Origin of the sequence: Streptomyces sp. CRCS-T-1 (assembly GCF_024442335.1) — a bacterium.
GTDB classification, from domain to species: domain Bacteria; phylum Actinomycetota; class Actinomycetes; order Streptomycetales; family Streptomycetaceae; genus Streptomyces; species Streptomyces koelreuteriae.
The window spans coordinates 3,314,094-3,429,436 of the sequence record NZ_CP101651.1 but is presented as its reverse complement, the minus strand read 5'-3'; the positions used below and the strand labels follow the sequence as shown (position 1 = coordinate 3,429,436).

The window sequence follows — 115,343 nt, the reverse complement described above, 5'->3', positions numbered from 1 at the left end:
GATCGGCACCGTCGGCCTCATCGGCCACGCCATCGCCACGTACGGCTGGGACCTGATCGGCAAGTACGCGACGTTCACCGTCGACATCTACGTCGGCTGCGCGATCGTGCTGTTCGGCGTGTACCCGGCGCTGCTCGCGACCGTCGCCAAGGCCAACCCGATCCAGTTCTTCAAGGGCGCCTGGCCCGCGATCCAGCTGGCCTTCGTCTCCCGCTCCTCCGTGGGCACGATGCCGCTGACGCAGAAGGTCACCGAGCGGCTCGGCGTGCCGAAGGAGTACGCGTCCTTCGCGGTGCCGTTCGGCGCCACGACCAAGATGGACGGCTGCGCCGCGATCTACCCCGCGATCGCCGCGATCTTCGTCGCCCAGATCTTCGACATCCAGCTCGGTGTCGGCGACTACCTGCTGATCGCGTTCGTCTCGGTGGTCGGCTCCGCCGCCACGGCCGGCCTGACCGGCGCGACGGTCATGCTGACCCTGACCCTCTCCACCCTCGGCCTGCCGATGGAGGGTGTCGGTCTGCTCCTCGCGATCGACCCGATCCTCGACATGATCCGCACCGCGACCAACGTCGCCGGCCAGGCCCTCATCCCGGTCCTGGTCGCCGCCCGGGAGAACCTGCTCGACCGCGAGGCCTACGCCACGGCGGACGGCTCCTCCCTGGACGACCCGTGGGACGAGAAGCGGGACGCGGAGCGCGAGCAGGTGCCCGCCGCGGTGTGACGGGCTGACGTCGTCCCCCTGGCCGGTCCGCTTCGGTTCACGACCGAGGGCAGGCCGGGGGGACCGTACGCTAAGCCGTATGGGTGCCGTGAAGACCAAGCGGATGCCGCGTGCGGTCCGCGAACAGCAGATGCTGGACGCCGCCGTGCGGATCTTCGGCCAACGCGGCTACATGGCCGCGTCGATGGACGAGATAGCCGAACTTGCGGGCGTGTCCAAGCCGTTGGTCTATCTGTACCTGAACTCCAAGGAAGACCTCTTCACCGCCTGCATCCGCCGCGAGGCCAAGTCCCTCGTCGAGGCGGTGCGGGCCGGGGTCCGGCCCGATCTGCCTTCCGACCGGCAACTCTGGGAAGGGCTCGGGGCGTTCTTCGCGCACACCGCCCGCAACCCGGACGCCTGGTCGGTCCTGCACCTCCAGGCCCGCACCCACGGCGAGCCGTTCGCCGCCGAGGTCACCGCGATGCGCGAGGAGATCGTCGCGTTCGTGACGCAGCTCATCCTCACCGGTGCTCGTGAGGCCCACCACGACCCCGACCTCCCGGAGCGCGAGGTCGCCGGCCTCGCCGAGGCCCTGGTCGGCGCCGCCGAATCCCTCGCCGCCTGGGCCAACGCCACCCCCGGCGTCACGGCCCGCCAGGCCGCGGCCACGATGATGAACTTCGCGTGGGCGGGGCTGGGCGACCTCATGGCGGGACGACCGTGGTCCCCGCAGGGGGAGGAACGGGCGGAGCATCAGGGCGGGTAGCTGCCCTGGCGGGCGGTGGTGGCCGGCTGGCGGTGGTGTGCCGGGCCGTTGGCCGGCCGGGTGGACGCCCGGGGTTTCGGGCCGGTCGGGCTGCCCGGCTCTCGCGGCCGGGCAGGCAGGGGCGGGTGGCTGAGCAGGCGTCGGCCGGGTAGCTGCCCGGCAGGTGGCCCGGGCGGTTACGCCGGGTGGACATCCCCCGCCACATGCACCCGCTCGTCCCCGTCCCGCAGTTCGAAGCGGCCGTTCTCCGCCGCGTACGTCACCGTCCCCGGCAGCAGGACCGGTGCCTTGAAGGCCGCGCGTGCGTGGCAGGAGTCCGGTGTGCCGTGGGCGGCCAGGCAGCGGGCGAGGGTCCACATGCCGTGGGCGATGGCCCGGGGGAAGCCGAAGAGGCGGGCGGTGAGGGGGTGGAGGTGGATCGGGTTGCGGTCTCCGGAGGCGGCGGCGTAGCGACGGCCGACGTCCTCGGCCAGCCGCCACTCGGCGACGGTGGGCAGCGGTTTGCGGACCTCCTCCGCAGACCCGACATCCTCGGCGGGCCGTCGCGTGCGGTGCCGGGCGAGGTAGGTGCTGCTCGACTCCCAGACGACGTCCCCGCCTTCGCGCACCTCGGTGACGACCGTGGCCTCCGTGCCGCGGCGGTGCGGTGCCAGTCCGTCGACCCGTACGGCGAGTTCGTACGCGCCGGTCGCCGGCATCCCCCGATGCCGGGTGACGGTGATCGACGTGTGGACCAGGCCCAGCAGCGGCAGCGGGAAGTCCCGGCCGCTCATCAGCCGCATGGCCAGGGGGAATCCGAGCACCTGCGGATACGTCAGCGGCAGCGCGTCCTCCCCGGTCGGGAACCCGCAGACCCGCTCGTACGCCGCCAGCCGCGCGAGGTCGACCCGCAGGCCGGGCAGGACGAGCCGGGTGCGGGGGAACTCCGCGTCGGGGGCGGGCCGTTTGAAGGGGGACAGCAAGGCGCCGCGGGCGAGGAGCGGGGCCAGGGAAGGCGGCCCGGTGAGGACGAGAGCGGGGGCGTCGGTCATCACGCCCCCAGCAGGCTCTGGCCGCAGACGCGCACGACCTGGCCGTTGACCGCGCCCGAGCCCGGGTGCGCGAGCCAGGCGGTGGTCTCGGCGACATCGACCGGAAGACCGCCCTGGGCAAGGGAGTTCATGCGGCGGCCCGCCTCGCGGATGAACAGTGGGACGGCGGCCGTCATCTTCGTCTCGATGAAGCCCGGCGCGACGGCGTTGACCGTCACCCCGTGCTCGGCGAGCGCGCGCGGCGCGAGGGAGCGGACCAGGCCGACGATGCCCGCCTTGCTCGCCCCGTAGTTGGTCTGTCCCGTGTTGCCGGCGAGGCCCGCGATCGAGGCCGTCGCCACGATCCGGCCGCCCGGCCGCAGCGCCCCGGCCTTCAGCAGCGCGTCGGTCGTGCGCAGCACGCTCGCCAGGTTCACCTCCAGCACCGGGATCCAGCGCTCGGCCGGCATGTTCACCAGCCGCCGGTCGCGGGTGATGCCCGCGTTGTGGATGAGCAGGTCGAGGCCGTCCGGCAGGGCCTCGGCGATGCGCGCGCCCGCGTCGGCGGCCGTGATGTCGAGGAGCAGGGCGGTGCCGCCGAGCCGGTCGGCGACGCGCCGGGCGTCCTGTTCGGCCCCGGGCACATCGAGGACGACGACCCGGGCGCCGTCCCGCGCGAGTGTCTCGGCGACCGCCTCTCCGATGCCGCGCGCGGCGCCGGTGACCAGGGCGGTCCGGCCGGACAGGGGACGGTCCCGGTCGACAGGCACCTCAGGCTCCTCGCCGGCCCCCACCTCGATCATCTGCCCGCTGACATACGCCGACTTGGGCGACAGCAGGAAACGGAGCGTGGTTTCGGCGGCGGACGCGTCCGTCAGCCGGACCAGGTTCACCGTCCTGCCCTGGCCGATCTCCTTGCCGAGGGAGCGCGTGAAGCCCTCCAAGGCCTGCTGGGCGGCGGCCTGGTGATGGTCGGCCGGGTCGAGCGGCGCGCCGAGCACGACCACGCGGCCGCTCGGGGTGACCGACCGTACGACGGGATGCAGGGCCGCGTGCACCTCGGCCAGTCCCTCGACGTCCCGCACCCCGCTCGCGTCCAGGACGACGGCGGCGGCCCGGTCGGCTCCGGCCGGGGCGATGCCCGTACGGGCGAGGACCGGGGCGAGGTCCAGGCCGGACCGGCCGGCAGTGAGGTGACGCAGGCCGCCGTCCAGGGCCGGGCGCTCGGCGGACCAGCGGATCAGCGCCGCGGGCTCGGGCAGGCCGAGGCGGCGGGTGAGGAAACGGCCGGGCGCGGTACCGGTGAAGCGCAGATAGCGGTCGGCCATTCCAACTCCCAGCTGCCGGAGGACACTCGCTCTTCCTTACTCTGGAGTAAGGTTACCGGAGGTAATGCTACGTCACAGGCGAGGAGCAGGTCGAGATGAGCCCTCAGCGGATCGCGCCCTCGGTACGGCGCGTGGCGATCATCGGCGGCGCACGCATCCCGTTCGCCCGCTCCGACGGCCCCTACGCCACCGCCTCCAACCAGCAGATGCTCACCGCCGCCCCAGGGCCTGTCTGACAAATCCCCGCCTGCTCTGCGACGCCTGGCACGCACGCTCGCCGCGTTGCCGAACCGCCCACGTGGCTCCTCCCCCACTCTCGGCTGCGCTCGAGCGGGGGACCCCCATCGAGGACGCTCCGGCGCCTTGCGATCGCACGCACCAGACGCCGCAGAGCCCGCCCTTCGGGCGGACGACGGGGATTTGTCAGACAGGCCCTCGACGGCCTCGTCGAGCGGTACGACCTCCAGGAACCCGGAGCGGTGGGCGAGTTCGTCGCGGGAGCCGTCCTCAAGCACAGCCGCGACTTCAACCTCGCCCGCGAGGCCGTCCTCGGCTCGACACTGCACCCGAGCACCCCGGCCTACGACATCCAGCAGGCCTGCGGCACCGGACTCCAGGCCGTCATCGCCGCCGCCAACAAGATCGCCCTCGGCCAGACGGAGTCGGCGGTCGCGGGCGGCGCCGACACGGCCAGCGACGCACCCCTCGGCGTCAATGACCGCCTGCGCCGCATCCTGCTGGAGGCCCGGCGCGCGAAGTCGGCGGGCGCCCGACTGAAGGCCCTCGCGAAGGTGCGCCCCTCCCATCTCGTCCCCGACATCCCGCGCAACGCCGAGCCGCGCACCGGGCTGTCCATGGGCGAACACGCCGCCGTCACCGCCCGGGCCTGGGGCATCGGTCGTACGGCCCAGGACGAACTGGCCGCGGCGAGCCATGGGCGGCTGGCGACGGCGTACGAACGCGGCTTCTTCCAGGACCTGGTGATCCCCTTCCGGGGCCTCGCCCGCGACCAGAACCTGCGCCCCGGCTCGACCGCCGAGAAACTGGCCGCCCTGAAGCCGGTGTTCGGCCTGGACCACCCCGACCCGACCATGACGGCGGGGAACTCGACCCCGCTGACGGACGGGGCGGCGACCGTCCTGCTGGCGAGCGAGGAGTGGGCCCGGGAGCGCGGCCTGACACCGCTGGCGTATCTGACCGCGTACGAGACGGCCGCCGTGGACTTCGTCGACGGCGATGTCGCGGGCGGCGAGGACGGTCTGCTCATGGCACCGGCGTACGCCGTTCCGCGCATGCTGGAGCGGGCCGGGCTGAAGCCGGCCGATTTCGAACTGATCGAGATCCACGAGGCGTTCGCCTCCCAGGTGCTGGCGACGCTCGCCGCCTGGGAGAAGCGGGGTCTGGGTGCGGTGGACCGCGACCGGCTGAACGTCGCCGGCTCGTCCCTCGCCACCGGGCACCCCTTCGCCGCCACCGGCGCCCGGATCGTGGCCACGCTGGCCAAGCTCCTGGCCGAACGGGACGCGCCCGCACGCGGACTGATCTCGGTGTGCGCGGCGGGCGGGCAGGGGGTGACGGCCGTTCTGGAGCGGGCATGACGGCGGCCGGGGGGGGCACCAAAACTGAAGGTCCCTCACGTAACCCCCGAGATTGCACAGGCCCGGCTCCGGACCATCCCCGAACTCGCACAAACCCGCCACGTGAGGGCCGTACGATCCCGTTCCTACCGGCAGTAACCCCTTTCTGCGTGTTCAGCCGGTTGAGCGCCTCGGCGTGCGAGGCACGTACGTCCATGCAGCAAGCAGTTCACCGCTGCACGCCCCAGGAGCCGCCCGTGTCCACTGCGTATCCCTCCTCCGCCTACGGCGACGACGTGTACGGAGGGCCGGTCCTGGTCGAACCCGAGACGCGGCGGCTGGACGGGGTGGTGCGGGAGGCCGCCGTACCGCCGCTGGCGCCGCCCTGGACGCACGGATCGCTCGCCGACCTGCCGTTCGACAACGCGAGCGCGGCGCCGGATGCCGTGGTGCTCAGCCGCAAGGACGCCGAGGGGAACTGGAGCGACGTCACCGCCGCCGAGTTCGCCGCCCAGGTGCTCGCCGTGGCGAAGGGCCTGATCGCCGAGGGCCTGATGCCGGGCGACCGGGTCGCCGTGATGGCCCGCACGATCTACGAGTGGACGGTCCTGGACTTCGCCGCCTGGTCGGCCGGACTGGTCACCGTCCCCATCTATCCCACGTCCTCCGTCTTCCAGGCCCGCTGGATCCTCCAGGACTCGGGCGCGGTCGCCCTGGTCACCGAGACCGCCGGGCAGGCCGCCGCCCTCGGCCCCGAGCGCGAACGCCTGCCGGACCTCCAGCACATGTGGGTCGTCGACAAGGGCCATGTCGACCGGCTCGCGGAGGCCGGGGAGCACTTGGCCGACCAGGAGGTGGAGGTGCGGCGCGGCATGCTGGGCCCCGACACGCTCTCCACCCTCGTCTACACCTCGGGCACGACGGGCCGCCCCAAGGGCTGCGCCCTCACCCACGGCAACTTCTTCGCCGAGGTCGACAACGCCATCGAGCTGCTCTACCCCGTCTTCAAGACGAAGACCAGCGAAGAGGCCTCGGTCCTGCTGTTCCTGCCCATGTCCCACGTCTTCGGCCGCATGGTCGCGATCGCCTGCATCCGCGCCCGGGTGCGGCTGGGCCACGCGCCGAGCATCAAGGCCGACCAGCTGCTGCCGGACCTGGCGAGCTTCCGGCCGACCTGTCTGCTGGCCATCCCGTACATGCTGGAGAAGGTCTTCAACTCGGCCCGCGCCAAGGCCGAGGCGAGCGGCCGGGTGACCTCCTTCGACCGCGCGGTGTCGGTGGCGCGGCGCTACGGCGAGGCGGTGGAGGCCCAGCAGACGGGCACCGGCCCGGGCCCCTCCCGCGCCCTGAAGACCGCCCGGATCTTCTACGACCCCCTGGTCTTCCGCCGGATCCGCAACGCCATGGGCGGCCGGGTCCGCTACGCGATCTGCGGCGGTTCACCGCTGGGCCGCCGCCTCTCCGCGTTCTACGCCGGAGCCGGCATCGAGATCTTCGAGGGCTACGGCCTGACCGAGACCACCGGCGCCTCCACCGTCACCCCGCCCCTCAAGCCCCGTCTGGGCACCGTCGGCTGGCCGCTGCCCGGCACCCGTGTCCGTATCGCCGCCGACGGCGAGATCCTCCTCGCCGGCGACCATGTGCTGCGCGGCTACTGGGACCCCCAGGCCGGCGGCGTCGTCCCCGCCGCCCCCGACGGCTGGCTCGCCACCGGCGACCTCGGCGAACTGGACGACGAGGGCTACCTCACGATCACCGGCCGCAAGAAGGAACTGCTGATCACCGCGGGCGGCAAGAGCGTCGCCCCGGCCCCGCTGGAGAACTGGCTGCGGTCCCACCCGCTGATCTCCCAGTGCCTCGTCCTGGGCGACGGCCGCCCCTTCGTCTCGGCCCTGATCACCCTCGACCCGGACGGGATCACCCACTGGCGCCAGATGAACGGCAAACACCCCGTACCGGCCAAACTGCTCGTCGACGACGAGGATCTGCGCGCCGTCCTCCAACGCGCCGTCGACGAGGCCAACAAGATGGTCTCCCGCCCCGAATCCATCCGCGCCTTCGCGATCCTCCCCGAGGACTTCACCGAGGAAGCGGGCCATCTGACCCCCTCGATGAAGCTCCGCCGCCAGGCCGTACTGCGCGCGTTCACCGAAGAGGTCGAGGGGCTGTACGCACGCTGAGACGGCCGGGCGTGAGGCGGCCTTTGCGATGTCTTCACACGATTTTCTTGACGCCGCACGCCGTCTCCCCTTGGCTTTCGAGCAATCCCGTCGCGATGCTCCCTCCCCCCACGGAAGGCACCACCAGTGAAAGCGCGTAACACCCGTCGGACCGCTGTGCGCCCTGTCGCCATAGCCCTGGCGGTCTCCGTATCGGCCCTGTCCCTCTCCGCGTGCGGCGACGACGGGAGTGACGACACCGCCGTGCAGAAGGGCAACGACATCACGGTGGGCCTGCTGCTGCCCGACCGGGACACGGCCCGCTTCGAGAAGTTCGACTACCCCCTGATCAGGGACGAGGTCGCCTCCCTCACGGAGAACAAGGGCAAGGTCCAGTACGCCAACGCCGAGTCGAGCGTGTCCAGACAGAGCCAGCAGTTCCAGAAGATGATCGCCGACAAGGTCGACGTCATCCTGGTGGACGCCCTGAACTCCAAGAAGATCGCCTCGGACGTGAAGAAGGCCAAGGACGCCGGCATCCCGGTCATCGCCTACGACCGGCTCGCCGAGGGCCCGATCGACGCCTACGTCTCCCACGACAACGAACTCGTCGGGCAGGTGCAGGGCCGCGCCATCATGAGCGAGCTCGGCGAGAAGTCCCAGAACGACAAGGTCGTCATGATGAACGGCGACCCCGGCGACCCGAACACGGCCCGGTTCAAGGACGGCGCGCTGAGCGAGCTCCAGGGCCAGGTGGACATCGTCGAGCAGTACGACACCAAGGAGTGGAAGCCCTCCATCGCCAAGGCGAACATGGAGAAGGCGATCCGGGCCGTCGGGCTGAACAACATCGCCGCCGTCTACTCCGCCAACGACGGCATGGCGGGTGCCGTCATCGAGGCGCTGGAGGAGGCGGGCGCCACCAAGATGCCGCCGGTGACCGGGCAGGACGCCAACCTGGACGCGGTACAGCGGGTCGTGTCGGGGGAGCAGTACATGACCGTGTACAAGTCCTTCCTGCTGGAGGCGACGAACGCCGCGAAGATCGCGGTCGCCAAGGTCCAGGGCCGCCAGATCGAGTTCGCCGCGCTGACCCGGGAGACGGTCGACAGCCCGACGGCGAAGAACATCCCGGCGATGCTGGTGCCGGTGGTCGCCCTCACCAAGGACAACATCAAGGAGACGGTGATCACGGACGGGGTCTACACGGTGAAGGACATCTGCACCTCGAAGCTGGAGGCGGACTGCGCGGCCATCGGTCTCGAGTAGGTCGGTCCGGCTCCTGACTCCCGTGTCTGTCTCTTGACTTCGCGGGGTGCCCGCGCGACATTCCCCACCCCCGTCCGTCGCGCTGGAGCCGTCATGACCACTGACCCGAACTCCGCACCACCTACTGGTTCCCCTTCCGGGGCTCCTTCGCGGGCGCCTTCCCGAAGACGAGTGCTGGCCGGTGCCGCGGGTGCCGGGTTCGCCGTCGCCGCCGGGGTGCGGCAGGGCGCCCACGCCGCCGACTTACCCCCGCTCGGCACGTACGACGTCGTCGTCATCGGCTCCGGTGCGGCCGGGATGACGGCCGCGCTGACCGCCGCCGGGCAGGGGATGAGCTGCGTCGTCCTGGAGAAGGCCCCGACCTTCGGCGGCTCGGCCGCCCGTTCCGGCGCCGGGATCTGGATCCCGAACAACCCGGTGCTCCTGGCGGCCGGTGTCCCGGACACCCCGGCGAAGGCCGCCGCGTACCTCGCCGCCGTCGTCGGCCCGGACATCCCCGCCGACCGGCAGCGCGCCTTCCTCGCCCACGGCCCGGCCACGATCTCCTACGTCATGGCCCACAGCCCCCTGCGCTTCCGCTGGATGGAGGGCTACAGCGACTACTACCCGGAGCTGCCCGGCGGCCTGCCGAACGGCCGCTCCATCGAGCCCGACCAGCTCGACGGCCGCATCCTGGGCCCCGAGCTGGCCCGGCTGAACCCGCCGTACATGGGCGTGCCCGCCGGGATGGTCGTCTTCAGCGCCGACTACAAGTGGGTCACCCTGGCCGCGGTGAACGCCAAGGGCGCGGCCGTGGCGGCCCAGTGCCTGGCCCGGGGCACGGCGGCGGCGCTGCGCGGCGAGAAGCCGCTGACCATGGGCCAGTCGCTGGCGGCGGGGCTGCGTGCGGGACTGCGGTCGGCCGGGGTGCCGGTGTGGCTGAACACGCCCCTGACCGACCTGCACGTCGAGAACGGCACGGTCACCGGAGCGGTCGTCACCCGCGACGGCGCCCCGGGCCTGGTCCGCGCCCGCCGGGGCGTGATCGTCGGCTCCGGCGGCTTCGAGCACAACGCGGCCATGCGCGCACGCTTCCAGCGCCAGCCCATCGGCACGGACTGGACCGTCGGCGCCAAGGAGAACACCGGCGACGGCATCCTGGCGGGGGAGCGGCTCGGGGCGGCCCTCGACCTGATGGACGACGCCTGGTGGGGCCCGGCGATCCCGGTCCCGGGCCAGCCGTACTTCTGCCTCGCCGAACGCACCCTCCCCGGCGGTCTCCTGGTCGACGGGTCCGGCCGGCGCTTCGTCAACGAGGCCGCGCCCTACAGCGACGTCGTCCACACCATGTACGACGCACCCGAGGCCATCCCGTCCTGGCTGATCACCGACCAGAACTACCGCAACCGCTACCTCTTCAAGGACGTCCTGCCGACCCTGCCCCTCCCCGCCGCCTGGTACGACTCCGGCGCCGCGCACAAGGCCTGGTCCCTGGACGCCCTCGCGGCCTCGATCGGCGTCCCGGCGGCGGCCCTGCGCACGACCGTCGACCGCTTCAACTCCCAGGCACGGCGGGGTGAGGACCCCGACTTCCACCGCGGCGACAGCGCCTACGACCACTACTACACGGACCCGTCCGTCCTGCCGAACTCCTGCCTGGCGCCCCTGTGGCTGCCCCCTTACCACGCCTTCCGCATCGTCCCCGGCGACCTCGGCACCAAGGGCGGCCTGCTGACGGACGCCCGGGCCCGCGTTCTGCGGGAGGACGGCTCGGTCATCCCGGGCCTCTACGCCGCGGGCAACGCGAGCGCGGCGGTCATGGGCCACAGCTACGCGGGCGCGGGGTCGACCATCGGCCCGGCGATGACGTTCGGATACATCGCGGCGAGGGACATCGCGGGGACGCTCTAGCCGGTGGGCGTCACCGGCTTACGGGCCACGAGACAGGCCTGGGGGACCGGCTCGCCGAGCTCCTCGTCGGCCTCCCGTACGGTCCGGGAGCGCAGGGCGAATCCGGCGGCTTCGAGCAGGGCGACCATCTGCTCCGGCCGACGCCGCCGGAAGTCCAGCGCCACCTTGTGCCCGAAGGCCTCCTCGTAGCGACGCCGGGGCTCGTCCCCGGCCTGGAAGCCGAGCAGCAGATGCCCGCCGGGCCGCAGCACGCGGTGGAACCCGGCGAAGAGGGCGGGCAGGTGGTCCAGGGGGGTGTGGATGCTCGAATACCAGGACACGACCCCGTCGAGCGAGCCGTCGGGCAGCTCCAGCTCCAGCATCGAGCCCTGCTCGAACCGCAGGCCGGGGTTCTCGCGGCGGGCGATCGCGAGCATCGACTCCGACAGATCGAGCCCGAAGACCGACACCCCCCGCTCCGCCAGAAACGCCGTCACCCGCCCGGGCCCACACCCCAGATCGGCAACCTCGCCCCCTTCCCCCACCATCTCCGCGAACCCGGCCAGCAGCCCCCGGTCCAGGGGCGTCATCCCATCCAGACCAGGGAAGTGACGGGCGTAGTCCTCGGCCACGGTGTCGTAGAAGGTACGGGTCTCGATCAAGAAGTCGACGTCGGTCATGGCCCGAGACCCTACTGCGGGGGGTGGTGGGCTTGCCCGGGGTTTGGCGGTCGATCTCTGCGGCTTGGCGTCTCCGCGCCGGGGTGGTGCCGCTCGCTGCTGGATCCGCTGGTCTCCGCGTGTCTGGACGCCCCCCAGCCCGTGCGGCGCGCCTGCCTGCTCGCCGCCAGCGGCCTGTCCCTCTGGCCCCTGCTCAGAGCCCGTGCTGCTCCCCTGCCTGCCGTGACCGTCCCTCGGCTTGGTGGGACTGCTCGGGCCTGGGCCCTTCGCCCGCAGGCTCCCCCTGGCTTCGAGTGCCATGACCTCGGCGCCCTGGCCAGCCTTCTCGCGCCCACTTCGCCCCGGCCGGCTCTCTCCTGCGCCCCTGGCCCCTGCGCCTAGCTGGCCGGTTCGTCTCCCCGGCCTTCGGCCTGGTCCGCGGCGGCCCTGGCAGCCCCGGCCCCCGCCGCCGCTCCGATCGCCGTGCCCAGGCCCAGGCCCAGTGCGAGTCCCAGGCCGATGTTGTCGAAGACGGTCATGCCCAGGGACAGGCCGAGGGCCGTGCCGAGGGACAGGCCGAGTGAGACGCCGGTCGCCAGATGGTTGTGCGCGGGAGTTCCGCTTTCCTGCTCGCCGTTCTCGGCGTTCTCTTCATGTTCCTGCATCCGGACATCTTCTCCCGGCCGGTGCGAGAGCCGGTCAGAGCCCCCTGGTCCGCCCCGCCACAGCGGAGCGTCCCGCAGAATTCGCCGGAAATTCATCGGCCTCTGGCGGGAAGGGGAGAACCGGAAGAGGAGGGGAAAAGGCAGGAGCCCCGACGCCTGACGGCGCGGGGCTCCTTGGGTACTACTGATCAGACCGGCGTGACGTTCTCAGCCTGCGGACCCTTCGGGCCCTGCGTGACGTCGAAAGACACCTGCTGGTTCTCCTCGAGCGAGCGGAAGCCGCTCGCGTTGATCGCGGAGTAGTGGACGAAGACGTCGGGGCCGCCGCCCTCCTGGGCGATGAAACCAAAGCCCTTTTCGGCGTTGAACCACTTCACGGTTCCGGTAGCCATAAGCCCTCCTTGGGCCCAAAAGGGTTGCCCTGCTCCAGAACCAGCAAGTGTGAAGATGAATTCTGCACAACTGCATACGTCTGAGAATGACGAGAGCCCGCGGTCACATGCTCCGCAGGCTCTGTACTGCAAGGGAAACCAAACTGCAACTTGCGATGAGCCTAGCACGCAGGCCCCGGAATGCAATAGGGGTCAAGATCACGTCACCCGAATGTTTGAACATCCCTCCGCCACCTGGCTCAGAGGGCCTCTGTGGCCGATCACGAACCCTCGGCGGGGCCGGACGCCGACCACTGGGCCGAGAGGGCTAGCCTCACGATGTGGACAATCCTCGCACCCGGCCGCGCGTCGGCCACATCCAGTTCCTGAACTGCCTGCCCCTCTACTGGGGGCTCGCCAGAACAGGCACACTCCTCGACTTCGAGCTGACGAAGGACACCCCGGAGAAGCTCAGCGAGAAGCTGGTGCAGGGCGAACTCGACATCGCCCCGATCACCCTGGTCGAGTTCCTCAAGCACGCGGACCAACTGGTCGCCTTCCCCGACATCGCCGTCGGCTGCGACGGCCCGGTGATGTCGTGCGTGATCGTCTCGCAGGTCCCCCTGGACCGGCTCGACGGCGCCCGCGTCGCCCTCGGCTCGACCTCCCGCACCTCCGTCCGCCTCGCCCAGCTGCTCCTCGGCGAGCGCTACGGCGTACGGCCGGACTACTACACGTGCCCGCCCGACCTCAGCCTGATGATGCAGGAGGCCGACGCGGCCGTCCTCATCGGCGACGCGGCGCTGCGCGCGAACATGCTCGACGGGCCGCGCTTCGGCCTGGACGTGCACGACCTGGGCGCCCTGTGGAAGGAGTGGACGGGCCTGCCGTTCGTCTTCGCGGTCTGGGCGGCACGCCGCGACTACCTGGAGCGCGAGCCGGTCCTCACCCGCAAGGTGCACGAGGCCTTCCTCGCCTCCCGCAACCTCTCCCTTGAGGAGGTCGGCAAGGTCGCCGAGCAGGCCGCCCGCTGGGAGGACTTCGACGAGGAGACCCTCGCCCAGTACTTCACGACACTCGACTTCCGCTTCGGCGGCCCGCAGCTGGAGGCGGTCGCCGAGTTCGCCCGGCGCGTCGGCCCGACGACCGGGTTCCCGGCGGACGTGAAGGTGGACCTGCTAGAGCCGTGAGCGGGCGCTCCTCGCGCACTACTCTGCTGGGAGTGCAGGCGGACGGGGGCCCACCCGGGCTTCCGGACGCCTACGGGGGAGGGGTGACGCCATGCGGCCGCTCGAAGTCGACGAACCCACCGTCGTGGGGCCCTACCGGCTGCTCGGCCGACTGGGCTCCGGCGGGATGGGCCGGGTCTATCTGGGCCGCAGCGCCGGAGGCCGTACGGTCGCCGTGAAGATCGTGCACCCGCACTTCGCGCTGGACGAGGAGTTCCGGGCCCGCTTCCGCCGCGAGGTCGAGGCCGCGCGCCGGGTGGGCGGCGCGTGGACGGCGCCGGTCCTGGACGCGGACCCGGAGGCACGGGTGCCGTGGGTGGCGACGGCGTACGCGGCGGGCCCCTCGCTGTCCGCCGCGGTGGCGGACTTCGGCCCCTTGCCGGCCCACACCGTACGCGCCCTGGGAGCAGGGCTCGCCGAGGCGCTGGCGGCGGTGCACGAGCTGGGCCTGGTGCACCGCGACGTGAAGCCGTCGAACGTCCTGCTCACGCTCGACGGCCCCCTGCTGATCGACTTCGGCATCGCCCGGGCCACGGACGGCACGGCGTCCCTGACCTCCACGGGCGTCTCGATCGGCTCCCCCGGCTACATGTCGCCCGAGCAGATCCTCGGCAAGGGCGTCACGGGCGCGGCGGACGTCTTCTCCCTGGGCGCGGTCCTGGCGTACGCCGCCACCGGCCGGCCGCCCTTCCCCGGTGACTCCTCGGCGGCCCTGCTCTACAAGGTCGTCCACGAGGAGCCGGAACTCGGCCTGCTCGACGGGGAGCTGCGGTCCCTCACGGCCGCCTGCCTGACGAAGGACCTGGCCGCACGGCCCGCCCCGGCGGAGCTGGCCCGACGCCTGGCTCCCGAGGGCGCGGCCCGGCTGGTGACGGGCGGGTGGCTGCCGGGGGCGCTGGTGGAGCAGGTGAGCCGGGGCGCCGTACAGCTGCTGAACCTGGAGGCGGCGGGGCCGGGAGGCGGGGGGCTTTCGGGGCCGGTGGGGTTCAGCAGCCCTTCTGTGGGAGTGGGGGAGAGGGAGCCAGGGGAGTCGGCTGAAGCTGTTGGGACGGTTGGGACGGCTGGCACTGCCGGGGCTGCCGAGCCCGGGGTGTTCGGCCCGCCGCCGGTCATGCCCACACCAGCCCCGGCGCCGCCCTTCCCGGCCGTACCCGCACCCCGCGACGAAGGCCCGCAGGACATGACCCCGTCGTCCACCGGGCGCCGCCCCGGCAAGGTCACCGTCTCCGTGGCCGCGACGTCCACGCCCGAGGGCGGCGGGCGGGTGCGGAGGCTGAGCTGCTCGGTCGCCCTGGCCGTCGCCGGGGCGATGGCGGCCGTGACGATCGGCTCGGTGTTCGTGTTCGACCTGCTGCCGGGACGGGGCGGCCAGAACGACACGGGCGACTCGGGCGCCGGCGCCGACGCGCAGCCGTCGGCGAGCGACGCCGCCCCGGGCGGGGCGGTGCCCGCCGCCTATCTCGGCACCTGGGAGGGCCAGGGCACCGCCCTGGACGGCAATCTGCCCCTCGGCACGTTCCGGATCACGGTCGAACGGGCCTCCGTCGGCCAGGAGCTGGGCCGGCTCCGCCAGACGGACCAGATCGGCGGCGTCTGTATCGACGTACTGACCCTGAAGCAGGTGACGAAGAAGGAGCTCGTCGCGACGTCCGTGGGCGCGAAGACCAACCACAGCGGCTGCAACCCGGCCGCCACGACGGTCCACCTCAGCCCGGTGGGCGACGACCTCCGGTATCGGTCGGAGAGCGAGGAGTCGGGGCGGCCTCAGGCTCGGATGTCGAAGGTGCGGTAGCGGACCGGCCTCCGTATTTCACGAACAGGGTGATCAGCAGCGCGGCCGACGCGAGGGTGGCGACCAGGCCGACGGCCCACAGCCACGGATAGTGCACATGCACCCAGCAGGGGCCGCCCTCGCTGTAGCAGTCGTAGTCCCAATCGCGGCGCCGCTTGGGCCGTACGGTCGTGAAGATCACCCCGACGACCAGATACCCCGCGGCCAGCCCGGGCAGGGACGCGGCCACCCAGCCCAGCGAACGCGCCGTGCTCTTCTTCCAGTCCATCCGGGTCAGCGGCGCCGCCCAGGCCAGGAAGACCAGCGGCACCAAGACCCCGACGGTGGCGGCGAAGGCGTACCCACCACCGGGCCACGCGGGAGCGACGTCGCCCCAGAGGTCGTGGCCCCAGTACATGTCGAAGAAGACCAGTGGCATCAGCAGGAGGACGAAGCCGACGAGGCTCCCGCAACCCCCGAGACAGCTCCAGTCCCGCTTCCTCGGCTCGTCGGTGTTCTGGCGGCCCGGCCGGTGCTCGTACCGCAGCGCCGGCCCCGCCGCCTTCCTCCGCTTCGGCTTCGCCGATCCCCCGCTCAACGCCTCACCCCGGGATGACGACGGTCCGCAGCTCCCCGTCCCCGAGGTGCAGCATGCCCTTGCCCGGGGCGACCTGGCCGCCGACCATGCTGCGGTTCAGGCGGAGGCCGATGAGGTCGCCGCTGGAGGACTCCTGCGGGGAGAGCAGGATGCCGCGGCGGGCCTTCTTGGCGTCGACCTGCCAGCCGGAGAAGCCGCTGCACACGTCCTCCTCGTCACCGGCGATGACCATGGCGAGGCCGCGTTCGGCGCCGCGGGAGACCAGCTTCTTCATCTGGCTCTCGGCGTCGCAGTCCTCCAGGATCTCGCCGTCGTCGATGAGGACGGCGATCGGCTCCTCCAGGGACGCCTGGTCGATGAGCTCCTCGAACTCGTCCTCGTCGATGTCGTCGCCGGTGAAGACCTTCAGTACGCCGTCCGCGCCGTCGAGCTGGCGCAGCAGCGACTGGCGTGGCGCCGCGATCACCAGACGCGTGCCCTTGGCCAGGAAGGACTGCGCGAAGTTCCACAGCACCGTCGAGCGGCCCGACTTGGCCGGACCCGCGACGACGAACGCCGGCACGCCCTGCGCCAGGTCCGGGCCGAAGCCGACGATCTCGTCGCCGCCGATGCCGACCAGACCCCACAGAGGCGAGCGCGACGCGTCCGGGTCGCGCATCTCCCAGGCCTCCGGGAAGGAGATGCGGCTGGGCAGGCTGTCCACGCGGAACGGGCGCCGCGTGCGCGGGACCTCGGCGTCACGGGCCGCGGCCGCCTCGCCGATCGCCGCCAGCGCGGCCGCCTGACCCTGACCGGTCGTGTCCTCGGCGAGCAGCGCGAACTGCGTCTCCGTACCGAACTCGTTGCGGAAGGCACGGCCCGGCGGGATCTCCTCGGGCACCTTGCGGGCCGGGATGCCGAGCGCGGAGAAGTCGCTGCGGTCGGCCAGCCGCAGACCGTACTTGTCCTCGGTGAGCGTCGCGATACGGCCGACGAGCAGGGTCCGGTCACCGGTGAGGACCAGGTGGATGCCGACGCTCGCGCCCTCGCGCATCATCGTCTGCAACTCGTCCGTGAGCGAACCGTGGTCGATCTCGCCGAGCGTGGGCACCCAGCCCTCCCAGCGGTCCAGCAGCACGACGATGTGCGGCAGCCGCTCGTCCTCGGCGACCGAGGACCGCTGCTCACCGATGTCCGCGAAGCCCTTGTCCGCCAGCAGGTCCTGGCGCCGCCCCATCTCGCCCTTGAGCCGGTTGACGAGCCGTACGACCCGCTCGGTCTGGTTACGGCCGACGACCGCGCCGCAGTGCGGCAGCCGGGTGAGGGCGTTGAGCGCGCCGTTTCCGCAGTCGATGCCGTAGAGGTGCACATCGGCGACCGAGTGCGTACGGGCGATGGAGCCCGCGAGCGTGCGCAGCACCTGGGAGCGGCCGCTGCGCGGGGCACCGCCGATCATCAGATGGCCGAAGGAGGCGAAGTCGATGGCGACGGGGCGCCGGGCCTGGCTGGCGGGCAGGTCCTCGATGCCGTACGGGGCCGGCGGCAGCTTGCCGGGGCCGCCCGCGAACGCGGGGAGTTCGACGTCGTCCAGCAGCAGCGTCTCGTCGAGCGCGGGCAGCCACGGGCTGTGCTGCGGCGGGATGCCGAGCGAGCTGTTGGCGTCGCGGATCGTGTCGACGAGGACCTTGAGGTCGGTGATCTCCTCTTCCTCACGGGCCTCCGCCTTGGGCTTGACCAGCGCAGCCCGGCCCAGGTCCTCCCAGGTCAGCGGGCCCACCCAGGGCATGAGCACGGCCGGGTCGGCCGCACCGGGCCGACGGCCACCCACGCGCCCCGACTGGAAGGGGACCAGGGAGGCGTGGCCGAGGCGGGCGTAGGCGCGGCCCGGGGTGTTCTTGGAGATGTGCCCGGCCTCGGGCGAGTCGATCACGTCGGACGACTCACCGCCGTCCGTCACGCGCAGCGCGATACGGAGGTTGGTGTTGGCGCGGATCTCGGGCGACACGACACCGGACGGCCGCTGGGTGGCCAGCAGCAGATGGATGCCGAGGGAACGGCCTCGCTGGGCGATGTTCACGAGCCCGGTCACGAAGTCGGGCAGGTCACGCACCATGGACGCGAACTCGTCGATGACGATGAGCAGCCGGGGCACCGGCTGGTGCGAGGGATCCCGGCGCACCAGGTCCTGGTAGTCCTCGATGTCCTTGGTGTCGGCGGAGGCCAGGATGTGCTCGCGCCGGTGCAGCTCGGCACCCAGCGACTCCAGGGCCCGCTCCACCAGGTGGGCGTCGAGGTCGGTCACCATGCCGACGGTGTGCGGCAGATGCACACAGTCCTTGAAGGCCGCGCCACCCTTGTAGTCGACCAGCACGAAGGTCATGTTCTCGGGCGTGTTCGCCACGGCCAGCGCCGCCACGATGGTCTGCAGCAGCTCCGACTTACCGGAACCCGTCGTACCGGCGATGAGGCCGTGCGGACCGTCCTTGCGGATGTCGATCCCGAACGCCCCGTCGTACGACTCACCGATGACGGCCAGCGTCGACTGCCCGCCCATCCGCCACCGCGCCGTGATCGCGTCACTCGTCGGCGGCTCCAGCTGCAGCACGTCCAGCAGCCGGCTCGAACCCGGCAGCGCCGAGTCCTCGGTCTCCCCGCTGATGTCCCGCAGCGCCGACAGCGACCGGGCGAGCCTGAGGCACCAGGCCGCGGAGACGAAGTCGGGCCGTACGTCCTTCAGCCGCTCCGCACCGGCCTCCTCGACGCGCAGCCGCAACTGCTCGCTGCGCCCGGCCTGTTCGGGCTGCTGGGAGGTGGTGTGCCAGGCCTGGAAGGAGGGGAACCCGCCGGCGACCTGCTGCTGGGCCTGCTGCGGGACCTGCTGGGCGGGCTCGTACTCCTGGGCCTTCGGCTCGGCGACGACGTACGCCTGGCACTCGCCGGGCAGGAACCGCTCCTCGGCGTCCAGGCAGATGGCGAACATGGACACCGCGGGCCCCTCGCGCAGCAACCGCACGACGCCGGGGAGGGACCGCAGCCGCCGGGACCCGTCCCACACGACGACGATGTCGGGATCGCTGAAGCTCGAACCGGCCTGCGACTTGTTCTCCTCGGCGGCCTTCTTGCGCGCGTCGAGGATCTGCGTCAGCTCGCCGATCCGGGCACCGACGGTCTCGGCGTCGGTCCCGATCAGCGCGTTGACGTCCTGCCCGCCGGACGGCCGGGCGTGCGGCAGCCAGCGCGTCCAGTCCCAGGACTCCTGCGCGGCGTTCTCGCTGAGTACGTAGAACTGCACGTCCATCGGGCTGTGCAGCGCCGCGGTCTGCGCCACGGCCCACCGCCCGAGAGCCCGGGCGGAGTCCCCGGGCCCGGCCATGCCGATCACCCCGAGGGTGCGCAGATGCAGCGCGACCGGGGCGTCCTCGATCTTCCAGGTCACGTGCCGGCGGTGGTCGTCCTGCTCGGGGTCGTCGAGCACGACCTCGGAGGGCAGCTGCCCGGTCCCGAACCGCACGAGCAGATGATCACGGTCGGTGCGCCGCCGCTCCCAGAGCCGGGTCCGCGGCCCGGTCCCGAGGGCGAGGACGGTCGCCGGATCGGGAAGGGCATGCCGCCGGTCGGTCCGCTCGGCGACGAGCGCGTCCTGCGCGTCCTTCTCGATCCGCTCCTTCTGCTCCTTGTACTCCTCGACCTGCTTGGCATGGGACTTACGCCCGTGCTTCTTGTCGTTGTAGTAGTTCGCGAAGAGCAGGATCGGGGCCAGGCCGGCCATGATCAGGTAGTACCACTTCTGGAAGATCAGCACCGACACGACGGCACCGACGAGCGGCGTCAGCGCCATCAGCCAGGGCAGCGGCCGGGCCTCGTAGTCACGGGGCGGCGACGGCAGCCGGAAGTTGGTCTGCCGCTCGGGCGGACGCAGCCGCGGAGGACGGTTGTAGTCCAGACCGACCCCGTCGTCGGACCACTTCAGGGCCGCGTTCGGGGGCGTGTACCGGGTGAGTTCGAGCAGGCTGTTCCCGAGGGCGATCTGCCCCCCGAGGGGCCACGCACCGGGCCCGCCCTTCTTCTTCTCGCCGCTGTCGTCCTTCTGCTTCTGCTTCTTCTTCTCGCTCTTCTTGTCGCCGGGCTCTTCCTTCTCGCTCTCGGCGAGGGATGTGCCGTCGAGGGTGACGTGCTCCTTGTCCATGTGCACGGCGACCTGGCAGGTGCCGTCGGTGGCCACGGAGAGGGTGAGGGCCCGGGCGTCGACCTCGGGATCGTCGATACGGATGTACGAGGCGGCCCCGCTGCCGATGTCGTACCGCCCGACCCCGAGCCGGTGCACGAACCCGGCGGCCGGCCCGCCGACGACCCGCAGCTCCACGAGCCCGGTGGGCTCACCCGGCAGACACCCGGACGGATCCTGAAGGCTGACGACGGCGCCCTCGCGCAGGGGCGAACCGACGACGGTGGCGTGCGGATCGACGGGGTAGCCGTCGACGTAGACCAGAGGCGCGTTGTTCGCCGGCGCGTGCCGCTGCTGTCCGAGCGGGATGACCTGCGCCCCGCTGTGCCCCACCTGCTTGGCCAGCTCCTGGGCGATGTCCCCCACGGTGGACTCAGGATCGGCATCGAGCACGACGTCGGCGGTGCCACCGCCGTACGGGTCGACGACGGTCAGAGTCAGGCGCACGACTAGTCCTCCCCGTGCCACTGGGCCGGTGTGGCCGCTGTGGTCCATGTCGCTGCGTCCGCGTCCGCCGCCTGTTCGCTTCAGTCACGCGGGTCACAGTCGTAAGGACGATATCCGTTCGGTACGACAGTGGGGCAATGGGGAGGCGCCGAGACGTTCCCTTTGGCAACGTCGTGCACGACTTCATGACGTCTCGTTCACAAGCCGGGGATGTGGCACCACTGGCCACACCCGTAAGCTGCAGACGCAAGAGCGGACGATCACACCGGTTGCCACGTGCGACCAGCAACTCGGCCTACGGGCCGACGAGTCCGCAAACAGGGAGCCACGGGGGTTGGCCCTGCGGCGTTGTGAAAGGGAGCGGCTTCATGGCCAAGGACCTTGACATCACATATCAGGACATGCGGGAAGCTGCCAAGCATGTCGTGAAGGAGAAGGAAAAGCTCCAGGAGAAGCTCGACGCTCTCCGCAAGTACATCAACAACCTCGTCCAGTCCGGCTACGTCACGAAGAGCTCCTCGAAGGCGTTCGACGAGAACTTCGACGAGTTCGTGAACGGTACGAAGACCACGCTGGACGGTCTGGACGGCATGGGGGACTACCTCACCATGGCGGCCGACAAGTTCGAGCAGATCGACGAGGAACTGGCGAAGCAGGCTCGGAAGTAGCCGTGAGACGCCGGTCCGGTGCGGCAGCGGACGCTGCACGCACCGGACCGGCGTTCGCCCGGTCGGGGATCGTCAGCCGGCGTGAGGGGACGACAGGTGCGGAGATCAGCCGAAGACGCAGGAACCAACCGCAGGTTCGAGGCCCGAGACGGCCTGGGGATCGCTGGGGTGGTTGTCTGTCTGGTGGTCGGCATGGGAGTGATCCTGCTGGTCATGGGGCTGTGGAAGCGATTCGCGCGTGAGACGGTACCGATGCTGGTGGACCTGCCCGGTGGTTCCTGGGCGGTCGGTGGCGTCCTTGGCGTGATCACCGTGCTCGGAGCGATCGGAGCGTTGCGGTGTGCGGCCGGAGCCTCGGACCGGACACGCCTGTCGCGTGGCATGCATACCGCGGGCACGGCGGCCTGCTGCCTGGCCGCGTTCGGGCCGCTCTTCTATCTGCTGAGCGGTCTGCCCGGCAAGAACTGCCGTTCGGAGAGCTGCGCCTACATCCCCGGTACCGGCAGTGCGTTTCTGGCCTACATCATCAGTGCCGTGCTGGTGGGCTTGCTCGTCTACCGCTGGATCAGCGCACGGGCGGAGGAAGACGCGGCTCGGGAGCGGGAACGGATGCGGAGGCTGCGGAAGAAGGGGAAGGGGAAGAGCCGGGCAGGGCGCCAGCGCTAGAACGCCCCGGCGGCGACGATGACACCGCCGAGCCTTTCCACACAACGTGGACGAAGCATCGGCGTCGGCGCCTGCGCCCTTCGTTCAGTCCCGTGAAGCCCGGCCGGACGGGGGTGCGGGCGCTCGCAGGCGTCGTCGCTCGGCAAGCCCTTCGGGCGACCAGTCCTCCAAGTGGTACTGCCACAGGTCGACTGTGTTGCCGTCCCCGTCCATGACCACGTCGTGGGTGGAGTGCCCGAAGAAGGCATCGGTGGTACTCGGCGCCAGGACTTCGACGCGATGACAGCCGCACTCGCTGCGCGTGACCACCGGAGGGCCTGCGTCCGGGGCATGGGCCGACGCGAAGGTCTCGGCTGTCTTGCGTTGGGCCGGTGTGAGGGAATCCAACGGTACGAAGTCAAGCCGGTCGACGAGGTATCGCATGAGGCGATCCCGGCCAGAGGTGCGCAACCTGCACCAGGAGCCGTCGGTGAAAACGACCTTGACATCATCGCCGTCCTTGAAGTCCCTGCGCTCGATGCTCCCGATGGCGGCGCGCGGGGTCTCCCAGAGCACGGTGTCGTCGACGCGCTTGTACTCCCGTTCGGAGAAGGGCATGCCGACGATGACCAGGCGCCTGTCGGTGACGATCAGGTGCGTGCGGTAGTGCTTCTGCTTCGCGCGCGCCGGGTCCAGCTGCCATGGCAGGGAACGGGCGATGGTGCCGGGCGCGGCCCACATGACGGGAAAGTCCTCGACTTCGTCGGCCGGGTCGTCGGACGAGCGGGAGCCCGAACGTGACGAGGAGCCGCTGAGATTGCCGCCGAAGGCGGAGAGGAACGCCATGATGAGGACTCCGACGGTCAGCGCCGTACCCCTGAGGGCGCTCCCGACCACCGCGCCACCCGTCGAACGGGCGGCATGCCCCGGTCCTTCGGGCCAGCCGTCCAGCTCATTCTGTATGTCATTGCGCTCGGTGTTGCGGAACCACCGCCGGCCCCCTGACACGCATCGCCGCACCGCTGGCGAAGGTGATGGGAACGCGGGCGAGGGGAGTTTCCCCTGGCGCCGGCTGCCAGACGTTCATGCAGGTCACTCCGGGTTCGGGTTGAGCCAGATGCTGCGGGCGAAGTCGTCGAAGATGCCCAGGTTCGCCGTCAGCCAGTCGAGTTCCGTCGACACCGTGCGCACGGTCGCGTAGACCTCGTGCTCCTCCGACCACCAGCCGTAGTTGAGGGATCCGTACTCGCCGTTGTCACCGAAGTAGCGAAGGCAGCGCAGCCCTCGCCCCAGGCGGTCGGAACGGAAGTCCGAGACGTCGGGCCGGCGGACAGGGTGGTCACCTGCCGCTTGAACCATGATGTGGAGTTCCGTGTCCTGGTCCTTGCCCTCCGACTGCGCGGTGAGAGCGTAGAAAGGTTGCGGGACCCGGCCGGGGTCACCGCTGTAGACGAAGGCCTGGTGCGCCGGAACGTTCGGGATCGGATGGGCCTCGGCCAGTTGCAGGAAGTGATCGGCGATCGCAAGCCGCTTGGGCCGCCGCCACCACCGCTTGTGGCGTTGATGAACGATCTCCGTGCATATGACGGACCACTTCACCATCTCGTCCTGGTCCCGCTCGTTGTCCGTCCAGTGCAGGGGCAGAGGGAACCACTCGGTCGGGTCGGCCTCGGATTCGAAGAGGATCATGTGTGGTCAGGGGGTCCGATCACTCGAATCGTCGGACGGTGTGCCGAAAACACCCTTTCCGGTACGGAAGAGGCCATGTCGCAGATTTTCCTTCCGCGAGCCAAGGTGAGCTCTGGGCCAACGCACGATGCAGCCGCCAGTATCACGAGGAATTCCAAGTACCCACTTCCTCATCCGGGCTGATCCGGATGGTGCGGGCGAATTCGTCGACATCGTCGAGAGCCCGGAGGATCCGGCCGGCGTCGGGATCGGCCAGGATGATCAGGACGTCCGCGGCTTCCGTGCCCTTCTCATAGCGCCAGGCGTAACGGAGGCCGACGTGCACCTCGTTGCTGTCCGCGTCCTGGTAGTAGCGCAGTACCCGCAAGCCGGTTCCCAGATGCGGGGAGTCGAAGTCCTCGACGATGGGGGGCTCGACGGCGTAGCTCGCATCGGCGTGGGTCAGCTCACGAAGCGCCGTTCTTTGGTCTTCGCCCTCCTCGATCTCCACCAGGTCGACGTACGCAGGAAGCGGGATGTCTCGCGGGTGCGGGAGATGGAGGAAGACCTCGAAGTCCGGAAAGGCTGCAGGGGCCCGGACGGCGTACATCAACAGGATGTTGCTCAGCAGGTCCACTTCGCCCGGTTTCGGCTTCTCCGATGCGAAATCCGCCCAGAGGCCCTCGGCGAAGTAGCGTGCCCACGCTTCAGGCGTTTGTGCCTCATCGACGTCCTCAAGGCCCGGTTCCGGCCACATGAGCGGGATGCGGATCCAAGGGGACAGATCCATGGCGTGCTTGACGTTGAGCCAGCTCACTCATAACTCCATCTGAACGTGCCGACCACCGCGTCGAACAACTCGACCAGCACGCCGGTGAATTCACTGTCGATATCGCCGTCACCCGGTGTGGAGAAGTTGATGCTGATCCAGCGACCGGGATCGTCCGCCACGGGGAGCACGTACTCGACCCGCCGCGTCGGCAGGGCAGTTTGCTGTACGGCTTCAGGCGCGGAACTGAGTTTTCCCTCGTCAGGGGTGGAGCGGTAGTCGCGGCGGAGTGCGGGTGCCCCTGCCACGTCGACTCTTGTCGCCGTTCCGCCGGGGATGTCCTCGTCGGCCAGTTGAGCGATCACTGCCTGTGGAGGAACGGCATGGGTTTGGCCGATTGGCATCTCGGCAACGATGAAAGAAGCCATGAGGAAGATTCCTCCGCGCGGGAGCGCCGGAAGGTAGAGGTCTAGGCCACCGTTTCTCCTGGCCGCGCGCGCTTGCTTCTCCAACTGGCGACGCATGTCCAGCCGGAAGCGCATCGCATCATCCCGCGGAATGTCCTCCGGGACTTGCCCCATGTGTGAGAAGAGGAGCTTCTCGAGTGCTTCCTTCGTTCCCTCCCGCAGAGGGATGCGGACCCAGCCGGGTGGCAGGATGAGCTCGTAGCCGCGGGGAGCAGTTACCTCGACGGCGGGTGGCTGTTGCTCTGTATCGGGCGTGCTCACGCGCGGGCCTGCTTCTTGAGCTGTCGGTCGGCGATCAGGATCGTCAGGGAGGAGAGCACAGAAACTACGGCCAGCCAGCTGTAGCCGATGGCCCCGATGATGTTCCAGATCAGGTACATGACGGCAACGATCTTGATCGTCTGGGAGAAGTTGGAACCCGTCCGCGGGTTACGGATGAGTTCTCGGTTCCTGAGAAGCAGGACCAGCATCAGTACAGGTGCGATCATCAACGGCCATGCCGCGTAACCGTAGGTAAGCCAATCCATTCCGCCGTACTTGCTGCCGAGGTCTTGGAAGGCGAAACAGAGAATCGGCATCAGTGTGTACGCGGCAAGGAACTTCATGGCCTGTGATTCCCGTGGACTTTTCGCCGGGATTGTTGCCACTATCTCCACTCCCTCGAATTCTGCTTTGAATGTCGTCGCATCCGGTTTATGTTGGTCGATTCGCACTCCGGAGTGGTCACCATCGGCTCCCGACTTCACGCTTCAGGACATCCTTGGCGTCACCGTATTGGTCCGCGTAGGGGCCCTTTTCTCCGAGTTTGTCACCCACGTCTACCGTGGTGGCAGCCCCGTAGTTCAGCTTAAACTTCAGTGCGGCTTTGTCCATTGCGTCGGCTGCCTTCGCCACATCGGGATTCCCGCCGAACTCGGCGCGCATGCTCTTGGCGAACTTGCTCGCACTGGCGACCTCCTCCTCGCCGCTCAGCAGGCGGTCAAGTCGGTTCGTCCCGGGCCGTGTTTCCTTGGCCCCGATCTGTCGCAGTGCATCCTTCGCGCGCACCGCTTTCGCGCCGCGGGCCGAGTCGGTGCCGTATCGCATGATGTTCTTGTCGAGCATCTTGCGCAGATTCGAGTACCGCTGGAACCGTCCCGCCCTACTAGCAGCCTTGAGTGTTGTCGCTGCGGACTTCACGCCCTTCAGAGCGATGCTGCCGAATCCCAGGGTCGCTAGCGCGAAGACGTCCATGGCGACATCCGCCCAACTTCCGTCACCGGAGAGAGCCAACAGCGTGTGCCCGACACCGACGAGTGCTGTAAGGCCGATGGTGGTCAACATGATGGCGGTCGCCAGCCATCCGACCGGCGTGAAGAGGAGGGCGATGACTCCGATAATGGTCGCTGCCCAGCTCAAGATATCAACAACGGTTTTGATCGCTTCCGCATGCTCGTGAACCCAGTCCTTGAAGTCCTCCCACTTGCTGTCCTTGATGATGTCCGAGATGTCTTTGTCGATGTTCTCGGCGTAATGCTGGGCGCGGGAGTTGCGGTCGGAGATGACCTGGTTGAGCTGCTTGTGGTACGGCGCCAAGTGGCTGTTGGGGTCGGATTCCTCCGACGCCTTCTTGCCGCCGTCTTTGTCGTCCTTCTTGGCCTCGGCTTCCTTCTTCTTCACCTCGGCAGCGTGGTCCTCGTCGGCCTTCTTCGCGGCTCGTAGGACGCCGTCGGCCCGTTCCTGGAAGCCCTCCAGTTCGTTGGCCCACTTGCCGAGGTCGCCGACCACGCGTTCGTAACGGGCCGCCGTCTCGCGGAAGCGCTTCTCGAGGTCGCCGGACTTCTCGCGGATCTTGTCGGCGTAATTGCCCTGCAGCGCGTCGCCGTCGGCGGCCTTGCGTAGGATGCCGGCCTGGTCGCGGAGGGTCGAGGCGAGGTCCTTCATCTTGCGGACCTCATCGCGGATGTCCTCCGGGTCGCCGGGGATCGGGTCCTTCTCTGCCAGCGGGTGCCAGTCGACCGGTCGCCGCTTGCCCTTGCCCGTACCCATCGGTTACTTTCCCCCGTTCTTGCCGCGCTTCTTCTCGCTCGCGTTCTTGAGATCGATGTCGAGCTTCTCGAAGCTCTTGAGTGACGTCTCAACTTGCTCGCTCAAGTCCTTGACATTTTCAAGGAGTTCACGGCGATAGTTGTCCCAGTTGCTCACGAACTGGTCCATCTTGCCGGCGATGCTTTCATGGCCCCAAATGTCATGAATTTCGGCACGGTGATCGTCGATGCCATTTAGGGCTCTGTTGATGTCCCTCAGATTTCTTTTCGAAGACTCCAGAAGTTGGTAGTCGACTACCAGGCGTTCGTGCTCCCCCATGGGCCCCTCCGTTAACACTTGCGTGGTCAGCATGCTCTCGTTGGGCTCACCACCGTCACAGTCGCAAAAGGCTGGCTGTCAACAATTGATTACGCCGCGCAGTAGAGCCCGAACATCTGGTGCCGCATGCCCACGTCCCATCCGTCGGAATGTGCGCCCCGGGACCAGTCGGTTTGAAGCTTGCCGAATCGATGTCCCATGGTACGGACGTGGCTGCTGGTGGCGGAGGCCTGGCCACGGGGTCTTCACATCTACGAACGGTGGCTGAGTGTCGCAGGGCCGGAGGTCGGGCCGCCTTGCGCAGCGCTCGGCGAGCAGAAGCAGTCACGCGAGTGAAGCAACTGCTTTACGGTGTCCCGGAGTCACCGTGCCAGCCGGTGTTGCTGTCTCAAGCTCGGCGTCTTCACCTGTTGACGGCTTGAATCTCCTGGACGGTGATGTCCTGGTCGTTGCCGAACGTGCCGTTCGGGAGGTCGCCGCCGGCGCCGCCGGTGCCGGTCCATGCGATGTCCCAGGTGATGGTGGCCTGGAGCTTGTACGTGCCGTCGCCGGAGGAGCGGAGGTACTTGATCCCGCACGGCGGTGTCTGGTCGGCCTTGCCCTTGGCGTAGGGCTCGCCGATGGAGTCGTCGGCGTTGATGGTGCACTCGCCGGAGGCGGGATAGGTCTCGGCGTCCTCGGTGCCCGGCTCCAGCTTGAGGGACACCGGCTTGGCGGTGGTGGTGGCCTGGATGTTGAAGCCGGGGACGTTGAGGGCGGCTGTGGCCTGGACCTCGTCGAAGACGGCCTTCTCGAGCCAGGCCCAGGTCGGCAGGTTCACCTTGGTGTTGGCCTCGGGAGCGAGGGTGACCTTGGTGTCGGGGAGCTCCATGTGCTGGTAGGCGAGAGCGGCGAGGATCTCCGGGGTGATGGCCTCTTCGTACTGGGGCGGCGGGGCATCGCCGTTCTCGACCCAGAACGGGAGGTCCGTGCACGAGGTCCGCTTGAGGTAGTCCGGCTCGTTGGGGTTCTCGACGCCGGCCCAGAACATGCCCTTGCCGTCGTTCTCGACGTTGTAGTCCTTGTAGCCGGGTTTCCCGGGGATGTCGAACTCGTCCTCGTAGTGGCGCTTGGTCTCGCCGAGCGCCGCGCCCGGGGTCCCGCTCATTCCAGGCGTGTTCAGCTGGCTGTCGATGTGCTTGGACATCTCCTTTTTGAAGTCCTTGGCGCCGAGGTAGGGGGCGTACCAGCAGGGAGGGGGTGTCCAGTTGACGTCCGTGGACGTCACGTTTCCGGTGCCGCCGCCTTTGGCGACGGAGCCGGAGTACTGGATGCGGGCGGCGGCGTAGACGCCTTGTTTGTCGCCGCCGCCTTGTTGGCTGGCGCTGGCGCCCTGGCCGTTGCCCGTTGGCTCCACCGCGTGGGCCGGTTCCGTAAGGACGAGAGTGCCGAGGGTCAGCGTCAGTGCAACCGTGCCCGTGCGGAGGATGGTGTGGCGCGCCATGTTCACCGGCACTTCTCCGCCTTGGTCTCCACGAACACCTTTGACGCTTGCCAGAGGTCATCACCCGTGGGGAACTTGACCATCACGATTTTGAAGTAGTCGAAGTCAGCGATGCTGGGCTTGCTCTTCAGGACTTTCTCGGTTTTGACCTCTTTGCCGTAGAACTTGCTCGAGTCCACGCAGAACGCGACTTCCACTGAACTGCCGTTCGGGGCAGACCGCGTGGTGGCTTGGTAGTGGCGACGGGTGCCGGTGGCCGTCCAGCCGCCGTCGACCCTGCTGTTGATCTGGGTCTTTGCGTAGTGCAGCCCCTCGCCCGTGGAATAGGCGGTCACGCCCGCGTCTTTGGACGTGCGCTTGTAGACGCCCCGGTAGATGGCACGGACGAAATTGGCGGCATCCTCCATCGCAGCCGCCTCGTTTTTGTCCTTCGGCTTGTCCCAGTCGAAGACCAGGTCCATGTCCTCAGGCAGCGACACGTCCACGCCGTCCGGCTTGTCCCCTGCTGGCGCTCCCGCGGGTGACGCCGACTCCTTCGGCGTCTTCGTTCCCTGGTCGGCGCCAGCGATCTTGTCGTTGTCGCTGGACTTGTCGTCCCCGCTACCGCAGGCCGTCAACAGCAGTGCTGCCGTCGCTGCCAGCGCGGCAGCAACGGGCAAAGGGCGGCGCTTCACAGTGGACTCTCCCCGTGAGACAGATGTGAGTTCAGGGGACAGACGCTATCGGTGGGGTTCTCGCTTTCGCCAGAGCGAGCTTGGCCGATTGTCGGGGCATTTAGGGCGTATAGGGGTGTAGTGGAGCGGGTCGTGTCCTGATCGTGCCTCACCGGTGAACGCTCCGGACGCTTGGGCGTGCTGCGTCCTGGGGCGTTCGGTATGGCTGGGTGTTTTGCTATCGCGTCGCCCTGCAGTCAGGGCAAGAGCATGGCGGACAGTTGGACGTGTAAGGGACGGGTTCGGCGGACACCGCCGGTCACGATCTCTACCTTGAGCGGCGGTAGGGGGATTCCAGGAGTACGGCGGCATCCTGCAGGGTCGGGAGTCGGTGACACGCTCCTGGCTGCGTAGACAGATGCCGGGGCCCGCTGAGGCGGCGGAACTCGCGGACCGGGACCCCGTGCTCTCACAGCCGTCGCGGCCCCGGCACGGCGCGGCCGCTTCGGATCGCCCCCCTGTCCTGCCCCCACACGTACCCCCGGGGGCGGTCGGCGAGTCCGAGGATGGCGACGAGCGCGGTGATCTGTCGAGGGGAGCGGGTGGAGGGCCGCCTGCTCGTGGCTGCTCGTGTGGTGGAACCGGGTTCTGATAAGCCGCTGTCAGTGAAGGGCGGCCCCCCCTCGAGCCGGTGCGGGGGTTGAACTTCTGGTCGTGGGGGTGCCACTGGTGCCGGTGGGAGCGGCGGCGGTTGTCGCCAGCATTCGTCAGCTGGGCTCAGGGGACAGCAGTGGCTGGTTCTCCGTCGGCTTGGGTCTGGTATTCGAAGCTGACCGTACCGACTCCCGCGGAGCCCACTGAGCCGCCCCATCCGCGGTGTGACTGGGGCTCGGTGGGGAGGTGATGCCGATTGGCCATCAACCAAACGTGGCTCAGTACGGAGCCCCCCTTCAGCAGCTCGATCTGCCTTCATCCATCCACCGTGCCAGCAACTGGTTGCGATACGCCTGGAACAGCGGGACAAACGGGGCCGGGACCCCGACCCGAGCTTCACGCACCGCCCTGCTCAGTGAGTGCCTCGGCAGGGTCGACGAAGGACACCGTCTGCAGGACGGCCGACATCAAGCCGTAGATCTCCGTCCAGTGGTCCATGGACGCCGTGTAGAGCGTGAAGATCGCGGTGCATGGTCCGGTGGGGAAAGGCACATGGACCTGAATCTGGCCTGTGAGGAGCTTCGTGTCCTCACCGCCGGCCGTCAGTTCAGCGCTGAGATCGTATTCGCGCAAGGTGATACACAACACCGCCGGGCCGCAGGGCAGGTCCAGCCATATGGCGTTGTTGAACGGGTCGCTGGAGAGGGTTGCGAGGACTCCCTGGGCGACGACGTCGGTATCAGTACCAGCGTGGTTCGTCGGAGCAATGGCGACGGTGAGGGCGCATTGGGCGATGCCCTCGGCAGGCTCGTGTCGGATCACTTGTCCAGCCGGTGAGTCGCCTTCCTCTGCCGTGGAGAACAATCCCATCGCCGCATACGAGACGCCGGTATCTCCCATGAGTTCGGCTATCGCCGCGTAGTAGGGGGCGGCAGGCTCCCATATGCTTTCATCGCCGCGGGAGTACAGCTCTTGCACGAAGGAGAGAGCGCGCTCGCTGCGTTCCTCTGGTGTGGCGGCTATGGGCAGAGCGAAGAAGCCCTCGGGTGCGAGGAACCAGAGGGGTGGGACGTTCCCGTCAGCGGCACTGACGTGCTGTGCGTGAGTGGAGTCAGCGGCGGGGATCATGTCGGGTGGTGCGCCGTTCTGGTTGAGTGCAGAGCCAGGGTCAGGTCAGGAAGTCTTCCTGGTGGTACTCCGTCAGACGGAGTTCGGTGCCATTCGCGTCCATCACCGTGTTCAGCCCGGAGTGGCCAAAGGAAGCGTGCACGGTGCTCGGAGCCAGCACTTCGATACGAAAACAGCCGCACGAGTTTCGCTTGACCAGAGGCGGTTGGGCATCTGATGCCTGGGCTGTCGCGAACCCTTCGGCAGTGGTTCGCTGGGGCTGTGTGAGTGATGCCAGGGGGATGAAGTCGGGAGCTTCGATCAAGTACCGGGTAAGCCTCTCCCGGTTGATGCTGCTTGCCCTGAACCATGAGCCGTCAGTGAACGCGATCTTTGCATCGTTGCCGATCTTGAAGTCTCTCAGTTCAACCCTCTCGATGCCGGACCGGGGGATCTCCCAGAGAAACTCATCGGCGATGCGTTTTTCGTCTCCCTTGACGTAGGGGAAGCCCACGAGCACGAGACGCTGGTCGGTGATGACGGCGTGCGTGCGGTACCGGTCCTGCGGGGAGCGGGCGGGGTCCAACTGCCAGGGCAGGGTACGGGCGACGCTGCCAGGAGCAGCCCACATGACGGGGAAGTCTTCCACCTCGTCAGCCCGGTCGTGCGAAGTGTCCGAGCCTTTGCCTGAGCGGCCTGGGCCGACGCTGCCTGCCTGGGACGACAGCAGGCCCATCACAGCCAAGCCCGCAGCCATGGCGGCGCCCTTCAGGGTGTTCCGGCCGACGGTACTCGCAGTGGAACGAACAGTGTAGGCGGGGCCTTCGGGCCAACCGTCAAGTTCGTTCTGGATGTCATTGCGCTCGGCATCGCGAAACCAGCGCATTCCTTTGACCGGAGTGGCTGCGCCCGTCGCGAAAGTCAGCGGAGCACGGGCGATGAGAGTCTCTCCGGAATCGGGCCACCAAAGGCTCATGTCATCAAATCCTTTCACGGCCACTTGGTGCGCCATGATGAAACACCTGGCTAGTCACCCGCTATGTGTCCGTAGATCTTGGGGGCAACTTTGAGGCCGGCGTCGAGGGCTATGCCACCCGCGCTGAACGGGTTGATGGCCACCCCCGGAATCATGTTGGCTCCCTTGGAGCCGATCAGCTGCCCTTGATGGTAGCCCGCGTAAGAGAGGCCACCCATGCGAGACATCAAGCCGCTGCTGCCGTGCGCAACCTCGAAGACGTTGTTGGACATGCCGCCGATCTTCACCAAGCCGGCCTTGCCGAGCCCTCCGGAAATATCCGCGGACTCCTTGCCGAAGGACATCAGAACTCGCGAACTGCCGATCTTGGTCGCACTGAAGCCCTTGCCGAGCCTCTCTGCCGTCAACGCGGCCTTGCCCGCGCCGACCACCTTGACTCCCTTGCCGAACATTCCGATGCCGGGGAGCAGCCCTACTGCGTCGAGCCCGAGCGTGGCCCAGCTCACATCCGCACCGGCCGCCTTGGCCACGCCGTGCGTCGCCAGCGTCAGGCCCGCGCCGATGAGTGCGGCGGTGCCGAAGATGGCCGCGAGAGGCGGGAACGGGAGGGTGACGATGGCCAGCATTCCGAGGACCGCGGTGATGTCGCCCATCACGTCACCGATCGCCTTGATCAGGTCGGCGTGCTCCTTGAGCCAGTCGCCGGTGGCGTCCCAGGCGTCCGCGATGCCGTTGCCCAGCTTCTCCCAGAAGCCCGGCTCGTCGGGGGCGATGTCGGCGGCCTTGTCCAGCTCCTTGCTGATCTTCGCGGCGGCCTGCTTGTAGCGGTCCTCGAGTTCATGGACCTTCTGGATGAGGCCGGTGACATCGCCGGAGGCCTTGCCGTACTCGTCGGTACCTTCCTTGGCCTCGGCCTTGGCGTCGAGCTTCTCCCCGGCCTTCTTCTCCAGCCGGTCCGTCTCGTCCTGGAAGTCCTGGAGGTCGTTGGCCCAACGGTGCAGTGCCCGGGATGCCTTGTCGAAGGACTCGTGGCTCTTGCGGATGAGCGGGGTGACGTCCTCGCCTATGTACTCGGTGAAGGCGACAGCGGTCTTGCCCTTCCAGGCGCCGCACTCTATTCGCTCCAGCTCTCGTACTGCTGTGCCCAGTTCGCCCGCCAGCTTGCCCAGCCGTTTGGCGAGTTCCCGGGTGTCCTCCACGCTTCCGGGAGTGGGGTCCCAGCCGATGTTGGGAGGGACGGTGCGCTGACCAGCCACGCTACTTGCCCTTCTTCTTGGCCTTGAGCGACTGAGCCAGCTCAAGGTCAAGGCCGTCGAACGTCTCGCCGATCTTGTTGATCATCTTCACCGCACCGTGGGTGTGTTTGCCGAGCTGCTTGATGCCGTAGCCCCAGTCATCGGCGAAGTCCTGGACGTCCTCGACGAGTTGGCTCTCACCGACCGCCGAGGAATCTGTGCCTCGGAGGTCGCGGCGGGCGTCCTCCATGCGGTCGCTGATGGAGGAGAAAGTCTTCTTCAAGTGCTCGAAAATGGTGTCTTCGAGGCGCAGATCGCTCATCTGGGGATTCAGTCTCTGTCGGTTGGTGGCGGCCCTGCGGAGTTGCGGACCCCGCCTGTGCCGGATCAGTGGTTGGCGGCTGTGAGCGCCTGGGCGGCGATGTCAGGGGAGCGGCCGAAGGGTCCGTCGCGTGGGTCCCTGTGGGAGGTGCGAGGCGGACGCGGCAGTGCGCAGGACGGAAGGCGGCGCTTCAAGTGAATCCCCCGAGAAGCAGTATCGGTCTGCCAAGTGCTACGACGGTATCTGCTCGGTTCTACGGTTCGCCACTGCGAACTTCCCCATAGAACTGGGTGATTCGTGTGGATGAGGGCGGGGTTCGTGTTGTGCGCGTGTCGGCGCCTCTTTCCTCAGCGGCGGGACTGGTGAAAGTGTGTCCACGGAGGCGATCGCTATCGTGAAGAAATCTCTACGAAGGTCACACGATCGCATCGGCCTTGATGGGCCTTGGGGCGGCGACTTCTCCGGTCGAGAACGAGCCGACCGGGGGCGCCACGAAGGACGCGATCACGCGTGATGTGGCGTATTCGGCCCAGGCTCGCCTTGAGGCCTTTGTCAGGGGGAGTACGGCCAGGGCGCACACGCGAACCGCTACTTTGCGGCGTCCGCCCTCACCTACTGGGTCGACCGGGTCGCGGCAGCCAAGAGTCAAGGACGTGGCGAACGGTAAGAGCGCGGCGGTCCGTGTGCTGGGCCTCAGCGGTCCGGCACACGCAGGCGACATCCAGGGCGGCGGTGACGAGGGCCGTGCTGAGTCCGACCATTCGGGCGGCGCGGAGACCGGGTCGAGTTGTGCTTCACCCCGGCCTACGCCTCGCTGCTGGTCTCCAACCCATCCGTTCCTGGGCTGCTCACTGTCAGGAACCCGACGGTTCCTTGTAGAGGCGTACGGTGGCGGCGATCTTCCGCACCGTCGCTTCCGGTACCTCGTCGGACACTCCCGTGGCGCCGAAGAACGACCAGGAAGTCAGGTCTCCCTGGGTGTTCTTGAAGGCGAAGGTCCATGCCTTGCCGTCCGTCGAACACTTCTGCGTCTTTTTCATGTCCACGGACCAGGCGACTCCCAGGCTCCCCTTGATGCCGGAGTTCGTGGTGAACGGCTCCACCTCGCCCGGTCTCACCTTGGTCTTGTCGGGTTGGGTGAATTGCCCGTACACCCAGGTCTCGGGGTCGGAGCCGGCAATCTCCTCGGTACTCCGAGCGCCGTTGTTGCCTCTGGAACCTGCGACGGCCAACGGCGTGTGCTCCTCGGTGCCGTCCTTGTCCTCGTCCGAGGAGCACCACTGTTCCTTCAAGTACGCGGGGGCGCGCATACCGATGAGCGGGGTGTCTTCCGGGTCGTCGTTCTCGGAGACATACGTGACCCAGTCAGGGGACTGGAGTGCCCACTGCGGCGGAACCTCGAAAGCAATTCCCTGGTCGGGGTTCGTCACCACCTTCCAGCCTTTGACGGTCGGGGTCTCGGCATCCGCGTCTGTTTCCGTGTCCCGAGGGTTGCTCGGATTCGCCTGCGGCGTAGACGTCGTGTAGGGGGCGCTACCTGCTTGGTCGTCCTCGCGGCCGCCGAGCAGGAGGAAGCCGGTTGCGGTCGCGGCTGCTACGACGGCTGTCGCCGCGGTGACGGCGATGATCGTGCTGCGGTTCCGGCGGCCGCTCGACGACGGGGGCACCGGCATACCGGGCTGTTGCGGGGGCGCGTTCGTCGCCTGCGGCTGCTGGAATGGGTTCGGCTGGTGGTATCCGGGCTCCAGGTACGGATTCGATGGCTGCCCGGCCGACGGCTGCTGGGGTTCCTGCCCGCCCTCGGGCGGCTGCTTTCCTGGCCACATGGGGCGTAACCATACGATGATCAGCGCCGGAGCGTGAACGGCCGCGAAGAGTCAGCCCGGGTAGGGGGGAAGCTCTCTGCGGCCGTACAAAAACGAGGCATCCAGGGGTGTCACCTGTTGACGGACTGGATCTCCTGCACGGCGACGTTCTGGTCGTTGCCGAAGGTTCCGTTGGGGAGCTGCGTAGGGTTGGGATTGCCCGTGCCGGTCCAGGTGATCTCCCAGGTGACGGTGGCCTGGAGCTTGAAGGTGCTGTCGCCGGAGGAGCGAAGGTAATTGATGCCGCACGGGGGTGTCTGGTCGGCCTTGCCCTTCGCGTACGGCTCGCCGATCGAGCCGTCATCGTTGATCGTGCACTCGCCGGCGGCGGGATAGGTCTCGGCGTCGGGCGTACCTGGCTCCAGTTTCAGGGAGACCGGCTTGGCGGTGGTGGTGGCCTGGATGTTGAGGCCGCCCACGTTGAGCGCCGCAGTGACGGAGGTCTCCTGGAACCGGGCCTTGTCCAACCAGGCCCAGGTGGGGAGATTGACCTTGGTGGTCTCCTCGGGGGCGAGGGTTACCTCGGTCGTCGGCAACTGGATTCGGTTGTAGGCGAGTTCGGCGAGGACTTGCGGAGTTACCGCGTTCTCCACGGGAGGGGCGGTACCGTTCTCGACCCAGAAGGGTTGCTTGTCGCAGAGCTGGGCCTCAGGCTCCGTCCAGCGGTCTTCGTCGCGGACAGCCACCCACCAATTGCCCTCATCCTTCTGGTCGAGGTTGTAGTTCTTGTACTTTCCGTCCTTGTACTCGTCGCGGAACATGCCGACGGAAGCTTTGGCGTAGCTGTGCTGACCCGGAGTGTTGACCGTCTCGTCGTACATGTTCTCCACGTACTTGGAGAACTCCTGCGCAGAGCGCGGTTCGTACCAGCACGCGGGCGGGGTCCAGTTGTCTACGGGCGTGACGTTTCCCGCACCGTCACGTCCACTGCCTGCGGCGGTGCCCGTGTACCTGATCATGGAGACAAGGTCGCTTCCGGACCGTTTGCCGCTGGTGTTGACCTCAGCCTCGGATGCCCCTGGCCCCTTTGCCGCAGTATGGCCGATGGTCATTCCGAACGCCACGATGAGAACACTTGCTGTGGTCAAGCCACGGCTCAGGACGCGCACGTCTTGTCCCCTCTCTTCGAGAGCACCTCCGTGGTCTGCCAGACCCCGGTGCTGCTCTTCTTGAGCTGCGTGCTGTACTTGACGTACGGGCTCTCTTCGGACGGTGCCTTGTCCACTGTTCCGGTCTTGCGATTCTTGTTGAAGGCCTTGCTCTCGTCGGCGCAGTAGACAACAGCGGCTGTGTCGGTGTCCGCGACCTTGACATTCGGCTTGAAGTAGCGGGTAACGCCAGTCCAAGTGAGGTCTTCGTCCAGCCAGGCCAGGACCCACTTCTGCGCGCTCACGAGCGCATTGCCCTGGCGGTAATACGCGAGGGTCTTCGAGTTCTTGTCGCCGCGGAGGATTGCATCGTCCACCGCGTTCACCGTCTGCGCTACGTCGGACAGCACCGCATCCTTGGCCGGATGACCCGTTTTCCATCCCTCGAATTTGTTCTCCACGCCTTCAGGGAACGTGATCTTGGGCCTATCGGCGGGACCGGATGCGCTGGCGCTCGGTGCAGCCGACGTCGCAGTCTCGCCCGTATCGGCACCTGCAATGTTGTCGTTGCTCTTCGAGCTGTCGTCCCCGCTGCCGCAGGCTGTCAACAGCAGTGCTGCCGTCGCGGCCAGCGCGGCAGCAACGGGCAAAGGGCGGCGCTTCACAGTGGACTCTCCCCGTGAGATAGATGTGAGTTCAGGGGACAGACGCTATCGGCGGGGTTCTCGCTTTCGCCAGAGCGAACTTGGCCGATTGCCGTGGCATTTAGGGCGTATGAGGGTGTAGTGGAGCGGGTTGTGTCCTGATCGTGCCTCAACGGTGAACGCCCCGGACGCTTGGTCGTGCAGCGTCCGGGGCGTTCGGTATGGCTGGGTGTTTTGCTATCGCGTCGCCCCGCATCGAGGGCAGGCGCATGGCGGGTATGTGGAGGTGTACGGCACGGGCTCGTGGGGGCCGCCGGCCAGGATCTCGACCTTGCCGTGGTCCTCGGTCACGGTGCCCTTCGCGTTGACCTTGCAGACGTGGAGGGTCATGCGTGAGCGGGGGTGGGTGGATTCCAGGAGTTCGACCGCCTCCTGCAGGGGCGGGGAGTGGGTGACGCACTCCTGGCAGGCGTAGATGGTGAGGCCGGGGCCTGTTCGGGTGGGGGATTTGCCGAGCGGGATCCGGATCGGGATCGGTTCGTTCGTGGAGCGCTCGCAGCGGGTGCACATGCGCACCGACGGGCGCGTCATCGGGTGGCCGCCGGGACTCGTACGCCGTGGATGTGCTTCGGTCCTAGGTCGATGCCGTAGGTGGCCAGGCGGGCGGCTCGGCGGCGTTCGCGTTGGCGGCGGTATTCCGTGGGGTCCAGGACGTAGGGGCGTACGACGTGGCATGCGTTGCCGGCGAGTCGTTCGGTGAAGCGGGGAGGCGGCGGTGGGGTGCCGGTGACGCGCAGAGGTGGCACCGCGCCGAGGCGGTGTCGACCTCGGGGGCGTGGGGTGCACAGGCTCAGCATCCACGCGAGGGCGTGCCTGTACGAGTAGCTCCCTGATCATGAACTTCCAGCCTGATGCAGAAATTGATCATGAGGGCCCCGTGACCCCGCACCGTCAGCTCGCCGAGATCCTGCGAGCGCGGATCAAGCGGGGGGACTGGCAGCCCAATCGGCCGATCGCCAGCGAGTCGCAACTGGTTCAGCAGTACGGTCTGGCCCGTACGACGGTGCGCCGGGCGATCGCAGTGCTCGTGGAGGAAGGGCTGGTCTTCACCGTTCCGCAGCGGGGGACCTACGTGTCACCGCCGACCGTAGAGCACGAGTCGCAGGCCTAGGTTCCGCCCGGATTTGCTGTTACGGCCATCCAACCGGCACCCCGTAACTACACTCCCGCCCCATGCGCACCCCCCACCACGCCCAGCACCCGAAGCCGAGAAGAGGCGGCGTCTTCCGACGTGGCCGTGAAGGAGGGCCCGGGGGCGGTGACACCCCCTGACCTCCACCACGTCCCCCCACACCCCGCCGCGCCGCAGCAAAGGCCGGCACAAACAGTCCCGCGACCCCCGAGCCCACTGGCTGCTCCTCGCCCTCACGCTCCCCGTCGTCTTCGCCTTTCTGATCTTCGAGGGGTGGACCCAGCACGAGGTCGACGCGGCGAAGACGCGGTCGCCCTGTGCCTCGCCCGTGCCCGATGCCGTGGCGAAGGGCGGGCCCGTGATCGGGATCAACCGGGACGGGATACGGACCGGGGGGATGCCAGAGCGGACCGTCGCGCTGACCTTCGACGGTGGGCCGGACCCCGTATGGACCCCGAGGCTGCTGGATCTTCTCCGCAGGAACAACGCGCGGGCCACCTTCTTCGTGCACGGGGCTCAGGCCGCCCGGCATCCCGAGCTGGTGCGGCGGATCCGGGCCGAGGGGCATGAGATCGGGTCCAACACGTACACCGGGGCCGTGTTGGGGGAGTCGTCCGGGCCCCGTTTCGAGGCCGAGTTGGAGCTGACGCAGAGCGCGCTGGCCGGGACCACCGGGCAGCGGACCAATCTGCTGCGGATGCCTCGGACGACCACCCCCGACACACTCTGCGGCCGCGAGTGGGACGCGGCGCGGCGGGCCACCGGGTACGGGTACGTGCTCGTCGCCGCCGACAAGGGCGCGCGGAAGCCGGCGCAGGGGATCGTCCGGCAGTTGAGCCAGACGGAGAGCGCGTATGCCGAGGCGCGCAGGCTGCTGAAGGACCGGGGCGTCGAACGGTTCACCACCGTGTCCGACGGGCTCGGGCTGGTGCCGTACAAGTCGGCTTCCCTCGTCGAGCGGTGGTCGGGGGAGGGGCTCGTCTGGGTCACGCGGATCGGGCAGGTCTTCTCCACGGCCATGATCTGGATCCTCGGCATCGCCGGCGGGCTCGGTGTGCTGAGGCTGTTGCTGCTGGCCCTGTTCGCGCGGGCGCATGTGCGCCGGCTGGAGCGGTTCCGGACCGGGGCGCCCTGGATGGGGGACGCTTCGGGGCCGGTGACCGTGCTCGTGCCGGCGTACAACGAGGAGGCCGGGATCGGGTCGACCCTGCGGTCGCTGCTCGACTCCCGTCATCGGGAGCTGCAGGTCGTCGTCATCGACGACGGGTCGAGCGACCGGACCGCCGATATCGCCGAGAACATGGGGGACGCGCGGGTGGAGGTGGTGCGGCAGCCCAACTCCGGGAAGGCCGCCGCCCTCAACACCGGGCTCGCGTACGCCCGGCACGACATCGTCGTGATGGTCGACGCCGACACCGTCTTCGAGCCCGACGCCATCGAGCGGATCGTCCAGCCGCTCGCGCACCCGGCCGTGGGCGCCGTCAGCGGCAACACCAAGGTCGGCAACCGGCGCACCCTGCTGGGCAGATGGCAGCACCTCGAGTACGTCTTCGGCTTCAACCTCGACCGGCGCATGTTCGAGGTGCTGGAGTGCATGCCGACCGTGCCGGGCGCCATCGGGGCGTTCCGCCGGGACGCGGTGATCGGCGTCGGCGGGGTCAGCGAGGACACCCTCGCCGAGGACACCGACCTGACGATGGCCCTGTGGCGGGCCGGCTGGCGGGTGCTGTACGAGGAGTCCGCCGTCGCCTGGACCGAAGTGCCCACCAGCGTCAGGCAGTTGTGGCGGCAGCGGTACCGGTGGTGCTACGGCACGCTCCAGGCCATGTGGAAGCACCGCGGCGCGCTCCTCGGCCGGGGGACCGCCGGGCGGTTCGGGCGGCGCGGGCTGACCTACCTCGCGCTCTTCCAGGTCGCGCTGCCGCTGCTCGCGCCCGTCATCGACGTCTACGCCCTGTACGGCGTGCTGTTCCGCGACCCGGTGGAGTCGGCCGCGGTGTGGTTCGCCTTCTTCGGCGTGCAGATCGTCTGCTCCGGCTACGCGCTCAGACTCGACGGGGAGCCGGTGCGGGCGCTGTGGTCGATGCCGTTCCAGATCATCGTCTACCGGCAGTTGATGTATCTCGTCGTCATCCAGTCGCTGGTCGCGCTGCTCGTCGGGAGCCGGCTGCGGTGGCAGCGGATGCAGCGCTCCGGCACGGCCGCTGAACAGATCGGTGGGCCGGTTCCGTATAAGAGCGTGCCTATGCGTTGAACCGACAGCATCCCCCCACAGCATCGCCGAGGTGAGACAGCGGAATGGGCCGATGAGCGACTGGACCGACCCCGCGGCGGACCAGCGGGCGGGACGGGACCCGAGGAGGGTCCCGTCCGCGTCCCCGTTGGTGCCCCCGCCCTCGATCCGTACCGCCCCCTTGCCCGGCATGTCCTCGTCGGCCGCGCCCGGCCGCTACGACGGCAACGTCGAGGAGCCGGGACGAAGAGGCGGCGACAAGAACGCCCGCAGCAGAAACCCCGGCACCAGAAGCACCGGCAGCAGAAACCCCCGGCGCCGGGCCGGAAAGAGCCGCCGCTTCGTGCGTACCGCCGCCGTCCTGTCCACCGTCCTGGCCCTCGCCGGCGCCGGCACCTACGTCTGGGCCGACACCCGGCTCAACCAGGACGTCGACCTCGGCACGCTCAGCAGCCGGGTGCCGCCCGGCGAGGGAACCAACTACCTGGTCGTCGGCTCCGACAGCCGCGACGGACTGTCGGAGAAGGACAAGAAAGACCTCAACACCGGCTCGACCGACGGCCGCCGTACCGACTCGGTGATCCTGCTGCACACCGGGGCGAACGGCACCACGATGCTCAGCCTGCCGCGCGACTCCTGGGTGACCCTCCCGCCCTACGTCGATCCCGACACCGGCCGGAGCTACCGGGCCACGCCCGACAAACTGAACGCGGCGTTCTCGCTGGGCGGCCCCGACCTGCTCGTGCAGACCGTGGAACGCAACACCGGCGTGCACATCGACCACTACGCGGAGATCGGCTTCGCCGGTTTCGTGGGGGTGGTGGACGCGGTCGGCGGCGTCGACATGTGCCTGGACAAGGCCGTACGGGACAAGGACTCCGGCGCCGATCTGCAGGCCGGGTGCCAGACCCTCGACGGCTCCGAGGCGCTGGCCTTCGTACGGCAGCGCAAGCAGGAGGCCCAGGGGGATCTGGGCCGTACCCGCAACCAGCAGAAGTTCCTCGCCGCCCTGGCCGACAAGGCGGCCACCCCGTCCACCCTCGCCGACCCGTCCAAGTCCTTCCCGACCCTGGACGCCGGCCTCGAGACACTCATCGTGGACGAGGGCACCGAACTGCCCGACCTCATGAAGCTGTTCGAGGCCATGAAGAAGGCCACGGCCGGCGGCGGGAACCAGCTCAACGTGCCCGTGGCCGACCCGGACCTGCGGACCTCCAAGGGCAGCGCGGTGAAGTGGGACGACCGGCGGGCCCGCGCCCTGTTCGCGGCGATACGGGAGGACCGCCCGCCCGGCCCATGAGACAGGGCGGCTAGAGGAACGGCGTGCCCGGCTCCAGCCCCGCCAGCACCCTGCCGTACAGCTCCAGGTTGGTCGCCGGATGGACGAAGGCGTGCAGGTTCAGCGCCCGCAGATCGCGTACGGACCGCTGGATCGGCACCTCCTCGTGGAGGGAGGAGGCGCCCGAGGCCGAGCCGAGCAGGTCGGCGGCCTCCAGGCAGAGCCGCGCCACATAGCCGCTGCGCGCCCGGACCCCGGCCCGCTCCTCGGTCGTGTACGGCTCCCCGCTCGCCGCCCGCTCCCCGAGCAGCGTGACGATCTCGTCGGTCAGATGCTCGGCGCAGGAGATCTTCAACGCCGCCTCGGCCGTCTGCAGATGCGTGACGGGAGCCTCGTTCTGCCGCTCGTAGAAGGTGTACGTGATGCCCCGCCGGTGGATCCGCTCGCGGAACTCGGCGAGGGTCGAGCGGGCGAGGCCGAGGGCGTTCGGCGTCGCCCAGACGCAGAACATCAGCAGCACCGGCACCCGGTAGAACGGGTCCTCCGCGTTGGCCTTCGACGCGAACTCACCGCCGAGCAGCGGGGCGACCGGCAGTACGCGATGTGCCGGTACGACGACATCGCGCGCCACGACACTGTTGCTGCCGCTGCCCGCCAGCCCCGACACCCGCCAGTCGTCGAGGATCTCCAGGTCGGCCACGGGCATGGCCGTCCACACCGTCTCGGGCCGCCCCTCGATCCGGGCGGTCAGCAGATGCCAGTCGGCGTCCCGGCAGCCGGTGGCGAAGGGCGAGGTCCCGTTGACCACATAGCCGCCGTCGCCCGTCGGGACGGCTGTCGCGCTCGGGATCAGGCTGCCGCCGACGCGCACGTCGGGGCTGGTGAAGATCTCGTCCTGCGCCTCGTCGGGGAAGAGCGCGGCGACGTACGCGCATCCGGCCTGGATCAGCGTCATGAAACCGGCCGAACCGCACGCCGCCGACAGCTCCGCCAGCGCGTCGACCTGGGTGCGCAGACCGCTCTGATAACCGCCGTACCGCCGGGGCACGTTCATCCGCTGGATCCCGGTCCCGGTCAGCGCCTCCACGACCTCCCGCGTCACCCGCCGCTCCCGCTCGGTCCGCAGGGCGTGCCCGCGGACGAGAGGGGCGAGTTCGCGGACGCGCTCGACCAGGCCGGTGTCGGTGGGAGGTACAGGCAGAACGGTGTCTCGCGTGCCCGAAGTCATGGCTGCACCGTGACCTCCCCCGGGCCCGGTGTCAACGGGCCCTGATCCTCCTGGAGTTGATCCCGGCCAGCGGCGCCTTCAGCGAGCCGTACCCCGTCGCGGCCCATACGCTCCGCTCGGCCGGCAGCTCGAAGTAGGGGACCGTACGGCCGTCCTCGTCCGTGTCGGTGAGCACCTCCGGGGCGCGGCGGTTCCGCAGGGCGTCCGCGCACTCCTGGCACACCGCCACGTCCAGCCGGTCCCGGCGGCCGAGCGGACGCCAGCCGGTGCGCAGGGCGGCGCGGCCGTGCAGGGGGTGGAAGAAGCAGCGGGGGAGGGCCGTGTCGGCGGTGCCGGTCAGGGCGTCCTCGCCCTCTTGGACGAGGGCCAGAACACCCGCCAGGTCCGGCAGGCCCCGGGCCTCGTCGAGGACCCTGCCGGCGGCGGCGTAGGCGTCGAGGGCGTGCTGGAGGCCCGGCGTGGTGGTGAGGTCGGCGGACTGGGTGGCCTCGCCGAGCGCCAGGACCTCCGCCTCCGCCCGGCGCCGCAGCTCCGCCTCGTCGGCCGCGCGGGCCGTCGCGAACACCAGCTGCGGCACGGCCGGGGCCGCCCGGCGGGGACGGATCCCGCCCCGGGCCGCGAGGGCCGCCGCCAGGGCCAGGACGGGTACGCCGAAGAGCAGCCACCAGGCGGAGCCGCCCGAGTACGACGCGGCCGAGGTCGCCGCCGAGTCGTCCGGGTCGCCCTGGCCGTCGGGCGTCGCGGAGGGCGCCGCCGCGTCGTCCAGGTCCTTGATCGCCTCCTCGTACCGCTCCGTGCCCTTGCCCTCCGCCACCAGTTCCACGGCCTTGTCGGTCAGGTCGGCGAGTCCCGCGTCCCGCGTCTCGTCCAGGAATCCGGCGGCGCTCACGGCGTCCCGGGTCTGGTGGGTGTCGGCGGGCCACTCGTAGCCGTTCAGGGAGTCCGCGAAGTCGCCGTCCGTCGTGATGAGGAGGAGCTCGCGCTGATCCGGGAGCCGGTCGCGCACCGTCCCCGCCAGGATGTCGGAGTTGCCGTCGAAGGCGTCGCCCTTGGTGAGGGGCCTGAGCACGACCTTGATCGGCAGGCCCGTGCGCCGGATCTGCCGCTCCAACTGCTGCTGCCGGGACGGCGGTACGGCATCGGCGTAGGCCTCGTCGACGTAGACGGGAGAGGTGCGCAACGCGCTGGCGATGCGCTGCCCGGCGCTCGGCCCGGCGCTGTCCGCGGACCAGGCGGGACTCGCGGTGGTGGTCAGCGCCGCCAGCAGCAGCGCCGTGAGGACGGTGGTCACGCGCTTGACGTCAGTGGACACCTGCGGTCTCCCTCACCTTGTCGATCAGCCGGGCGATTCCGTGGGGTACGGCGGCCAGCGGGCCGTCGTTCGCGTCGTCACAGTCGTAATAGGGGACACGGCTGTTGCCGAGGGAGGGGTCGGGCAGCCTCAGCAGCCTGCCCGGGATACCGCTCGGTTCGGCGATGGCCGTGTCGCGGCAGGGCTCGCAGACGGGGAGCAGCCGTCTGGCGACGCCCTCCGTGGCGACCCGGACGTGGTGACGGCTGACGGCGGGGCCGTGCAGGGGGTTGACCCCGCAGCACAGGCCGTCCGAGTCGCCTGTCAGCACCGCCCGGCCCGCCCGCGCGAGCACGATGACGGCGACCAGGGTCGCGGGATCCGTGCCCGACGCCCGCGCGCGGTCGGGGTCGCCGTCGACCAGGAGCATCGCCGCGTCGAGGTGGTCCCAGGCGAGGGTGCGGTCGTCCGGATCGGTGAACTCACCGATGAGGGTGATGAGTTCGGTGTACGCGGTGCGCCGGAGGTAGGAGGCAGAGGGCTCGGTCGGCGCCGTGAAGGGCAGACGGTCGGTGGGCTCGGGAGCGGGATCGCGGCGCCGCAGCAGACGGCCGCCGGTCCACATCACGCCCGCCAGGGCGGCGGACAGCACGAGGGCCGCGAAGGCGCCCACGAACAGGCCGGGCAGGAAGTCGGTGGCGAACAGGGGCGGAAGGGTGTGCTCGTCGGCCTTCGGGGCGGCGGCCGGCGCGGACTCGAAGTCCGGGCGGTCCGTGCGCGGGGCCTTGTCGAGGAAGGTCATGAGCTTGTCGAGGCGCTCGCCGAGGAGATGGTCGTCGGCCTCGTCCGCCCTGCTGTCGCCGAACGTGACCGCGTCCGGCAGATCGAAGGACAGGCGGTCGGCGTCGATACGCAGGCCGTAGTTGTATACGTCGATCGTGCCGTCGTCCGGGGCGGCCACCACGTACAGCCCGTCCTGGCGCGCCTTGGCGTGCACGGCGGCGGCGAACAGCCACGAGTCGCCGGCCGACTCACTCTCCGGCGTCTGCGGCACGAGCAGGACGTACACCGGGCCGCGGCCGTCGGAACGCCGGAAGTCCCGGATCCGGTCGTGCAGCCGGTCCAGTCGGCGGGAGTCGAGGACCCTCGGGCTCTCCGGGTCGGCGTAGACGGGGTCCTTCTTCAGGCCCGCCGCGACCCGGTCGACCCGGGCGGACAGGTCGGCGGGGGTGGGCGGCTCCGCCGCGCTCGACCTGGTCTGGTCGAAGACGACGGGGGCGGCGAGGGCGAGGGCGGCGGCGGTGAGCACGGCCGCGCCGGGGACGACCCAGCGGGGGACACGCCGTCCGGCCCCGGAGCGACGGCGGCGGCGACGCGCGAAGCCGGCCACCAGGAGGATCGTCAGGGGCACGCCGGTGAGCAGGATGCCCGTGACGAACGACTGGTTCTGGCGGTCGGACGGGCCGATGTACAGGTCGGCGGGCTCTTCGTCCCGGTACGTCTCACGCGCCGCCTCGGCCCGGGCGGTGGCCTTCTTCCCGCCCTGGGCGATGACGTCGACGAACCTCTCGAAGCTGAGCAACGGACCGGCGTCATAGGGCAGTTCATACCTCGTGACGGTCAAGGCGGCGTCGGCCGGTGCGCGCACGCCGTAGGCCGTGGCCTCCGTGATCCCGCTCTCGTCGATCAGGACGAACAACCCGTCCCGCCCGAGCCGGTCGTGCACCGCGCCGAGCAACTGCCGTGCCTGCGTACTGCTCTGTGACGGCAGGACCAGGACGTACGTCGGGACGCCGGTCTTCTTCGCGAGCCTCGCGAAGCCGGGGGCGGTGGAGCGGGGGATCTCGCGCGGGAGTTGGTCGGTGACGTGTACGGGGTTCTCGCGGAGGCGGTCGGCGAGGTGGGCGGCTTGGGTGACGGGTGCCGGGGCGTCGGCCTCTGCCGCCCGGGCCGGGGTGGCGGTTGCGAAGACGGCCGCTACGGCGCAGAGCGCGAGCAGCACCCGGAGGAGACGTGGCCGGTCACTGTTCCACACCGGCATATGTGCTGTGTATGCCCTGCTTGTTGCGACTGCTCTCACCGGTGTGCCCCCCGCGTTCCGATCGCTGTCCGGGCGGCACTCTACCGGGGGGCTTCGCGAGTGCTACAGGTTGCCGGGGTCCCGGGCGGGGCGGTCAGGGGTGGTGAACACCGGCCGGTGGAAGGATGGATGGTGTTCAACGGGGCTCGGCACGGAAGGGGGTGAGGGCGGGCATGTGGCGCGAGTCGCTCGGAGACGTGGTGACAGGGCCCTGGCGCCCTCCCGCGTCCTACGCCGCCCTCCATGCCGTCGAGACGTCTCTGGGCCGGCCCCTGCCAACCGCCCTCCGCTCCCTCCTCCTGGAGACCGACGGAATGGAGGGCCCGTACGGCGAGGACATCGTCTGGCCCGCCGGCCGCATCCTGGACGACAACCTCGCCTTCCGCACCCGACCCGAATTCCGCTCCCTCTACCGCCCCTTCGACCCGTTGCTCTTCTTCGGCGACAACGGCGGAGGAGACCAGTTCGCCTTCGTCCAGGACCTCGGCGACGGCAGCGTCCACGTCTGGGACCACGAGACGGATGAACGCGGCCTCGTGGCGCCCGACCTGGGCAGCTATCTGCGCGGGGCGCTGGGAAGCGACGGAGAGGACTGGTACCGGTAGCGGTACCCGGCCCTTCAGCCCAGCTTCGCGTTCTGGGCCTTCACCACCGTCGCCGGGAGCTTCGCGTCGCCCGGCCTGTCCTGGACGATGGCCATGCCGTCGACGGAGAAGTAGACGGCGAGGACGTCACCCTTGCGGACGGCCTGGGCGTGCATGGTGTGGGTGATGCCCTTGACAGTCATCGTGGAGCGGAAGGCCAGTGACTCGTCACCACCCTCGGCCACCGGCTTCTCGCTGGTGGCGGAGTCGTACGTGGCCGTGTTCTTCGCCTTCGCCGTGAAGCCACCGCCGCACGAGTCGACGCCCTTGTCCAGCCCCGCGAAGGCGGACTCGGCCTTGCCGGGCGCGTACGTCGTGAGCGTGACGTACGTGAACTGGCTGCTCCCCAGGACGGAGTGGGTCAGGTCGCCGTGGGACTCGCCGAGGGGCAGCTGGTTCAGCACGTAGACCAGCGGTGCGCAGGCCGGCTTGTCGACCGTGACGTCGTCCGGGGACTGGGCGAAGGCGTACTCGTCGTCCTCCTTGGAGGAGGGCTTCACGGAGAACCCCGGCACGTCCTTCTTCGTGACCATGAGCTTCGCCAGCCGCTCGGCCGGAGTCACCTGCTTCGCCCGGGACGCGGTGGGCCTCGGCTCACCGGTCGCCGAATCCGAGTCGGCGTCCCCGCCGCACGCCGTGAGCGCGGCGAGGGAGATCAGGGACAGGGTGGAGGCGGCGAGCGCGGCCCGCTTCATGGAGGACTCCTCGTTGGGGGGGGGCAGACCGAAGATCATGGCACGGGGAAATCCCGGCTCACGTGTGTGAATCGTGTGGACCTCATGACCGGCGCGTGGCGAAAGGGCCGGTTGAGGTGCAGCCGTCGCTCCCGGGCGGATTCGCTGCCGCACAGGGAGCCGCACGGTGAACGGCCTGTCGGTGTGCCGCCATCAACGGGTTTGTCCAGGCCCGAAGTTGCAGATGGATAACGGTGCGTGCCGTGAGGTTCAGGACGTAGGACGCGTCTTGAGGGGCTTATGTGCGGCTGATACGGTGCCATGGCTTGACACTCACTTCGGCGCTGGCTATTCCGCCAGCTCAGGCACCGCTTCAGCGGACCGAGAAGTGCGAAGTGTCCTATTTGGTAGATAACTTCTTGGGTGTACGGGGAGCGGTTGCGTGAAGATCCAAGAGCGTACGGGGGCGGGCGCGGGCCGTTCTGCCTCTCCGGCTCAGCCGTCGGTCGGCGACCGCCTTCCCACACCACCTCGCGAGCGCAAACCGGCACTGGCCGCGCTCGCGGTGCTGCTCATCCTGGTGGGCGCGCTGGGCGCGACGATGCTCGTGCTGCAGGCGGGTGACCGGGTCGAGGTCGTGAAGGTGACGGAGGCGATCCCCGCCGGCGGGTCGGTGAGCACGAGCAACACGACGTCGGTCATGGTCGCCCAGGACGAGAGCATCCACTACGTCGAGTGGGCTCAGCTGGACCAGCTCAGGAAGCTGAAGGCCATCAACCCCATTCCCGCCGGGGCCGTCGCGGTCGGCGAGATGTTCGGCGAGAAGGCCGGAGTCGAGGCCGGCAAGTCCACCGTGGGCCTGTCCCTCAAGGCCGGCCAGTACCCGAGCGGCATCAAGCAGGGCGACACCGTCGCCGCCTACCGCGTCACCGCCGACTCCGGTTCCGGCTCCAGCGGCAACAGCGACAGCAACAGCGGTTCGTCGTCGGCGGCCGGCAACGCCGTCATCGTCGACCAGGCGCGAGTCACCTACGTACCGGACGCCAACTCCGGCTCCGACCAGATCGTCAGCAGCACCAACCTGGCGGTCACCCTGACCGTCGACAGCGACAAGGCCGCCGATCTGGCCCAGGCCGCCTCCAACAGCGAGGTCGCCCTCGTCCTCGTCTCCGGTAACTCCGGCAACTAGAAGGCGGCACCCACCCCATGGCGCTCATCGCTCTCGCCGCCGACAAGGGTTCCCCCGGCGTCACCACCGCGGCCGTCGCTCTCTCGGCGGTCTGGCCGCGCCGTGTCCTGCTCGCCGAGGCGGACCCGGCGGGCGGTGACCTCGTCTACCGCAGTGCCGCCGCGCACGGCGGGCCGCTCAACCCCAACACCGGCATGCTGTCCATCGCCGCCACCGCGCGCCGCGGACTCGCGCCGGACCAGCTCTGGGACCACGTACAGCCCCTGAGCGGCGGCCTCGAGGTGCTCGTCGGGCTCGGAATCGCCGAGCAGGCGGCCGGCCTCGCCGGACTGTGGCCGACCCTCGGCCACGCCTTCGCCTCCCTCGCCGACTCCCCGAACGCCGCCGCCGACGTCATCGCCGACTGCGGACGCGTCAGCGGGGACACCCCCGCCGTCGAACTGTTCCCGCACGCCTCGCTCGTGCTGCTCATCTCGCGCACCGAGCCCGAGGCCATCGCCCGGGTCCGCGACCGCGCCGCCGCCCTCGCCGGCAAGCTGCACGGCGGATCGCGCGGCGCCGCGAGCCTCGGCAATCCCATGATCGGCGTCGTCCTGATCGCCGACACCGGCACGGCGGCGAAGCTCGCCTCGCAGGTCAACGACATGCTCGTGCACGCCCAGACCGGCGCCCGCGTGGTCGGCACCATCGCCGACGACCCGGCCGGCGCCGACCAGCTGGCGGGCCGCAGGCGCGGCCGGCTCGACAAGTCGCTGCTGATCCGCTCGGCCCGCAAGGTCGCGGCCGACATCTACCAGCAGTACGGCGCCGCCTGGGCCGCCTCCGCCCAGGCGAACCAGGCCCACCAGGCCCAGCACCACCACCCGGGCCAGATGCAGGGCCACGCGGGGGCCGGCGCATGACCGCTGTCGACCACCAGTTGGTCAAGCGGTTCCGCCAGGACGCCGGCGACCGTATCGCCGAGCAGCGCCGACAGGACCAGGTCAACAACGTCACTCCGATGTCCACGGAGGACGAGCGGCAGTACGCGCGTGCCGTCATAGCCCAGATACTGGAGGAGTACGCCCGCGCCGAGATCAACGCGGGCCGTACGCCGCTGGACGCCGAGACCGAGGAGCAGTACGCGGCCGCCGTGCACGCCGCGCTGTTCGGCGTCGGCCGGCTCCAGCCGCTGCTGGACAACCCCGACGTCGAGAACATCGACATCAACGGCTACGACCAGGTCTTCGTCGGATACGCCGACGGCCGCGAGGTGACGGCCGACCCCGTCGCCGAGACCGACGAGGAGCTCATCGAGCTCATCCAGGTGCTCGGCGCGTACTCGGGTCTGTCCTCCCGCCCCTTCGACTCGGCCAACCCGCAGCTCGACCTCCGGCTGCCCGACGGTTCGCGACTGTCGGCCGTCATGGACGTCACCCGGCGCCCCGCCCTGTCCATCCGCCGTGCGCGCATGGGCAAGGTGTTCATCTCCGACCTCGTCGGCAACGGCACGGTGACGCCCGAGGTCGCCCACTTCATGGCCTGTGCGGTCCGCGCCCGCAAGAACATCATGATCGCGGGCGCCACGAACGCCGGCAAGACCACGCTCCTGAGGGCCCTCGCCAACGAGATCCCCCCGAACGAGCGCCTCATCACCGTCGAACGGGCCCTGGAACTCGGCCTCGACACCTTCGCCGACCTGCACCCCAACGTCGTCGCCTTCGAGGAACGCCTGCCCAACTCCGAGGGCCAGGGCATGATCTCGATGGCGGAGCTGGTGCGACGCTCGCTGCGTATGAACCCCTCGCGCGTCATCGTCGGTGAGGTCCTCGGCGACGAGATCGTCACCATGCTCAACGCGATGTCGCAGGGCAACGACGGCTCCCTGTCCACGATCCACGCCAACAGCTCCCACGAGGTCTTCAACCGTATCTCCACCTACGCGTTGCAGGCCTCCGAGCGGCTGCCCATCGAGGCCAGCCAGATGCTGATCGCGGGCGCGGTGAACTTCGTCGTCTTCATCCAGCGGCGCAACAACTACGGCAACGGCGGCCGCCTCCAGCGCATGGTCACCTCCGTCCGCGAGGTCAACGGCGTCGACGGACGCGTCCTGTCCAGCGAGGTCTTCGCGGAGGCTCCCGACGGCCGGGTCGTGCCGCACGCCCCCATCGCCTGCCTGGAGGAACTGATGGCACACGGCTACCGGCCGACCGGGACCTGGGGGTGACAGGGATGACCACGACTCTCGCGGCACTCGGCTCGCTCGGCTCCATGGGCGGCCTGTTCTCCACCACCGTCCTGTACTCGATAGGCAGTGGCGTCGCCGTCGGCGGCGGCATCGCGCTCCTGCTCCTCGCCGTACGCGGCCTGCCCGTCAAGCCCGACCACGAGAAGCAGAAGGCCGCCGAGCGGGCGAGCGAACTCATCCGCTTCGCCGGACAGCGCGGCTCGCTCGCGGCCATCGTCGGCCTCGTCGTCCTCCTGCTCACCCGCTGGGCCGTCGCGGGCATCGCGGCCGGCGTCCTCGTCTTCTTCTGGGACCGCCTGTTCGGCGGCGCCGGCGAGGAACGGGCCGCCATGCGCCGCGTGGAGGCCCTCGCCTCCTGGACGGAGTCCCTGCGCGACACCATCGCCGGCGCGGTGGGCCTCGAACAGGCCATCCCGGCCTCCGCCCGCGCCGCGGCCCCGGTCCTGCGCCCCCACCTCGACGCCCTCGTCGACCGCCTGCGCGCCCGCACCCCGCTGCCCGAGGCGCTCCAGCAACTCGCCGACGAGATCGACGACGCCTCCGCCGACATCATCGTCGCGGCCCTGATCCTCAACGCCCGCCTGCGCGGCCCCGGCCTGCGCCAGGTACTCGGCGCCCTCGCCAAGTCGGCCCGCGAGGAGGTCGACATGCGGCAGCGCGTGATGTCGCAGCGGGCCTCCACACGGCGGTCGGTGCAGATCGTGGTCGCCGTCTCGGTGGCCTTCGTCCTCGGCCTGTCGATCTTCAACCGTGAGTTCGTCGAGCCGTACGGCTCCCCGCTCGGCCAGGTCGTCCTCGCCGGCGTCTGCGCCCTGTTCGCCATGGGCTTCTGGTGGCTGCGCAAGCTGTCCACCATCGAGACGCCCGAGCGCTTCCTCGTCCGGGACGAGGCCTCGGTCCAGTTCGTCCGGCCCCGCCCGCCCGGGCAGCAGTCGCTCCAGCCGGAAGAGGGGGTACAGCGATGAACGATCTGACGATGCCGATCGTCGTCGGCGCGGTCATCGGCCTGGGCATCTACGTCCTCGTACGCGCCCTGATGCCGTCGAAGCGGAGCGCGATCTCACAGGTCGCCAGGATCGACGCGATGCGGGCGCGCGGCTCGGCGTACGAGTCCGCCCGGACGCAGGCGGACACGGGCCGTCTCGGCTCGCTGCGGGCCGAAGTCGGCCAGCGCGTCGCCGAGTTCTACATGCAGCAGGGCTGGGAGCAGCGCTCGCTCCGGGCGGACCTGGCGGTCCTGGACCGCAGCTGGGAGAAGTTCCTGGCGACGAAGGTGCTGCTGGGTGTGGCGGGTATGTTCTTCGGGCCGTTCCTGTTCGCCATCGTCTTGACCCTGGGCATCGGCAAGAGCCCGATCATCCCGGTGTGGCTGGCGCTGCTGTTCGCGGCCATCTTCTTCTTCCTGCCCGACCTCGAGGTACGGCGGGACGCCGCCGAGAAGCGGCGCGACCTGCGGCGCGTGATCGGCGCGTACCTCGACCTGGTGTCGATGAGCCTGGCCGGCGGACGCGGTCTGCCGGAGGCCCTGATGGCGGCGGCCGAGGTCTCGGACGGCTGGGCCAACCAGCGCATCCGCAACGCCCTGTCCGACGCCCGTATCACCGGCATGAGCCAGTGGCAGGCACTCGGCCAGCTCGGCGAGGAGATCGGCGTCGAGGAGCTCAAGGACCTCTCCGCCTCCCTGGCCCTGGTCGCGGACGACGGTGCCAAGGTGCGCGAGTCCCTGGCGTCCCGCGCCGAGACCATGCGGCACCGCGAGCTCGCCGAGATCGAGGGCAGCGCGGGCGAGAAGTCCCAGTCGATGCTCGTGGCCCAGCTGCTGCTGTGCGCCGGCTTCCTGGTGTTCCTGATCTACCCCGCGGCGATGCGGGTGTTCCAGGTGTGAAAGCTGCTTGCCCAACCGACTGCCCATAGAACCAGCTGAATTGAGAGGACTACCTCCCATGAACGGACGCAACTTCCACACGGGCATCCCGGCGGTGGACTTCCTGGTCGTCTTCCTGCAGGGGCGCGTCGAGCGTGCCCGGTCCGGCGAACTCGACCGCGGTGCCTCCGCCGTCGAGTGGGTCATCATCTCCGCCGTCGTGGTGGCGATCGTCGGCGTCGTCGCCGCGATCATCAACCGCGCGCTGGAGGGTGGTGCCGAGAAGGTCGAGAACTGCATCAACGGCGCCAACCAGAGCGGCACCTGCTGAGCGACGTACGGACAACGGGGTTGACGGGGTTGCGCGTGAGCGTGGGCAGATGGGTACACCGCAGAGCGGAGGCCGTACGGAAGTCGGCGGCCACCCGCGGTGACTCCGGCATGACCGCGATCGAGTTCGTGCTGCTCACCCCGGTTCTCTTCTTCATGATCTTCGCCACGGTGCAGTTCGCGCTGTACTTCTTCGCCGACCACGTGGCCCAGGCCGCGGCCCAGGCCGGAGCCCGCAAGGCCCGCGCCACGGCCGACGAACAGCCGGGCGCCTGGCGGGGCGAGGCGCGCGACGTGGTGGACAGCTACATCAGGCAGCTGGGCCCCAACCTGGTGCTGTCGCCCGACGTCGCGCTGGTCCAGCCGGAACAGAACACGGTGGGCGTGGAGATCACGGCCCGGGTCCCGACGGTGTTCCCCGGGCTGGACATGACCGTGCACGCGCAGTCGGTGGGACCGGTGGAGCGGTTCGTGCGGGATGAGGGGAACTAGGTGAAGGTCTCTTCCCTGCGGGACCGTTGGTCCGCGGTCGAGGCACGGCGGGACGACCGAGGCCTCTCCACGGTCGAGGTCGTGATCCTCGCGCCGGTGATGATCCTCTTCATCCTCGTCCTGGTGGCCTTCGGCCAGATGGTCGAGGGACGGGGAGCGATCGACGGCGCCGCGCGTGACGCGGCCCGGGCCGGATCGCTCCAGTGGGACGTCGGCAACGCCATGGCGGAAGCGCGCAAGGCGGCCGAGGCCGACCTCACGGACGTCTGCACGGGCCCGGTGAGCGTGACCAAGACCAGCGCGGGCTTCGCCGACGCCGATCTGTTCTCCGTCGAGGTGAGCTGCGAGGTCCGCGGCCTGGCGATGGTCGGCCTGGACATCAAGACCAATATGTCCGGCTCCTTCACGGCACCGCTGGATCCCTTCAAGAGGAAGGCGGGCTGAGGGAGTTGAACACGCCCTTGAACACGGACCCGAACGCGGCGTTGCACCCGGCGTTGCACCCGGCTTTGAACCCGGTCTTGGCCCCGGCCTTCAAGAGCACCGCCTTCCGCGCCTGGCTGTCGTCCCGCCGCCAGCGGCTGGACGACCGGGGCTCCGGCGCCGGCGCGGTCATCATCTTCGCGCTCGTCTTCATCTCGCTCTCGGCCTTCGTCATCGACGGCGGACTGTCCATCTCCAAGCGCGAACGCGCCGCGGACATCGCCGAACAGGCCGCGCGCTACGCCGCCCAGGACATCGACCTCGACGCCCTCTACGAGAACGAGGGCGGCGGCCCGGCCCCGATCAACTTCGGGAACTGCAATGCCCGTGTGAAGGCCTTCGCCCGCGAGATGGACATGACGGGCCCGGACATCGCGGCGACCCACTGCGTGGCGGCCGACGCGGACCAGGTGCAGGTCGAGGTCCAGCTCACCTACGCCCCGGTCTTCACCGGGATGTTCTACGGCGGTGACGTGATCGTCCGCGGCCAGGCGGTGGCGGAGAACGAGGTCGGCTGAGCGGCCACCACTGCGGGTGAACCCACGGCCGGCACCCGTTGCGGCCGGTGTCGCCCGCCGTTGGTCCGGCCATGAAGCGTTTGATCAACTCCGCCCTCGTGACCGCCTTCGCGGGATCACTGCTCCTCACCGCACTGCCCGCCGCCGACGCGCTCGCAGCCCCGTCCGCCCCGTCCGCCCCGTCCGCCCCGGCCGTCCCGCAGGACAGGTGCGTCTGGCTGACGGTGACAGGCAAGAAGGTGGCCGTACGCCGACCAGGGAAGGACGAGTTCTCCGCCCGGCCGAACAGCCCTGTGCACCACTACGTGTACAGGGGGGACCGACTCCGCAGCTGCGTCATGACGTTCAACCGCGGGGAACCGCGGTACCGCGCCTGCGGGCGGTGGGGGACGGACTGGTACATCGTCCGGGGTGGTCAGATCCCGGCGACGTGCGTGAAGCGTGCCTGATCGCACCGAGTCTCGGGCCAGGAGGCCGCCGGGGCGGGGCGCGTAGAGTCCGCGGACCCTCGGTGTGGTGGCGGCCAGGGGCGTTGCGGCTGCTCGGGCCGGGCGGGCTAGGGTGCTGGCCATGGCTCTGGACCAGGACGGCGTGATGCTCCCACGGCTGCGGCCGACGGAGGTCGCGAGGCGAGGCATGACCTTCGGCCTGCTGAGCGTGATACCGCTCGCCGTGGCGGCTTTCAGCATCACCGACGGCAGCGCCCGAGAAGACCTCCTGTCCGTCGGCGGTGCTCTGGCCGGCCTCCTCGGTGCGATGTTCCTTGTGATCGGTGCCGGCTTCTGGTGGGCCAGTGCGGCGGACGTCCGCCGCCTGCGGGACTGGAACACCATCACGAGCCAGGCCGCCTCGGTGACCCTCGTGGGACCGGTGTTCCTGCGCTCCGGGCTGTTTCTCCTCGTCCTCGGAGCCGCCGCTCTCGGGCTGAACCTACTCGTGGCCGACTGACGGTTGAGCCGCGCCCCGGACGACGACTGCTACTCGGGCTTCCACTGAGTGGCAGTCGCTACGTACGTACGAAGCCGGTCGTTGTCATCGGCCCCCGCGTTGACCTTGGTGATCCAGAGGTGAGTGACGGCACCCTCGCCGGACACGACACAGAGGCCGGTGCCTGACTTGAGAACCGAGTCGTTCCTGATCTGGCTGAGGGGGATGGGGTTGGGAAGCGTGCCCCCGAGGGCGGAGTCGCGGCACGCGGTGGGAGTGGGCCGCCGCTCCGTGGTAGTGCCGAACGAGCCTTCGTCGTCGGCGAGCCGGATCCCGTTCACCTTGATGGGGTCGGGGCAGTCCGTGTAGGTGAGCCAGCCGCCGGAGGACGGTACGTAGCCGGCACCGGTCTCCACGCTCAGGTCGTTGATGTCGAGGATCGTGGCGTCGGACGGCCTGCACATCGTTCCCGACCCGATGTCCTCCGCGGTGGGCGTGTACTTCGGCGCCCGCAGCACGAGGCTCTTGTCCCGCGCGCTGATCTGCCAGCCGGCTTCCGACTTCGGGCCGTCCTCGCTGGTGGGTGTCGCGCTGGGAGAGGCGGCCGCGTCGGCAGCGGGGTCGGCGCCGCCGGTAGCGCGTTGGGTGTCGCCGGAAGCGGTGGTGTCCCGCGAGTCGTCCGTCAGCACCTGGTAGGCGGCGACGGAGCCGCCACCCACCGCCAGCGCCGCCACGACGGCGAGTGCGGCGATCAGCGGTGTACGACGCGATGTGGCGGGACGGTCCGCCCCCGTGGCGCCGGGGGCCGCCCCCGTGGCGCCGGGGGCCGACGCCGCGGCGCCGGGGGCCGAGGCCATGGCTCCGGGTGCCGCGGCCGGCTGCGGGGAGTACGCGGGTGCGGTGGGAGCCGCGGCCATGAACGCGTCGGCCGGAGAGTGCGCGGGCCGTGTGGGCACGGCGGCCGCGAACGCGGCCTGAGGGGGCACTCCCGGCTGGGTGGGCACCTGAGGCGCCGGTGAGGGGCCGGCAGCGGCCGGCGCGGGAGAGGAGTGCAGGCGAAGCGTCTCCTCCTGCCGGCTGATCTGCTCCTGCACGGCCGGGGGCAGCCACCAGCCCTCGTGCCGGATCAACCCCTGCGTGCCGGCCAGCGTGTGGCACGCCTCGATGATCTGCTCAGGAGTGGGCCGGGCGCCGGGATCCTTGGCCAGACAGCCGGCGATGACGCCCCGCAGTTCATCCGGACAGGCGTCGAGACCGGGTTCGTTGGAGACGATCCGGTACAGCAGCGCGTGCGAGGCCCCCTCGCCGAACGGATGCCGGCCGGTCGCCGCGAAGAACGCGACCAGGCCGAGCGCGAAGACGTCCAGGGCAGGCGTGACGTCACCGCCCATGGCCTGCTCGGGCGCCATGTACGCAGGCGTACCGAGCCGTACGTCCGTACCGGTCAGCGCGGTCGTGTCGGCGGCACGGGCGATGCCGAAGTCGATGACACGCGGCCCGTCCGAGGCCAGCAGCACATTGGAAGGCTTGAGATCCCGGTGAATGACGCCGGCCGCGTGGATGGTCTGAAGCGCCTCGGCGATCCCGGCGGTCAGCTGCAACACCGTACGCAGGGGCAGCGCCCCGTGCTGGTACACGGCGGAGGCGAGAGAGGGACCGGGGACGTATCCGATCGCGAGCCAGGGCTCGGGACCGTCGGTGAAGCTGTCGAGGACGGGTGCGGTGTACGGCCCTTGAACCCGTCGCGCGGCCGCGACTTCCTGGGAGAAGCGCTTGCGGAACTCCAAGTCCTGCGCGTACTCCCGCCGCACGACCTTGAGCGCCACCGGCTGACCGCCCCGGGTGTGCGACAGGTAGACCATGCCCATGCCGCCCTCGCCCAGCCGCGCCCTGAGTCGGTAACCGGCTATCTCGTGGGCGTCGTCGGGCGACAGTGCGTCCATGGGGGAGGAGTCCTTCCGGATCTTGTGGGGGCTGTGCCATGTTACGGAAGGGGCAAGAGCGGGTGATGGCGAGGCCGGAGTATGACCCCCAGCCCGGCGTCCGGAGTGCGGTCGTTCCGGAAAATCCAGCAGACCTGCACAGAGTTCACCGAGGCGCCGTACGGAAAACTCGCGCACCCAGATGCCTCGTTGTGCCTGCGGCGCGACGGCCGTATGGCGGCACGGCAGACCTGTTGGTTGTGTGAAGGAGTTCGACCTTTTCGTGAGCGCGTTGGCACACTGATGAATTCGAGGAGCGAATGTCGTCGTGCACGGGCATCGGGTGACTGGTCGCTTCATCCCCTGCGTGCTTTGATCGATGGGCGCAGATCGCCGGTCATCAGTCCCGCTTGCGGGATTCAGGGTGAACTCCGCCATCGCGAATTGCTGTTACGAAGGGAAATGCGCGCCATGAACCTCGCTCCTCAGGTCGAAACGGCCGAAATCTCCGACCTCGACCTGGACGCCGTCGCCGGTGGCCAGGCCGGTGCCGCCGCGGGTGCCGGTGCCGCAGCCGGTCTCTACGTCGAGACCTCGGCCGCCGGCCTCAACGCCGGCCTCGGTGGGGGCGCGGGCCTCTCCGTCTCGCCCCAGGGCATCGCGGCGGACCTGCACCTCAACGCCGCGGTCGCTTCCTGACGCAGGCGCGCGAAAGGCCCCGGATCTCCGGATCCGGGGCCTTTTCATGTCTCTCGGGCAGCGGTCTACTTCCCCCCGCTGTCCCCCTTACCGCCTTTACCGCCCCGCTTGTCCTCGGTCTTCATCGCGTCGTTCGCCTTCTTGGCGAGCTCGTCGTCAAGCTTCTTGAACTCGCGCACCACGGCATCGGACATACTCGCCAACGCATCGAGCTGCTGCGTGATGTCCTCACGCCCGTCTTCCCAGTTGGACTCGAAATCCCCGAGCGCGTCATTGACACTGCCGTCGCCGATGTCGTCCTTGTAGGACTCGAAGAGCTTCTTGGTGTGATTCAGACGGGTCTTGAGGGAACGAAGCCGACGCCCATAGCCCTCCAGCTCCGTCAGCGGGAGCGCGAGGTCGCTCTTGCCCTTGCCCATTGACAGTCCCCCAATGTGTCCGACACCCAGATCCCGTCTGACCGTACCGTGAGCTGATCTTTCCGTCGAACGGTTGTGCCTTGTAAGTTCACGTGTGCATACGATTGTTGACGTTGATGTGCGCGTGACGGGGGTTGCGGTATGGCGGGGCACAGGCCGGCGGACTGGCATGTCCTGGACTTGGACAAGGACCCGACGCCGGGTGATCCGCAGAGGGTGCGCTCGCTTGCGAAGCAGTTGCACGACTTCGCCGACGATGTCTCCGACGCGCTGCGTCTGGTCAAGGGTATGGCGGGTGAGGGCACGCTCCTGGAGTGGGCGGGCAAGTCCGCGGACGTGTTCAAGGAGGACTTCGCGGATGTCCCGAAGAACCTCAAGAAGCTGAAGAAGTCCTATGAGATGTGCGGTGACGCGCTCTCTGACTTCTGGCCGAAGCTGGAGCGTGCCCAGTCCCTGGCGGACAAGGCGCTGGTCAAGGGCCGTGAGGCGCGCGACAACCTGTCCTCGGCCCAGTCGAAGCTGACCTCGGCCGACTCGTGGGTGACGCGGGCCGGTAAGGAGGCGGACAAGTACAAGGACGACCCCACCGGCAGCAAGTCGGACGCGGACAAGCCGGACGAGGCGAAGGTCCGCGCCGCCACCCGCGATGTGCAGCACGCCAAGTCGGCCCAGTCGAAGGCGCAGTCGGATGTCTCCGACGCGCAGGATGCTCTCGCGGCGGCGAAGAAGATGGCCGCGGACGCGCGCACAATGCGCGACGAGGCGGCCCGTGAGGCGAAGTCGAAGATCGACGAGGCCTCGGACGCGGGCATTCAGAACCGCTCGTGGTGGGAGGAGGTCGGCGACTGGTTCACCGACAACTGGGACACCATCGTCGCGGTGTGCAAGGTCGTTGTCGCGGTCGTCGGGATCGTGGCGATGATCATCGGCGGGCCGATCCTGGGCGCGATCGTGCTGATCGCGGGGCTCGTGGTGCTCGCCGACTCGCTCTACAAATACTCCAAGGGGCAGGCGTCCCTATGGGACGTGGGGCTCGCGGCCCTGGACTGCATACCGGGGATGACGGGTCTCACCACTCTGGGCGGCCTGGCCAAGGGCCTCAAGGGCGGAATGGCCGCGATGAAGGGTCTAAGAGGTGGGCTGAAGGGGATGGGGCTCGCCGTGCGTGGCCTGGGCAAGAACGCCCGGGGCATGATCGCGGACGGAGCGAAGGGTGCCTACGACCGGCTCAAGAACGTCGTACGTTCCAAGGGGAGCGACCCCGTCGACATGGCCACGGGCACGATGTTCCTGCCACAGGCCGATGTGGAGCTGCCGGGTCTGCTGCCGTTGGCGTTCACCCGTCGTGTCGCTTCTGACTACCGCTGCGGCTGGTGGTTCGGCCCCACCTGGTCCTCCACGATCGACCAGCGCCTCGAGGTCGATGAAGAGGGCGTTGTCTTCGTCACCGAGGACGGCCTGCTGCTCGCCTACCCCCACCCCGCCGCACCACAGGCAGCGGTGCTGCCGGAGTCAGGGCCTCGTCGGCCCCTCATCCGCCTCGACGACGGCAGTTATCGCGTCACCGACCCGCTGACCGGTCAGGCGCGGCACTTCTCCCGCCCGACCACCGACGGCATCGCGCTTCTGGCCTCCATCACCGACCGCAACCAGCACACGATCACCTTCGACTACGACGATCAGGGTGCTCCTGTCGCCCTCCGCCACTCCGGTGGGTACCACCTCAAGCTCGAGACCGACGAAGGCCGCGTCACGGCCCTCAGCCTGGCAGGCGCGGCCGAGGACGGCACGGACGTCGTCATCAAGCGCTACCGCTACACCGACGGCAATCTCACGGAGTCCGTCAACTCCTCCGGACTGTCGCTGAGGTTCACCTACGACGAACGCCTGCGCGTCACCTCCTGGACGGACTCCAACAACCGCAGTTACGACTACGCCTACGACGATCAGGACCGGTGCACGGCCGAAGGCGGTGAGGCCGGCCACCTCACCATCACCCTCGAATACGACGGCGAGGACTCCGCTTGGCCCGACTGTCGCATCACCACCCTCACGACTGCCGAAGGCGCCCGCACCCGGTTCGTCACCAACGACCGGTGCCAGGTGGTCGCCGAGATCGACGCTCTCGGAGCGGTCACGCGAACGACGTACGACACGTACCACCGTTTGCAGTCCTGGACCGACGCCCTCGACCGGACCACACGGATCGAGAACAACGAGAACGATCAGCCACTCAGCATCGTCCGTCCTGACGGCTGCGAGAGCCGGGCGGACTACAACGAGCTCGGGTTGCCGGTCACCATCACAGGTTTCGACGGGCTGACCCATCACCTGACGTACGACGACTGCGGCAATCGGAAATCCATCACGGACCCCGCGGGAAGCACTACCCGCTTCACCCATGACGCCGGGGGCCGCCGGACCTCGGTCATCGATGCGTTGGGCCACGTGACACGGGTCCAGTGCGATCCAGCCGGGCTGCCGCTGTCGACGACCGATCCGTCGGGCAGAAGAACGGAGTGCGTGAGGGACGCCTTCGGCAGACCGACCAGCGTCACCGATGCCACCGGAGCCGTGATCCGTCTGGAGTGGACGGTGGAGGGGCACCTCGCCCGGCGTATCGCCTCGGACGGCTCCACAGAGAGCTGGGAGTACGACGGAGAGGGCAACCGCGTCACCCATGTCGACGCGATGAGCCTCGTCTCCCACTACGAGTACACGCATTTCGACCGGCTGTCCGCCCGCACCGGGCCCGACGGCGTCCGCTACGAATTCGACTACGACGCCGGGCTACGTCTGGCCGAGGTCACCGACCCTCAGGGCTCGACGTGGACCTACACCTACGATGCCGTCGGCCGCCTGACAGCGGAGAAGGACTTCGACGGCCGTACCCTCACCTACACACACGACGCCGCCGGACGTCTGTGCACCCGTACCAACTCTCTGGGCGAGACGACGAGTTACGAGCGCGACGTGCTCGGACGCGTGACACGCAAGGAAGCGGCCGGTCGGGTCACGACGTTCGCCTACGACTCCGTCGGTGAACTCGTCGAAGCGGCGGGCCCCGACGCCACCGTGGTCCTGCACCGGGACCGCCTGGGCCGGCTCGTCTCCGAGACCGTGAACGGGCGCACGGTCGCCTGGACACACGACGAACTGGGACGTCGTACCAGCCGCACGACCCCGGCGGGCACGACGAGCACGTGGACCTATGACGAGACCGGCCGCGCCTCCCGGCTGGTCTGCGCCGACCGCGGCATCGACTTCGCCTACGACGCCGTCGGCCGTGAGACCACCCGGCACATCGCAGACACCGTCACCTTGGCGCACACGTTCGACGAGCTGGGGCGCCTCACCGCCCAGTCCGTGACGGGAATCGACGGCAGATCGGTTCAGCACCGCTCCTATCTCTACCGGGCGGACGGCAATCTGGTAGGAATCGACGATCAGCTCGCGGGGCGGCAGCGATTCGATCTGGACGCGGTCGGCCGGGTCACCGCGGTGCACGCGCGGAACTGGTCGGAGACGTACGCGTATGACCAGGCGGGCAACCAGACCCATGCCGCCTGGCCCGACAGCCACCCCAGCCACGAGGCGACCGGCCCCCGCTCCTACGACGGAACGAGGATCACGCACGCCGGCCGGGTGCGGTACGAACACGACGGGCTGGGCCGTGTCGTCGTGCGCCAGAAGACCCGCCTCTCCCGCAAGCCCGACACATGGCACTACGCCTGGGACGCGGAGGATCGCCTGACGTCGGTCCGGACCCCCGACGGCACGACGTGGCGCTACATCTACGACCCGCTCGGGCGCCGAACCGCCAAGCTGCGTATGGCGGCGGACGGTGAAACGGTGGCCGAGCGCACCGACTTCGCCTGGGACGGCTCCACCCTCTGCGAACAGACCACCGCCGGCGAGGGGCTGCCCCACCAGGTCACGCTCACCTGGGACCATCAAGGACGCCGCCCCGTGTGCCAGACGGAGCGGATCACCGCGCCGGAGGGCACGGGAAGCCCCCAGGACGACATCGACCTGCGCTTCTTCGCCATCGTCACGGATCTCATCGGAACACCGCGCGAACTCGTCGACGAGGCGGGCGAGGTGGCGTGGCGGACGCGCAGCACGGTCTGGGGAAGCACGGCTTGGGCGGCCGACAGCACCGCGTACACGCCGCTTCGCTTCCCGGGCCAGTACTTCGACCCCGAGACCGGGCTGCACTACAACTACTTCCGGCACTACGACCCCGAGAGCGCGCGATACGTCTCGCCCGATCCGCTGGGCCTGCAGCCGGCGCCGAACCCGGTCACCTACGTCACCAGTCCGCTCACTCGGTCCGACAGCCTGGGCCTGGCCCCCGACTACCATGAGTTCTTCACGGTTCAGGATGCCGAGAACGCCACACGCCTCCGAGGAGACGGGACGCCCTGGCCTACGGCCGAGAACCGTGGACACTACGGAGAAGGCGTGTATTCGTGGGAGTCGCGTGCCGATGCCGAACGCTACGCCGAGAGACTGCGCGGTCGCGGAGCCGAGGTCGAGGTCATGCCGTTCAGGGTCAGTGCGGGGGACTTCGCGAACATGAAGAAGATCGACCTCCACGAGATCGGTGAGGACGCCGCGACCGAATTCGCGGACAAGCACAGCCGACTCTGGGGTGAGGGACTTCCGCATGACTATGACTATGTACGGGCCCCTACAGGAATGGGGCAGTCAGAGAACATCTTCAGCAAGTCGGTATTCCACCTCTTGAAATTCTAGGAACGGGCACTGTGAGCAGCACCTACAAATACCGGTTCCGCAGCCCGCTGGGCGGGCTCGCCGCCGACCTGACGGCGGAGTGCGGCGCGCCCGCCGACGGTGACGTCCATCTGCAAATCGACCGGAGCGTGCGCTTGGCGCTACCCCCGGGAGTCAACTGGCGGGACGCGGCCTGGCTTTCCTTCGGCCTCGCGGTGCACGCAACCGATCTGGCGTCGCGGCACCCGGAAGGACTCTGCGTCAGAGTTACGTCGTTCGACTTTCCCCTGGCTCATTTCCGCTCGGAAGTCGCGGCATTGGCCATGGACGGCTGGCTCCGGCAGGAATTCGGCCTTCCGGACCGTGGGCTCGGCGTTGCCTTCGACGCGGCAGGGGGCACCTACAGATTCCACTGGGGAACGCATGAGGAACCGTTCTCGGACGACCTCGTGAACTAGTGGTTCTGCCTGGTCCCGTCAGCGGTTGATCGACTGGATCTCCTGGACGTTCATGTCCTGGGTGGTCTCGAAGGTGCCGTCGGGGAGGTCGCCTCGGGAGCCGTCGGAGCCTTCCCAGCTGATCTGCCAGGTGATGCTGGCGGAGAGTTGGTAGGGGGTTCCGTTGGTGGCGTGGAGGTAGCGGATGCCGCAGGGTGGGGTCTTGTCGGCGTTGCCCTTGGTGTACGGGGTGCCGATGGAGCCGTCGTCGTTGATCCGGCAGTCGCCTGAGGCCGGGTAGACCTCGGCGTCGTCCGTGCCCGGCTCCAGGTGCAGGGCGACGGGCTTGGCGGTCGTCTCCGCCCAGAGGCCCGTTCCGGGGAGCTCGGCGCGGACCTTGACGTCCTGGAAGGTGCCCTTGTCCAGCCACGCCCAGGTGGGGAGGTTCACCGTCGACTTGGCGGCCGGCTTCAGCTCCACCTCGGTCTCGGGGACCTTGACCTTGTCGTAGGCGTAGTCGGCGAGTGTCTCGGGCGTGGGGGCGTTCGGCACGTCGGGGATCTCGCCGGCGTCCTGCCAGAACATGAGGCGGCTGCACAGCGACGTGTCATCGATCCCGGTCACGTCCGGAGCCACTCCGCGCCAGAAGTAGCCGTCCTTGCCCAGGTTGTAGTTCTTGTACCCCTTCACGGTGCCCGGCTTCGTGAAGATGGTGACGGCGTCCTTCTCGTCCCTGAAGTGGTCGGTCCAGAGTTCCGAGCCGTACCAGCCGTCGCGCAGACCGGCGTCACCGCTGCCGTCGTTCTCCGAGAAGTTCTTCAGCTGCTCGGGGGTGAAGACGGGCTCGTACCAGCACGGCGGTGGCTTCCAGTTGGTGTCCGTCGATGCGACGGTGCCCTGCTTGCCGCCGGTGGGGCCGCTGGTCTGCGTGACCTTGATCCGGGACTGCGAGGCGGAAGCGGATATCTCGTTGTTCTTGGCTCCGCCGCCGTAACTGCCCTCGCCGCCGAGGGCGACCGCAGGCACGGGTGCGAGGAGAGCGACGGTGAGCGAGAGGACCGTGAAGGGCCGGGCGTGTGAGGACCTCACTGTGCGCAGCCACCCCGCTCCGAGTGGGCGGACACCGCCTGCCACACACCTTGGGCGTTCTTGCCCATGGAGATCACGTAGAGGACCTCGGGGTCAGTGCCCGCCGGGTTCCCCTTGACCTCGCCGGTCTTGCGGTTCTTCGTGGAGGCCTTGCTCTCGTCGGTGCAGTAGGAGAGGGACGCCGCCGCCTTGTCCTTGGCGAGGGTGACCTTGGGGTCGAACACGGGCAACTTGCCGATGACGGTGAGGTTCTTGTCCGTGTAGGTCCTGATCCACTGCTGGCTCTGCAGGAAGCCGTTCTTTGTGTCGTAGAAGGCGCGGTTCTTGCTGGCGGGATCGTTCTCGATGATCGCCTCGTACCCCGCCCGGAGCTGTTCCTTGCCGTCGTCGAGCACCGCCTGCTCCACGGGGTCGCTGCTCGTCCAGTTCGCGAACGTCAGCTGGAAGCTGCTGGGGAGCTTGATATCCGGGCGCTTGACGCCGGGTGCCGCGGAGGACGCGGAGGCCGAAGGGCTGCTGCTCGAGCCGTTGCCCGCCCCCTTGATGTCGTCCGACGACGAGTCGTCGCCCCCTCCACAGGCGGTCAGAAGCAGCGCCGCCGCCGTGGTGAACGCTGCGGCAGCGGTGGTCAGTGCGCGGCGGGCCACTGTTGATCTCCCCCGTGGTTTCGGTGTACGCGACAGGGAACGAAGCTACCAGGGGAGGGGAATCGGCCCTTGAGAGGCAGGGGTGGATTGTGTGGGGAAGGTGAGGAGTGTGACGTGGCGGTTGCGAACGCCCTGGAGTCCGGTGGTCAGCGGTTGACCGACTGGATCTCCTGGACGTTCATGTCCTGAGTCGTCTCGAACGTGCCGTCGGGCAGGTCGCCGCCGGTGCCGCCCGAGCCTTCCCAGGTGATCTGCCAGGTGACGCTGGCGGAGAGTTGGTACGGCGTGCCGTTCGTGGCGTGGAGGTAGCGGATGCCGCACGGCGGGGTCTTCTCGGCGTTGCCCTTGGTGTACGGGGTGCCGATGCTGCCGTCGTCGTTGATCGCGCAGTCGCCGGAGGCGGGGAAGGTCTCGGCGTCCTCCGTGCCCGGCTCCAGGTGAAGGGCGACCGGCTTGGCGGTCGTCTCCGCCCACAGGCCCGTGTTCGGGAGCTCGGCGCGGACCTTGACGTCCTTGAAGGTGCCCTTGTCCAGCCACACCCATGTGGGCAGGTTGACCACGGACTTGCCCTCCGGCTTCAGGTCGACCTTCGTCTCCGGGACCTTGACCTTGTCGTAGGAGTACTCGGCAAGTGTTCGCGGGGTGGGCGCGTTCGGGTCGTCCGGGACCTCGTCGGCGTCGACCCAGAACATGATGCGGCCGCAGTCCCAGGAGTCGGAGGCGTCGGGGTCGGGGGCGACACCGCGCCAGAAGTAGCCGTCCTTGCCGAGGTTGTAGTTCTTGTACCCCTCGGAGACGCTGTTCTTGGGCGAGTGCAGATCAAAATTCTCCGCGGGCTTGCCGTCCCTGTAGTGGTCGGTCCACAGCCCCTTGCCCCACCAGGAATGGTGGATTCCGACATCGCCGCCGCTGTCCGTGTCCACGAACTTCTTCAGCTGCTCGGAGGTCATGGCCGGTTCGTACCAGCAGGCGGGTGGCTTCCAATTGGGGTCGACGGTGCCGAGGTTCCCCTTCTTGCCGCCGCCGTCTCCGCCCTCGGGGTAGGAGACTTGGATGTCGGAGACGGAGGCCGAGAGGGTTCCGTCGCTACCGGCGCCTCCCGCGGTGTCGCCGCCGGAGGGCTTCTTGTCGTTTCCCACGCCGACCGCATGAGCCGGAGCGGTGGAGAGGGCGACCGTCAGAGCCGTCCCGACCATCGCGGTCACGGCTCCCTTGCACCGCGTCATCAGGAGCAACCGCCCCTCGTCGAGTTCGTGGACACGGTCTGCCACACGCCCTGCTCGCTCTTCTGCATCGTGACGACGTAGGCCACTTGGGGGTCGGTCCCCTGAGGATTCCCGACCGTCTCGCCCGTCTTTCGGTGCTTCGTCTGTGCCTTGCTCTCGTCCGTGCAGTACCTGAGCTGCGCCTTGGTCTTCTTCGCGAAGAGCGTGGCCTGAGGGTCGAAGACAGGGAGCTCGCCGATCACGGTGACGTTCTTGTCCGTGTAGGACTTGAGCCACTCACGGTCCTGGGAAAGGCCGGCTTCCGTGTCGTAGAAGGCAAGGGCGTTACCGCCGTCGGGCTTGTTCTCGATGATCGCCGCGTAACCGGCTCGGAGCTGTTCCTTGCCGTCGTTGAGTACGGCCTGCTCGTCGGGGTCGCTGCTCGTCCAGTTCTTGAAGGTCAACCGGAAGCTGCTCGGGAGGGTGACCTCGGGGCGCTTGACTCCCGAGGGCGTCGATGCCGAGGCGGAATTTGACGGGCTTGCCGCCGTGTCCGCTCCTTCGATGTCACCCGACGGCTTGTCGTCACCGTCACCGCATGCGGTGAGCAGAAGTGCCGCCGTGGTAGCGAACACGGCAGCGGTGGTGGTCAGAGCGCGGCGGGCCACGGATTCTCCCCCGAGGTTGGCGTGTGCGACAGGGAACGAAGCTATCAGGGGCTGTGTGTGGCCCCTTGAGTGGCCGTGGTGGATTGTGTGGAGTGCGTGAGGGGTGTGCGTGGCAATTGCGAAGGGGGTCGTTCCGGTGGTCCGGCCGCCCGCGCGACTCCAACCCACTACAGGGGCAAATCGGACGTCGGCAAGGTTCCTTCCCTGCGTCCTTCGACGACCCCAAAAAGAGTCCATAAGATCTCTGTAGGCTCAGCACACCCCTTACTTCACAGCTCTGCCTCACGGCACTCCACACACGACCCCAGGACACCCGCCATGCCGCGACGCCGCACCTCAAGCTCGTCAAGCTCGACGGGAAGTACGACGGGAGCGACGGCCCCGAGGAATCGGACGCCGCAGCCGGTGAGGATCCGGCGGCGGTCGTTCGGGGACTTCGTCAAGGCGTTCTTCGCCTTCGTCGCGCTGGCCGTTCTGCTCGTCGGCGTGCCGGGCGCGCTGGCCACGCAGATCGGGTGGCCGTTGCCGAACGGGGTGCCGAGCCTCGACTGGCTGCAGCAAGAGATCACCGTTCAGACGTTCCTGAACATCCTGACCGTCGTGGTGTGGCTGGCGTGGGCGCAGTTCACCGCCTGCGTGCTCGTCGAGATGAAGGCCGCGCTGTCCGGGGTCGGTGTGCCGGGACGCGTGCCGGGCGCCGGGCCCAGTCAGTTGCTCGCGCGGCAACTCGTCGCCGCGCTCCTGCTCGTCGGCGCCACGGCCGCCAGCTTCGCGCCCGGGCTGTCGCAGCTCGGGCAGACGTACGACGCCAACCAGAAGCCCACCGTGGCAGCGGCCCAGCAGACCCCGGGCGGTCTCTTCGCCCAGCAGCAGGAGCAGGCCGCCGACACCGCCTCCGCCCTCGCCGAACAGGCCTCGCACGCCGCCTCGCACGCGGAGGCCGGCGGCAGCACCGCCAAGCAGGGCGACACGAAGTACTACCGGATCCAGCCGCCCGAGGGGCGTCACCACGACTCCCTGTGGGAGATAGCCGACCGGCACCTCGGTGACGGGCGTCGCTACAAGGAGATCTTCGACCTCAACAAGGACCGTGTGCAGCCGGACGGTTCCAAGCTCTCCGAGGCCAGTCTCATCCGGCCCGGCTGGATCATGGAGATGCCGGGCGACGCGCGCGGCGGCGACCTCGTGGAGATGCCCGACGAGGCGCCCAACGTGTCGCCCGATGTGCAGCAGCAGATCAGCGACTACGCCCAGAGCGGCGATCACGCCCAGGGCGGAGGCGGTTCCGGCGCCGAGGGCGGTGGGCACGAGCACGCCGGTGGTGGCGCCTCCCAGGTGTCCCTGCCCGAGCAGCGGCCCGCCCCGGACACCGGGCACCAGCAGGCCACCAGTGTCGACGCCGAGTCCGACAGCTCCTTCGGTCTTCCTGAAGCGCTTCTCACCGCCCCTCTCCTCGCCGCCGGTCTTCTCGGCGCCCTGGGACGGCGGCGCCGGCAGGCGCTGTGGCAGTCGGCGTTCGGGGCCATCGGCGGTCGGCGCGGCATGGAGCCGCCCACGCCGACCGGGGACGCCCAGGACGTCCAGGACGCACTGCTCGTCGGCGCCGACCCCGAGGGCGTACGACTGCTCGACCGGAGTCTGCGGGGGCTCGCCGCCTCCCTCGCCGAGGAGTCGCGCGCGCTGCCGGTCGTCTACGCGGCCTGGCTGAGCAACGGCGACCTGCACCTCCAGCTCGCCCAGCCCGCCGGGAAGCCGCCCGCCCCCTGGCAGCAGGGGCAGGACCAGACCTTCTGGATGCTGGCCAGGACCGACGGCGAGCGCTACGAGGACGTCGACACCGCCGCTCCCTACCCGGGGCTCGTCAGCCTCGGCACCATGGACGACTCGCGGCTGCTGCTCAACCTGGAGGCGGTGCCCGGCATCGTCTCGCTGAGCGGCCGGGAGGCCGACAGGGCCGCCGTCTTCGCGTCCGTCGCCGCCGAGTTGGCGACCAACGGCTGGTCCGACCGCATGACCATCACGCTCGTCGGCTTCGGCGAGGACCTGACGCCGCTCGCCCCGAACCGGATCCGGCACCTCGAGGACATCGAGGCGCTCGTCGAGACCATGGAGGCCGAGACGCGGCAGCGCCGGGGCGCGCTCGGCGCCGCCGGGCACGACTCCGTGCTCACCGGCCGCACCGGTCCCGCCCAGCACACCCGCTGGGCCCCGCACCTGGTCCTCCTCGCCGCCCATCCGTCCGCCGAGGACGCCGTCAAGCTCGCCGAACTCGCCTCCGACGCCGGACGCCTCGGCATCGGCTACCTCGTCGGCACCGAGACCGGCGATCTGCCGGGCGCCGCCTGGGAGATGGAGATCACCGGCCAGGGCAAGCTCCTCGCACCGCTCCTCGGGCTCGAACTCGACGCCCAGTTGCTGCCCGCCGCCCAACAGCGCGCCGTGGTCGAGCTGTTCACCGACGCCGACCCCGAGCGTGAGACGAACGGACCCGTGACCACCCCGCCGTTCCTCGTCGACATCAGCGAGCACGGGCGGCCGGCGGTCTACGCCCGTCTCGTCGGGCCGTACGAGATCATCGGCCTGGACACCCCGGACGGGGAGCGCAGCCCGCTGCTGCACGAGGCGCTCGCCCTGCTGCTCCTGCACCGCGAGGGCGTGCACCCGCGCGTGCTGGCCTCGGCGCTGTGGCCGCGCGGCGTCACCGACGACGTACGGGACGCGCTCCTGGACCGGCTGCGGGTGTGGCTCGGCGCCGACCCGGACGGTACGCCCCGCCTCGGCCGGGACGGGACCGGGCGGCTCACGCTCGCCACGTCCGTCGTCTCCGACCTGGACGTGCTGCGCTCGCTCTATCACGAGGCCACGCAGGGCAAGGGCGTCGACAGCCGGGCCGTGCGCGGGCGGCTGCTCACCGACGCGCTCGTCCTGGTGCGCGGGCCGCTGCTCGCCGACCGGCCCGAGGGCCGCTACCGGTGGCTCACCCACGAGATCGTCGACGCCCAGCTGCCGCTGCTGGTCGCGGACACCGGGCTCGCGCTGTGCGAGTTCCACATGGAGAGGGACCGCGCGGAGAAGGCCATCGAGGCCCTCAACGCGGCCCTGCGCACCGCCCCGGCCGACGAGCGCCTGTGGCACGAGCTGCTGCGCGCCACCCACGCCACCGGCGACACGTCCCAGCTCACCGCACTCGCCACCGACCTCATCGGCCGCAGCGGGGCCCGCGGGCTGCCGCCGCGCACCGAGGCACTGCTCGACGAGCTGCTGCCGACGTGGCGCGACGCGATCGCCGCGGTGGGATGAACACCGGGCTGCTGATCGTCGCCGCCGCGCTCTGGGGTGCGGCGGCGGGAGCGTTCCTGCCCCGCGCGGCCTATCGCTTCTCGGCCCCGGCGGGGGAGCCGTGGCGCGACAGCTGCCCCGGCGGGCATGCCCTCAAGGGCTGGCTGGGGCGGGCTACCTGCCCGGAATGTCCGGAGGGTGAGGGCGCCGGATACGGGCCCCGTACGACCCCCCTGGTCATGGCCACCGCCCTCGTCTGCGCCGCCCTCGCCGCCGCCACCGGCACCCGCCCCGAGCTCGGCGTCTGGCTGCTGCTCGCCCCCGTCGGGGTCCTGCTGACGGCCGTCGACTTCCGGGTGCGGCGGCTGCCCGACCCGCTCACGCTCCCGTTCGCCGGGGCCGCGCTCGCCCTGCTCGGCCTCACCGCGCTCGTGCCCGAGCACGCGGGGGAGTGGACGACCGCCCTGCTCGGCTCGCTCGCGCTGGGCGGCGGCTACTTCGTGCTGTTCCTCATCAACCCCGCCGGCATGGGCTTCGGCGACGTCAAGCTCGCCCTGGGCACGGGGGCGGTGCTCGGCTGGTACGGCTGGCCGACCGTGATGCTCGGCACCTTCGCCGGTTTCCTGCTGGGCGCCCTGTACGGCGGCGCCCTGGTCGTCGCGCGGCGGGCCTCGCGCAAGACGGCGATCGCGTTCGGGCCGTTCCTGATCACGGGCGCCCTGCTGGGACTGCTCGTGGGCGCCTACACGGCCTGACGTCCGGCCCGAGCGACCCCTGCACGACGGCCTGACGTCCAGTCCGCACACCCGCTGGCGTACGCTGGCCTGGTCCGTCCACAACCCTTACGAAAGGGACGCCCGGTGACCGAGAAGGCCGACCTTCAGCCCATCCTCGACCGCGCAGCCGCCGGTGGGCGGATCACCCCGGACGAGGCGCTCGCGCTGTACCGCGACGCCCCGCTGCACGCGCTGGGCGCCGCCGCCGACGCCGTACGCCGCCGCCGGTACGCGGGGACCGAGCACATCGCGACGTACATCATCGAGCGCAACATCAACTACACGAACGTGTGCGTCACGGCGTGCAAGTTCTGCGCGTTCTACGCCCCGCCGAAGGCCAAGGACAAGGGCTGGACGCGCGACCTCGACGACATCCTGCGCCGCTGCGCCGAGACCGTCGAACTGGGCGGCACCCAGATCATGTTCCAGGGCGGCCACCACCCGGACTACGGCGTCGAGTACTACGAGAAGCACTTCGCCGCCATCAAGCAGGCCTTCCCGCAGCTGGTCATCCACAGCCTGGGGGCGTCCGAGGTCGAGCACATGGCCCGGATCTCCAAGGTGTCGGTCGAGGAAGCCATCCAGCGCATCCACACCGCCGGGCTCGACTCCTTCGCCGGTGCCGGTGCCGAGCTGCTGCCCGAGCGGCCGCGCAAGGCCATCGCCCCGCTGAAGGAGTCCGGCGAGCGCTGGCTGGAGATCATGGAGATCGCGCACGGACTGGGCGTGGAGTCGACGTCCACCATGCTGATGGGCACCGGCGAGACCAACGCCGAGCGCATCGAGCACCTGCGGATGATCCGGGACGTACAGGACCGCACGGGCGGCTTCCGCGCCTTCATCCCGTACACCTACCAGCCCGAGAACAACCACCTGAAGGGCCGTACGCAGGCCACGATCTTCGAGTACCTGCGGATGATCGCGATCGCGCGGCTGTTCATGGACAACATCGCCCACATCCAGGGCTCCTGGCTGACCACGGGCAAGGAGGTCGGCCAGCTCTCCCTGCACTACGGCGCCGACGACCTCGGCTCGATCATGCTGGAGGAGAACGTGGTGTCCTCGGCGGGCGCCAAGCACCGCTCCAACCGGCTGGAGATCATCGACCTGATCCGCAAGGCCGGGCGGGTGCCCGCCCAGCGGGCGACCACGTACGAGCACCTCGTCGTGCACGACGACCCGGCGAACGACCCCGCCGACGACCGCGTGGTCTCGCACTTCTCGTCCACGGCCATCGAGGGCGGCACGGCTCACCCCGAGCTCAAGCTGCTTGCCCCCAACTAGGCCGCTGCGGGGAAGAGTTGGAGACGATCCACACGGCGGAAGCAGTCCGTGTCACCTGGGACTCCGATGCCGTGAAGAACGGCGCCGTGGTCGTCGGGCGGGACCGGATCGGTGCCGTCGGGAAGCTCGACGACGTGCGCGAGGCGTTCCCGAAGGCCCGGGTGCGCAGCTGGCCCGGGACCCTCGGCCCCGCCCGCGTCCACGAGGGCCCGCTCCCGGACGCCCCGAGCCCGCGCGAACGCGTCCACGCGGTGCTGAAGCTCGGCGCGGTGGCGGTCCTTGAGGAGTACGTCGACTCGGCGGAACTGCGGGCCGCCGCCGAGCGCAACGACGTCGTCGTCCTGCCCGCCACGCGCCGGCCCGCCCTCGTGCCGACCGGCCGGGCCGACCTCGCCGTGTTCGACGAGGCCGGGGAGTGCGTCGCGACGGTGTGTGCGGGGCGGCTGGTGCATCGGCGGCGCTGACCGGCTCCTTTCGAAGGGGCCTTCTGAAGTGCCTCGTTGAACCGTCAGCCCGAGAACGCCTCCGCGAACGCCCCCGAACTCTGCTTCACACCACTGCAGTCGGTCGCCGCCTTGTCGGTCTTCGCCCCGTCCGCGCAACCGCGGTCCCGGGCCGCCGACCACATCGACACCCACCCGATGCCCTTGTCCTCGGCGAAGGCACGGACCTCGGTGGCGTCGGCGAGCGTGAAGGTCTCGCCGTCCACGTCGTTGACGCCGATCATCGAGGTGAGGGCCATGCCCCGCCAGGCGGCCGCGTCCGATGTGCCGAAGACCTTCTTCAACTGGGTGTGCGAGGCCTTGGCGGCCGCGAGGGCGTAACCGCCCATGTCGCCGTCGAACGACGATCCGTAGTTCATCGTCATCAGATTGACCGTGGCGACCTGTACGCCGTTGTCGTTGGCGGACGCGAGGAGCGCCAGGCTGTCCTTGCCCAGTCCGGAGGGCATCACGGGCAGCGTGAAGGAGACCTCCAGATCCGTACGCTCCTTCTGCAGCAGCGCGATCGCCTTCGAACGCACGTCGATGGAGGCGGAGTCGGCCAGTTCGTCGCCCTCGATGTCGAAGTCGGCCCGGGTGGCACCGGCCGCGTCGAGAGCCTTGCCGTACGCCGCCGCCAGCTCCGACGCGCTGTCGCAGGCCGCCGCGAGTTCCTTGCCGGAGGCGCCGCCGAAGGAGACCCGGACTTCGGCGCCGTCCTCCTTGAGCTTCGCGATACGGGACTTCACCGCCGCGTCGCCGAGGGCGTCCGTGCCGTTCCAGCGCGGGGTGCAGCCGCTGCCACCGGCCAGGACGAAGGCCAGGTTGTACGTCGTGGGGGAGCCCGCGGAGTCGGTGGCGGAGGCGTCCTTGGCGTCTACGTACGGGGCGTACGAGGTCGTACTCGAGGTTCCGGACTCGGACTCGGCCGGTGACGAGGCGCTGGGCGCGGCCGACGCCGGGGGTGCCGGACGGGCCGCCTCGCCCTGCTCGGAGCAGGCCGTGGTGGCCAGGGCGAGCAGACAGCCCAGTCCGACCGCCGCCCGCTTCCGGTGACTCCTCATAGCGCACGCTCCCGTTCTCGTGAGGTCATAAAGGTCCAAACCCCTAGTACGTTTCCCGGCAGCAAACGTCTCACGATGATGGGCGCTCGGATCGAGTTCCGCAGGTGTTCCCGGAAACTCTCAGAGAAAGGACAGCTTCGGTCGTTTCTCATGGGTCTCTCACATCAGAACCCAAGTTTATGGCACATAAAGCCCGCCTAATGTCCGGGGAATGCATTCCGAGCCTGCCATCGAAAGCCGCGTCACCCGCGGTCGCCGCCGCAAACGTGGCAACGAGTCCGCCGAAGGGCCCGTGTTCGTTGACAACTCCGGACGCCGGGCCCGGCTGCTGCGCCGGATCGGTCTCGTCCTGGGCGTCGTCTGCCTCGGGTACGCGGCCGTGCTCGGCGCGGCCTTCATGGGCTGGGGCACCTCGCTCACACCGTCGCAGCTCCTGCCGTTCGCGGGCGCGGGGCCCGGCGGTGGCCAACCGCAGGGCGGAGGGCCGCAGGGCGAGGGGCAGGGGGGTGTGGGGCCGGGGGGCCCGGGCGCCGCCCCGCCGAGCGGTGTCCCCTCGGCTCCGCCCCAGGCGACCGAAGGCGGAGCCTCTGGTTCCACCGCGTCCCCGTCGACCACGTCCCCGTCCGCATCCCCGTCCGCCTCGGCTTCCGCCGCCGCGGGCGCGGGCTCCGACTGACCGGGGGCCGCCGTATGACCACGACCACCCCCTCCCGCGGCCGCCGCCGCGCCCCCTCCCGGATGGAGCGGGCCGCCGGCAAGGCCGCCGCGCTGCAGAAGCCGCGCGTCATCCTCGCCCTGCTGCTCCTGCTCGCGCTGATCTGCGTGATGCTCCTCGACGGCTATCTGCGCGCCGAGGTCGGCGGCGACCAGCGCGTGCGCACCGGGGCCAGCTCCAGCGACGTACCGGACGACGTCCTGGACGGCGGGCCCATCGTCACCTTCCGCGGCGGACAGGCCACGACCGTCTCCGTCCCCGACAAGACGATCGCGCTCACCTTCGACGACGGACCCAACCCGACCTGGACGCCCCAGGTGCTGGCGATCCTCGAGAAGTACGACGTGCCCGCCACGTTCTTCCTGGTCGGCTCGATGGTGTCGCGCTACCCGGGCATCGTCGAGGACATGGTCGAGCAGGGCCACGAGGTGGGCATCCACACCTTCACGCACGTCGACCTGTCGTACCAGAGCGACGCCCGGGTCCGGCGCGAGATGGAGCAGACCCAGCTCGCGCTGGCGGGCGCGGCCGGCATCACGACCACCCTGTTCCGGGCGCCGTACTCCTCGGAGACGGACGCCATCGACAACTACAGCTGGCCCGTCTACAAGAAGCTCGGCGAGGACGGCTACACCAGCGTCTTCGTCGACACCGACAGCGACGACTGGAAGCGGCCGGGCGTCTCGAAGATCGTCCAGTGGGCCACGCCGAAGAAGAACAAGGGCGCGTCGGTCCTCTTCCACGACGCGGGCGGCGAGCGCTCCCAGACGATCAAGGCGCTGCCGCAGTACATCGAGAAGATGCGGGCGAAGGGGTACACCTTCACCACCATCAGCGGCGTCATGGAACAGGGGCGTGGCACGGGGCAGCAGCCCGGAGCCGGAGGACCCCAGGGCACGGCGGACGGTTCTCAGGGCACCGCGAACGGCCCTCAGGGCACCGCGAGCACGCTCCAGGCCGCCCACCGTGAGGCCACCGGCGCGATCCTCTACGAGGGCAAGGCCCTGGTCGCCGCCGTGGCGGTCGCCGAGTGGGCCGTGCCGACGCTGTCCGTCGGCCTGCTGGTGGTCGGCGTGGCCGTCATCGGCCGCTTCGGGATGATGCTCGTCCTGGCCCGCCGCCACTACCGCCTGCGCAACAGACGCCGCTTCAGCTGGGGCCCGACGGTCACCCGGCCGGTGAGCGTGATCGTCCCGGCGTACAACGAGAAGGAGTGCATCGCCAACACCCTCGCCTCGCTGGCGCAGAGCACGCACCCGATCGAGATCATCGTCGTGGACGACGGCTCCACGGACGGCACGGCCGAGATCGCCGAGTCCCTCGGCATGCCCAACGTGCGCGTCATCCGCCAGGCCAACGCGGGCAAGCCGGCCGCCCTCAACAACGGTGTACGGAACGCGGCTTACGACATCGTCGTGATGATGGACGGCGACACCGTCTTCGAGCCGGACACCGTACGGCAGCTCGTCCAGCCCTTCGCCGACCCGGAGGTCGGCGCGATCGCGGGCAACGCCAAGGTCGGCAACCGCACCACCGTCATCGGCGCCTGGCAGCACATCGAGTACGTGATGGGCTTCAACCTCGACCGGCGCATGTACGACCTGCTGCGCTGCATGCCGACCATCCCCGGCGCGATCGGCGCGTTCCGCCGCGAGGCGGTGCTCCAGGTCGGCGGCATGAGCGAGGACACCCTCGCCGAGGACACCGACATCACCATCGCGATGCACCGCGCGGGCTGGCGGGTCGTCTACCAGGAGCACGCGCGCGCGTGGACCGAGGCGCCGGGCTCCCTCAAGCAGCTGTGGTCCCAGCGCTACCGCTGGTCCTACGGCACGATGCAGGCGCTGTGGAAGCACCGCAAGTCGCTCACGGACAAGGGACCTTCGGGGCGTTTCGGGCGGGTCGGCATGCCGCTGGTGGTGCTGTTCCAGATCGTCACGCCGGTCTTCGCCCCGCTCATCGACGTGTTCACGGCCTACTCGATGATCTTCATCGACTTCAAGGCGGCGCTGCTGGCGTGGCTCGCGGTGCTCGGCGTCCAGCTCGTGTGCGCGGCGTACGCCTTCCGCCTGGACCGCGAGAAGTACCGCTATCTGCTGATGATGCCGCTCCAACAGCTCGCCTACCGGCAGATGATGTACCTCGTCCTCATCCACTCCTGCGTCACCGCCCTGACCGGCGGCCGGCTGCGCTGGCAGAAGCTGAAGCGGACCGGCGAGGTCGGCACCCCGGCGGGGGCGGGCTGATGGGGGCGCACAGCAGGACGGCCGAGCGGGAGCTCCCGGAGGCCGTCGCCCGCCCGGCGCGGGACCGCTACTTCGACACCCTTCGCGCGGTCGCGCTCGTCCGCGTTGTCACCTACCACACCTTCGGCTGGGCCTGGGCGGGGCTGGTCTTCCCCTCCATGGGGGTCATGTTCGCCCTGGCCGGCACTCTCATGGCGAGGTCCCTTGAGCGCCCCGCGCTCACCGTGATCAGGAGCCGCTTCCGTCGGCTGCTGCCGCCCTTCTGGTTCTGGGGCGTGTTCGTGGCCGGCGCGATGCTGGTGCACGGCTGGATGCCCGGCTGGCAGATCGTCTACTGGGTGGTGCCGCTCGGCGACCCGCCGGGCAATGCCTGGGGCGAGCAGGCCTGGGAGATCCTCTGGTACCTGCGGACGTATCTGTGGTTCGTGCTCCTCTCCCCGCTCCTGCTGCGGCTCTTCCGGCTCGCTCCCGTCCCGGTGCTGCTGCTGTCCCTGGGGCCGGTCCTGGCCTTCCAGTTCGTATGGCAGCCGCCGGACGACCGGCTCGGCGCCGCGCTGTGGGACCTGGCGACGTTCCTGTTCTGCTGGCTCCTCGGCTTCGCGCACCACGACGGCGTCCTGGCCCGGCTGAAGCCCGCCGCGCTGCTCCCGCTCGCGTCGGCCGCCCTCGCGTACGGCGGCTGGTACGCCCTCGCGCACCAGGCCGAGTACGGCACGTACGACCTCGACGAGAACCCGCTCGCGCAGGCCTTCTGGTCGGCCGGGTTCGTGACGCTGCTGATGTACGCCAAGGCCCGCTTCCGGACCGACTTCGCGGGACTCGCCCGGTTCCGGCGGCTGGACCGGCTCGTGACCGTCTTCAACGCCCGGGCCGTCACCCTCTACCTCTGGCACGAGATCGCCCTGATCCTCGCCGTGCCTCTGATCGACCGGTTCTGGGACGTGCCGGCCTTCGAGGCGTACCTGCCCCTGGACAGCCAGTGGTTCATGTTCGGGGTGGGCTGGGTGCTGATCGCGGTGTTCGTGCTGCTGTGCGGGTGGGTGGAGGACGTGGCGGCACGGAAGAAGCCGAGGCTCCTTCCCTGATCGGGTGCTGCAAGAATGGGCGCGTGACCCGCGCATCCCTGGACAAGCAGCCGCACGAAGTCGCCTCGATGTTCGACGACGTGGCGGAACGGTACGACCTGACCAACGACGTGCTGTCCCTCGGCCAGGACCGGCGATGGCGCAAGGAGGTCGCCAAGGCGGTCGACGCACGCCCCGCCCAGAAGGTCCTCGACCTGGCGGCGGGCACCGGCACCTCCTCACTGCCCTTCGCGCAGACCGGTGCCTACGTCGTCCCCTGCGACTTCTCCCAGGGCATGCTCCAGGTCGGCAAGCAGCGCCGGCCCTGGCTGCCCTACACCGCCGGCGACGCCACGCGGCTCCCCTTCAAGGACGACACCTTCGACGCCGTCACCATCTCCTTCGGGCTGCGCAACGTGCAGGACACGGACGCGGCCCTGCGGGAGATGCAGCGCGTGACCCGGCCCGGCGGGCGGATCGTGATCTGCGAGTTCTCGCACCCGACGTGGGCGCCGTTCCGCACGGTCTACACCGAGTACCTGATGCGCGCCCTGCCGCCGGTCGCCCGGGCCGTGTCCTCCAGCCCCGACGCCTACGTCTACCTCGCCGAGTCCATCCGCGCCTGGCCCGACCAGCCCGCGCTGGCCGAACGGCTGGGCAAGGCCGGCTGGTCGCGGGTGGCCTGGCGCAACCTGAGCGGCGGGATCGTCGCCCTGCACCGGGGCTTCAAGGAGAGCTGAACCCCTCCGGGGAGCCGCCGGCTACGGGGAGCTGAGCACCATGTACGGGTCGCCCGGCTCGTCCAGCTCCCGTTGCAGCCCGCCCCTGGGCGGTCTCGGGATCCGCGGCTCGTGCACGCCCCCGCCGCCCTCGCCGGGGCCGAAGTCGAACCAGACGTAGACCATCGAGTCCCGCGGCACCTCGGCCTCGGGCTGCGGGTACTGGCGTACGACGTAGTCGACGACGGCGAGATGGAAGTCGGGCCGGTCCGGCGCGTTGAGGAACAGGCCCCGCGCCCGGGCCGTCTCGCGCGCGTCCACGGCCATCAGACCCACCAGACGCGGTACGCGCACTTCGGGTGCTTTGCGGGATATCTGCACAGATGTCACCCCCAGCGGTACAGGAAGGGTAACTCCGGCCCCGTACCGGCCGGAAGCGACGGATGTCTTTCTGTGACAGTCGACTACGCAGTGTGATGTCGTCGTCTCAGAGGTCGAGCCGGTAGCAGTGCCCCGCGCGGTCCGAGGCCGACGTCGTGAACGTCTCGGCGAGGCGCATTCCCAGCCGCCGGGTGACCGCGATGGACCGGCTGTTGCGGGCGTCGACCATCGCCACCACGCCCGGTACACCCGCCGTCCGCATCCGCTCCAGCGTCTGCCGCGCGGCCGCGGTGACGTACCCCTTGCCCCAGTGCTCCCGGGCCAGGCGCCAGCCGATCTCGATCTCCCCCCTCGGCCCCCAGTCCCGCTCCCAGGGCTGGGCCCCGGTGAAGCCGACGACCTGACCGGACGCGTCCAGCAGGGTCCACAGGCAGTAGCCGCGCTCGGCGTCGTGCCGGCGCTGGCGGGCGGTGAGCTCCTCGTAGACCGACAGTTCGGCGGCCTTTCCGCCGTGGAACTCCATGACGTCCGGGTCGTCGAAGATCCGGTGCCAGGCGAACGCGTCCTCGTGGGTGGGCACGCGCAGTCGCACAGCGGGGAGGGCCGGGTTCACGGAGGCATCCCTTCGGCAGGTGATCGATACCGCTGCATAGACTGCCCATGTCCTGTGCCGGCCGGCACACAGATTCCGAAGCTTGGGGAGATCCCGCCGTGACCGTCGTGACCGAGCCTCTCTCCGAGAACACCGCCGATGTGATCGTCGTGGGCGCGGGGCCGGCCGGCTCCACGACCGCCTACCACCTCGCCAAGGCGGGACTCGACGTCCTCCTGCTGGAGAAGACCGCGTTCCCGCGCGAGAAGGTCTGCGGCGACGGCCTCACCCCGCGCGCCGTCAAACAGCTCGTGGCGATGGGCATCGACATCTCGGAAGAGGCCGGCTGGCTGCGCAATAAGGGCCTGCGGATCATCGGCGGCGGAGTGCGCCTCCAGCTCGACTGGCCGGATCTCGCCTCCTTCCCCGACTACGGCCTCGTCCGCAAGCGCGACGATTTCGACGACCAGCTCGCCCGGCAGGCCCAGAAGGCGGGCGCCCGGCTGTTCGAGCGCTGCAACGTCGGCGCCCCGGTCATCGACGACCGCACCGGCCGGATCACCGGTGTGCACGCCAAGCTCGGTGAGGAGAAGCGCGAAGTCACCTTCCACGCGCCGCTCGTCGTCGCCGCCGACGGCAACTCCACGCGCCTCTCCCTCGCGATGGGCCTGCACCGCCGCGAGGACCGCCCGATGGGCGTGGCCGTACGGACGTACTTCGAGAGCCCCCGCCACGAGGACGACTACCTGGAGTCCTGGCTGGAGCTCTGGGACCGCCGCGGCCCGGGCGAGGACCGGCTCCTGCCCGGCTACGGCTGGATCTTCGGCATGGGCGACGGCACCTCCAACGTCGGCCTGGGCGTGCTCAACACCTCCGACTCCTTCAAGGAGCTGGACTGGCGCGAGGTCCTGAAGGCCTGGTGCGCGTCCATGCCGGAGGACTGGGGCTACACCCCCGACAACATGACCGGCCCGATCCGCGGCGCCGCCCTGCCCATGGCCTTCAACCGCCAGCCGCACTACACCAAGGGCCTGCTGCTCGTCGGCGACGCCGGCGGCCTGGTGAACCCCTTCAACGGCGAGGGCATCGCCTACGCCATGGAGTCCGGCCAGATCGCCGCCGACGTCATCGTCCAGGCCCACGCCCGCTCCACCCCGGCCCGCCGCGAACTGGCGCTCCAGCGCTACCCGCGCGTCCTCAAGGACACCTACGGCGGCTACTACACGCTCGGCCGCGCCTTCGTGAAGCTCATCGGCAACCCGAAGGTCATGCAGATCGCCACCCAGCGCGGCCTCACGCACCCGATGCTGATGAAGTTCACGCTGAAGCTCCTCGCGAACCTCACGGACCCGACCGGCGGCGACGCGATGGACCGCATCATCAACGGCCTGAGCAAGGTGGCCCCGAAGGCCTGACCCCCGCCCGGGGCGCTGCCGGATCAGGCACTCACTCGGAGAGCCGGTCGAGACAGAGCCGCCCGGCGCAGTGGTCGGTTTCGTGGGCGAGGCAGCGCGCGAAGTACCCGTTCCCTCGACCACGACCGGCTCGCCGACCTGGTTCGCCACGAGCCCGGCCCCGTCCGCGAGGCGCATCGTCTCTCCTGTGAATGCCGTGTCCGCTGAGGGGCACTCATGACGGCAGACGCCCCGCGGCCGCTCCACACACAGCCCGGCCACACGGGAGAAGGCCCCAGAAGCCACTCGGGGCACCCCTGAGACCGGCTCGGCCGGTTTCGGGGGCGGGAGGCCTCCGCGCCCGGACAGGCCGGGAGAACGCCGTCAGGGCGGCAGGAGAGGGCACGCACGCCAACGGGGGAGGGCCGCCGCCTCCGGGAGGCAGCGGCCCTCAAGCCCGTACGCGTGAGATCGGAGGACTCAGAGGACGCGGACCGCGCCCGACGCCGGGTAGCCCGACAGGTCCTGGATGACGACGCCCTTGGACGGGTTGGCCGCGTCCAGGTACTGGCCGTCGCCGATGTAGACACCCACGTGGTACGCGGAGCCCTTGCCACCCCAGTACAGGATGTCGCCGACCTGGACGTCGGACAGCGGCACGTCCGTGCCGGACATCGACTGGTCCTGCGAGACGCGCGGCAGATCCACACCAACCTGCTTGTACGCGGCCTGCACGAGGGAGGAGCAGTCCCAGGCGCTGGGACCGGTGGCGCCCATGACGTAGGCGTCGCCGACCTGTGCCTTGAGGAAGGCGATGACGGTCGCGACGCTGCCGCTGGCAGGCGCGGTCGTCGAGGTGGAGGCCGACGCGGAGGCGGAAGCGGAGAGGGTGGCGCGCTCGGCGCTGCGCGTGGCGCGCTCGGCGGCGGCCTTGCGGGCTTCCTCGGCGGCCTTCTTCTTGGCCTCCGCCTTCTTCTTCGCCTCGGCGAGGTCCTTCTTGGCCTCGGTGGCGGCCTTGGCGGCGGCGGCGTCACGCTCGGCGCGCAGCTCGTAGTTCGCGGCCGCCTGCTGCGTGGCGGCCGCGGACTGGGCGACCTGAGTGGCCATGTCGGCCGTCAGGGTGGGCAGTTCGATGGTCTGCGTCACCGGCTCGGCGGCGCTCGCCGAGGCCGACGCACCCGCCGCTGCCAGGCTGAGGATGCCACCGGTGACTCCGGCACGCACGGCGATCGTCGAGGTCGCACTGCGGCGGGGTTTCCGGTGGCTGCGTATGTGAGCGGTGTGGGACATGGGAACAACCGGTACCAGGGGCTCCTTCATATCTTCAAGAAACGTGTGCTGCGCCACAGTTGTTCAATCGAGCCCTCAAAACCCCCTCTCGAGCCCCTTTATTGACGCCGTAACGGACATTGCGGGCGCACCGAGACCAGGCTGTGATCACGGTCTTTGATCAATACGCCCGAATTGCCCCGCACCTACCACCGGTTGGATTGATTGGCCAAGCCCCGTTCTCATGGATCTCTCATCGGTGTGATGGAGGTCACGGAACGGTAGCCCCGGCGCTCGCGTCGCGCGCCGTAGATCACGACCCGGTCACGGGCTCGCGAAGATCGTGAACGCGTGCACGCGTCCACATCCCGCTCCACATGCCCTCTGATGTGTGAACGCGGCCTCTATCAAGAGATCCAGTCCATCGCCAATTTGCATGCAAGGGAACCCTCTTGATATTGAGACGGACCTCCTGGCCTGCGCTGACTAGGCAAAATGTCACGTCTGGTGATCGCCCGGACGCTTCGCGTGTGAAGATCACCGCTCATCCGACTTCATGATCCTTCGTCAGGTGGTGGAGATCACAAAGCTTGTGCAATACCCCGTGTCGCAGATCACAGAGCGACAGGCATAAGATGCACGCGGTTGGGCTTGTGACCTGCTTCACATGTTCCCGATCTTCGCCGGGGCGGGCGGGGTTCGAGGGACGGACGGGGCGGAAGTGAGCCCGATGCAAACCGCCAGCAGTCAGTGCCGACTGAGAGGAGCGAGGAGCGGTGAACGCGTATGCGCCCATCCTCGTACTGGGAGCCCTCGGGGCAGGCTTTGCGATCTTCTCCGTGGTCATGGCCACGTTGATCGGGCCGAAGCGGTACAACCGGGCCAAGCTCGAGGCCTACGAGTGCGGGATCGAGCCGACCCCCACGCCGGCCGGCGGCGGGCGCTTCCCCATCAAGTACTACCTGACGGCGATGCTCTTCATCATTTTCGATATCGAGATCGTCTTCCTCTACCCCTGGGCCGTCACCTTCGACGCCCTGGGGATCTTCGGGCTCGTGGAGATGCTGCTCTTCGTGCTCACCGTCTTCGTCGCGTACGCGTACGTATGGCGGCGCGGCGGCCTGGAATGGGACTGAGGGGCCTTTTGTCATGGGACTCGAAGAAAAGCTGCCGAGCGGCTTCCTGCTGACCACCGTCGAGCAGGCCGCGGGCTGGGTGCGCAAGTCGTCCGTCTTTCCCGCCACGTTCGGCCTCGCCTGCTGTGCCATCGAGATGATGACCACCGGCGCCGGCCGCTACGACCTGGCGCGCTTCGGTATGGAGGTCTTCCGGGGCTCGCCCCGCCAGGCGGACCTGATGATCGTCGCCGGCCGGGTCAGCCAGAAGATGGCGCCGGTGCTCAGGCAGGTCTACGACCAGATGCCGAACCCCAAGTGGGTGATCTCCATGGGGGTCTGCGCCTCCTCGGGCGGCATGTTCAACAACTACGCCATCGTCCAGGGCGTCGACCACATCGTGCCGGTCGACATCTACCTCCCCGGCTGCCCGCCACGGCCGGAGATGCTGATGGACGCCATCCTCAAGCTCCACCAGAAGATCCAGACCTCCAAGCTCGGCGTGAACGCCGAGGAGGCGGCCCGCGAGGCGGAGGAGGCGGCGCTCAAGGCCCTGCCCACCATCGAGATGAAGGGGCTGCTGCGATGAGCGACGCGAACGGCACGGGCGGCGCCAACCCCGAGAAGGACCTGTCGGCCTCCAACCTCCCCGGCCAGCGCGGCCAGGGCGGCGAGGAGATCCGCGTCCAGCGCGGCATGTTCGGCGCGAGCAACGGCGGCGACACCTCCGGCTACGGCGGCCTGGTCCGCTCGGTCCGGCTCCCGGGCCCGGCGAACCGCCCCTACGGCGGCTGGTTCGACGAGGTCGCCGACGAGCTGGAGGGAGCCCTGGAGGAACAGGGACTGCTCCCGGAGAACGCCATCGAGAAGACGGTCGTCGACCGCGACGAGCTGACCTTCCACATCGAGCGCGAGCACCTGCTCCGCGTCGCCCGCACCCTGCGCGACGACCCGGCCCTGCGCTTCGAGCTCTGTACCGGAGTCAGCGGTGTCCACTACCCGAACGACAAGGGCCGCGAGCTGCACGCCGTCTACCACCTGCGCTCGATCACCCACAATCGGCTGATCCGCCTGGAGGTCAGCGCGCCCGACAGCGACCCGCACATCCCGTCGCTGTTCTCCGTCTATCCGACGAACGACTGGCACGAGCGCGAGACGTACGACTTCTTCGGCATCGTCTTCGACGGTCACCCGGCCCTGACGCGGATCATGATGCCGGACGACTGGCAGGGCTTCCCGCAGCGCAAGGACTACCCCCTCGGCGGCATCCCCGTCGAGTACAAGGGCGCCCAGATCCCGGCTCCGGACCAGCGGAGGTCGTACTCATGAGCACTTCGCACGCCTCCCCTCGCGAGACCACCGAGGGCACCGTCTACACCGTCACCGGCGGCGACTGGGACGAGGTCGTCGAGTCGGCGGCCCGCGCCGACGACGAGCGCATCGTCGTCAACATGGGCCCGCAGCACCCCTCCACCCACGGTGTGCTCCGCCTGATCCTGGAGATCGAGGGCGAGACCGTCACCGAGGCCCGCTGCGGCATCGGCTACCTGCACACCGGCATCGAGAAGAACCTCGAGTACCGGACGTGGACGCAGGGCACGACGTTCGTGACGCGCATGGACTACCTGACGCCGTTCTTCAACGAGACGGCGTACTGCCTCGGCGTCGAGAAGCTCCTCGGCATCGAGGACCAGATCCCGGACCGGGCCTCGATCATCCGGGTGCTCCTGATGGAGCTGAACCGGCTGTCGTCCCACCTGGTGTGCATCGCCACCGGCGGCATGGAGCTCGGCGCCACCACGGTCATGATCTACGGATTTCGTGATCGTGAACTCATTCTCGATATCTTCGAGCTGATCACCGGCCTGCGGATGAACCACGCGTACATCCGCCCCGGCGGACTCGCCCAGGACCTGCCGCCCGGCGCGGTGGACCACATCCGCGAGTTCGTGAAGAAGATGAAGAAGAACCTCCCGGAGTACGACAAGCTCGCCACCGGGAACCCCATCTTCAAGGCCCGTATGCAGGACGTCGGCTATCTGGACCTGGCCGGCTGCATGGCCCTCGGCGCGACGGGCCCCATCCTGCGCTCCACCGGCCTGCCGCACGACCTGCGCAAGACCCAGCCGTACTGCGGCTACGAGACGTACGACTTCGACGTCCCGACCGCCGACACCTGCGACTCCTACGGCCGGTTCCTCATCCGGCTGGAGGAGATGCGTCAGTCGCTCCGGATCGTCGAGCAGTGCCTGGACCGGCTCCAGCCCGGCCCGGTCATGGTCGCCGACAAGAAGATCGCCTGGCCCGCTCAGCTCGCCCTCGGGCCCGACGGCCTCGGCAACTCCCTCGACCACATCAAGAAGATCATGGGCACCTCCATGGAGGCCCTGATCCACCACTTCAAGCTGGTGACCGAGGGCTTCCGCGTCCCGCCGGGACAGGCGTACGCGGCGGTCGAGTCGCCCAAGGGCGAACTCGGGGTGCACGTCGTGTCCGACGGCGGCACCCGCCCCTACCGGGTCCACTTCCGCGACCCGTCCTTCACCAATCTGCAGGCCATGGCGGCGATGTGCGAGGGCGGCCAAGTCGCCGACGTCATCGTCGCCGTCGCGTCCATCGACCCCGTGATGGGAGGCGTCGACCGGTGACCACCTCTTCTTCCGAGCGGGGCGTCAGCCTGGGCATGCCCGAACTGCCCGCGCCCGCCTACCCGGACGACGTCCGAGCCCGTCTGGAGACGGACGCGCGCGAGGTCATCGCCCGCTACCCGGACTCCCGGTCCGCCCTCCTGCCCCTGCTGCACCTCGTGCAGTCGGAGGAGGGACACGTCACGCGCACGGGAATGCGGTTCTGCGCGGACACCCTCGGCCTGACCACGGCCGAGGTCACCGCCGTCGCCACCTTCTACTCCATGTACCGGCGCCGGCCGAGCGGTGACTACCAGGTCGGGGTGTGCACCAACACCCTGTGCGCGGTCATGGGCGGGGACGCGATCTTCGAGGAGCTCCAGGAGCACCTCGGCGTCGGCAACGGCGAGACCACCGACGACGGCAAGGTCACCCTGGAGCACATCGAGTGCAACGCGGCCTGTGACTTCGCTCCGGTCGTGATGGTCAACTGGGAGTTCTTCGACAACCAGACCCCGGGCAGCGCCAAGCGCCTCGTCGACGACCTGCGCGCGGGACGGCCGGTCACGCCCACGCGCGGTGCGCCGCTGTGCACCTTCAAGGAGACCGCCCGGGTCCTGGCCGGTTTCCCCGACGAGCGGGACGGGGCCGTCGAGTCCGGAGGAAGCGCGGGACACGCCTCCCTCGTCGGCCTGAAGCTCGCCAAGGGGGAGGCCGCACCGGCACGCGTGGTGCATCCGCGCGGTGAGGCGGCCCGGACCGGGACACCCCACGACCCGTCACCGACGGAGCACTTGAGCTCGCACGACGCGCCGCAGGACACGTCGGCCTCCGACCCGGCCCACCCGGCCGGGCCCGCCGCCGAGGAGGGGGAGTGATGACCTTGGCACCCGAGCTGAAAGACATGAGCCCCGAGAAGCTGCTCGCACCGGTGCTGTCGGCCTTCTGGGACGAGGACAAGTCCTGGACGCTGGACGTGTACCGAAGGCACGAGGGGTACGAGGGGCTGCGCAAGGCGCTCGCCATGTCGCCGGACGACGTGATCGCGTACGTCAAGGAGTCCGGTCTGCGCGGGCGCGGCGGCGCGGGATTCCCGACGGGGATGAAGTGGCAGTTCATTCCCCAGGGGGATGGAAAGCCGCACTATCTAGTTGTCAACGCCGACGAGTCGGAGCCGGGGACGTGCAAGGACATCCCGCTCCTCTTCGCGAACCCACATAGCCTCATCGAGGGCATGATCATCGCGTGTTATGCCATCAGGTCTTCGCATGCCTTCATCTATCTGCGTGGTGAAGTCGTCCCAGTGCTGCGGCGGTTGCACTCCGCCGTACGCGAGGCGTACGAGGCGGGCTTCCTGGGCGAGAACATCCAGGGCAGCGGACTCGACCTCGACATCACCGTGCACGCGGGCGCGGGCGCGTACATCTGCGGTGAGGAGACCGCACTGCTGGACTCGCTCGAAGGCCGCCGGGGTCAACCGCGGCTTCGTCCTCCCTTCCCTGCTGTCGCGGGCCTCTACGCGTGCCCGACTGTGGTGAATAACGTCGAGTCCATCGCGTCGGTTCCCGCGATCATGAGCCGGGGCAAAGACTGGTTCCGGTCGATGGGGAGCGAGAAGTCGCCAGGCTTCACGCTCTACTCCCTGTCCGGCCATGTCGCGGGCCCCGGTCAGTACGAGGCGCCGCTCGGGATCACGCTCCGCCAGCTCCTCGACATGAGCGGCGGCATGCGCCCCGGGCACCGCCTCAAGTTCTGGACGCCGGGGGGCTCCTCGACCCCGATGTTCACCGACGAGCATCTCGACGTCCCTCTTGATTACGAAGGAGTGGGCGCTGCGGGTTCCATGCTCGGCACAAAAGCTCTCCAGTGCTTCGACGAGACGACCTGCGTGGTGCGGGCCGTCACGCGCTGGACCGAGTTCTACGCCCACGAGTCCTGCGGCAAGTGCACGCCCTGCCGCGAAGGCACGTACTGGCTCGTGCAGTTGCTGCGCGACATCGAGGCCGGCAAGGGACGGATGTCCGACCTCGACAAGCTGAACGACATCGCCGACAACATCAACGGCAAGTCCTTCTGCGCCCTCGGCGACGGCGCCGCCTCGCCGATCTTCTCCTCGCTCAAGTACTTCCGCGAGGAGTACGAGCAGCACATCACGGGCCGGGGCTGCCCCTTCGACCCGGCCAGGTCGACGGCCTGGGCCGACCGCACGGAGGTGAACGCATGACCGTGACCACCAGCTCTCCCTCCGGCGGGGGAGAGGCGGCGGTCCCGCCGGAGGACCTCGTGTCGCTGACGATCGACGGCGCCGAGATCAGCGTGCCCAAGGGCACCCTGGTCATCCGGGCCGCCGAACAGCTCGGCATCGAGATCCCCCGGTTCTGCGACCACCCGCTCCTCGATCCGGCCGGCGCCTGCCGCCAGTGCATCGTCGAGGTCGAGGGCCAGCGCAAGCCCATGGCGTCCTGCACCATCACCTGCACCGACGGGATGGTGGTCAAGACCCACCTCACCTCGCCGGTCGCTGAGAAGGCCCAGAAGGGTGTGATGGAGCTCCTGCTCATCAACCACCCGCTGGACTGCCCGGTCTGCGACAAGGGCGGCGAGTGCCCGCTGCAGAACCAGGCCATGTCGCACGGAGACGCCGAGTCCCGCTTCGAGGGCCGCAAGCGCACGTACGAGAAGCCCGTGCCGATCTCCACGCAGGTGCTCCTCGACCGTGAGCGCTGCGTGCTGTGCGCCCGCTGCACCCGGTTCTCCAACCAGATCGCGGGCGACCCGATGATCGAGCTGGTCGAGCGGGGCGCGCTCCAACAGGTCGGCACCGGTGAGGGCGACCCGTTCGAGTCGTACTTCTCCGGCAACACCATCCAGATCTGCCCGGTCGGCGCGCTGACCTCGGCGGCGTACCGATTCCGCTCCCGCCCCTTCGACCTGGTCTCCTCCCCGTCGGTCTGCGAGCACTGCTCCGGCGGCTGCGCCACGCGCACCGACCACCGGCGTGGCAAGGTCATGCGGCGGCTCGCCGCCGACGACCCCGAGGTCAACGAGGAGTGGATCTGCGACAAGGGGCGGTTCGGGTTCCGGTACGCGCAGCAGCGCGACCGGCTTCAGACGCCGCTCGTGCGCAATGCCGAGGGCGAGCTGGAGCCCGCCTCCTGGCCCGAGGCGCTGCAGATCGCGGCCCAGGGGCTGCTGGCCTCCCGGGGCCGCACCGGTGTCCTGACCGGTGGCCGGCTCACCATCGAGGACGCCTACGCGTACAGCAAGTTCGCGCGCGTGGCGCTCGACACCAACGACATCGACTTCCGCGCGCGCGTGCACAGCGCCGAGGAGGCCGACTTCCTCGCCGCCCAGGTCGCCGGGCGCGGCCGGGACCTCGACGGTACGGGCGTCACGTACACCGCACTGGAGAAGGCGCCCGCCGTCCTGCTGGTCGGGTTCGAGGCGGAGGAGGAGGCACCCGGCGTCTTCCTGCGGCTGCGCAAGGCCTGGCGGGGGCACGGACAGCGGGTCTTCTCGCTGGCCACATACGCCACCCGCGGTCTGGAGAAGGCCGGGGGCACACTGCTGCCGGCGGCTCCCGGCACCGAGACCGAGTGGCTGGACGCGCTCGGCAGCGGCGCCGGCCTGGAGGACGACGGTGCCGCGGCCGCCGAGGCGCTGCGCGCCGAGGGCGCCGTGATCGTCGTCGGCGAGCGGCTGGCCGCGGTGGCCGGCGGACTCACCGCCGCCATGCGCGCCGCGACCGCCACCGGCGCCCGGCTGGTGTGGATCCCGCGCCGGGCCGGGGAACGCGGCGCGATCGAGGCGGGCGCGCTGCCGTCGCTGCTGCCGGGCGGACGCCCGGCCACCGACCCACGCGCGCGTGACGAGGTCGCCGGCGTCTGGGGCGTGGCCGGCCTCCCGCACCGCTACGGCCGCGACACCGGCCAGATCGTCGAGGCCGCCGCGACCGGCGAGCTGCAGGCCCTGCTGGTCGCGGGTGTGGAGATCGCCGACCTGCCCGACCCGGCACGCGCGCGTGAGGCGCTCGACGAGGTCGGCTTCCTGGTCTCCCTCGAACTGCGGCCCAGCGAGATCAGCCGCGAGGCCGATGTCGTCCTGCCCGTGGGAGCGGTCGCCGAGAAGGCCGGCACCTTCCTCAACTGGGAAGGCCGGGTCCGCTTCTTCGAGGCCGCGCTCAAGCCCGACCAGATGACCCGCCGCCTCGCGCCGACCGACGCGCGCGTGCTGCAGATGCTGGCCGACGCCATGGACGTCCACCTCGGACTTCCGGATCTGCGCACCGTACGCGCGGAGATCGACCGGCTCGGCGCCTGGGACGGCCCGCGGGCCGGCGAACCCCTGGAGACCGCGGCCGCGCTGCCCCGCCCGGCCGTCGGCGAGGCCGTCCTCGCCGGGCACCGGCTGCTGCTCGACCAGGGCCTCCTCCAGCAGGGCGACGAGGCACTCGCCGGAACCCGGCACGCCGCACGCGCGCGTGTGTCGGCCGCGACGGCCGCCGAGGCGGGCGTCAAGGACGGCGACCTCCTCGCCGTGACCGGCCCCCAGGGTGTCGTGGAACTCCCGCTCCAGATCAGTGAGATGCCCGACCGGGTGGTGTGGCTGCCGCTGAACTCCAGCGGTGGCGGCGTCGCCTCCGACACCGGGGCGCGGCCCGGCTCCCTCGTCCGCATCGGCCCGGCGACGCTCGCCGGCGAGGCCCCCAAGGAGGTGGAGGCATGAGCCCGTACCTTCTCGCCGCTGAAGACCTCTCGATGTTCGGCCGCGACCCCTGGTGGCTGGTCGTCATCAAGGCGGTGTTCTGCTTCGCCTTCCTGATGGTGACCGTGCTGATCTCCATCGTGATGGAGCGCAAGGTCGTCGCCTGGATGCAGCTGCGCGTCGGCCCCAACCGGCACGGCCCGTGGGGCATGTTGCAGTCGCTCGCCGACGGCATCAAGCTCATGCTCAAGGAGGACGTGATCGTCAAGCGCGCGGACAAGGCGGTCTACGTCCTCGCGCCGATCATCGCGGCCATCCCGGCCTTCATGGCGATCGCGGTGATCCCCTTCGGCCCGGCCGGCAACGAGATCTCGATCTTCGGCCACCGCACCACGATGCAGCTCACCGACCTGCCGATCGCGATGCTCTACATCCTCGCGGTCGCCTCGGTCGGCATCTACGGCATCGTCCTCGCGGGCTGGAGCTCCGGCTCGACGTACCCGCTGCTGGGCGGCCTGCGCTCCTGCGCGCAGATGATCTCCTACGAGATCGCGATGGGCGCCGCCTTCGCCTCCGTGTTCCTCTACTCGGGGTCGATGTCGACCTCGACGATCGTCGAGCAGCAGGCCGACCGCTGGTACATCCTGCTGCTGCCGCTCTCCTTCATCCTCTACATCGTCACCATGGTCGGCGAGACCAACCGCGCCCCCTTCGACATGCCGGAGTCCGAGGGCGACCTGGTCGGCGGCTTCAACACCGAGTACTCGTCGATCAAGTTCGCGATGTTCATGCTCGCCGAGTACGTCAACATGGTGACCGTCTCGGCCGTCGCCGCCACGCTGTTCCTCGGCGGCTGGCGGGCCCCCTGGCCGATCAGCACCTTCTGGGAGGGCGCGAACCACGGCTGGTGGCCGATGCTCTGGTTCACCGTCAAGGTCCAGCTGCTGCTGTTCATGTTCATCTGGATCCGCGGCACGCTCCCTCGCGTCCGCTACGACCAGCTGATGAAGCTCGGCTGGAAGGTCCTCATCCCGGTCTCGCTGGTGTGGCTGATGCTCGTCGCCACCGTGCGCGCCCTGCGCAACGAGAACTACGACTTCGCCGACATCGTGCTCTACGTCGGCGGCGGCGTGCTGGCCCTGCTGGTGCTCTCCTTCGTCGTCGACATGTTCCGCGAGAAGTCCAAGCAGGCCGAGCGGCCGGCCGAGGCCCCGGCGGCCTTCGACCCGATGGCGGGCGGATTCCCCGTGCCGCCGCTGCCCGGACAGGAGCTTCCGCCGGCTCCCAGGCGCCGCTCGCGCCGTGAGCGGGAGCTGATTGTCAGTGGTGGGCCCGATACTCAGAGTGACGAATCTCTGGGCGGATCTACGGATGGAAAGGAGGCGTCCGATGGCTGAGGAACCGAAGGACACCAAGCCCGGTTTCCAGAACCCGGTGGCCGGTTTCGGCGTGACCTTCAAGGCCATGTTCAAGAAGCGGCTGACCGAGCAGTACCCGGAGCAGCAGAAGACCACGGCTCCGCGCTTCCACGGACGGCATCAGCTCAACCGCCATCCGGACGGCCTGGAGAAGTGCGTCGGCTGTGAACTGTGCGCGTGGGCCTGCCCCGCCGACGCCATCTATGTGGAGGGCGCCGACAACACCGACGAGGAGCGCTACTCGCCGGGCGAGCGGTACGGCCGCGTCTACCAGATCAACTACGCCCGCTGCATCCTGTGCGGCCTGTGCATCGAGGCGTGCCCCACTCGCGCGCTCACGATGACGAACGAGTTCGAGCTGGCCGACTCCAGCCGCGCCAACCTCATCTACACCAAGGAGCAGTTGCTCGCCGGTCTCGAGGACGGCATGGTCGACTCGCCCCACGCCATCTACCCGGGGACGGACGAACAGGACTACTACCGGGGCCTGGTCACCGAGGCCGCGCCCGGCACGGAGCAGCAGGTCGCCCACTCCAAGGGCGAGGTCGTGCAGGAGTCCGACTCCACCTTCGGCGACACCGAGCCGGCGTCGAAGAAGGTGATCGGCCGATGACCGCCCAGCTCGCCGCCTACTCCACCTCCACCGGAGAAGCCGTCCAGTTCTGGATCCTCGGCACGATCGCGGTGATCGGCGCCCTGTGCACCATCCTCATGAAGAGGGCCGTGCACAGCGCGCTCTGCCTCGCCGGGACCATGATCATCCTGGCGGTGTTCTACCTCGCCAACGGCGCCTACTTCCTGGGCGTCGTGCAGATCGTCGTCTACACCGGCGCGATCATGATGCTGTTCCTGTTCGTGGTGATGCTCGTCGGCGTGACCGCGGCGGACTCCCTGAAGGAGACCATCAAGGGCCAGCGCTGGCTGGCCCTGCTGTGCGGTCTCGGCTTCGGCGTCCTGCTGATCGGCGGCATCGGCAACGCCTCGCTCACGGAGTTCAACGGCATCGGCCAGGCGAACGCCGAAGGCAATGTGGAGGGCATCGCCGCCCTCATCTTCACCAAGTACGTCTTCGCGTTCGAGATCACCGGCGCCCTGCTCATCACGGCCGCCGTCGGCGCCATGGTGCTCACCCACCGCGAGCGCACCGAGCGGGCCAAGACACAGCGGGAGCTCTCCGAGGAGCGCGTCCGCGCGGGCACGCAACTGCCACCCCTGCCGGCGCCCGGTGTGTACGCCCGGCACAACGCGGTCGACATCGCGGGCCTGCTCCCCGACGGCACACCCTCCGAGCTCACGGTCAGCAAGACGCTGCGCGAGCGCGGCCAGATCCGCGACGTGTCGCAGGAGGCGCTCAACGACCTGAAGGCCCTGGAGCAGCGGGCCGAGGACCGTCTGGAGCGCGGGGCGATCGGGCCGGCGAAGTTCAAGCGGTCCGAGGAGGCGTCGAAGTGAACCCCGTCAACTACCTCTATCTCGCGGCCCTTTTGTTCACGATCGGCGCCACCGGCGTGCTGATCAGGCGCAACGCGATCGTCGTGTTCATGTGCATCGAGCTCATGCTCAACGCCTGCAACCTCGCGTTCGTCGCCTTCTCCCGGATGCACGGCAACCTCGACGGCCAGATCATCGCGTTCTTCACGATGGTCGTCGCCGCCGCCGAGGTCGTGGTCGGGCTCGCGATCATCGTGTCCCTGTTCCGTGCCCGTCACTCGGCCTCGGTCGACGACGCCAGCCTGATGAAGCTGTAAGGGGTCGGAAGAATCGTGGAGAACCTGATTGCGCTGCTGGTGGCGGCGCCCCTGCTCGGAGCGGTGGTCCTGCTGTGCGGCGGACGCCGGCTGGACGCCGTCGGCCACTGGATCGGCACGGCCCTCGCCGCCACGTCCTTCGTGCTCGGCCTGGTGCTGTTCGCCGACATGCTGGGCAAGGACCCGGAGCACCGGGAGATGGGCCAGCACCTGTTCAGCTGGATCCCGGTCGAGGGCTTCCAGGCGGACGTCGCCTTCCAGCTCGACCAGCTGTCGATGACGTTCGTCCTGCTGATCTCGGGCGTCGGCTCGCTGATCCACCTCTACTCCGTCGGGTACATGGAGCACGACGAGCGGCGCCGCCGCTTCTTCGGCTATCTGAACCTGTTCCTCGCGGCGATGCTGCTGCTCGTCCTCGCCGACAACTACCTGCTGCTGTACGTCGGCTGGGAGGGCGTCGGTCTCGCCTCCTACCTGCTGATCGGCTTCTGGCAGCACAAGCCCAGCGCCGCCACTGCCGCGAAGAAGGCCTTCCTGGTCAACCGCGTCGGCGACATGGGCCTGTCCATCGCGATCATGCTGATGTTCCTGTGGTTCGGCACCTTCGCCTTCGGGCCGGTGCTCGGCACCGAGGGGGAGGCCGGGCTCGCCGGTGCCGCCGGTGAGGACAAGCTGACCGCCATCGCCCTGATGTTGCTGCTCGCCGCCTGCGGCAAGTCCGCCCAGGTACCGCTGCAGTCCTGGCTCGGGGACGCGATGGAGGGCCCGACCCCGGTCTCGGCCCTCATCCACGCCGCGACGATGGTGACCGCGGGCGTGTACCTGATCGTCCGCTCCGCGGCCGTCTTCAACGGCGCCCCGGACGCCCAACTGGTCGTCACCGTCGTCGGTGCCGTCACGCTCCTGTTCGGTGCGATCGTCGGTTGCGCGAAGGACGACATCAAGAAGGCACTGGCCGGCTCGACCATGTCGCAGATCGGCTACATGGTGCTCGCCGCGGGCCTCGGCCCCATCGGTTACGTCTTCGCGATCATGCACCTGGTGACGCACGGCTTCTTCAAGGCGGGGCTGTTCCTCGGCGCCGGTTCGGTCATGCACGGCATGAACGACGAGGTGGACATGAGGAAGTACGGAGGCCTCAGGACGTACATGCCGATCACCTTCGTCACCTTCGGGCTCGGCTATCTGGCGATCATCGGCTTCCCGGGCCTGTCCGGCTTCTTCTCCAAGGACATGATCATCGAGTCGGCGTTCGCCAAGGGCGGCACCGAGGGCTGGATCCTCGGCGGCGTGGCCCTGCTGGGCGCGGCCATCACGGCGTTCTACATGACGCGCGTGATGCTGATGACGTTCTTCGGCGAGAAGCGCTGGCAGCCCGACGCGAACGGCAACGAACCGCATCCGCACGAGTCGCCCAAGGTCATGACGATCCCGATGATCGTGCTGGCCGTCGGGTCGGTGGCCGCCGGTGGGTTCTTCAGCATCGGCGACCGCTTCGTGCACTGGCTGGAGCCGATCACCGGGCACAGCCACGGTGACTCGCCGCTCAGCGCCGCCGCGGTCACCGGCGCGACCGTCACCTGCATGGTCGTCGGCGTCGCCCTCGCCTGGGCGCAGTACGGACGACGCCCGGTCCCGGTTGTCGCCCCGCGCGGATCGCTGCTCACCCGGGCCGCTCGGCGCGACCTGCTCCAGGACGACTTCAACCACGTCGTCCTGGTCCGCGGCGGCGAACACCTCACGCGGTCCCTGGTCTACGTCGACCACACCCTGGTCGACGGCGTCGTCAACGGCACGGCGGCCTCGGTCGGCGGCCTCTCCGGGCGGATGCGCAAGCTGCAGAACGGCTTCGCCCGCTCCTACGCGGTCTCGATGTTCGGCGGTGCGGCGGTCCTGGTCGCCGTGACCCTGCTGATGAGGGCGGTCTGATACCGATGTCCTTTCCTCTGCTGACAGCGACAGCGGCGCTCCCGGCGCTCGGGGCGATCGCCACGGCCGCCGTACCGGCCGCGAAGCGCACCGTCGCCAAATGGCTGGCGCTGCTCTTCTCGCTCGCCACGCTCGTCCTCGCGATCGTCGTCCTGGTCCGCTTCGACCCGGACGGCGACCGCTACCAGCTCACCGAGTCCCACTCCTGGATCGCCGACTTCGGCGTCCGCTACGAACTGGGCGTGGACGGCATCGCGGTGGCGCTGATCGCGCTCACGGCCCTGCTGATCCCGTTCATCGTCCTCGCGGGCTGGCACGACGCCGACCCGCTGGAGACCGGGTCCACGCGGTGGCGGCCGACGCAGGGCTTCTTCGCCCTGATCCTGGCCGTCGAGGCGATGGTGATCATCTCCTTCGAGGCCACCGATGTCTTCCTCTTCTACATCTTCTTCGAAGCCATGCTGATCCCGATGTACTTCCTCATCGGCGGCTTCGGGGACCGTGCCCACGAGCACGGCGAGAAGGCGGCCGCGACGCAACGGACGTATGCGGCGGTGAAGTTCCTCCTCTACAACCTGGTCGGCGGTCTGATCATGCTGGCCGCGGTGATCGGCCTGTACGTGGTCGCCGGGAACTTCTCGCTCACGGAGATCGCCGAGGCCCGGGCCAACGGCTCGCTCGACATGGCGACCAACACCGAACGATGGCTGTTCCTGGGCTTCTTCTTCGCCTTCGCGGTGAAGGCCCCGCTGTGGCCGCTGCACACCTGGCTGCCCAACGCGATGCAGGAGTCCACCGCGCCGGTCGCCGTCCTCATCACGGCGGTCGTCGACAAGGTCGGCACCTTCGCGATGCTCCGCTTCTGCCTCCAGCTCTTCCCGGAGGCGAGCAAGTGGGCGACGCCCGCGATCCTCGTGCTGGCGCTCATCAGCATCATCTACGGGGCGTTGCTCGCGGTCGGCCAGCGCGACATCAAGCGGCTGGTGGCGTACGCGTCGATCTCCCACTTCGGCTTCATCATCATGGGCATCTTCGCGATGACCAGCCAGGGCCAGTCCGGGGCGACGCTCTACATGGTCAACCACGGCATCTCGACCGCCGCGCTGATGCTGGTGGCGGGCTTCCTGATCTCCCGGCGCGGCTCGCGGCTCATCGCCGACTACGGCGGAGTGCAGAAGGTCGCGCCGGTGCTCGCCGGCACGTTCCTGATCGGCGGGCTTGCGACCCTGTCGCTGCCGGGACTCGCCCCGTTCGTCAGCGAGTTCCTGGTCCTGGTCGGCACGTTCACGCGGTACCCGGTGGTCGGCATCATCGCCACCTTCGGCATCGTCCTGGCCGCGCTCTACACCCTCGTCCTCTACCAGCGGACGATGACGGGCCCGCTGAAACCCGAGCTCGCGAAGATGCCGGACCTCAGGGTGCGTGAGCTCGTCGTCGTCGCCCCGCTGGTCGTCCTGCTGATCTTCCTGGGCGTCTACCCGAAGCCCCTCACCCAGATCATCGACCCGGCGGTCAAACAGACCATGTCCGACGTACAGCAGAAGGACCCCAAGCCCGAGGTGGAGGCGGCCAAGTGAGCGCAACAGCCGTCCACAGCCTGTGGACAACGGCGGCCGAACCGATCTCGAAGATCGACGCGCCGAAGATCGAATACGGGCAGCTCGCCCCCACCCTGATCATCGTCGGTGCGGCGATCCTCGGGATCCTGATCGAGGCGTTCGTACCGCGCAAATCCCGCTATTACGTCCAGATGTTCGTGTCCGTCGTCGCGATCGCGGCCGCCTTCGCGGCGGTCGTGGCGCTCGCGGCCGACGGATACGGCACGACCAAGGCGCGCATCGCGGCGATGGGCGCCATCGCCGTCGACGGACCGGCCCTCTTCCTCCAGGGCACGATCCTGCTGGCGGCCCTGGTCGGCCTGTTCACCTTCGCCGAGCGGCGCCTCGACCCCGAGGCGCACGGCAACCGCGTCGACTCCTTCGCCGCGCAGGCCGCGTCCGTGCCGGGCAGCGAGAGCGAGAAGGCCGCGGTCAAGGCCGGGTTCACCACCACCGAGGTGTTCCCGCTGCTGCTGTTCGCCGTCGCCGGCATGCTGATCTTCCCGGCGGCCAACGACCTGCTGACGCTGTTCGTGGCGCTGGAGGTCTTCTCCCTCCCGCTGTACCTGCTGTGCGCGCTGGCCCGCCGCAAGCGGATGATGTCGCAGGAGGCGGCGGTCAAGTACTTCCTGCTCGGCGCCTTCGCCTCCGCGTTCACCCTGTTCGGCATCGCGCTGCTGTACGGCTACGCGGGCTCGATGTCGTACGCGACGATCGCGCAGGTCGTCGACGGCACCGTGCAGGACGTCAACCCGGCGCTCGCCGGCACCATGGGCAACGACGCGCTGCTGCTGATCGGCGCCGCGCTGCTGGTGATGGGCCTGCTGTTCAAGGTGGGCGCGGTGCCGTTCCACATGTGGACGCCGGACGTGTACCAGGGCGCGCCGACGCCGGTGACCGGATTCATGGCGGCGGCGACGAAGGTGGCGGCGTTCGGCGCGCTGCTGCGCGTGCTGTACGTCGTCCTGCCCGGCCTGCGCTGGGACTGGCGGCCGGTGATGTGGGCCGTGGCGATCATCACCATGCTGGGCGGCGCGATCGTCGCGATCACGCAGACCGACATCAAGCGGCTGCTGGCGTACTCGTCGATCGCGCACGCCGGGTTCATCCTCGCGGGTGTCATCGCCACCACGCCGGACGGTGTCTCGTCGGTCCTCTTCTACCTGGCGGCGTACTCGTTCGTGACGATCGGCGCCTTCGCGGTGGTCACGCTCGTGAGGGACGCGGGCGGCGAGGCGACGCACCTGTCCAAGTGGGCGGGGCTCGGCCGGCGCTCGCCGCTGGTGGCGGCCGTGTTCGCGGTGTTCCTGCTGGCCTTCGCGGGCATCCCGCTGACCTCCGGCTTCGCCGGGAAGTTCGCCGTGTTCAAGGCGGCGGCGGAGGGCGGGGCCGCCCCGCTGGTCGTGGTCGGTGTGATCTCCTCGGCGATCGCGGCGTTCTTCTACATCCGCGTCATCGTGCTGATGTTCTTCAGCGAGCCGCGGCCGGAGGGCCCGACGGTGGCCGTGCCGTCGCCGCTGACGATGACGGCGATCGGGGTGGGTGTGGCGGTCACGCTGGTGCTCGGTGTGGCGCCGCAGTACTTCCTGGATCTGGCGGGGCAGGCGGGGGTGTTCGTGCGCTGACGCGCGCTTGCCTGGATGAGGCTGCGGCCCGGCGTCCCTTCTCGGGGTGCTGGGCCGTCGGCCTTGAGGGGGTGGTGGTCCCTCGGCCTTGAGGGGGTGGCGGTCCGGCTTGTGGATAACTTCGGGGCTGTCGGTGGGGACCCCTATCGTGGAGGCAGTGGTCGAGGGACGACGTACGGGGGACAGGACGATGGGTGGGACGGGCGGTATCGCTGAGATGTCAGTGACGCAGAGCGAGGCGCTGGCCACGCTGCACCGGGTCTTCGGGTACGAGGCCTTCCGGGGCGAGCAGGAAGCGGTCATCGAGCACGTGGTCGCGGGCGGTGACTCCGTCGTGCTCATGCCGACCGGCGCCGGCAAGTCCCTGTGCTACCAGGTCCCGGCCCTGGTCCGGCCGGGCACGGGGATCGTCGTCTCCCCCCTCATCGCCCTGATGCAGGACCAGGTCGACGCGCTGCGGGCGCTGGGCGTGCGGGCCGGGTTCGTGAACTCCACGCAGGACTTCGACGAGCGTCGGGTGGTGGAGGCCGAGTTCCTCGCGGGCGAGCTGGACCTGCTGTACCTGGCGCCGGAGCGGCTGCGGCTGGAGAACACGCTCGATCTGCTCTCGCGCGGCAAGATCTCCGTGTTCGCGATCGACGAGGCGCACTGCGTCTCCCAGTGGGGCCACGACTTCCGGCCCGACTACCTGACACTGTCGCTGCTCGGCGAGCGCTGGCCGGACGTGCCGCGGATCGCCCTCACCGCGACGGCCACACGCGCCACGCACCAGGAGATCACCGAGCGGCTGAACATGCCGGCGGCCCGCCACTTCGTGGCGAGCTTCGACCGGCCCAACATCCAGTACCGGGTCGTGCCGAAGGCGGACCCCAAGAAGCAGCTGCTGAACTTCCTGCGCGAGGAGCACGCGGGCGACGCGGGCATCGTCTACTGCCTCTCGCGCAACTCCGTGGAGAAGACCGCCGAGTTCCTCAGCCGCAACGGCGTCGAGGCGGTGCCTTACCACGCGGGCCTGGACGCGGGCACCCGCGCGGCCCACCAGTCCCGCTTCCTGCGGGAGGACGGCCTGGTCGTGGTCGCGACCATCGCCTTCGGCATGGGCATCGACAAGCCGGACGTCCGCTTCGTCGCCCACCTCGACCTGCCCAAGTCGGTCGAGGGCTACTACCAGGAGACGGGCCGGGCCGGCCGTGACGGGCTGCCGTCGACGGCCTGGATGGCCTATGGGCTGAACGACGTCATACAGCAGCGCAAGCTGATCCAGTCCGGCGAGGGCGACGAGGCCTTCCGGCGGCGGGCCCAGGCCCACCTGGACTCGATGCTGGCGCTGTGCGAGACCGTCCAGTGCCGCCGGGGCCAGCTCCTCGCCTACTTCGGCCAGGACCCGGACCCGGCCGGCTGCGGCAACTGCGACACCTGCCTGACCCCGCCGGAGACCTGGGACGGCACGGTCGCGGCGCAGAAGGTGCTCTCGACGGTGGTGCGGCTGCAGCGCGAGCGCGGCCAGAAGTTCGGCGCCGTGCAGATCGTCGACATCCTGCTGGGGAAGCGGACCGGCAAGGTCATCCAGTTCGACCACGACCAGCTGTCGGTGTTCGGCATCGGCGAGGAGCTGGCCGAGGCCGAGTGGCGGGGCGTCATCCGGCAGCTGCTGGCCCAGGGGCTGCTCGCCGTGGAGGGCGAGTACGGCACGCTGGTGCTGACCGAGGGCAGCGGGACGGTGCTGCGGCGGGAGCAGGACGTGCCGCTGCGCAAGGAGCCGAAGAAGCCGGTGACCTCCCGGTCGGGGTCCTCGTCGGCCTCGGGCTCCGGACGGGGCAAGGGCAAGGCGGCCGCCGCCGAGCTGCCCGAGACGCTGGTGCCGGCCTTCGAGGCACTGCGCGCCTGGCGGGCCGAGCAGGCACGCGAACAGGGCGTCCCGGCCTACGTCATCTTCCACGACGCCACGCTGCGGGAGATCGCTATGGCCTGGCCGGCGTCGGTGGCCGAGCTCGGTGGGATCGGCGGGGTGGGCGAGAAGAAGCTCGCGACGTACGGGGAGGGCGTGCTGGAGGTGCTCGCGTCACTGGGCGGGCAGCCCGGCCCGGCCCCGGATCAGGCGCCCGACGGGACTCCGGCCCAGGGATCCGGCCGCGCTCCGGCCCAGGCGCCCGGCCCGCAGATGGACGGGCCGGACGACTGGCCCGAGATGACCGAGCCGGAACCCGACTGGATATGAGGCCGGGCTCCGGCCAGGTCACATAGCTCCGGGACAGGGCCCGGACCTGGCTCCGGGATACGGCCCGGTCACAGCGCCCGTGCCGCGTACGCCCTGACGTCCGCGTCGGAGTCCGTCGTCGCCGTGGCCAGGGCGGCGCGGGCCTCCTCGGAGGTGCGGTGCCGGGTCAGGGCCAGGACCGCGGCCTTGCGGACATCGGCGTTGGCGTCCGCGAGGGTCTTGGCGAGGGCGGGTACCGCCACCTCCGGGTCGGCGACGGACAGGGCTGTGGCCGCTCCGCCCCGTACCTGCCAGGCCGATTCCGCCAGGGCGGCCACGGCACGCGGGGTGAGGGGCGCCGGACAGCCGGTGGTGCCCAGTGCCCCGTAGGCCGCCGCACGCACCAGGGCGTCGGGGTCGTCGAGGAGATCGGTGAGGGCCGCTTCGATCGAGCCGGCGGCGGAATCGGAGTCGGCCGGAAGGGCACCGGACAGCCGCTCGGACCCCACGGTGGCCAGCCCCTTGGCGATCGCCACCCGGACCTCACGGGACGGGTCGGCGACCGCCGCGCGGGACAGTTCCTCGGCGGCGTCGACCGACACCAGCGCGCGTACGGCCTCGATCCGGACGGCGATGTCGGCATCGGTCACGGAGTCCGCGAACAGGGCGGCGTCCCCGAGGCGCAGGGCACGCAGGACGTCCAGCGCTGCGGCGCGGACCACCGGGTCGGGCTCGGCCAGGGCGGCGGCGAGGCCGTCGCGCAGATCGGGCTCGGGCGGGAGCGTCTCGACGAGCTCTCGCAGTGACGCGGCCGCGGCGGCCCGCACCTCGGCGGCGCTGTCGCGCAGGGCGGAGGCGAGGGCGCGGCCGGTTCCGGGCGGCAGCGTCTCGGTGAGGACGGCGACCGCCTCGCGCCGGACGGCGGGCGCGGGATCGGTCAGATACGGCTGAAGGGCGTCGAGTTCGGGCTCCTCGTCGGCCAGGGCGACCAGTTCGAGGAGACGGGCGGAGGACTGCTCGGGGGCGGGAGCGGGGGGCGAGGACGGTGCGGGCTGCTGCGGCTGCTCGGCCCCGGTTCCTCCCACCTGGGCGGCCACCGGTGCCACATCGCGTGGCCCCGCCATCGCCACGTCCTCGGCGTGGACCTCGCCGATGAGCCGGGACTCGCCTCCGACGGGGGTGAAGCCGTCGACCGGAACGAGATAGGGAGCCACGGGACGGGCCGTGAACTCCATCGCACCAGAGGGGGACTTGTGCAGATCGAGATGGTGGAACCAGGACGCGTCGTCACGCTGGGGGTGGTCGAGGCGGTCGTGGTAGAGGCCCCAGCGGGACTCCGTGCGGGCCAGGGAGGAACGGGCGGCCATCTCCGCGCAGTCGCGGATGAAGGTGACCTCCGCGCAGCGCATCAGTTCGTGCGCGGTGTTGGCGCCCATCTCGGCGATGTCGGCGTGCATCCGCTCGAACGCCTCCAGGGCGAGCGACAGCCGGGCACCGGACTTCGGCGGGGCCACGTAGTCGTTCACGAAGCGGCGCAGCTTGTACTCGACCTGGGGCTGCGGAGGGCCGTCGGGGTTGCGCAGCGGGCGGTAGATCAGCTCGTGCGCCTGACGGAGCTGCTCGGCAGGCAACTCCCCTTCGTAGGGGGCATACTGGGACGCGTCCGCGCCCGCGAGGTCGCCGTAGACGAACGCGCCGATCATGTAGTTGTGCGGCACGCAGGCCAGGTCGCCGGCCGCGTACAGCCGGGGCACGGTCGTACGGGCCTGGTCGTCCACCCGGACGCCGGAGGCGGAGTGGCCGCCGCACAGGCCGATCTCGGAGATGTGCATCTCGATGTCGTGGGTGCGGTAGTCGTGGCCGCGCCCGGAGTGGAAGGTGCCGCGGGTCGGGCGTTCGGTGGAGTGCAGGATCGACTCCAGGGCCGAGACCGACTCCTCGGGGAGGTGGCTGAGCTTCAGGTAGACCGGGCCCCGGTCGGAGGCGACCTCCGCGGCGAACTCGGCCATCATCTGGCCCGACCAGTAGTCGGAGTCGACGAAGCGTTCGCCGTGCCGGTTGACCTGGTAGCCGCCGAAGGGGTTGGCGACATACGCGCAGGCCGGGCCGTTGTAGTCCTTGATCAGCGGGTTGATCTGGAAGCACTCGATGCCGGTCAGCTCGGCGCCCGCGTGGTAGGCCATGGCGTAGCCGTCGCCCGCGTTGGTGGGGTTCTCGTAGGTGCCGTAGAGGTAGCCGGAGGCGGGCAGACCGAGGCGGCCGCAGGCGCCGGTCGCGAGGATCACCGCGCCCGCGCGGACCTGGACGAACTGCCCGGTGCGGGTGTTGAAGCCCGCCGCTCCGACGGCGCGTCCCTCGGCGGTGAGGACACGCACCGGCATCACCCGGTTCTCGATGCGGATCCGCTCCCGCATCTCGCGCCGCCGCAGCTGCCGGTAGAGGACCTTCTTGACGTCCTTGCCCTCCGGCATCGGCAGCACATAGGAGCCGGAGCGGTGGACCTGGCGGACCGCGTAGTCGCCGTGCTCGTCCTTCTCGAACTTCACGCCGTACGACTCCAGCCGCTGCACCATGCCGAAGCCGCGGGTGGCGGTCTGGCGGACGGTGGACTGGTCGACGATGCCGTCGTTGGCGCGGGTGATCTCGGCGACGTAGTCGTCCGGTTCGGCGCGGCCCGGGATGACCGCGTTGTTGACGCCGTCCATGCCCATGGCGAGCGCGCCGGAGTGGCGGACGTGGGCCTTCTCCAGCAGCAGCACGTTGGCGCCGTGCTCGGCGGCGGTCAGCGCGGCCATGGTGCCGGCGGTGCCGCCGCCGATGACGAGGACATCGCAGGTCAGTTCCTCGGCGTCGGCGAGGGACGGGACTGCCAGGGAGGTGTCCGCAGGGGGGTTCACGGAGGTGGTCACCGGGGTGCCTTTCACGTACCGAGCGAGGTGAGGACGTCGCGCCGCAGGGCCACGCGCGCCGGGTCGTCGTGCGCGCCCCGGTCGCGCGGGCGGGGCACGTCCCGTACGGCGACGAGGCCGCCCGCGCCGAGCAGGGCCACACGGTCGCCGAGGAAGAGCGCCTCGTCCACGTCATGGGTGACGAAGACGACGGTCGCGCCCGTGCCGTGCAGCACCTCCACCAGCAGGTCCTGCATGCCGGCCCGGGTCTGGGCGTCGAGCGCGCCGAACGGCTCGTCCATCAGGACGGCGCGGGGGCGTGCGGCCAGGGCGCGGGCCAGCTGGACGCGCTGGCGCTGCCCGCCGGATACCCGGTGCGGCAACTGCCGTGCCTGCGAGCCGAGTCCGACCCGCTCCAACCAGGCCTGGGCCTGCTCCCGGCGCTCGGCTCGGGACACGCGGCGGATGGCGAGGGGCAGTTCGACGTTGGCGCGCAGGGTGCGCCAGGGGAGCAGGGCGTCCTCCTGGAAGACCAGGGCGCGATCGGCAGCGGGGCCGGTCAGCGGGTGCCCGTCCTGGGTGATCTCCCCGGAGAGCGGCGACAGCAGCCCGGCCAGGGTGCGCAGGAGGGTCGACTTGCCGCAGCCGGACGGGCCGACGACGGTGAGGATCTCGCCGGGGGCGACGTCCAGGTCGACATCGTCCAGGGCGGGTGCGCCTGGGCGGCCGAGGGAGGCGCCCGACAGGGTGAGCCGGGTGCCGCGCACCGGCGTCGCGCTGCCGTCGGCCTCGGGCGAGGTGCCCCGGGCGGCCTCGGACGAGGTGTTCGGGACGGCCTTGGACGAGGTGTTCGGGACGGCCTTGGACGAGGTGTTCGGGACGGTGTCAGACGAGGTGCTCATCGCGTGCCTCCTCGGATGCGGGGCCACCGGAAACAGAGCCGCCGGATGCGGCGGCGGGTGCGGTCGGCGTGGGCTTCACGGCCCGGGCGGGCCGGGGCGGCCGGGCGCCGGGGACGTAGGCGGTGCGGGGCAGCCAGCGGGTGAGGCGGCGGCCCAGCAACTCCACGGCCGTGGAGGTGAGCCAGCCGAGCACGCCGATGGTGACCATGCCGACGAACACACCCGGGTAGTCGACGACGGTGTAGTCCTGCCAGGTGCGGTAGCCCACCCCGTACTGGCCGGAGATCATCTCGGCGGAGATCACACAGATCCAGGACACGCCGATGCCGACGGACAGCCCGCCGAACACGCCGGGCAGCGCGCCCGGCAGGACGACGGAGCCGAGAATCCGCCACCGGCCGCCTCCCATGGTGCGCACCGCCTCCTCCCACATGGGGGTCAGGGCGCGCACCGCGTGCCGGGTGGAGACCAGGACCGGGAAGAACGCGGCGGTGCAGGTGATGAAGACGATGCCCTGCTCGTTGGAGGGGAAGAGCAGGATCGCGACGGGGACGAGCGCGATGGCCGGGATCGGCCGGATCACCTCCAGCACCGGGCCGAGCAGGTCCTCGGCGAGGCGCGAGCGCGCCACGAGCACGCCCGTGGCGACGCCCAGGACGGCGGCCAGCAGAAAGCCCGTGAGGATCCGGGTGAGGCTGTCGGTGAGATCCGTCCAGTAGTCCGGCCCGGACAGCCGGGCGGCGAAGGCGCGGGCCACGTCGGTGACCGTCGGGAACTGCGAGAAGCGCAGCCACAGGTCGACGTTCAGGCTGGTCAGCGTCTGCCACAGGCCGAGGGCGACGGCCAGGGAGAACACGCGGAGCGCATAGCGCCTCACGACGCCCGCTCCAGAGCGTCGGCGTAGGAGACGACCCGCGCCCCGCCGTGGCCGGCGATGTAGGCCTGCGCGGTCTCGGGTGCGACGAAGGGCAGCAGCTTGTCGCCGTCGGCCACCCACACGGCCTTGTCGGCGAACCACAGGGTGCCGGTGGTGGTGTCGGGGACGTAGGCGGCGCGGAGATCGTCGCGGTGTCCGGCCACGTAATTCAGCAGCTGGGAGGGGGAGGTGAAGGTGACGGTCTTCGAGGCGCCCTTGGGCCAGGCCTCGCTCGCGGCCGGCGCGGGCTTCGTGGCGAGCCGCTTGGTGTACGCCCCCTGGCCGAGGGCCTTCTTCACGTACTGGTCGTCGACGAAGGAGTCGACGTCCACATCGCCGGTGAGTTTCGCCGACTTGAGGATCGAGACGTCCTTCTTCAGGGCGGAGACGAGCTGGGGCTTGATCGCCGGGTCGAAGGTGGCGATGCCGTGAGCGCCGTTGTAGAGGTAGACGACCTCGGCGGGCAGGCCGGTCGCCTTCGCGACCTTCTCGGCCGCGTCCACCGGGTGGTCGTTCAGATAGTCCGTCGCCTGCGCCTGCGCCTTCAGGAAGGCGTCCAGTACGGCGGGCCGCTCCTTGGCGAAGTCCTCGCGGGCGGTGACGCCGTGGAAGGTGGGCAGATTCAGCCGGGCCCCGTCGTACAGGGCCTTGGCCTTGCCCTGGTAGGCGAGCAGGCCTGGCCAGGCGACGAACTGGGACAGGGCGTCCGCGCTGCCCGCGGTGAGGGCCGAGGCGCCGACGGAGGGCTGCTGGTTGAGCTTCTCGATGTCGCTGTTCGCGTCGATGCCGGCGCGCTGCAGGGCCCGTACGAGGGTGCCGTCGGCGGCCGAGCCGACGCTCGTGGAGACCTTCTTGCCCTTGAGGTCCTTGAGGGTGGCGAGCTTGGAACCGGGCGCGGTGACGATGGTGTTGAGGCCGCCGCGGAGGTTGTAGCCGGTGACCGAGACCAGGCGGGTGGGGCTGCTCAGCTGCTTGCCGCGGGCGGCGTTGATGAGCAGCGGGAAGTCGCCCATCGAGCCGATGTCGATCTTCCCGGCGGTCATCTGGGCGGTGATGGGGGCGCCGGTGGCGTAGTCCTGCCAGTTCACCTTGTACGTGATGCCGTCATGGCGGGCGTTGAGCTGCTTCTCGAAGTAGCCGAAGGAGCGGAGCAGGGTGCCCGCCGTGACGGTGTTGATCGTCCTGGACTGGTAGCCGACGGTGACGGTGACCGTGGAGCCGCTGCCGGCCTCGGCGTCACCGCCGCAGGCGCTGAGCGGGAGCAGGAGGACGACGGCGGATACCGCGACTGCTGTGCGTTTCATGACGGTTGGGGCCTCTCACCGGAGCAGATAGGGCATGTTGACCGTGACGGCTCCGGTGGGGCATCGGGCCGCGCACGGACCGCAGTACCAGCACTCGTCGACATGCATGTACGCCTTGCCGTTGCTCTCGTCGATGGCGAGGGAGTCCAGCGGGCACATGTCCACACAGAGCGTGCAGCCGTCGATGCACTTCGACTCGTCGATGGTCACGGGCACGTCGGCCCGCTGGGGCACCAAGGGCATGGCTGTCTCCAGGAATCTGCGCGAGCGGTGTGGTCACCGAGACCGGTGCAGCAGGCCGCTCATGGTGATGCGGTCGCCGCGGAATCGGATGAACTCCAGGTCGACCGGGCGGCCGTCCGCGAGGTGGGTGAGGCGTTCCAGCATGAGAACGGCGGCGCCGCGCGGGGCCTCGAGCACGGCGGCCGAGTGGGTGTCCGCGCTGACCGCTTCCAGGGTGATCTCGGCGTGGCCGAGGGGCTGGCCGGTGACGGCCTCCAGGAGGCGGAAGACGTCGGTGTTCTCCAGGTCGGCGCCGAGCAGTTCGGTGCCGATGTCGAGCGGGATGTAGGTGAGGTCGAGGGACAGGGGGAGGCCGTTCAGACGGCGCAGGCGTTCGATGTAGAGGACGTCGGTGCCGGGCGCGAGGTGGAGGCGTTCGGCGACCGGCGCGGGCGCCGGGGCGGGGCCCATGGTGCGGACCTCGTTGGTGACCCGGCCGTGTTCGCGGAGGGTTTCCGCGAGGCCCATCAGGCGGTCGAGGCCGTGGGGGTACTTGTGGGCCACGACCACGGTGCCGACGCCGGGCCGGCGTTCCACGAGGCCCTCGGCCCGCAGCAGGTCGAGCGCCTCGCGGACCGTGTTGCGGCCGGCGCCGTAGTCGGCGGCGAGGGTCGACTCGTGGGGCAGGGTGCCGTCGGGGAAGGCGCCGGTGAGCGTCTGCTGGCGGAGCAGGTCCGCCAGTTGCCTGGCCCGGTCGGCGCGCAGCCGTCGCCGCGCGCGGTGGGCGGCGACGGTGGTCGCGGCTCCCGGTCCGGCGTGGTCTCGGCTGCGGTCGATGGGCATGGCTCGGACCATACCTATCCGGTAGGAAAAGTAGTGTTGCGGGAGTGTTGCGCCACCGGGAATGTGACCGGTTCGACGGTTGAGCTGCGGTTTCGGCGGGCCCGTGGGGAGATCTGCCACCACGGCCGCCGCCGCTCCAGGGCCGGATCCGCCCCCTTGGCTCCCGGCCGGTACGGCTACGACAGCGCCGTCAGGCCCGGGGCGAAGGCGATCAGCAGGGGCAGCAGCGGTACGAGCGCGGCCGTGGTGGTCGTCAGGGCCCGGTGGCTGCGGCCGAGGCGGGGCGGCGGTTCCAGGAGCCGGTCGACGCGTTCGCCCAGCAGCCGGTGGCTGGAGGCGCAGGACAGGACGCCGCGGTGCTGGTTGAGCTCGATCAGGGCCAGTGCGGTGGTCAGGTGGCCGCAGCGGCGGGAGGCGGTGTCGTCGGCGGCCAGTTCGACCAGGCGGTGGGTCTGGTCGCAGAAGTGGGCGAACAGAGGGATGCGCGGGAAGCCCGTGGCCAGGGCCGTGGACAGATGCAGCAGCCAGTCGTGGCGGGCGCGGGCGTGGCCGCGCTCATGGGTGAGGACGGCGTCGAGCTGGTGGCCGGTGAGACGGTGCAAGGCGCCCGTGGTGACGATCAGCTGGGACGGACTGCCGGGCATCCACCAGGCGTCGGGGTACTCGTCCTCCAGGACCAGCAGGGGACCGCGGGCGGCGGGCAGGCCGGCCGGCAGATCGGGGGCGCGTTCACGCAGATGGGCGCGGGCCTGGGCGCGGCGCCGGCGCGCCTCGACCAGTTCGCGCGCGAGCATCGCGGTCGTCCAGGCGGCGCCGCAGGCCAGCAGCAGGGTGAGGGTGGCGGCCCACGGCGGGGCGGTGGACAGGTCGTACGCCGCGGTCACGGCGGGCGGCGCCGGAGCGAAGAGCTGGGCGCGCACCGTGCCGAAGACGGCGGCCGCCCCCAGGGCGAGAGCCGTCACACAGCACAGCAGGACGGTGGCGACCAGGCACTGCCACACCCACAGCGCGACCACCGGTTCCCGCTCGGGCCAGGCGGACCGGGTCAGCGCCCGGGGCGCGGGCACGGCGGCCGTCACGGCGACAACGCTCAGCAGGAGCAGGCAGACGGTCATTGCCACGGGCTCCGGTTCCTGGTCGGAAGAGGGGCGGCTACGGGTCGTGCGGGGGAGAGCGGCTGCTGCGCGCACCGGTGCCACGGCCGACGTGCTCGCCGAACGGGCCGTGTACCGCGCGCGGGCGGACACACCGCCCGACGCCCAGTATGACGGGCCGGGCGGTGTGAGTCAGGAGTCGAACGCCATCGAAAGAGCCGGGAGGGGCGACTGTCGGCCAGACCCGCCCCTGCCGCGAGCGTTCACTCCGCTCGTGGTGTCACCCGCCCCGTCACCTCGCCGAGCCCCACGCGTACGCCGTCCGGCCCCGGGGCCCACGCCGAGAGGGTCACCACGTCGCCGTCCTCCAGGAACGTCCGCTTGCCGTCGGGGAGTTCGAGGGGGTCGCGGCCGTTCCAGGTCAGCTCCAGCAGGGAGCCGCGCTCCCGGTCCGCCGGGCCGCTCACCGTGCCCGAGCCGTACAGGTCGCCGGTGCGCAGACAGGCGCCGTTCACGGTCATGTGGGCGAGCTGCTGGGCGGCCGTCCAGTACATGGTGGAGAAGGGCGGCTCGGAGACGACGTGGCCGTTCACGGAGACGGTGATCCGCAGGTCGTAGCCGCCGGGTTCCTCGTCGCTGTCGTCGAGGTACGGCAGCAGCTCGTGCGTCCGGGCCGGCGGGGTCACCCGGGCGTCCTCCAGGGCGTCCAGCGGGGTGATCCAGGCCGACACCGAGGTGGCGAAGGACTTGCCGAGGAACGGGCCGAGGGGGACGTACTCCCAGGCCTGGACGTCGCGCGCGGACCAGTCGTTGAGAAGGCAGAGGCCGAAGACGTGCTCGCGGAAGGAGTCGAGGGACACCGGCTCGCCCATCCGGGACGGCGCGCCCACCACGAAGCCGACCTCCGCCTCGATGTCCAGGCGGACGGACGGGCCGAACACGGGAGCGGCGTCGGTGGGCGCCTTGCGCTGGCCGGAGGGGCGTACGACGTCCGTGCCGGAGACGACGACCGTGCCGGAGCGGCCGTGATAGCCGATCGGCAGATGCTTCCAGTTGGGGGTGAGGGAGTCCTCGGCGTCGGGGCGGAAGATCTGGCCGACGTTCCGGGCGTGGTTCTCCGAGGCGTAGAAGTCCACGTAGTCCGCGACCTCGAAGGGCAGGTGCAGGGTCACCGAGGACAGGGGATGGAACAGTGGTTCGACGGTCTCGCGGTGGGACGGCACGGTCACCCACGCGGTCAGCGCCCGGCGCACGTCCGACCAGGCCGTGCGCCCCGCGGCCAGCAGCGGGTTGAGGCTCGGCTGGGCCAGCAGGGCGGCGTACGGGGAGCCCAGCGCGTGGGCCGCGGCGCCGGCGTCCAGCACATGGTCGCCGAGCCGGACGCCCACGGACCGGTGGGACGAGCCGGGGAGGGAGAACACGCCGTACGGCAGATTGTGCGGGCCGAAGGGGTCACCCTCGGGGACATCGAAGGGGGGCATCGGGTGCTGCCTCGCTTTCGGGTGTGCCATGTCGTCGCCACGTGTTCGTGGTCGTGCCACACGTTACGGGTGGCACGCCGGTCGTGGGCAGAGTCCGAGGAGGCGGACGGGCGCGAACGGGGCAGGAGGGCGCGGGGCGACCGGACGGCGCGACTCCGGCGCGGCAAACGGGACACCTTATGCGTACGTGCCGGAAGTTATCCACAGGACGCGACGCAATCTTGACGGAGCGGTGCGAACGGGGCGACTCTGGGCGGGTGCCGGAAGGCCTCGGGGAGGGGGCGTTCCCATGGCACATCAGGGGGGCGGATGGCCGTAGGGGAGGCCGGTCCGGGCTCGGTACGGCGTGGTCCACAGCCGAAGCGGCTGGAAGAGGCCATGCGCGTCCGGCTCGGCCGGGAATGTGTGTATGTACCGTCGTGCCGTTTCGGGCTGTACGTGGCGCTGCGCCACTGGTGCCCGCCCGGCGGACGGGTGCTGATGTCGCCGGTCAACGACGACGTGATCTTCTTCGTCGTGCTCGCGGCCGGACTGCGTCCGGTGCAGGCGCCGTTGAACCCGCTGGACGCGTCCATCGACCTCGATGCCGTACCCGAGGAGACGTGGCGCTCGGTCTCGGCCGTGCTCACGACGAACCTGTACGGCAACCCGGACCCGGCGCCGCGTCTGCGGCAGAAGTGCGACGCGCTCGGGATCCCGCTGTTCGAGGACGGGGCGCACGCCATCGGCAGCAGGGTGGGGGACCGGCCGGTCGGGGCGTGGGGGGAGGCCTCCGCGTTCAGCCTGTCCAAGCATGTCGGCGCCAAGGCCGGAGGCATGCTCTCGCTCGCCGACCCGGGGCTGCGGGAGGCGGTGGAGAAGACCTGCGCGGGGCTGCTCGTCCCGCGCCGGGCGAGTTCCGAACTGGCTTACGCGGTCCGGCCGTTCGCGGAGGCGGCGGTGCGCGGGCTGCGGCTGCGGCGCGCCGCCTGGGCCGCGATCCGGCTGCTGGGTCTCGCGGACCGCGAGGAGATCCGGATGCCGCTGCGCCCGGACGAACTCGCCCGGGCCGAGCCCCGGGCGCCCGGCCTGGAGGCGCACCACTCCTGGGTGCGGGTCGACATGCACGACTACCGCCAGGAGCCCGGCGCGCTGCGGCTGCGGCGCATCGGGCACAAGCTGGACCGGCTCGACGACGTGCTCGACGCCTGCCGGGCGGGCACGGAGCTGCTGCTGTCCACGCCCTGGGCCAAGCCGCGCGACGCCTACGGCACCCAGCCGCTGTTCCGCGTCCCGCTGTTCGTGGCGGACCGGGACGCGGCGATCGCGGCACTGGCACAGCGGGGCATCGTCGTCGGCTACCTCTACGACCCGCCCCTGGACGACTACGCCGGGGCGGAGTTCACCGACCCCTCACCGGCCCCCGAGGCGGCCCGCTGGTTCGCGCGGCACGCGCTGCCCGTGGACCCGCTGCGGGCGCGGACGGCCGTCGAGGTGCTGGAGCGGTCCGGGGCACGACCGGTCGAAGCACCGGGGGAGTTGCCTGGGAGCAGGCCGACACCGGGAGGGCTGGGGTAGTCCCGTGGCTGAGATCCAGGTCCACGAGCCCGCCCCCACGCGCACCGACGGGGGCGGGCCGCAGCCTGCCGAGAACGAACACACGCACGACTCGCTGTTCAAGAACGCCTACTTCCTCATGCTCAGCACCGGCGTGTCCGCCGTACTGGGCCTGGGCTTCTGGCTGGTGGCCGCCCGCTACTACTCCGAGGAGGCCGTCGGCCAGGGCTCCGCCGCGATCGCCGCGATGCGGCTGCTCGCCAGCATCACGGCGACGACGATGATCGGGGCCGTCGTGCGCTTCGTCCCGCGCGCGGGACGGGAGACCGGGCGCCTGGTGTGGGGCACGTACGCGGCCAGTTCGCTGGTCGTGGCGCTCGCCGCCGCCGTCTTCCTGCTCACGCTGGACGCCTGGGGGGCCTCCTACGCGCCCCTGGGCACACCCATGGCGGGCGCGTTGTTCGTCGCCGCGTGCGTGGCCTGGGCGCTGCTCACCCTCCAGGACGGCGTGCTCACCGGACTGCGCAAGGCGGAGTGGGTACCGGCCGGGAACGCGGTGTTCTCGGTCGGGAAACTGGCCCTGCTCGCCGTCTTCGCCGGCACCCTGCCCGTCCTCGGCATCTTCGTCTCCTGGGCGGTGGCGATCGCCTTCTCCACCCTGCCGCTGGGCTGGCTGATCTTCCGCAAGCTCATCCCGGGCCAAGCGGCACACGACCGCGAGAAGGAGCCTCCCAAACTTCGCGACATGGGCCGCTTCCTGGCCGGGGACTCACTGGGCGCGCTGTTCAGCCTCGCCATGATCAACCTGTTGCCGGTGATGGTCGCGGTCCGCTTCAGCGCCGCGGAGAACGGCTACTTCTACGTGGCGTACACCGTCGGCGGCACGATGGAGTTCATGGCCATCAACATGGCCTCGTCCCTCACCGCGCACGCCTCGCACGACCCGCGCCAGCTCGCCGACGGCGTCCGGGGAGCCCTGCGGCGCATGACGCTGCTGCTGGTCCCGGTCGTGGCGGTGCTGGTCCTCTTCGCCCCGTACATCCTCACGCCCTTCAGCCCGGACTACGCCGAGCACGGCTCGACCGTGCTGCGGCTGCTCGCCCTCGGCGCGCTGCCGCGGGTTGTGGTGGAGCTGTACATCGGAGTGCTGCGCGTCCAGGGGCGCACGGGTGTGCTGGCCGCGCTCCAAGGCGCCATGTGCGTCCTGGTGCTGGGCAGCGCGGCCGTGCTGTTCACCCCGGCGGGGATCGCGGGCGCCGGCTGGGCGGTGCTGCTGAGCATGACGCTGATCGCCGTCGTCTCCTCGGTCGGGCTCCGCGCGGCACTGCGCCACAACGACAGCGCGCCCGTTGTCCGCCCGCCCGCCGACCCCTCCTACGGCACCCGCTGGGCCAAGCTCAACGCCACCGCCGGGTACGGCACGACCTGGGCCCGCCGGGCCGCGTACCAGCCTAAGGACGGTGACCAGGACACGGTGACGCTGTTCATCGGCCGGCCGGGGTACGAACGCGAGGCGCTGCAGGCGGACACACTGGCGTTGATCGTGCGGCCGGAGGGGCCGTCCCGGGAACCGGCGCACGAGCCCGGGGCGCCAGCGCACGACTCCGGAGAATCACCACACGACTCCGGGGCACCACCGCACGAGCCCCAAGACCGGCCCACCGGCCAGGAATCACAGGAACGGTGGCTCAGAGGCGCCCTCTGGAGCCTGCTCGGTGTCGCCGCCGTCTTCTTCCTGGCACCGCTGCGTGACCTGCCCTGGCTCGACGACGCCTCCGAAGCCGCACTGACCGGGCGTCAGCTGCTGGACGGGCTGCCGTTGCCCTCGCTCACCGCGGGGGGCCTGCTGCTCGTGGTGTTCGTCGCCGCCCTCACGCTGTGCACCCGGCGCGACCCGTGGCTGCCCGGCACGGCGCTGTACGCGGCCCTGCTCGCCCTGTACACCGCACCGGTCGCCCTCGGACGGGAACCGCGGCCGGTGGACGGGGCGTTGTACGAGAAGACGGCCGGCTTCCTCGCGGACACGCTCGGGCTCGACGGGCCCGAGCCGCTGCTGCGCTGGGCGCCGCCGGTCTGCCAGCTGCTGTGCCTCGTTCCGCTGTGGCTGCTGCTCGCGAGCGCGGGCGGGCGGCTGACGTGGCCGGGGCGCTGGGGGGTTCTGTATCTCGTCGCGGTCGGCGGCTGGGTGTGGCGCGAGGAGCTCGCACCCGTCGCGCCGCCCCTGCTCGCCGTCCTCGTC

Annotated in this window: 103 protein-coding genes (2 of these 103 cut by a window edge); 55 read left to right on the top strand and 48 right to left on the bottom strand. The window is 69.8% G+C overall.

What is annotated here, in order from left to right:
• Both NNW99_RS15240 and NNW99_RS15235 read left to right on the top strand, forming a co-directional pair.
• A protein-coding gene (locus NNW99_RS15240) for a dicarboxylate/amino acid:cation symporter (protein WP_215119689.1) crosses the window boundary here: on the top strand, positions 1 to 724 show its 3' portion. It extends 590 nt beyond the left edge of the window; only the last 724 of its 1,314 coding nucleotides appear in the window; its start codon lies beyond the left edge, outside the window; its stop codon occupies positions 722 to 724.
• A gap of 79 nt (positions 725 to 803) precedes the next feature.
• Entirely contained in the window at positions 804 to 1,472 is a 669-nt protein-coding gene (locus NNW99_RS15235) for a TetR/AcrR family transcriptional regulator (RefSeq protein ID WP_215119684.1), read from the top strand.
• 176 nt (positions 1,473 to 1,648) lie between these two features.
• Here the strand turns inward: NNW99_RS15235 and NNW99_RS15230 are convergent, their stop codons facing one another.
• Entirely contained in the window at positions 1,649 to 2,503 is an 855-nt protein-coding gene (locus NNW99_RS15230; RefSeq protein WP_215119683.1) for a MaoC family dehydratase, read from the bottom strand.
• Positions 2,503 to 3,810 (bottom strand): 3-oxoacyl-ACP reductase, encoded by a 1,308-nt coding sequence (locus tag NNW99_RS15225; RefSeq protein WP_215119679.1) that lies wholly within the window; start codon positions 3,808 to 3,810, stop codon positions 2,503 to 2,505. Before NNW99_RS15225 ends, NNW99_RS15230 begins: the two co-directional genes overlap by 1 nt.
• A gap of 95 nt (positions 3,811 to 3,905) precedes the next feature.
• Here NNW99_RS15225 and NNW99_RS15220 point away from each other — a divergent pair, with 95 nt between their 5' ends.
• The 5 genes from NNW99_RS15220 (at position 3,906) to kstD (ending at position 10,705) form a co-directional block, all read left to right on the top strand.
• A complete protein-coding gene (locus NNW99_RS15220) occupies positions 3,906 to 4,046 on the top strand; it encodes a hypothetical protein (protein ID WP_215124625.1) in 141 nt (46 codons plus the stop codon).
• 3 nt (positions 4,047 to 4,049) lie between these two features.
• The gene (locus tag NNW99_RS15215; protein ID WP_370869201.1) at positions 4,050 to 5,408 is read left to right on the top strand and encodes an acetyl-CoA C-acetyltransferase; all 1,359 of its coding nucleotides are present in this window, start codon (positions 4,050 to 4,052) and stop codon (positions 5,406 to 5,408) included.
• Positions 5,409 to 5,644: 236 nt separating this feature from the next.
• Positions 5,645 to 7,567, top strand: coding sequence for a long-chain fatty acid--CoA ligase (locus NNW99_RS15210; RefSeq protein ID WP_215119676.1), 1,923 nt, complete (start codon positions 5,645 to 5,647; stop codon positions 7,565 to 7,567).
• A 156-nt stretch (positions 7,568 to 7,723) separates the two neighbouring features.
• Entirely contained in the window at positions 7,724 to 8,815 is a 1,092-nt protein-coding gene (locus NNW99_RS15205; RefSeq protein ID WP_251057809.1) for a sugar ABC transporter substrate-binding protein, read from the top strand.
• A gap of 93 nt (positions 8,816 to 8,908) precedes the next feature.
• Positions 8,909 to 10,705, top strand: a complete 1,797-nt coding sequence (kstD, locus tag NNW99_RS15200; RefSeq protein WP_251057808.1) for a 3-oxosteroid 1-dehydrogenase — start codon at positions 8,909 to 8,911, stop codon at positions 10,703 to 10,705.
• Here the strand turns inward: kstD and NNW99_RS15195 are convergent.
• From NNW99_RS15195 to NNW99_RS15185, 3 genes are all read right to left on the bottom strand, one after another.
• Positions 10,702 to 11,364, bottom strand: a complete 663-nt coding sequence (locus tag NNW99_RS15195; RefSeq protein ID WP_215119673.1) for a class I SAM-dependent methyltransferase — start codon at positions 11,362 to 11,364, stop codon at positions 10,702 to 10,704. The two genes, kstD and NNW99_RS15195, sit on opposite strands and share 4 nt — an antisense overlap.
• A 377-nt stretch (positions 11,365 to 11,741) precedes the next feature.
• Entirely contained in the window at positions 11,742 to 12,008 is a 267-nt protein-coding gene (locus tag NNW99_RS15190) for a hypothetical protein (protein WP_215119671.1), read from the bottom strand.
• Positions 12,009 to 12,196: 188 nt separating this feature from the next.
• The gene (locus NNW99_RS15185) at positions 12,197 to 12,400 is read right to left on the bottom strand and encodes a cold-shock protein (protein ID WP_003992177.1); all 204 of its coding nucleotides are present in this window, start codon (positions 12,398 to 12,400) and stop codon (positions 12,197 to 12,199) included.
• Positions 12,401 to 12,720: 320 nt separating this feature from the next.
• Between NNW99_RS15185 and NNW99_RS15180 the strand changes: the two genes are divergently transcribed.
• Complete coding sequence (locus tag NNW99_RS15180; protein ID WP_215119669.1) at positions 12,721 to 13,569, top strand: menaquinone biosynthetic enzyme MqnA/MqnD family protein; 849 nt, start codon at positions 12,721 to 12,723, stop codon at positions 13,567 to 13,569.
• 91 nt (positions 13,570 to 13,660) lie between these two features.
• A complete protein-coding gene (locus NNW99_RS15175) occupies positions 13,661 to 15,400 on the top strand; it encodes a serine/threonine-protein kinase (protein ID WP_215119668.1) in 1,740 nt (579 codons plus the stop codon).
• Here the strand turns inward: NNW99_RS15175 and NNW99_RS15170 are convergent.
• Together NNW99_RS15170 and NNW99_RS15165 are read right to left on the bottom strand one after the other, a co-directional pair.
• A complete protein-coding gene (locus tag NNW99_RS15170; RefSeq protein WP_215119666.1) occupies positions 15,315 to 15,977 on the bottom strand; it encodes a hypothetical protein in 663 nt (220 codons plus the stop codon). The two genes, NNW99_RS15175 and NNW99_RS15170, sit on opposite strands and share 86 nt — an antisense overlap.
• A 4-nt stretch (positions 15,978 to 15,981) precedes the next feature.
• On the bottom strand, positions 15,982 to 20,628 hold the full coding sequence (locus NNW99_RS15165; protein ID WP_215119665.1) for an FtsK/SpoIIIE domain-containing protein: 4,647 nt from the start codon (positions 20,626 to 20,628) through the stop codon (positions 15,982 to 15,984).
• 368 nt (positions 20,629 to 20,996) lie between these two features.
• Here NNW99_RS15165 and NNW99_RS15160 point away from each other — a divergent pair, with 368 nt between their 5' ends.
• Positions 20,997 to 21,296 carry a WXG100 family type VII secretion target gene (locus tag NNW99_RS15160; RefSeq protein WP_215119661.1) on the top strand — a complete coding sequence of 100 codons (300 nt, stop codon included), beginning with the start codon at positions 20,997 to 20,999 and terminating at the stop codon, positions 21,294 to 21,296.
• A gap of 192 nt (positions 21,297 to 21,488) precedes the next feature.
• Entirely contained in the window at positions 21,489 to 21,962 is a 474-nt protein-coding gene (locus tag NNW99_RS15155; protein ID WP_251057807.1) for a hypothetical protein, read from the top strand.
• Between the two features lie 84 nt (positions 21,963 to 22,046).
• On the opposite strand, the gene NNW99_RS15150 is transcribed toward NNW99_RS15155, so the two are convergent.
• From NNW99_RS15150 to NNW99_RS15065, 18 genes are all read right to left on the bottom strand, one after another.
• Entirely contained in the window at positions 22,047 to 22,838 is a 792-nt protein-coding gene (locus NNW99_RS15150; protein ID WP_215119659.1) for a hypothetical protein, read from the bottom strand.
• A gap of 195 nt (positions 22,839 to 23,033) precedes the next feature.
• Positions 23,034 to 23,630: a hypothetical protein gene (locus NNW99_RS15145; RefSeq protein WP_215119658.1), complete on the bottom strand. Its 597-nt coding sequence runs from the start codon at positions 23,628 to 23,630 to the stop codon at positions 23,034 to 23,036.
• 142 nt (positions 23,631 to 23,772) lie between these two features.
• Positions 23,773 to 24,426 (bottom strand): hypothetical protein, encoded by a 654-nt coding sequence (locus tag NNW99_RS15140; protein ID WP_215119657.1) that lies wholly within the window; start codon positions 24,424 to 24,426, stop codon positions 23,773 to 23,775.
• Positions 24,423 to 25,106 (bottom strand): hypothetical protein, encoded by a 684-nt coding sequence (locus NNW99_RS15135; protein ID WP_215119656.1) that lies wholly within the window; start codon positions 25,104 to 25,106, stop codon positions 24,423 to 24,425. Before NNW99_RS15135 ends, NNW99_RS15140 begins: the two co-directional genes overlap by 4 nt.
• Positions 25,103 to 25,591, bottom strand: a complete 489-nt coding sequence (locus NNW99_RS15130) for a hypothetical protein (RefSeq protein ID WP_215119655.1) — start codon at positions 25,589 to 25,591, stop codon at positions 25,103 to 25,105. Before NNW99_RS15130 ends, NNW99_RS15135 begins: the two co-directional genes overlap by 4 nt.
• On the bottom strand, positions 25,569 to 26,873 hold the full coding sequence (locus tag NNW99_RS15125; protein ID WP_215119654.1) for a putative T7SS-secreted protein: 1,305 nt from the start codon (positions 26,871 to 26,873) through the stop codon (positions 25,569 to 25,571). The genes NNW99_RS15130 and NNW99_RS15125 overlap by 23 nt, the downstream gene beginning before the upstream one ends.
• Positions 26,874 to 26,876: 3 nt before the next feature.
• The gene (locus NNW99_RS15120) at positions 26,877 to 27,191 is read right to left on the bottom strand and encodes a hypothetical protein (RefSeq protein WP_215119651.1); all 315 of its coding nucleotides are present in this window, start codon (positions 27,189 to 27,191) and stop codon (positions 26,877 to 26,879) included.
• Between the two features lie 403 nt (positions 27,192 to 27,594).
• The gene (locus NNW99_RS15115; RefSeq protein WP_215119649.1) at positions 27,595 to 28,674 is read right to left on the bottom strand and encodes a hypothetical protein; all 1,080 of its coding nucleotides are present in this window, start codon (positions 28,672 to 28,674) and stop codon (positions 27,595 to 27,597) included.
• 2 nt (positions 28,675 to 28,676) lie between these two features.
• Positions 28,677 to 29,348, bottom strand: coding sequence for a hypothetical protein (locus NNW99_RS15110; protein WP_215119648.1), 672 nt, complete (start codon positions 29,346 to 29,348; stop codon positions 28,677 to 28,679).
• Between the two features lie 1,029 nt (positions 29,349 to 30,377).
• Positions 30,378 to 31,109, bottom strand: a complete 732-nt coding sequence (locus NNW99_RS15105; protein ID WP_215119647.1) for a hypothetical protein — start codon at positions 31,107 to 31,109, stop codon at positions 30,378 to 30,380.
• A 40-nt stretch (positions 31,110 to 31,149) separates the two neighbouring features.
• Entirely contained in the window at positions 31,150 to 32,100 is a 951-nt protein-coding gene (locus tag NNW99_RS15100; protein WP_251057806.1) for a hypothetical protein, read from the bottom strand.
• A 14-nt stretch (positions 32,101 to 32,114) separates the two neighbouring features.
• Positions 32,115 to 33,320 carry a WXG100 family type VII secretion target gene (locus tag NNW99_RS15095; RefSeq protein WP_215119646.1) on the bottom strand — a complete coding sequence of 402 codons (1,206 nt, stop codon included), beginning with the start codon at positions 33,318 to 33,320 and terminating at the stop codon, positions 32,115 to 32,117.
• Between the two features lies 1 nt (position 33,321).
• Entirely contained in the window at positions 33,322 to 33,621 is a 300-nt protein-coding gene (locus NNW99_RS15090) for a hypothetical protein (RefSeq protein WP_215119644.1), read from the bottom strand.
• An 854-nt stretch (positions 33,622 to 34,475) separates the two neighbouring features.
• On the bottom strand, positions 34,476 to 35,447 hold the full coding sequence (locus NNW99_RS15085) for a hypothetical protein (RefSeq protein ID WP_215119643.1): 972 nt from the start codon (positions 35,445 to 35,447) through the stop codon (positions 34,476 to 34,478).
• Between the two features lie 110 nt (positions 35,448 to 35,557).
• On the bottom strand, positions 35,558 to 36,445 hold the full coding sequence (locus NNW99_RS15080) for a hypothetical protein (RefSeq protein WP_215119642.1): 888 nt from the start codon (positions 36,443 to 36,445) through the stop codon (positions 35,558 to 35,560).
• 137 nt (positions 36,446 to 36,582) lie between these two features.
• The gene (locus NNW99_RS15075; RefSeq protein WP_215119641.1) at positions 36,583 to 37,239 is read right to left on the bottom strand and encodes a hypothetical protein; all 657 of its coding nucleotides are present in this window, start codon (positions 37,237 to 37,239) and stop codon (positions 36,583 to 36,585) included.
• Positions 37,240 to 37,455: 216 nt separating this feature from the next.
• Positions 37,456 to 37,809: a hypothetical protein gene (locus tag NNW99_RS15070; protein ID WP_215119640.1), complete on the bottom strand. Its 354-nt coding sequence runs from the start codon at positions 37,807 to 37,809 to the stop codon at positions 37,456 to 37,458.
• Complete coding sequence (locus NNW99_RS15065; protein ID WP_215124624.1) at positions 37,806 to 38,024, bottom strand: hypothetical protein; 219 nt, start codon at positions 38,022 to 38,024, stop codon at positions 37,806 to 37,808. Before NNW99_RS15065 ends, NNW99_RS15070 begins: the two co-directional genes overlap by 4 nt.
• Positions 38,025 to 38,113: 89 nt before the next feature.
• Between NNW99_RS15065 and NNW99_RS15060 the strand changes: the two genes are divergently transcribed.
• The 3 genes from NNW99_RS15060 (at position 38,114) to NNW99_RS15050 (ending at position 41,943) form a co-directional block, all read left to right on the top strand.
• A complete protein-coding gene (locus tag NNW99_RS15060) occupies positions 38,114 to 38,389 on the top strand; it encodes a GntR family transcriptional regulator (RefSeq protein WP_215119639.1) in 276 nt (91 codons plus the stop codon).
• 349 nt (positions 38,390 to 38,738) lie between these two features.
• Entirely contained in the window at positions 38,739 to 40,664 is a 1,926-nt protein-coding gene (locus tag NNW99_RS15055) for a glycosyltransferase (RefSeq protein WP_215119638.1), read from the top strand.
• A gap of 52 nt (positions 40,665 to 40,716) precedes the next feature.
• Positions 40,717 to 41,943, top strand: a complete 1,227-nt coding sequence (locus NNW99_RS15050) for an LCP family protein (RefSeq protein WP_215119636.1) — start codon at positions 40,717 to 40,719, stop codon at positions 41,941 to 41,943.
• A 10-nt stretch (positions 41,944 to 41,953) separates the two neighbouring features.
• Here the strand turns inward: NNW99_RS15050 and NNW99_RS15045 are convergent, their stop codons facing one another.
• From NNW99_RS15045 to NNW99_RS15035, 3 genes are read right to left on the bottom strand one after another with little or no spacing between them, the layout of a single operon-like run.
• Positions 41,954 to 43,150, bottom strand: coding sequence for an acyl-CoA dehydrogenase family protein (locus NNW99_RS15045; RefSeq protein WP_215119635.1), 1,197 nt, complete (start codon positions 43,148 to 43,150; stop codon positions 41,954 to 41,956).
• A 31-nt stretch (positions 43,151 to 43,181) separates the two neighbouring features.
• Positions 43,182 to 44,462, bottom strand: a complete 1,281-nt coding sequence (locus tag NNW99_RS15040; protein ID WP_215119631.1) for an NYN domain-containing protein — start codon at positions 44,460 to 44,462, stop codon at positions 43,182 to 43,184.
• A complete protein-coding gene (locus NNW99_RS15035) occupies positions 44,452 to 46,482 on the bottom strand; it encodes a hypothetical protein (protein WP_215119629.1) in 2,031 nt (676 codons plus the stop codon). The genes NNW99_RS15040 and NNW99_RS15035 overlap by 11 nt, the downstream gene beginning before the upstream one ends.
• Positions 46,483 to 46,694: 212 nt before the next feature.
• Between NNW99_RS15035 and NNW99_RS15030 the strand changes: the two genes are divergently transcribed.
• Positions 46,695 to 47,126: an SMI1/KNR4 family protein gene (locus NNW99_RS15030; RefSeq protein ID WP_215119627.1), complete on the top strand. Its 432-nt coding sequence runs from the start codon at positions 46,695 to 46,697 to the stop codon at positions 47,124 to 47,126.
• Between the two features lie 14 nt (positions 47,127 to 47,140).
• Here the strand turns inward: NNW99_RS15030 and NNW99_RS15025 are convergent, their stop codons facing one another.
• Entirely contained in the window at positions 47,141 to 47,860 is a 720-nt protein-coding gene (locus NNW99_RS15025) for a hypothetical protein (RefSeq protein WP_215119625.1), read from the bottom strand.
• Between the two features lie 421 nt (positions 47,861 to 48,281).
• On the opposite strand from NNW99_RS15025, the gene NNW99_RS15020 reads away from it, so the two are divergent.
• From NNW99_RS15020 to NNW99_RS14970, 11 genes are all read left to right on the top strand, one after another.
• Positions 48,282 to 49,028 carry a hypothetical protein gene (locus tag NNW99_RS15020; protein WP_215119624.1) on the top strand — a complete coding sequence of 249 codons (747 nt, stop codon included), beginning with the start codon at positions 48,282 to 48,284 and terminating at the stop codon, positions 49,026 to 49,028.
• Positions 49,029 to 49,045: 17 nt separating this feature from the next.
• On the top strand, positions 49,046 to 49,930 hold the full coding sequence (locus NNW99_RS15015) for a hypothetical protein (protein WP_215119622.1): 885 nt from the start codon (positions 49,046 to 49,048) through the stop codon (positions 49,928 to 49,930).
• A complete protein-coding gene (locus NNW99_RS15010) occupies positions 49,927 to 51,234 on the top strand; it encodes a CpaF family protein (protein ID WP_215119620.1) in 1,308 nt (435 codons plus the stop codon). Before NNW99_RS15015 ends, NNW99_RS15010 begins: the two co-directional genes overlap by 4 nt.
• 5 nt (positions 51,235 to 51,239) lie before the next feature.
• The gene (locus tag NNW99_RS15005) at positions 51,240 to 52,220 is read left to right on the top strand and encodes a type II secretion system F family protein (protein WP_251057805.1); all 981 of its coding nucleotides are present in this window, start codon (positions 51,240 to 51,242) and stop codon (positions 52,218 to 52,220) included.
• Positions 52,217 to 53,140, top strand: a complete 924-nt coding sequence (locus tag NNW99_RS15000; protein ID WP_215119619.1) for a type II secretion system F family protein — start codon at positions 52,217 to 52,219, stop codon at positions 53,138 to 53,140. The genes NNW99_RS15005 and NNW99_RS15000 overlap by 4 nt, the downstream gene beginning before the upstream one ends.
• Positions 53,141 to 53,198: 58 nt before the next feature.
• Positions 53,199 to 53,450: a hypothetical protein gene (locus tag NNW99_RS14995; RefSeq protein ID WP_086600464.1), complete on the top strand. Its 252-nt coding sequence runs from the start codon at positions 53,199 to 53,201 to the stop codon at positions 53,448 to 53,450.
• Positions 53,451 to 53,560: 110 nt separating this feature from the next.
• Complete coding sequence (locus NNW99_RS14990; RefSeq protein WP_215124290.1) at positions 53,561 to 53,941, top strand: TadE family protein; 381 nt, start codon at positions 53,561 to 53,563, stop codon at positions 53,939 to 53,941.
• On the top strand, positions 53,942 to 54,385 hold the full coding sequence (locus tag NNW99_RS14985; RefSeq protein ID WP_251057804.1) for a TadE/TadG family type IV pilus assembly protein: 444 nt from the start codon (positions 53,942 to 53,944) through the stop codon (positions 54,383 to 54,385).
• 77 nt (positions 54,386 to 54,462) lie between these two features.
• Complete coding sequence (locus NNW99_RS14980) at positions 54,463 to 54,942, top strand: TadE/TadG family type IV pilus assembly protein (RefSeq protein ID WP_215124288.1); 480 nt, start codon at positions 54,463 to 54,465, stop codon at positions 54,940 to 54,942.
• Between the two features lie 71 nt (positions 54,943 to 55,013).
• Complete coding sequence (locus NNW99_RS14975; RefSeq protein ID WP_215119617.1) at positions 55,014 to 55,391, top strand: hypothetical protein; 378 nt, start codon at positions 55,014 to 55,016, stop codon at positions 55,389 to 55,391.
• A gap of 121 nt (positions 55,392 to 55,512) precedes the next feature.
• The gene (locus NNW99_RS14970) at positions 55,513 to 55,890 is read left to right on the top strand and encodes a DUF6336 family protein (RefSeq protein ID WP_215119616.1); all 378 of its coding nucleotides are present in this window, start codon (positions 55,513 to 55,515) and stop codon (positions 55,888 to 55,890) included.
• A gap of 29 nt (positions 55,891 to 55,919) precedes the next feature.
• Here NNW99_RS14970 and NNW99_RS14965 read toward each other — a convergent pair whose 3' ends face one another.
• Positions 55,920 to 57,812 (bottom strand): serine/threonine-protein kinase, encoded by a 1,893-nt coding sequence (locus NNW99_RS14965; RefSeq protein ID WP_215119614.1) that lies wholly within the window; start codon positions 57,810 to 57,812, stop codon positions 55,920 to 55,922.
• A 450-nt stretch (positions 57,813 to 58,262) separates the two neighbouring features.
• Between NNW99_RS14965 and NNW99_RS14960 the strand changes: the two genes are divergently transcribed.
• On the top strand, positions 58,263 to 58,490 hold the full coding sequence (locus NNW99_RS14960; RefSeq protein ID WP_215119613.1) for a hypothetical protein: 228 nt from the start codon (positions 58,263 to 58,265) through the stop codon (positions 58,488 to 58,490).
• A gap of 65 nt (positions 58,491 to 58,555) precedes the next feature.
• Here the strand turns inward: NNW99_RS14960 and NNW99_RS14955 are convergent, their stop codons facing one another.
• On the bottom strand, positions 58,556 to 58,909 hold the full coding sequence (locus tag NNW99_RS14955) for a hypothetical protein (protein WP_215119611.1): 354 nt from the start codon (positions 58,907 to 58,909) through the stop codon (positions 58,556 to 58,558).
• 141 nt (positions 58,910 to 59,050) lie between these two features.
• Between NNW99_RS14955 and NNW99_RS14950 the strand changes: the two genes are divergently transcribed.
• On the top strand, positions 59,051 to 63,667 hold the full coding sequence (locus NNW99_RS14950) for a DUF6531 domain-containing protein (RefSeq protein WP_215119609.1): 4,617 nt from the start codon (positions 59,051 to 59,053) through the stop codon (positions 63,665 to 63,667).
• Between the two features lie 11 nt (positions 63,668 to 63,678).
• Complete coding sequence (locus tag NNW99_RS14945; protein ID WP_215119606.1) at positions 63,679 to 64,104, top strand: hypothetical protein; 426 nt, start codon at positions 63,679 to 63,681, stop codon at positions 64,102 to 64,104.
• Between the two features lie 18 nt (positions 64,105 to 64,122).
• On the opposite strand, the gene NNW99_RS14940 is transcribed toward NNW99_RS14945, so the two are convergent.
• The 4 genes from NNW99_RS14940 to NNW99_RS14925 form a co-directional block, all read right to left on the bottom strand.
• On the bottom strand, positions 64,123 to 65,172 hold the full coding sequence (locus NNW99_RS14940) for a hypothetical protein (RefSeq protein ID WP_215119604.1): 1,050 nt from the start codon (positions 65,170 to 65,172) through the stop codon (positions 64,123 to 64,125).
• Positions 65,169 to 65,819: a hypothetical protein gene (locus NNW99_RS14935; RefSeq protein ID WP_215119602.1), complete on the bottom strand. Its 651-nt coding sequence runs from the start codon at positions 65,817 to 65,819 to the stop codon at positions 65,169 to 65,171. Before NNW99_RS14935 ends, NNW99_RS14940 begins: the two co-directional genes overlap by 4 nt.
• A 146-nt stretch (positions 65,820 to 65,965) precedes the next feature.
• A complete protein-coding gene (locus NNW99_RS14930; protein ID WP_215124287.1) occupies positions 65,966 to 67,045 on the bottom strand; it encodes a hypothetical protein in 1,080 nt (359 codons plus the stop codon).
• Positions 67,045 to 67,692: a hypothetical protein gene (locus NNW99_RS14925; protein WP_215119601.1), complete on the bottom strand. Its 648-nt coding sequence runs from the start codon at positions 67,690 to 67,692 to the stop codon at positions 67,045 to 67,047. The genes NNW99_RS14930 and NNW99_RS14925 overlap by 1 nt, the downstream gene beginning before the upstream one ends.
• 318 nt (positions 67,693 to 68,010) lie before the next feature.
• Between NNW99_RS14925 and NNW99_RS14920 the strand changes: the two genes are divergently transcribed.
• The 4 genes from NNW99_RS14920 (at position 68,011) to NNW99_RS14905 (ending at position 73,495) form a co-directional block, all read left to right on the top strand.
• The gene (locus NNW99_RS14920) at positions 68,011 to 70,992 is read left to right on the top strand and encodes a BTAD domain-containing putative transcriptional regulator (protein WP_215119599.1); all 2,982 of its coding nucleotides are present in this window, start codon (positions 68,011 to 68,013) and stop codon (positions 70,990 to 70,992) included.
• Positions 70,989 to 71,726 (top strand): A24 family peptidase, encoded by a 738-nt coding sequence (locus NNW99_RS14915; RefSeq protein WP_215119598.1) that lies wholly within the window; start codon positions 70,989 to 70,991, stop codon positions 71,724 to 71,726. Before NNW99_RS14920 ends, NNW99_RS14915 begins: the two co-directional genes overlap by 4 nt.
• A 105-nt stretch (positions 71,727 to 71,831) precedes the next feature.
• Entirely contained in the window at positions 71,832 to 73,031 is a 1,200-nt protein-coding gene (gene mqnC, locus NNW99_RS14910; RefSeq protein ID WP_215119597.1) for a cyclic dehypoxanthinyl futalosine synthase, read from the top strand.
• A 17-nt stretch (positions 73,032 to 73,048) separates the two neighbouring features.
• Positions 73,049 to 73,495, top strand: coding sequence for a hypothetical protein (locus NNW99_RS14905; RefSeq protein ID WP_215119594.1), 447 nt, complete (start codon positions 73,049 to 73,051; stop codon positions 73,493 to 73,495).
• Positions 73,496 to 73,539: 44 nt separating this feature from the next.
• Here the strand turns inward: NNW99_RS14905 and NNW99_RS14900 are convergent, their stop codons facing one another.
• On the bottom strand, positions 73,540 to 74,577 hold the full coding sequence (locus NNW99_RS14900; RefSeq protein ID WP_215119593.1) for a chitinase: 1,038 nt from the start codon (positions 74,575 to 74,577) through the stop codon (positions 73,540 to 73,542).
• 211 nt (positions 74,578 to 74,788) lie between these two features.
• Here NNW99_RS14900 and NNW99_RS14895 point away from each other — a divergent pair, with 211 nt between their 5' ends.
• From NNW99_RS14895 to NNW99_RS14880, 4 genes are read left to right on the top strand one after another with little or no spacing between them, the layout of a single operon-like run.
• Complete coding sequence (locus tag NNW99_RS14895; protein ID WP_215119591.1) at positions 74,789 to 75,253, top strand: hypothetical protein; 465 nt, start codon at positions 74,789 to 74,791, stop codon at positions 75,251 to 75,253.
• Between the two features lie 14 nt (positions 75,254 to 75,267).
• Positions 75,268 to 77,538, top strand: coding sequence for a bifunctional polysaccharide deacetylase/glycosyltransferase family 2 protein (locus NNW99_RS14890; protein WP_215119590.1), 2,271 nt, complete (start codon positions 75,268 to 75,270; stop codon positions 77,536 to 77,538).
• Positions 77,538 to 78,623: an acyltransferase gene (locus NNW99_RS14885; protein ID WP_215119588.1), complete on the top strand. Its 1,086-nt coding sequence runs from the start codon at positions 77,538 to 77,540 to the stop codon at positions 78,621 to 78,623. The genes NNW99_RS14890 and NNW99_RS14885 overlap by 1 nt, the downstream gene beginning before the upstream one ends.
• A 23-nt stretch (positions 78,624 to 78,646) precedes the next feature.
• A complete protein-coding gene (locus NNW99_RS14880) occupies positions 78,647 to 79,342 on the top strand; it encodes a demethylmenaquinone methyltransferase (protein WP_215119586.1) in 696 nt (231 codons plus the stop codon).
• Positions 79,343 to 79,363: 21 nt separating this feature from the next.
• On the opposite strand, the gene NNW99_RS14875 is transcribed toward NNW99_RS14880, so the two are convergent.
• Positions 79,364 to 79,675: a PASTA domain-containing protein gene (locus NNW99_RS14875; RefSeq protein WP_189728562.1), complete on the bottom strand. Its 312-nt coding sequence runs from the start codon at positions 79,673 to 79,675 to the stop codon at positions 79,364 to 79,366.
• Between the two features lie 133 nt (positions 79,676 to 79,808).
• Positions 79,809 to 80,315 (bottom strand): GNAT family N-acetyltransferase, encoded by a 507-nt coding sequence (locus NNW99_RS14870; RefSeq protein ID WP_215119584.1) that lies wholly within the window; start codon positions 80,313 to 80,315, stop codon positions 79,809 to 79,811.
• A 98-nt stretch (positions 80,316 to 80,413) separates the two neighbouring features.
• On the opposite strand from NNW99_RS14870, the gene NNW99_RS14865 reads away from it, so the two are divergent.
• A complete protein-coding gene (locus tag NNW99_RS14865; RefSeq protein ID WP_251057803.1) occupies positions 80,414 to 81,709 on the top strand; it encodes a geranylgeranyl reductase family protein in 1,296 nt (431 codons plus the stop codon).
• Positions 81,710 to 81,740: 31 nt separating this feature from the next.
• Here the strand turns inward: NNW99_RS14865 and NNW99_RS39120 are convergent, their stop codons facing one another.
• Together NNW99_RS39120 and NNW99_RS14855 are read right to left on the bottom strand one after the other, a co-directional pair.
• Entirely contained in the window at positions 81,741 to 81,923 is a 183-nt protein-coding gene (locus NNW99_RS39120; RefSeq protein WP_370869138.1) for a peptide deformylase, read from the bottom strand.
• A 245-nt stretch (positions 81,924 to 82,168) separates the two neighbouring features.
• The gene (locus NNW99_RS14855; RefSeq protein WP_215119583.1) at positions 82,169 to 83,008 is read right to left on the bottom strand and encodes a C40 family peptidase; all 840 of its coding nucleotides are present in this window, start codon (positions 83,006 to 83,008) and stop codon (positions 82,169 to 82,171) included.
• 725 nt (positions 83,009 to 83,733) lie between these two features.
• Here NNW99_RS14855 and NNW99_RS14850 point away from each other — a divergent pair.
• The 15 genes from NNW99_RS14850 to recQ all read left to right on the top strand — a co-directional run bounded on the left by NNW99_RS14850 (position 83,734) and on the right by recQ (position 101,939).
• On the top strand, positions 83,734 to 84,093 hold the full coding sequence (locus NNW99_RS14850; RefSeq protein WP_003974383.1) for an NADH-quinone oxidoreductase subunit A: 360 nt from the start codon (positions 83,734 to 83,736) through the stop codon (positions 84,091 to 84,093).
• A gap of 13 nt (positions 84,094 to 84,106) precedes the next feature.
• On the top strand, positions 84,107 to 84,661 hold the full coding sequence (locus NNW99_RS14845) for an NADH-quinone oxidoreductase subunit B family protein (RefSeq protein WP_010041554.1): 555 nt from the start codon (positions 84,107 to 84,109) through the stop codon (positions 84,659 to 84,661).
• Positions 84,658 to 85,401, top strand: a complete 744-nt coding sequence (locus tag NNW99_RS14840) for an NADH-quinone oxidoreductase subunit C (RefSeq protein ID WP_215119581.1) — start codon at positions 84,658 to 84,660, stop codon at positions 85,399 to 85,401. Before NNW99_RS14845 ends, NNW99_RS14840 begins: the two co-directional genes overlap by 4 nt.
• Positions 85,398 to 86,720 carry an NADH-quinone oxidoreductase subunit D gene (locus NNW99_RS14835; RefSeq protein ID WP_215119578.1) on the top strand — a complete coding sequence of 441 codons (1,323 nt, stop codon included), beginning with the start codon at positions 85,398 to 85,400 and terminating at the stop codon, positions 86,718 to 86,720. The genes NNW99_RS14840 and NNW99_RS14835 overlap by 4 nt, the downstream gene beginning before the upstream one ends.
• On the top strand, positions 86,717 to 87,577 hold the full coding sequence (gene nuoE / locus NNW99_RS14830; RefSeq protein WP_215119577.1) for an NADH-quinone oxidoreductase subunit NuoE: 861 nt from the start codon (positions 86,717 to 86,719) through the stop codon (positions 87,575 to 87,577). The genes NNW99_RS14835 and nuoE overlap by 4 nt, the downstream gene beginning before the upstream one ends.
• Positions 87,577 to 88,923, top strand: a complete 1,347-nt coding sequence (gene nuoF / locus NNW99_RS14825; RefSeq protein ID WP_267944395.1) for an NADH-quinone oxidoreductase subunit NuoF — start codon at positions 87,577 to 87,579, stop codon at positions 88,921 to 88,923. Before nuoE ends, nuoF begins: the two co-directional genes overlap by 1 nt.
• Entirely contained in the window at positions 88,920 to 91,424 is a 2,505-nt protein-coding gene (locus NNW99_RS14820) for an NADH-quinone oxidoreductase subunit G (protein ID WP_215119576.1), read from the top strand. Before nuoF ends, NNW99_RS14820 begins: the two co-directional genes overlap by 4 nt.
• Entirely contained in the window at positions 91,421 to 92,800 is a 1,380-nt protein-coding gene (gene nuoH / locus NNW99_RS14815) for an NADH-quinone oxidoreductase subunit NuoH (protein WP_215119575.1), read from the top strand. The genes NNW99_RS14820 and nuoH overlap by 4 nt, the downstream gene beginning before the upstream one ends.
• Positions 92,793 to 93,434, top strand: coding sequence for an NADH-quinone oxidoreductase subunit NuoI (nuoI, locus tag NNW99_RS14810; protein WP_215119574.1), 642 nt, complete (start codon positions 92,793 to 92,795; stop codon positions 93,432 to 93,434). Before nuoH ends, nuoI begins: the two co-directional genes overlap by 8 nt.
• Positions 93,431 to 94,273, top strand: coding sequence for an NADH-quinone oxidoreductase subunit J (locus tag NNW99_RS14805; protein ID WP_215119573.1), 843 nt, complete (start codon positions 93,431 to 93,433; stop codon positions 94,271 to 94,273). The genes nuoI and NNW99_RS14805 overlap by 4 nt, the downstream gene beginning before the upstream one ends.
• Entirely contained in the window at positions 94,270 to 94,569 is a 300-nt protein-coding gene (gene nuoK, locus NNW99_RS14800; RefSeq protein WP_003992252.1) for an NADH-quinone oxidoreductase subunit NuoK, read from the top strand. The genes NNW99_RS14805 and nuoK overlap by 4 nt, the downstream gene beginning before the upstream one ends.
• A 15-nt stretch (positions 94,570 to 94,584) precedes the next feature.
• Positions 94,585 to 96,498, top strand: coding sequence for an NADH-quinone oxidoreductase subunit L (gene nuoL / locus NNW99_RS14795; protein WP_215119572.1), 1,914 nt, complete (start codon positions 94,585 to 94,587; stop codon positions 96,496 to 96,498).
• 5 nt (positions 96,499 to 96,503) lie between these two features.
• Positions 96,504 to 98,075: an NADH-quinone oxidoreductase subunit M gene (locus NNW99_RS14790; RefSeq protein ID WP_215119570.1), complete on the top strand. Its 1,572-nt coding sequence runs from the start codon at positions 96,504 to 96,506 to the stop codon at positions 98,073 to 98,075.
• Entirely contained in the window at positions 98,072 to 99,721 is a 1,650-nt protein-coding gene (gene nuoN / locus NNW99_RS14785; protein WP_215119569.1) for an NADH-quinone oxidoreductase subunit NuoN, read from the top strand. Before NNW99_RS14790 ends, nuoN begins: the two co-directional genes overlap by 4 nt.
• Positions 99,722 to 99,911: 190 nt before the next feature.
• A complete protein-coding gene (gene recQ / locus NNW99_RS14780) occupies positions 99,912 to 101,939 on the top strand; it encodes a DNA helicase RecQ (RefSeq protein WP_215119567.1) in 2,028 nt (675 codons plus the stop codon).
• Between the two features lie 68 nt (positions 101,940 to 102,007).
• Here recQ and NNW99_RS14775 read toward each other — a convergent pair whose 3' ends face one another.
• The 8 genes from NNW99_RS14775 to fahA form a co-directional block, all read right to left on the bottom strand.
• Entirely contained in the window at positions 102,008 to 104,827 is a 2,820-nt protein-coding gene (locus NNW99_RS14775; RefSeq protein ID WP_251057802.1) for a fumarate reductase/succinate dehydrogenase flavoprotein subunit, read from the bottom strand.
• Between the two features lie 11 nt (positions 104,828 to 104,838).
• Positions 104,839 to 105,708 carry an ABC transporter ATP-binding protein gene (locus NNW99_RS14770; protein WP_251057801.1) on the bottom strand — a complete coding sequence of 290 codons (870 nt, stop codon included), beginning with the start codon at positions 105,706 to 105,708 and terminating at the stop codon, positions 104,839 to 104,841.
• On the bottom strand, positions 105,692 to 106,585 hold the full coding sequence (locus tag NNW99_RS14765) for an ABC transporter permease (protein WP_215119566.1): 894 nt from the start codon (positions 106,583 to 106,585) through the stop codon (positions 105,692 to 105,694). Before NNW99_RS14765 ends, NNW99_RS14770 begins: the two co-directional genes overlap by 17 nt.
• On the bottom strand, positions 106,582 to 107,928 hold the full coding sequence (locus tag NNW99_RS14760) for an ABC transporter substrate-binding protein (protein ID WP_215119565.1): 1,347 nt from the start codon (positions 107,926 to 107,928) through the stop codon (positions 106,582 to 106,584). Before NNW99_RS14760 ends, NNW99_RS14765 begins: the two co-directional genes overlap by 4 nt.
• Positions 107,929 to 107,943: 15 nt before the next feature.
• A complete protein-coding gene (locus tag NNW99_RS14755) occupies positions 107,944 to 108,171 on the bottom strand; it encodes a ferredoxin family protein (RefSeq protein WP_030790138.1) in 228 nt (75 codons plus the stop codon).
• Positions 108,172 to 108,204: 33 nt separating this feature from the next.
• On the bottom strand, positions 108,205 to 109,005 hold the full coding sequence (locus tag NNW99_RS14750; RefSeq protein WP_370869137.1) for a GntR family transcriptional regulator: 801 nt from the start codon (positions 109,003 to 109,005) through the stop codon (positions 108,205 to 108,207).
• A 164-nt stretch (positions 109,006 to 109,169) separates the two neighbouring features.
• The gene (locus NNW99_RS14745; protein WP_215124283.1) at positions 109,170 to 110,108 is read right to left on the bottom strand and encodes a M56 family metallopeptidase; all 939 of its coding nucleotides are present in this window, start codon (positions 110,106 to 110,108) and stop codon (positions 109,170 to 109,172) included.
• 242 nt (positions 110,109 to 110,350) lie between these two features.
• Entirely contained in the window at positions 110,351 to 111,568 is a 1,218-nt protein-coding gene (fahA, locus tag NNW99_RS14740; protein ID WP_215119562.1) for a fumarylacetoacetase, read from the bottom strand.
• 309 nt (positions 111,569 to 111,877) lie between these two features.
• Between fahA and NNW99_RS14735 the strand changes: the two genes are divergently transcribed.
• Both NNW99_RS14735 and NNW99_RS14730 read left to right on the top strand, forming a co-directional pair.
• Positions 111,878 to 113,125, top strand: coding sequence for a DegT/DnrJ/EryC1/StrS family aminotransferase (locus NNW99_RS14735; protein ID WP_215119560.1), 1,248 nt, complete (start codon positions 111,878 to 111,880; stop codon positions 113,123 to 113,125).
• 118 nt (positions 113,126 to 113,243) lie between these two features.
• Positions 113,244 to 115,343: the 5' portion of a lipopolysaccharide biosynthesis protein gene (locus tag NNW99_RS14730; protein ID WP_251058097.1), read on the top strand. Its footprint extends 102 nt past the window's final position; only the first 2,100 of its 2,202 coding nucleotides appear in the window; it begins with the start codon at positions 113,244 to 113,246; its stop codon lies beyond the right edge, outside the window.

Excerpts from the sequence above, each read along its gene's own strand:
- NNW99_RS14955 (WP_215119611.1), bottom strand. The coding sequence starts at position 58,909 with ATGGGCAAGGGCAAGAGCGACCTCGCGCTCCCGCTGACGGAGCTGGAG.
- NNW99_RS15035 (WP_215119629.1), bottom strand. The coding sequence starts at position 46,482 with ATGCCGGTGTGGAACAGTGACCGGCCACGTCTCCTCCGGGTGCTGCTC.
- NNW99_RS14990 (WP_215124290.1), top strand. The coding sequence starts at position 53,561 with ATGACCGCGATCGAGTTCGTGCTGCTCACCCCGGTTCTCTTCTTCATG.
- NNW99_RS15005 (WP_251057805.1), top strand. The coding sequence starts at position 51,240 with ATGACCACGACTCTCGCGGCACTCGGCTCGCTCGGCTCCATGGGCGGC.
- NNW99_RS15050 (WP_215119636.1), top strand. The coding sequence starts at position 40,717 with ATGAGCGACTGGACCGACCCCGCGGCGGACCAGCGGGCGGGACGGGAC.
- NNW99_RS15080 (WP_215119642.1), bottom strand. The coding sequence starts at position 36,445 with ATGATCAGGTACACGGGCACCGCCGCAGGCAGTGGACGTGACGGTGCG.
- NNW99_RS14995 (WP_086600464.1), top strand. The coding sequence starts at position 53,199 with ATGAACGGACGCAACTTCCACACGGGCATCCCGGCGGTGGACTTCCTG.
- NNW99_RS15070 (WP_215119640.1), bottom strand. The coding sequence starts at position 37,809 with ATGACGCGCCCGTCGGTGCGCATGTGCACCCGCTGCGAGCGCTCCACG.
- nuoH (WP_215119575.1), top strand. The coding sequence starts at position 91,421 with ATGAGCCCGTACCTTCTCGCCGCTGAAGACCTCTCGATGTTCGGCCGC.
- NNW99_RS14745 (WP_215124283.1), bottom strand. The coding sequence starts at position 110,108 with ATGACCGTCTGCCTGCTCCTGCTGAGCGTTGTCGCCGTGACGGCCGCC.
- NNW99_RS15100 (WP_251057806.1), bottom strand. The coding sequence starts at position 32,100 with ATGGCGCACCAAGTGGCCGTGAAAGGATTTGATGACATGAGCCTTTGG.
- NNW99_RS15235 (WP_215119684.1), top strand. The coding sequence starts at position 804 with ATGGGTGCCGTGAAGACCAAGCGGATGCCGCGTGCGGTCCGCGAACAG.
- NNW99_RS15105 (WP_215119647.1), bottom strand. The coding sequence starts at position 31,109 with ATGATCCCCGCCGCTGACTCCACTCACGCACAGCACGTCAGTGCCGCT.
- kstD (WP_251057808.1), top strand. The coding sequence starts at position 8,909 with ATGACCACTGACCCGAACTCCGCACCACCTACTGGTTCCCCTTCCGGG.
- NNW99_RS14900 (WP_215119593.1), bottom strand. The coding sequence starts at position 74,577 with ATGAGGAGTCACCGGAAGCGGGCGGCGGTCGGACTGGGCTGTCTGCTC.
- NNW99_RS15010 (WP_215119620.1), top strand. The coding sequence starts at position 49,927 with ATGACCGCTGTCGACCACCAGTTGGTCAAGCGGTTCCGCCAGGACGCC.
- NNW99_RS14805 (WP_215119573.1), top strand. The coding sequence starts at position 93,431 with ATGACCGCCCAGCTCGCCGCCTACTCCACCTCCACCGGAGAAGCCGTC.
- NNW99_RS15220 (WP_215124625.1), top strand. The coding sequence starts at position 3,906 with ATGAGCCCTCAGCGGATCGCGCCCTCGGTACGGCGCGTGGCGATCATC.
- NNW99_RS14840 (WP_215119581.1), top strand. The coding sequence starts at position 84,658 with ATGAGCGACGCGAACGGCACGGGCGGCGCCAACCCCGAGAAGGACCTG.
- NNW99_RS14820 (WP_215119576.1), top strand. The coding sequence starts at position 88,920 with ATGACCGTGACCACCAGCTCTCCCTCCGGCGGGGGAGAGGCGGCGGTC.
- NNW99_RS15045 (WP_215119635.1), bottom strand. The coding sequence starts at position 43,150 with ATGACTTCGGGCACGCGAGACACCGTTCTGCCTGTACCTCCCACCGAC.
- NNW99_RS15185 (WP_003992177.1), bottom strand. The coding sequence starts at position 12,400 with ATGGCTACCGGAACCGTGAAGTGGTTCAACGCCGAAAAGGGCTTTGGT.
- NNW99_RS15145 (WP_215119658.1), bottom strand. The coding sequence starts at position 23,630 with ATGATCCTCTTCGAATCCGAGGCCGACCCGACCGAGTGGTTCCCTCTG.
- NNW99_RS14855 (WP_215119583.1), bottom strand. The coding sequence starts at position 83,008 with ATGAAGGAGCCCCTGGTACCGGTTGTTCCCATGTCCCACACCGCTCAC.
- NNW99_RS14885 (WP_215119588.1), top strand. The coding sequence starts at position 77,538 with ATGGGGGCGCACAGCAGGACGGCCGAGCGGGAGCTCCCGGAGGCCGTC.
- NNW99_RS15120 (WP_215119651.1), bottom strand. The coding sequence starts at position 27,191 with ATGGGGGAGCACGAACGCCTGGTAGTCGACTACCAACTTCTGGAGTCT.
- NNW99_RS14755 (WP_030790138.1), bottom strand. The coding sequence starts at position 108,171 with ATGCCCTTGGTGCCCCAGCGGGCCGACGTGCCCGTGACCATCGACGAG.
- NNW99_RS14770 (WP_251057801.1), bottom strand. The coding sequence starts at position 105,708 with ATGAGCACCTCGTCTGACACCGTCCCGAACACCTCGTCCAAGGCCGTC.
- fahA (WP_215119562.1), bottom strand. The coding sequence starts at position 111,568 with ATGCCCCCCTTCGATGTCCCCGAGGGTGACCCCTTCGGCCCGCACAAT.
- NNW99_RS15155 (WP_251057807.1), top strand. The coding sequence starts at position 21,489 with ATGGGAGTGATCCTGCTGGTCATGGGGCTGTGGAAGCGATTCGCGCGT.
- NNW99_RS14915 (WP_215119598.1), top strand. The coding sequence starts at position 70,989 with ATGAACACCGGGCTGCTGATCGTCGCCGCCGCGCTCTGGGGTGCGGCG.
- NNW99_RS15175 (WP_215119668.1), top strand. The coding sequence starts at position 13,661 with ATGCGGCCGCTCGAAGTCGACGAACCCACCGTCGTGGGGCCCTACCGG.
- NNW99_RS15125 (WP_215119654.1), bottom strand. The coding sequence starts at position 26,873 with ATGGGTACGGGCAAGGGCAAGCGGCGACCGGTCGACTGGCACCCGCTG.
- NNW99_RS14975 (WP_215119617.1), top strand. The coding sequence starts at position 55,014 with ATGAAGCGTTTGATCAACTCCGCCCTCGTGACCGCCTTCGCGGGATCA.
- nuoI (WP_215119574.1), top strand. The coding sequence starts at position 92,793 with ATGGCTGAGGAACCGAAGGACACCAAGCCCGGTTTCCAGAACCCGGTG.
- NNW99_RS15090 (WP_215119644.1), bottom strand. The coding sequence starts at position 33,621 with ATGAGCGATCTGCGCCTCGAAGACACCATTTTCGAGCACTTGAAGAAG.
- NNW99_RS14965 (WP_215119614.1), bottom strand. The coding sequence starts at position 57,812 with ATGGACGCACTGTCGCCCGACGACGCCCACGAGATAGCCGGTTACCGA.
- NNW99_RS15025 (WP_215119625.1), bottom strand. The coding sequence starts at position 47,860 with ATGAAGCGGGCCGCGCTCGCCGCCTCCACCCTGTCCCTGATCTCCCTC.
- NNW99_RS14790 (WP_215119570.1), top strand. The coding sequence starts at position 96,504 with ATGTCCTTTCCTCTGCTGACAGCGACAGCGGCGCTCCCGGCGCTCGGG.
- NNW99_RS14835 (WP_215119578.1), top strand. The coding sequence starts at position 85,398 with ATGAGCACTTCGCACGCCTCCCCTCGCGAGACCACCGAGGGCACCGTC.
- NNW99_RS14960 (WP_215119613.1), top strand. The coding sequence starts at position 58,263 with ATGAACCTCGCTCCTCAGGTCGAAACGGCCGAAATCTCCGACCTCGAC.
- recQ (WP_215119567.1), top strand. The coding sequence starts at position 99,912 with ATGGGTGGGACGGGCGGTATCGCTGAGATGTCAGTGACGCAGAGCGAG.
- NNW99_RS15160 (WP_215119661.1), top strand. The coding sequence starts at position 20,997 with ATGGCCAAGGACCTTGACATCACATATCAGGACATGCGGGAAGCTGCC.
- NNW99_RS15060 (WP_215119639.1), top strand. The coding sequence starts at position 38,114 with ATGAACTTCCAGCCTGATGCAGAAATTGATCATGAGGGCCCCGTGACC.
- nuoF (WP_267944395.1), top strand. The coding sequence starts at position 87,577 with ATGACCTTGGCACCCGAGCTGAAAGACATGAGCCCCGAGAAGCTGCTC.
- NNW99_RS15115 (WP_215119649.1), bottom strand. The coding sequence starts at position 28,674 with ATGGCGCGCCACACCATCCTCCGCACGGGCACGGTTGCACTGACGCTG.
- NNW99_RS14895 (WP_215119591.1), top strand. The coding sequence starts at position 74,789 with ATGCATTCCGAGCCTGCCATCGAAAGCCGCGTCACCCGCGGTCGCCGC.
- NNW99_RS15030 (WP_215119627.1), top strand. The coding sequence starts at position 46,695 with ATGTGGCGCGAGTCGCTCGGAGACGTGGTGACAGGGCCCTGGCGCCCT.
- NNW99_RS14930 (WP_215124287.1), bottom strand. The coding sequence starts at position 67,045 with ATGACGCGGTGCAAGGGAGCCGTGACCGCGATGGTCGGGACGGCTCTG.
- NNW99_RS15015 (WP_215119622.1), top strand. The coding sequence starts at position 49,046 with ATGGCGCTCATCGCTCTCGCCGCCGACAAGGGTTCCCCCGGCGTCACC.
- NNW99_RS14845 (WP_010041554.1), top strand. The coding sequence starts at position 84,107 with ATGGGACTCGAAGAAAAGCTGCCGAGCGGCTTCCTGCTGACCACCGTC.
- NNW99_RS14760 (WP_215119565.1), bottom strand. The coding sequence starts at position 107,928 with ATGAAACGCACAGCAGTCGCGGTATCCGCCGTCGTCCTCCTGCTCCCG.
- NNW99_RS15195 (WP_215119673.1), bottom strand. The coding sequence starts at position 11,364 with ATGACCGACGTCGACTTCTTGATCGAGACCCGTACCTTCTACGACACC.
- NNW99_RS14890 (WP_215119590.1), top strand. The coding sequence starts at position 75,268 with ATGACCACGACCACCCCCTCCCGCGGCCGCCGCCGCGCCCCCTCCCGG.
- NNW99_RS14950 (WP_215119609.1), top strand. The coding sequence starts at position 59,051 with ATGGCGGGGCACAGGCCGGCGGACTGGCATGTCCTGGACTTGGACAAG.
- NNW99_RS15230 (WP_215119683.1), bottom strand. The coding sequence starts at position 2,503 with ATGACCGACGCCCCCGCTCTCGTCCTCACCGGGCCGCCTTCCCTGGCC.
- NNW99_RS14735 (WP_215119560.1), top strand. The coding sequence starts at position 111,878 with ATGGCCGTAGGGGAGGCCGGTCCGGGCTCGGTACGGCGTGGTCCACAG.
- NNW99_RS14970 (WP_215119616.1), top strand. The coding sequence starts at position 55,513 with ATGGCTCTGGACCAGGACGGCGTGATGCTCCCACGGCTGCGGCCGACG.
- NNW99_RS15000 (WP_215119619.1), top strand. The coding sequence starts at position 52,217 with ATGAACGATCTGACGATGCCGATCGTCGTCGGCGCGGTCATCGGCCTG.
- NNW99_RS15225 (WP_215119679.1), bottom strand. The coding sequence starts at position 3,810 with ATGGCCGACCGCTATCTGCGCTTCACCGGTACCGCGCCCGGCCGTTTC.
- NNW99_RS14750 (WP_370869137.1), bottom strand. The coding sequence starts at position 109,005 with ATGGTCCGAGCCATGCCCATCGACCGCAGCCGAGACCACGCCGGACCG.
- NNW99_RS15190 (WP_215119671.1), bottom strand. The coding sequence starts at position 12,008 with ATGCAGGAACATGAAGAGAACGCCGAGAACGGCGAGCAGGAAAGCGGA.
- NNW99_RS15085 (WP_215119643.1), bottom strand. The coding sequence starts at position 35,447 with ATGTGGCCAGGAAAGCAGCCGCCCGAGGGCGGGCAGGAACCCCAGCAG.
- NNW99_RS14920 (WP_215119599.1), top strand. The coding sequence starts at position 68,011 with ATGCCGCGACGCCGCACCTCAAGCTCGTCAAGCTCGACGGGAAGTACG.